Here is a 115,343-nt window from a genome sequence, read left to right as displayed (position 1 = left end):
CAGGTTATTTGCATGCTTTTGATTTTTAGCGTGCCGCGCTCCAGCGCAGTGGAGGCATATAAATTCTCGTTAATCTTGCTCGCAGCCCGGGTCAGGGTTGGCGTATCCCGGGAGCTGTCAATGGCGCGGAATTCATCCAGCGGTAGCGTGGGGTTGGTTTTATTGAAGGTTTCACGAAACTGGCTGATTGACTGATCGAACGAGGGCGCACCTGCCAGCAGATAGGGGGCTGTCGTCGGGGCAGTGGTTTCGGCGGCGTGCAGGGGAACACCCGCGATGAGCATCGCTAAACACAGGAAAAGAGAACGTGCCGAACTTTTCATCAACATTGCCCCTGGCCGAAAGTGTTCATGATTAAATCGATATCTGGTCGGCTTGTCAAAAGGTCACAACTCCAGGGTAAAATGCGCGCTATATGATAATAAGGAACCTTACATGACCATACAGCAGTGGTTGTTTTCATTCAAAGGGCGTATTGGACGCCGTGACTTCTGGATCTGGATGGCGACGTGGATCGTTGCCATGCTGCTTCTGTTTTTCGTGGCCTTCAACGCATGGCTCAGCACACAAACGGCGGCGTTTGCGCTGGTCTGTTTGCTGTGGCCAACCGCGGCCGTGGTGGTGAAACGTCTGCACGATCGCGGCCGTTCCGGCGCGTGGGCTTTTCTGATTATTCTGGCGTGGATGCTGGTGGCCGGGAACTGGTCGATACTTCCGTCCATCCTTCCCTGGGTGGTGGGCAGACTGCTACCAACCATTATTTTTGTCATGATGGTGGTCGATCTGGGCGCGTTTATCGGCACCCAGAGCGAAAACAAATACGGCAAAGACACCCTTGAGGTGAAATACCGCTGATCACCAGTAGTGTTCGGCAGTCATATGGCCCGGCCGGCGGCGAAGATGTTTCGTCATCTGCCGGGTATCCTTCAGAAGCTGCTGCGTGTCGCGAACCATCTGCGGGTTGCCACACAGCATGACGTGGCTGGTTTCAGCGCTCATCGGTAAGCCAATTGCGTCTTCCAGTGCACCACTCTCGATCAATGCCGGTACGCGGCCCGTCAGTGAACCTGCTGCGGTTTCGCGGCTGACCACGGTCTGAATTTTCAGTTTCCCGCCGTACTGCTTTTCCAGCGCCTGCATCTGCGGAAGATAGCTCAAGTCTGCGGCATAGCGCGCGGCGTGAACCAGCACGATGTTTTTAAAGCGCTCAAGGTCTTTGCCGTACTGCAAAATAGAGAGATAGGGGCCAATGGCCGTGCCGGTTGCCAGCATCCAGAGGGTGTCGCAGTCCGGGATTTCGTCCAGTACGAAGAAACCGGCCGCTTCACTCACAATTTGCACATCGTCACCGGGCTTAAGCGCGGCAAGGCGTGGGCTGAGTTTGCCGTCCGGGACGGTGACCAGATAGAACTCGAGATCCGGGTTATCGGGGGCATTAACGTAGGAATAGGCCCGCTGCACGCGCTCGCCGTCAACATCCAGCCCCAGCTTCGCAAATTGCCCGGCCGTAAACGGGTGGACGGGAGCATGCAGGGTGAGACTAAATAGCGCATCGGTCCAGAACTGTATTTTTGTGACTTTACCTGTTACCCAGTCCGCCATGATCTTCTCCTGTGCTTTTTCTCTGTTCTATCTTCCGGACTTGTGGCGAAGATTTCCAGCCCATTTGGGCCGGAAAGCTCTATCGATCAAACGGTTTTACAGAATGTGCGCCTGCACGTCAGGGTCTTTACGATCCAGATAGTGAACAGACTGAATGCGGCGAATGGTGCGCGATTTACCGCGGATCAGCAGGGTTTCGGTGGTGGCCATATTGCCCTTACGGGTGATGCCATCCAGCAGGTCACCTTTGGTGATGCCGGTTGCGGAGAAGACAACGTTGTCGCTGCGCGCCATGTCATCCAGCGCAAGCACCTTGTTGGCTTCAATACCCATCGCTTCGCAGCGTGCCAGCTCTTCTTCCCCAATACGGCGATTCTCTTCGCTGTCGCCTTTGACTTCGTGACGGGGCAACAGACGGGCCTGCATGTCGCCATCCAGAGCGCGGATCACCGCGGCGGAGACCACACCTTCCGGCGCGCCGCCGATGCCGTAAAGCACATCCACTTCGCTGTCTGGCATGCAGGTCAGGATAGATGCTGCCACGTCGCCATCCGGGATGGCAAAGACGCGCACGCCGAGCTGTTGCAACTGGGCAATGGTGGCATCGTGGCGCGGTTTCGCCAGAATGGTCACGGTGAGCGCGCTAAGCGGTTTTTCCAGCGCCCTGGCAACGTTACGCAGATTCTCTTCCAGCGGCAGGCTCAGGTCGATAGCTCCTTTGGCTCCGGGGCCGACAATCAGCTTTTCCATGTACATATCCGGTGCGTTGAGGAAACAGCCTTTGTCCCCTACCGCCAGCACGGCCAGCGCGTTAGCCTGGCCCATTGCCGTCATGCGGGTACCCTCAATCGGGTCAACCGCGATATCCACGGCATCACCTTTGCCGGTGCCCACTTTCTCACCGATATAGAGCATTGGCGCTTCGTCGATCTCGCCTTCGCCAATGACGATGGTGCCATCGATATTGACCTGGTTAAGCACAATGCGCATGGCATGGACAGCCGCACCGTCTGCGGTGTTTTTGTCGCCACGGCCAAGCCATTTATAGCCCGCCAGTGCGGCAGCTTCGGTGACGCGGGAAAACTCGATAGCCAGTTCACGTTTCATGAGGTACTCGTGCAATCAAAAGGAATTGCACGAAGTTTATCACAGAGTGGGAGCGGGTGCGGTCGGTCCCCTCTCCCCGGCGGGGAGAGGGGACGGGTGAGGGGAGAAATTACTGCTCGTGCTCTTCCCACGCCAGGGCGCGTTTCACCGCTTTCTTCCAGCCGCTGTAGCGATAGTTACGCTCAGTGGTTTCGATGCCAGGGCGGAATTCGCGTTCGATAACCGCTTTTTCCTGCAGTTCATCCAGATTCTGCCAGAAGCCGACAGCCAGACCTGCGAGGTACGCCGCACCCAGCGCGGTGACTTCACGTACTTCCGGGCGCTCTACGCGGGTGCCCAGAATGTCGGACTGGAACTGCATCAGGAAGTTGTTGGCAACGGCGCCGCCGTCCACGCGCAGGGCGTGCAGACGAATGCCGGAGTCAGCCTGCATCGCTTCCAGTACGTCGCGCGTCTGATAAGCAATGGATTCCAGCGTCGCGCGGATAATGTGGTTCGAGTTTACCCCACGGGTCAGGCCGAAAATCGCGCCGCGTGCATACGGGTCCCAGTAGGGGGCGCCCAGACCGGTAAAGGCCGGAACCACATACACGCCGTTGGTGTCCTTCACTTTGGTTGCGAAATACTCGGAGTCAAACGCATCGCTGATGAGTTTCATCTCGTCACGCAGCCACTGAATAGACGCACCTGCCATGAACACCGCACCTTCCAGCGCATAGTTCACTTCACCGCGTGGGCCGCAGGCGATGGTGGTCAGCAAGCCGTTTTCTGATTTCACCGCTTTCTCACCGGTGTTCATCAGCATAAAGCAGCCGGTACCGTAGGTGTTTTTCGCCATCCCTTCCTTAACGCACAGCTGGCCAAACAGCGCCGCCTGCTGGTCACCGGCAATACCGGCAATTGGAATACGCGTGCCGCCTTTGCCGCCGATATTGGTCTGACCGTAAACTTCAGAAGATTTACGGACTTCTGGCAACATCGCGCGCGGGATATCCAGCGCGTCCAGCATCTTGTCATCCCACTCCAGGGTATTGATGTTGAACAGCATGGTGCGCGAGGCGTTGGTGTAATCAGTGACGTGGACACGCCCCTGGGTCATCTTCCAGATAAGCCAGGTGTCGACGGTACCGAACAGCAGCTCACCGCGTTTTGCACGTTCACGTGAACCCTCAACGTGGTCGAGGATCCATTTCACTTTGGTACCGGAGAAATACGGGTCAACGACCAGACCGGTTGCGCTACGCACATAGTCTTCCATACCGTCGCGCTTCAGCTGTTCGCAGATTTCTGACGTACGGCGGCACTGCCAGACGATGGCATTGTAAATAGGCTTACCGGTTTCGCGCTCCCAGACGATAGTGGTTTCACGCTGGTTGGTAATACCGATAGCGGCAATCTCGTCGGAACTGATATCGGCTTTCGCCAGCACTTCTACCAAAGTGGAGCTTTGTGAAGCCCAGATCTCCATAGGATCGTGTTCGACCCAGCCTGGGCGAGGATAGATTTGCTCAAATTCGCGCTGTGACACGCTGACGATATTCGCGTCATGATCCATTACGACAGCGCGGGAGCTGGTAGTGCCCTGGTCGAGCGCAACGATATATTTTTTTTCGGTCATGGTATGTGTCCCGTAGTCAGATTACAGCGAAGCTTTTTGTTGTGCGGTAGAAGTCGTTTCCTTCTCCTCTTCCACACAGGTGTCGCACGGTAAATGGCGACCAATTAATTTGCGGTAGCTAAATGCACCCAGCGCAGCCCCGACAACCGGTGCAAACAGCGGTACCAGGAAGTAAGGGATATCTTTACCGCCGGTGAAGGCCACGTCGCCCCATCCTGCGATAAAGGCAAAAGCTTTAGGTCCGATATCACGCGCCGGGTTCATCGCAAACCCGGTCAGCGGGCCCATGGATGCACCGATCACCGCAATCAGCAGGCCAATTAGCAGCGGTGCCAGCGGGCCGCGCGGAATGCCGTTTCCGTCGTCGGTCAGCGCCAGGATAACGCCCATCAGAATAGCTGTAATCACCATTTCAACTGCGAACGCCTGCACAAAATTGATATGCGGGTTGGGATAGGTTGAGAAAATGCCTGCCAGATCCAGACTTTCGACACTGCCACGCACCATATGATGTGTCTGTTCGAAGTCGATGAAAAGATTGTAATAAAGCCCGTAAACTAACGCCGCTGCGCAAAACGCGCCGGCAAACTGAGAAAGGATGAAGGGAACAACTTTGCGTCCGTCGAAGCACGCGAACAGCCACAGCGCGATGGTCACCGCCGGGTTAAGATGTGCGCCGGAAACCCCTGCGGTCAGGTAGATGGCCATCGCCACGCCCAGACCCCAGATAATACTGATTTCCCACTGACCGAAACTGGCACCCGCCACTTTCAGTGCAGCAACACAGCCCACTCCGAAGAATATCAACAACCCGGTACCAAGGAACTCGGCAATGCACTGGCCTTTTAAGGTTGATGTCTGACTCATAATCGGAATCCTGAAGAAATTGATGTTTATTGTTAGCATGACCGCCCGTGACAGCCACGATGCCCTGTAGACATAGTGTTAATTTATCGTTAACGAGCAAAAACGAGAAATATCGAAATCAAAATGTGTGGTCTGCGTCAATAAAATGAGCGTTTTCGCGCCATAAAGCGCATTTTTACACCAATAGCAAAATGTGAGCTGAATCATTTCATTAACGAATGAGTTAACAATTTAGGGGTATATGCCGCGAACGCACCAGGACGAGGCCGAAAAGTGTTGCAAACCACGATCTGCGCGGTCTGCCGCTGGACAGGGGCGACGGGGCTTCATACAATCGGCATATCTGTTGTGCGCGTTTACGTTAAAGCGTCGCCTTGCAATTCAGGAGAGGTAGGATCATGTCTTTAGAAGTGTTTGAGAAACTGGAATCGAAAGTACAGCAGGCGATTGACACCATCACGCTGCTGCAGATGGAAATTGAAGAGCTGAAAGAGAAGAACAACAGCCTGGCGCAGGAAGTTCAGAACGCCCAGCACAGCCGTGAAGAACTGGAGCGCGAAAACAACCAGCTGCGTGAACAGCAGAATGGCTGGCAGGATCGTCTGCAGGCGCTGCTGGGGCGTATGGAAGAAGTGTAATTTCTTTCGGGAAATGCAGAACAGGCCGGGTAAGGCGTCGCCGCCACCCGGCTTTTTTATTACTCGATATCCAGCGGATCTTCGGAAAGGATAATCCCGGTGTTATCGGCATAGAGATGGTCACCGGAGAAGAAGGTCACGCCGCCGAAATTGACGCGCACGTCGCTTTCGCCGATACCTTCACCTGCAGCACCCACCGGAATGGCCGCGATAGCCTGAATGCCAATGTCCAGGTCTTCGAGATCGTCCACCTGGCGCACTGAGCCATACACCACAATGCCTTCCCACTCGTTCTGTACGGCAAGACGGGCGAGTTCAGCATCAATGAGGGCACGACGTACGGAGCCCCCGCCATCAACCAGCAAAACGCGGCCACGGCCGTTCTGTTCGAGCAGATCATAGAGCAACCCGTTATCCTCGAAACATTTCACCGTGACGATTTGTCCGCCAAACGACGACCGCCCACCAAAGTTGGAGAACAGCGGTTCAACGACGTTGACATCTTCCTGGTAGATGTCACAAAGCTCGGAGGTATCGTATTTCATAGGTTTAACGCTCAGTTGCTGCGAATGTGTTCAGTATATCGTGCTAAATGCGTTGTTGGCAAAATCATCAATTGTTAATTGATATTTGTCAGTTAACCCAGCGTCTGACTTAAGACAATCCCGATGACGAACAACAGGTTAGTCAGCAGTGCCCCTTTTACCGTACGCTCCAGCATTGGCGGCATGGCCGCAGGACTGAGTTCACGCATGACGAATCGCGCCTGCTTAATCAGCAGCGGTGCGGCGAGTACAAACAGCCAGCCCCATATGCTGTGCAGCGAGATAACGTTAAACAGCGCCAGGCACAGCAGAGCGCCCAGCAGCAGACACGCATGATAACGGCGTGCATTAACAGGCCCCAGACGCACGGCCAGCGTGTTTTTGCCGTTCTCACGGTCGCTGTCGATATCGCGCAGGTTGTTGATGTTAAGCACCGCCGTCGCCAGCATGCCGCAGGCGGTTGCCGGCAGGAACAGGGCCGGGATCAGGGTATGTGCCTGTAAGTACCCGCTCCCCATCACGCTCAGCCAGCCGAAGAACACCAGCACGGAGATGTCACCCAGCCCAATATACCCGTAAGGGCGGGTACCGACGGTATAGGTAATGGCGGCAATAATGGCGAGCAGACCCAGTACCAGGAAACCAATGAAATCGCTGGGGGTTTTAGACGCCACCGTTACCAGCGCCAGGCCGGAAAGACAAATCAGCGCCACGGTGATGATCAGCGCGCGCTTCATCTGCGCCTGGGTAATGACCCCTTTCTGCATACCGCGCAGTGGCCCGATACGGTCGGGTTTGTCGCTGCCTTTAACCGCATCGCCATAGTCGTTGGCGAGATTGGAGAGAATTTGCAGCAGACCGGCGGTAATCAGTGCCAGCCCGGCAACCAGCGGATCGAAATAGCCTTGCCACCAGGCAAGCGCCGTACCGACGATAATGGCGGCAAAGGCCAGAGGAAGAGTTTTAGGGCGCAGACTTTCGAGCCACGCCTGAGTACGGCTGATGTCAGTCATAGTAATTTAGCCAATAAAAATGGGGGCTTTAGCCCCCATTAAACGTGATGAGAATGCAGTAACCGCGATTATAGGATAAAACGGCTCAGATCTTCATCTGCCACTAACGCATCCAGGTGTTTACCCACATATTCTGCGTCAATGGTAATGCTTTGACCGTTCAGGTCGCTCGCATCATAAGAGATATCTTCCATCAGGCGCTCCAGCACGGTGTGCAGACGACGGGCACCGATGTTCTCGGTGGTTTCGTTGACCTGCCAGGCGGCCTGGGCGATGCGTTTGATACCGTCTTCAGTGAACTCGATGTTCACACCTTCGGTTGCCATCAGCGCTTTGTACTGTACGGTCACAGAGGCATTTGGCTCGGTCAGGATGCGTTCGAAATCTTCAGTGGTCAGCGCCTGCAGCTCCACGCGAATCGGCAGACGACCCTGCAGCTCCGGGATCAGGTCAGACGGTTTCGCCACCTGGAATGCGCCAGAGGCGATAAACAGGATGTGGTCCGTTTTGACCATACCGTGTTTAGTGGAGACGGTGCAGCCTTCAACCAGCGGCAACAGGTCGCGCTGAACGCCTTCACGGGAGACATCCGGGCCTGAGGATTCGCCACGCTTACAGATTTTGTCGATTTCGTCGATAAACACGATACCGTGCTGCTCAACCGCGTCGATAGCATCCTGCTTCAGCTCTTCCGGATTCACCAGTTTCGCCGCTTCTTCTTCGATCAGCAGCTTCATGGCGTCTTTGATTTTCAGCTTACGCGCTTTCTGCTTCTGGCCGCCCAGGTTCTGGAACATGGACTGCAGCTGGCTGGTCATCTCTTCCATGCCAGGCGGTGCCATGATTTCCACACCCATAGGGGCAGCAGCAAGATCGATCTCAATCTCTTTGTCGTCCAGCTCGCCTTCACGCAGTTTTTTGCGGAACGCCTGACGCGCCGCTGACGGCTCAGCCTGCTGTTCAGCCTGGCCCCAGTTGTTCTTCGCCGGTGGGATCAGGACGTCAAGAATGCGCTCTTCTGCCATCTCTTCGGCACGGTAGCGGTTTTTCTCAATCGCCTGGACGCGCACCATTTTGATCGCCGAGTCGGTCAGATCGCGAATGATAGAGTCCACTTCTTTACCCACATAGCCCACTTCGGTGAACTTGGTGGCTTCGACTTTGATGAACGGGGCGTTAGCCAGTTTCGCCAGACGACGGGCGATTTCGGTTTTACCGACACCGGTCGGGCCGATCATCAGAATGTTTTTTGGCGTCACTTCATGGCGCAACTCTTCTTCGAGCTGCATGCGGCGCCAGCGGTTACGCAGGGCAATAGCCACGGAACGCTTGGCGTTGTCCTGGCCGATAATATGTTTGTCCAGTTCGCTGACAATTTCGCGTGGGGTCATTTCAGACATGGGAGATCCTTACGCTTTAGACGGTAATTCTTCGATGGTGTGGTTGTGGTTGGTATAGATGCAGATATCACCTGCAATATCCAACGCCTTCACCGCGATATCGCGCGCGTTCATGTCGGTATTTTCCAACAGCGCACGGGCTGCAGCCTGGGCGTACGGGCCACCAGAGCCAATAGCAATCAGGTCGTTTTCAGGCTGAATGACGTCACCGTTACCGGTGATGATAAGCGAAGCGGTTTCATCGGCCACCGCCAGCAGCGCCTCAAGTTTGCGCAGCATGCGATCGGTACGCCAGTCTTTCGCCAGCTCAACGGCGGCTTTCACCAGGTGACCCTGGTGCATTTCCAGTTTGCGTTCAAACAGTTCGAACAGCGTGAAGGCGTCAGCCGTGCCGCCTGCAAAACCGGCGATCACTTTGTCGTTGTATAAACGACGAACTTTCTTCACGTTGCCTTTCATTACGGTATTACCCAGCGTGGCCTGGCCATCACCGGCGATTACCACGTGGCCGTTACGGCGTACACTTACGATTGTTGTCACGAGCAGACCCCCTGGTTACAGAATCGGGAAACAGAAGCCCTGAGCCTGTGCTCAGGGCTGAATAGAATGATAGATGGGGGGGAATTTGGGGGTTTCAACCCCCGGTAGCGAGTCGAATGCAGTTTGTGTGTCCCGCCACTTTCAAACGGGAAATGGTTCCGTCGGCATTTTCTTTGCCTTTGACCGGGCCAATCACCACGCGATTCCAGCCGTTATTGGTGGTAATGCGTGAATCAAACCCTTCGAAAGCCAGCTGTGCGCGCACCGTTTCCGCCTGCTCAGCACCTTTGAATGAACCACATTGGACCATCCAGCGGCGTTCGTCTTTTTTCTCAGCAGTCTGCTTCGGCGCATCGGTCTCTTTAGTTACCGGTGCGGCCTGCTGCGTTTTCGGCTGCTGCGCAGTGGTATGCGCCGGCGTCTGCAGCAGATCCTGGTACGGCTGAGCCGCCTGTTTCTGCGGCTGGGCCTTCGGCGGTTGCTGCACTGGCTGGGACTGCGCCGTTCGCGTTTGCTGCTGATACGGCTGTTCCGTCACCCGCGGCTGCGTTTTAGGCTGCTGCACTGGCTGGGTTTGCGCCCACTGCTGTTGTTGCTGCTGTTGCTGCTGGAGCTGCTGCTGCGCCTGACGACGCTGCAGCGTTTGCTGACGCTGTTCCGGCGTCTGCTCGTTCCACGGCACTTCGTTCAGCTGCGTAGGCTGCTGGCGCATATCGGCCTGCATTTGTGCCAGCAACTGACGCTGTTCATCCGTCAACTGGCTGGCATTTTGCACTTCGCCACCCGCTGAAGGTTCGGTCGGCGCACGTACGCCAGGCTGACGGCTTTCCAGCTCTTTGATATAGCGCCAGCGCTCTTCAGGCTTCGGCGGAAGGCCGTTTCCGGCAACCTTGCTGGCCTGAAGCGCCTCGGACTCTTCTTTTTTATGGTGCGTGATAAAGTACAGACCACCAATAAAGGCCACGACTACAGCCGCAGCAATAGCGACCATCGCTGGCGAGACAGCAGGCAGGTTACGTTGCTTTTTCCTTGAGCTACTCTTTTTGCGTCGCGAAGGTGCCGGCTGGCCGCGACGTACATAATCTCGTTGTGCCACTATCGTTTCGCTGTATTTATTCGTTCGTCAGCCCGCCATGTTACTTAAGCGGCGGGGCTTTGACCAGATAAGGGTGTCTGAAAGACATTTACTTTAAGTCAATGCCTGGGTAGAACCGCGCACAATCAATTCACAGTCCAGCAACCGCGAGCCGCTGTTAACTGTTTGACCATGCAGCTGATCCAGCAGAAGAAGCATCGCTTCACGACCAATATCATAGCGCGGCTGCGCCACGGTCGAGAGTGGAGGATCGCAAAATTCTGACAGCGAAATATTATCGAATCCGATGATCGACAAATCTTTCGGTATGCGCAGGCCGCGGCGCTTCGCATACGATAATGCCCCCAGTGCCATCACATCGCTGTGACAGAACACCGCGGTCGGCGGCTCGGGCAGATCCAGCAGCTGCTCCAGCGCCTGTCCACCGGCTTCAAAGGTGAAATCCCCGCGAGCAATGTAGTGCGGATCGACGGTGACGCCGGTACGGCGCAGCGCCTGAACGTAGCCCTGCAGGCGGTAGTGGCACAATGGCATCTCTTCCGGCCCGGCAATGCAGCCAATACGCTTGTGCCCCAGCTCCTGAAGATAGTTGACGGCGTTGAACGCGGCGGTCAGGTTATCAATATGTACCGTCGGCAGCTCCAGCTCGGGTGCAAACTCGTTGGCCATCACCATCGGCGGTAAATTGCGCTGCTCTTCAATGCTGGCATCAAACGGCAGGCGAGACCCAAGCAGCAACATGCCGTCGATCTGCTTGGTGATAATGAGGTCGATAAAGGTTTTTTCCTGCTGGTTCTGGTGAGCACAGTCGCCAATCAGCACCAGATAACCTTGCTCTGCCGCCGTCACTTCGATACCGCGAATAATCTCGCTGAAGAAGGGATCGCAGATGTCCGGCACAATCACCAGGATGGTGCGCGACTCATTGCGTTTAACGTTTCGTCCCATCGCCTGCGGGAAATAGCCCACTTCCAGCGCAGCCTGCTCTACCCGGTTACGGGTCGCCTGGGAGACTTTATCCGGGTTCATTAATGCGCGGGACACGGTTGCCGTAGAGACTTGTGCTTTCTGGGCAACGTCTTTCATGGTCGCCGTGGCAACCTCTTTCCTGGACTTCAACGTCTTCTCCTCGCCTGAACACCGAACTTCTGACGCCACCATTTTTACAGATAGTTAATGGAATCGGTTACAGAATTTTCATAAAAAGTGTGAGGAGCGTTAAATTTTTCGATCCGTCTTCAGCCTTCGATAGGATCAACGTCCAGCACCCACTTCACTTTGCGCGCTTCCGGTAGGGTATTGATCAGCACCAGCGCGCCGCTGACGATATGTTGCAGGCGGATGCGCGAAGGGTGCTGGAGCAAAATCTGCCAGCGGAAACGTCCACCACGCTTTGGTGCCAGCGCCGGCACCGGCCCCAGTATCCACAGCGGGTTATCCACCAGCGGACTGGCCTGCAGGAGGTTTCTCAGCTGCTGCAGGAAAAGCGGTGCCTGCTGGTTGTTGTGATCTTCTGCGCGAATGATGACGTGGCTGGTCCACGGCGGAAGCTGCATCGTCTGGCGTTCTGCCAGTGCCTGCTCCGCAAACGCGTCATAGCCTTTATGCAGCAGGGTTTGCAGTAACGGATGTTCAGGATGGTGGGTCTGTAAAACCACCTCACCCTGTTTGCCTGCGCGACCGGCACGTCCGGCAACCTGGGTATAAAGCTGGGCAAAACGTTCTGCTGAGCGGAAATCGGCCGAAAACAGCGCGCCGTCTACGTCCAGCAGGGCGACCAGCGTTACGTCCGGGAAGTGGTGCCCTTTGGCCAGCATCTGCGTGCCAATCAGAATGCGTGCGCCACCGCGATGCACTTCCGCCAGCTGCTGTTCCAGCGCCCCTTTGCGGCTGGTGGTGTCACGGTCGATGCGGGAAAGAGGAACGTCAGGGAAGAAAGGCTTAAGGGCCTCTTCCAGTTGCTCCGTCCCCAGACCGACCGGCACGATATGCGTTGAGCCACATGACGGACACTGGCGTGGTACCGGCCGCTGGCTGTCGCAGTGGTGGCAGCGCAAATGGCGCTGGGCCTGATGGAACGTGTAGTAGTGGTCGCAGCGTGGGCATTCGGCAATCCAGCCGCAGTCGTGACACAGCAGCGCCGGGGCAAACCCGCGGCGGTTAAGGAACAAAATGACCTGATTACCGGCCTGCAAATGCTGGCGCATCCGGGTGATAAGCGCAGGCGCTAACCCCGCCTGCACCTGCTGGCCTTTTAGATCCAGCACATGCTGAATAGCAGGGCGCGCGTTCCCTGCGCGCCGCGTCAGGCGCAGCATGTGGTATTTACGCTGGCGAACGTTATGCAGCGTTTCGAGGGCGGGCGTCGCGGAGCCAAGAATAATCGGGATTTGCTCGCTGTGGGCGCGATAAACGGCCAGATCGCGGGCGTGATAGCGCCAGCCTTCCTGTTGCTTATAGGAGCTGTCATGCTCTTCATCGATGACGATAACGCCGAGGTTTTTAAACGGCGTAAATAGCGAGGAACGGGTGCCAATCACAATCGCCGCTTCGCCGTTTTTGGCTTTCAGCCAGGCGCTGAGGCGCTCGCTGTCGTTCAGGCCCGAATGTAACACTTCAACCGGCGCATTAAACCGCTCGCGAAAACGGGCGATGGTTTGTGGCGTGAGGCCGATTTCCGGAACCATCACCAGCGCCTGTTTACCCTGCGCAAGCACGTTTTCCAGTACGCTGAGATACACTTCTGTTTTGCCGGAGCCGGTGACCCCTGCCAGTAGCCAGGCGGAGAAATGATCGGAGGCGCTGTGAATGGCTCCTACGGCGGTGGCCTGCTCGGTGTTGAGTCGCAGACGATCCCCTGAAACGGAGAAACTGTCCCGCCAGTCATAAAGGGCAGGCGCCTCGCTTGCCAGTTCGCTCAGCCCTTTTTTGCGCAGGGCCTGCAGCGCCGTTTCGCTCACCTCAAGCTCGTCAACCTGATGCCGCCAGATTTTCCCCTGACGCAGGGCCGCCAGCGCCTGCTGCTGTTTCTGCGAGCGTTTCAGGCTATTGATATCGACCGCCTGACCCTCTTCAGTGGCAAACCAGTACCACAGGGGAGCGTGGCTGGCACTTTTACCCTGACGAAGCATAATAGGCAGGGCGTGGAACAGGACATCGCCGATAGGGTGATGGTAGTAATCTGCCGCCCACAGCAGGAGCCGCCAGGTGCTGGTGGAGAAAACGGGCTCGCTGTCCAGTACCTCCGCGACGGCTTTCAGCTCATTGAGTGGCAATTCGCTCTTATCGCTCACCGACACCACAATCCCAATACGCTGCTGTTTGCCAAATGGCACGGTCACGCGACAGCCCGCTTTGGCGCTCATGCTGTCAGGCAGCAGATAGTCAAAGGTGCGGGGAAGCGGAACGGGCAGGGCAACGTGAGCGACGGGCATCGAATCTTCCTGACTTGAAAAGTGGCGCGTTAGTATACACATTAGTGAAAGCGGCGTGCGGATCAGTTTGCATACGTTGGTCAAATTCTGTATGATTCGCCGCCTTTGGTGTACTTTACGCCAAAGAACTTACATTCAACATCGCGTGGTGTCTGGCGTTAGGGCTGGAAGAGCGACGCGGCCTTAACTGAGGTTCTCCCATGAAAAAAGATATTCACCCGAAATACGAAATGATTACTGCAAACTGTTCTTGCGGTAACTCTATCCAGATCCGCTCTACCGTGGGTCACGATCTGAACCTGGACGTGTGCGGCAAATGCCACCCGTTCTACACTGGTAAGCAGCGTGATGTTGCAACCGGTGGCCGTGTTGACCGCTTCAACAAGCGTTTCAGCATCCCGGGCGCTAAGTAAGTTTCCCGAAAAAAAGGCACCGCAAGGTGCCTTTTTTGTATCCGCTTCTCAGTATTCCCACGTATCCGGGTCGATACCCAGTTCACGCATGATCACCTTCGCCTCTTCCGGAATTTCATCACTACGCTCTTTGCGCAGATCTTCATCGTTTGGCAACGGTTGACCGGTAAACGCATGCAGAAACGCTTCGCACAGCAGTTCGCTGTTGGTCGCGTGGCGCAGGTTGTTCACCTGACGACGCGTACGTTCATCGGTGAGGATCTTCAACACCTTCAGAGGAATGGAAACCGTAATTTTCTTTACTTGCTCACTCTTCTTACCGTGCTCAGCGTATGGGCTGATATATTCGCCGCTCCATTCAGCCATGAGATACCTTTAATCCTCTCAGTCATTAATCTAAAGGTGCAAAACCCGTCATCGCCAGTTTTGACCGTAATCCAGCGTAGTTTACCGTAGAGACGATACCGTGGCACGGATATTGCCGCTGCAGCGTGCACTAAAGCATATAATTTTAACGGCTATTTGCGCATTGCTCAATCTATACGCAAAGAAGTTTAGATGTCCAGATGTATTGACGTCCATACTTTCAGTGTTTACTCTGGTGCCTGACTTTTCACCTCTTTTAGCCAGGAAGCCTTCACCATGACGCGTAAACAGGCCACCATCGCAGTGCGTAGCGGATTAAATGATGACGAGCAGTACGGCTGTGTTGTCCCGCCAATTCATCTTTCCAGTACTTACAATTTTACCGGTTTTAATGAACCCCGTGCGCATGACTACTCCCGTCGCGGCAACCCGACGCGTGACGTAACCCAGCGCACGCTGGCGGAGCTGGAAGGCGGTGCAGGCGCCGTGTTAACCAACACCGGGATGTCTGCGATTCACCTGGTGACGACGGTATTTCTGAAGCCGGGCGACCTGCTGGTGGCACCGCACGACTGTTACGGTGGTAGCTATCGTCTGTTTGACAGCCTCGCAAAACGCGGGTGCTACCGCGTGCTGTTTGTCGATCAAAACGACGAACAGGCGCTGAAACAGGCGCTGGCAGAGAAACCGAAGCTGGTGCTGGTGGAAAGTCCAAGCAATCCATTGTTGCGCGTCGTCGATATTGCGAAAATTTGTCAGCGCGCAAGGGATGCGGGAGCGATAAGTGTAGTGGATAATACCTTCCTCAGTCCGGCCCTTCAGAACCCGCTTGCGCTGGGTGCCGATCTGGTATTGCATTCATGCACAAAATATCTGAACGGTCATTCTGATGTGGTAGCGGGCGTGGTGATTGCAAAAGATCCCGACGTTGTCACCGAACTGGCATGGTGGGCCAATAACATTGGCGTCACTGCGAGCGCTTTCGACAGCTACCTGTTGTTGCGCGGTATCCGCACGCTGTCGCCGCGCATGGAAGTGGCGCAGCGTAATGCTCAGGCGATTGTCGATTTCCTGAAGACCCAGCCGCTGGTGAAAAAGCTCTATCACCCGTCGCTGCCGGAAAACCAGGGGCACGAGATTGCCGCGCGTCAACAAAAGGGATTTGGCGCGATGTTAAGTTTTGAACTGGACGGTGACGAGCAAACGCTGCGTCGCTTCCTGAGCGGGCTGTCATTGTTTACGCTGGCGGAATCATTAGGTGGGGTTGAAAGCTTGATCTCCCACGCCGCGACCATGACGCACGCAGGTATGGCACCAGAAGCACGTGCCGCCGCCGGTATTTCTGAGACGCTGCTGCGTATCTCGACCGGTATTGAAGATTCTGAAGATTTAATTGCCGATCTGGAAAATGGCTTCCGGGTCGCAGCCAAGGGGTAATCATGAGTGTGATAGCGCAGGCAGGGGCGAAGGGTCGTCAACTGCACAAGTTTGGTGGTAGTAGTCTTGCTGATGTGAAGTGTTACCTGCGTGTCGCAGGGATCATGACAGAGTATTCGCAGCCGGGGGACATGATGGTTGTCTCCGCGGCTGGCAGCACCACCAACCAGTTGATTAGCTGGCTCAAACTGAGTCAGACCGATCGCCTCTCTGCGCATCAGGTGCAACAGTCCTTACGTCGTTACCAGAGTGAGCTGATTGCCGGCTTACTGCCAGCGGACGTCGCGGACGGATTGATTAACGCCTTTACGCATGACCTTGAGCGTCTGGCTGCCCTGCTGGACAGCGGTATTACCGACGCGGTGTATGCCGAGGTGGTCGGCCACGGTGAAGTGTGGTCTGCGCGCCTGATGGCGGCCGTGCTGCAACACCTGGGCGTGGATGCGGCCTGGCTTGACGCGCGCGACTTCCTGCGTGCCGAACGCGCCGCTCAGCCACAGGTGGATGAAGGCTTGTCATATCCGCTGCTGCAACAGCTACTGGTTCAGCATCCGGGCAAACGTATTGTGGTGACCGGCTTTATCAGCCGCAGCAGTGCCGGTGAAACCGTGCTGCTGGGACGTAACGGCTCTGACTACTCAGCGACGCAAATTGGTGCGCTGGCAGGCGTTTCCCGCGTCACCATCTGGAGCGACGTGGCCGGTGTCTACAGTGCTGACCCGCGTAAAGTGAAAGATGCCTGCCTGCTGCCGCTGCTGCGTCTGGACGAGGCCAGCGAGCTGGCACGCCTGGCGGCACCGGTTCTGCATGCGCGTACGCTACAGCCGGTTTCCGGGAGCGACATCGACCTGCAGCTGCGCTGTAGTTACACCCCGGATCAAGGCTCTACCCGCATCGAACGCGTCCTGGCGTCCGGTACGGGGGCGCGAATTGTGACCAGCCATGACGACATCTGTCTGATTGAGTTCCAGGTCCCGGCGGGCCAGGATTTCAAACTGGCACACAAAGACATCGACCTGATCCTCAAACGCGCCCAGGTGCGTCCGCTCGCCGTTGGCGTGCATAACGACCGCCAGCTGCTGCAGTTCTGCTACACCGCTGAAGTGGCGGACAGCGCCCTGAAAATTCTTGATGAAGCGGGCCTGCCGGGCGAGCTTCGCCTGCGTCAGGGTCTGGCGCTGGTGGCGATGGTGGGGGCGGGCGTTACCCGCAACCCGCTGCACTGCCACCGTTTCTGGCAGCAGCTGAAAGGCCAGCCGGTTGAATTCACCTGGCAGTCGGAAGAGGGCATCAGCCTGGTGGCCGTACTGCGTAAAGGACCCACCGAGAGTCTGATTCAGGGGCTGCATACCTCTCTGTTCCGTGCGGAGAAACGCATCGGGCTGGTGCTGTTTGGTAAAGGAAATATCGGCTCACGCTGGCTGGAGCTGTTCGCTCGCGAGCAGGTGACCCTCTCAGCGCGTACCGGGTTTGAATTCATTCTCGCGGGCGTGGTGGACAGCCGCCGCAGCCTGCTGAACTACGAAGGGCTGGATGCCAGCCGGGCGCTGGCCTTCTTTAACGATGAAGCGGTTGAACAGGACGAAGAGTCGCTGTTCCTCTGGATGCGCGCGCACCCGTATGACGATCTGGTGGTGCTGGACGTGACCGCCAGTGAACAGCTTGCCGATCAGTATCTTGATTTCGCCAGCCACGGTTTCCATGTTATTAGCGCCAATAAGCTGGCGGGGGCGAGCAGCACGGACAAGTACCGTCAAATCCACGACGCGTTTGAAAAGACAGGCCGTCACTGGCTGTATAACGCCACGGTGGGCGCTGGCTTGCCGGTTAACCATACCGTGCGTGATTTGATTGAAAGCGGCGACAGCATTCTGGCGCTGAGTGGCATCTTCTCCGGCACGCTCTCCTGGCTGTTCCTGCAGTTTGATGGCACCGTGCCGTTCACTGACCTGGTGGATCAGGCATGGCAACAGGGCTTAACGGAACCTGACCCACGCGTTGACCTCTCCGGTAAAGACGTTATGCGTAAGCTGGTGATCCTGGCGCGCGAAGCCGGTTATGACATCGAACCTGATGCCGTCCGCGTTGAGTCGCTGGTGCCTGCTGGCTGTGAGGACGACTCTGTCGACCATTTCTTCGAGAACGGCGAAGAGCTGAACGAGCAGATGGTGCAACGTCTGGAAGCGGCAAACGAGATGGGGCTGGTGCTGCGCTACGTGGCGCGTTTCGAAGCGAACGGAAAAGCACGTGTGGGTGTCGAGGCGGTTCGTCCTGAACATCCGCTGGCGGCACTGCTGCCGTGCGATAATGTTTTCGCCATTGAAAGCCGCTGGTACCGCGATAACCCACTGGTGATCCGTGGCCCGGGTGCGGGGCGCGATGTGACCGCCGGGGCCATCCAGTCTGACATCAACCGTCTGGCTAAACTGCTGTAATCCTTCTTGTTCCCTCTCCCTGTGGGAGAGGGACAGGGTGAGGGCATCAGACCGCACTCACCCGCCATCATGAACTCCCTTCATCTTCCCTGAGCATTCCTCACCATTCCTGGCGATTATTTCTGTTGACGTCCCTCCGCTTTTCCGTCATTTTTACATCTGGACGTCTAAACGTATAGAAGTTCGAAACACAACACACAATGACACGCGATTGATGAGGTAAGGTATGAGCTTTTTTCACGCCAACCAGCGGGAAGCCCTGAATCAGAGCCTGGCCGAAGTAAATGGTCAGATTAACGTCTCTTTTGAATTTTTCCCGCCGCGCACCAGTGAAATGGAGCAAACCCTCTGGAGCTCTATCGATCGCCTGAGCAGCCTGAAACCGAAGTTTGTCTCCGTCACCTACGGTGCCAACTCCGGTGAGCGTGACCGTACGCACAGCATCATTAAAGGCATTAAGGACCGTACGGGTCTGGAAGCGGCTCCGCACCTGACCTGTATCGACGCGACGCGCGATGAGCTGCGTGCCATTGCCCAGGACTACTGGAACAACGGTATTCGCCATATCGTCGCCCTGCGCGGTGACCTGCCGCCGGGGAGCGGTAAACCGGACATGTACGCCACCGATCTGGTCGCGCTGCTGAAAGAGGTCGCAGACTTCGACATTTCCGTTGCCGCTTACCCTGAAGTTCACCCGGAAGCGAAAAGCGCCCAGGCGGATCTGCTTAACCTGAAGCGTAAAGTGGACGCCGGTGCGAACCGCGCCATTACCCAATTCTTCTTTGATGTGGAAAGCTACCTGCGCTTTCGTGACCGCTGTGTGTCCGCGGGCATCGACGTCGAAATTATCCCGGGAATTTTGCCGGTCTCTAACTTCAAACAGGCGAAGAAATTTGCCGATATGACCAATGTGCGCATTCCGCACTGGATGTCTAAAATGTACGAAGGGCTGGACGATGACCCGGAAACACGCAAGCTGGTGGGCGCAAACATCGCGATGGACATGGTGAAGATCTTGAGTCGTGAAGGGGTGAAGGATTTCCACTTCTATACGCTTAACCGCGCGGAAATGAGTTACGCCATTTGCCATACGCTGGGTGTACGGCCTGGCGCATAACAAATAGAAGCCCTCTTCGGAGGGTTTTTTGATTTATAAGGGTTTTATTTCCCCGCCATATCAGCAATGCTGCCTTTGACGTACAGAACGCACATACTTTCAATGGGAAATTAAACGGAATTAACTATCGAATCTGTGGGTTATCTCAACTATACCTTATCAACAAGGGCGTATATCGTAACGGTAACACTGTAAAAGGGAGCATAGCGATGAGCACGTCAGACGACAGCAATAATGCGGCATCAATCGACAAGTGCCCGTTCCATCAGGGCAGCGTCGATCACAGCGCGGGGGCAGGCACAGGCAGCCGCGACTGGTGGCCAAAACAACTCCGCGTCGATCTTCTTAATCAACATTCCAACCGTTCTAACCCTCTGGGTGAAGACTTTGACTACCGCAAAGAATTCAGCAAACTTGATTACTCAGCGCTCAAGGGCGATCTCAAAGCACTTCTGACCGACTCTCAGCCGTGGTGGCCAGCCGACTGGGGCAGCTATGCGGGCCTGTTTATCCGTATGGCCTGGCACGGCGCAGGTACCTATCGCTCCGTTGACGGTCGCGGTGGCGCAGGGCGCGGTCAACAGCGCTTTGCCCCCCTGAACTCCTGGCCAGATAACGTAAGTCTGGATAAAGCGCGCCGTCTCCTGTGGCCTATCAAGCAAAAATACGGTCAAAAAATTTCCTGGGCTGACCTCTTCATCCTTGCCGGTAACGTGGCGCTGGAGAACTCTGGTTTCCGTACCTTTGGTTTTGGGGCCGGGCGTGAAGATGTCTGGGAACCGGATATGGACGTGAACTGGGGTGATGAAAAAGCCTGGCTCACCCACCGTGACCCGGAAGCACTGGCGAAGCGCCCACTGGCAGCCACCGAAATGGGGCTGATTTACGTTAACCCGGAAGGGCCAAACGCCAGCGGTGAACCATTGTCAGCGGCCGCGGCGATCCGTGCCACCTTTGGCAACATGGGGATGAACGACGAAGAGACCGTTGCGTTGATTGCAGGCGGTCATACCCTCGGTAAAACCCACGGTGCAGGTGAGGCAACCCATGTCGGTGCCGACCCGGAAGCCGCGCCAATTGAAGCGCAGGGTCTGGGCTGGACCAGTACGCACGGTACCGGTGTTGGCGCAGATGCGATCACCTCCGGGCTGGAAGTCATCTGGTCACAAACGCCGACCCAGTGGAGTAACTACTTCTTCGAGAACCTGTTCAAATACGAGTGGGTGCAGACCCGCAGCCCGGCGGGTGCGATTCAGTTCGAAGCGGTGGATGCACCAGACATTATGCCTGATCCGTTCGACCCGTCGAAAAAGCGCAAACCGACGATGCTGGTCACCGATCTGACGCTGCGTTTTGACCCCGAGTTCGAGAAAATCTCCCGCCGCTTCCTGAACGATCCGCAGGCCTTTAACGAAGCCTTTGCGCGCGCGTGGTTCAAGCTGACCCACCGTGATATGGGGCCAAAAGCGCGTTACATTGGTCCGGAAGTACCGAAAGAAGATCTCATCTGGCAGGATCCACTGCCGCAGGCGGTGTTCAATCCGACCAAAGAGGACATTGAGAGTCTGAAAGCGGAAATCATTGCCTCGGGTCTGTCCGTGAGCGACCTGGTTTCCGTTGCCTGGGCGTCTGCATCGACCTTCCGCGGTGGCGATAAGCGTGGCGGCGCCAACGGTGCGCGTCTGGCACTGGCACCCCAGCGCAACTGGGAAGTTAACGCCGCAGCGGTTCGCGCGTTACCCGCCCTGGAAGCTATTCAGCGTACCACCAACAAAGCGTCACTGGCCGATATCATCGTGCTGGCAGGTGTGGTGGGTGTTGAACAGGCGGCGAAAGAGGCCGGCGTTTACGTCAATGTACCGTTCACGCCGGGCCGCGTTGATGCGCGCCAGGATCAGACGGATATCGAGATGTTTAACCTGCTCGAACCGATTGCCGATGGCTTCCGTAACTACCGTGCACAGGTTGATGCCTCCACTACCGAGTCTCTGTTGATTGATAAGGCCCAGCAGCTGACGCTCACTGCACCAGAACTGACGGTGCTGATTGGCGGTCTGCGCGTACTGGGGGCGAACTTCGATGGCAGTCAGAACGGCGTGTTCACCCATCGTGAAGGCGTGCTGAGTAACGATTTCTTCGTGAACCTGCTGGACATGAATACCCAGTGGAAAGCGACCGATGAATCAAACGAGCTGTTTGCCGGCAGCGATCGCGCCAGCGGTGAAGTGAAATACACCGCCACGCGTGCCGATCTGGTATTCGGTTCGAACGCCGTGCTGCGCGCGCTGGCCGAGGTTTACGCCAGCAGCGACGCCCATGAGAAATTCGTCCGCGACTTTGTTGCCGCTTGGGCGAAGGTGATGGATTTGGATCGGTTTGATCTGCAGTAAATACAATCCCCGCTTCGGCGGGGATTTTTTTATTATCCGGCCATACCGGTTACGCCCACTCCCGCAGGAACCGTTGCCCGTACTGATCGGCCACCAGCAGCGCCGCGTAAACCTGATCAGGTGACACCCCGCCTGGCATGTTGTGAATGGTTTCACCCTCTGCGCAGGCAGCCTCGGCAATCAGCCGCATTTTAACCGGAATATCCTCTTTAATGTTCAGTTGTGCCAGCGTGATGGGCAAACCTACGCTGTGACACAGCGCTGCGACGGTTTCAATTTCCTCTACCGGGGCATTTTCCAGCACCAGTTGCGTCAGCGTCCCGAACGCCACTTTTTCACCGTGATAGAACGAATGTGCCTCCGGCACGGCGGTCATTCCGTTGTGAATGGCGTGTGCGGCCGCCAGTCCACCGCTTTCAAATCCAACGCCGCTCAGATAGGTATTGGCTTCAATGATGCGCTCCAGCGCCGGTGTGACCACGTGCTGCCCGGCCGCGAGCATCGCTTTCTCACCCTCTTCAATTAACGTGTTGTAGCACAGCTCGGCGAGGGCTAGCGCAGCCTGGGTACATTTTCCGCCCGCCATAGTGATCGCGCCACTACGGGAACAGGCGCGCGCTTCAAACCAGGTGGCAAGGGCATCGCCTATCCCGGCGGCCAGCAGACGCGGCGGAGCGCCAGCCACCACCTGGGTGTCGACAATCACCATGTTTGGGTTATGCGGCAGCATCAGGTAGCGATCGAATTCACCGCTGTCGGTATAAATGACGGAAAGGGCGCTGCATGGGGCGTCGGTGGAGGCGATAGTCGGGGCGATGGCAACGGGCACGTCCATAAAATGCGCCAGCGCTTTGGCGGTATCCAGCGTTTTCCCGCCGCCGATACCGAGCACCGCCATACAGTCGGCGCCGTCGGCCCGTTTTTTCAGGCGATCGATTTCGTTTTGCGAACATTCGCCACCGAAGGGCGCGATTTCAGCATGAATTTCCGCTTTTTTGAAACTCTCAAGCAAGGTCTCTTGTGCAAAACCCAGCACAAACTTATCGCCCACAACCAGCCAGCGTGTTGCCAGTGGTTTCAGATAGTCGCCGAGACGGGTGAGAACATCAGCGCCCTGGATATATTTCCCCGGCGATTGAATTATACGGTCCATAACAGATCTCCCTTAGAGGTTGAGGTTACCAAACGCGTTTTTCCAGTCGTGCTCAAACTTCTCTATGGCTGACTCTACCGCTGGGGTGCCGAGCATTTGTTGCGCTACATCTAAAGGAAGCGTGATTGCTTCACATCCGGCGAGCAGGCAGTCCAGCGCCTGACGTGGTGTTTTGAAGCTTGCGGCCAGCACGTTGCTTTCGGGCGCGTGGCGTTCGAGCAGGGATTGCAGCTCCTGTACCATACGAATGCCGTCCCCGCCCTGAGCGTCGACGCGGTTAACATACGGTGCGACATATTTCGCTCCCGCCAGCGCGGCCAGTAAACCCTGGGCGGCGCTGTAAACGGCCGTACCCAACGTGGTTATGCCCTCTTTTTTCAGCATTTTTATCGCCATAAGGCCCTGTGCGGTCACCGGGATTTTCACCACGATGTCAGGAATGGCGTTACTCAGGCGTTTGGCTTCTGCCACCATCCCTTCGGCTTCACGGCTCATGGTCTGGGCAAACAGCGTACCCTGGGGCCCGATGGCGTTTTGCAGACGCGGCAGTACGTTCCAGAGGGTTTCGCCGCTGGCAGCTACAATGCTCGGGTTGGTGGTGACACCGGCAATCGGAAAAATGCGCGCCAGGCGCTCAACCTCTGCCACGTTGGCGGTATCCAGATACAGTTCCATTATTTTTCCTTAAGTCAGAAAGGTTAACTTAAGGATAAGGTGGGGCTGCTGGCCGGGGATACAGGTCAATTTTGCCAAATACTGGACAAATGTAATGTGCTTAGTGAAGTGAGAGGGCGATCACAATGCTAGTTTTTGGCAGTCAGCTGGCTGTGATACTGGCGGCGGTATTCAGAAGGGGAGCGTTCGGTATGTTTACGAAAGAGGCGACAGAAGTAGTTGCTGTCTGTAAAGCCGCAGCGGGCGGCAATGTCTTTGATTTTTAGGTCATAACCCTTGAGCAACTGGCGCGCGTGTTCCAGACGCGTTTGGGTCAGGTATTCATTGAACCCCACGTTCCCGGTCTTCTGAAACAGATGTGAAAGGTAGTTGGGTGAAATATAAAACGCCCGCGCCACGGAATCGCGGGTCAGCGGTGAGGCGTGATGTTCATCGAGATAGCGTCGGATGGCTTCAAACAAAGCGCGACTGCGGCTGTCAGTGTGAATGTCGCTGCCAAGAAGATCGCGACAGTGGCTGAGCATACTCAGTACCACCAGTCTGGCCGTTTCCTGTTCATCAGGCTGCATCTGCAGCTCGGCCAGCGTTTGCAGGAGAAACGCTCCGGTTCGGGGGCCGCGCCGGGCAACCTGCTGGTGCTGTATAAGCACGTTATCCCGATAAAGACGAAGCGACAGCTGCTGTTTACCGAAGCTGATGCTGAGCGCGTGACCGGTATGAAGTAACCCCTCCGCAGAGGAAGAAAACCACGCTTCGCAGGCATTATCGAGGTTAATGACCAGGCAAGGCGTTGTGCGGGAGTGTGGGTCGGGCGGGGTGAAAAACCGTACGTCACGTAGCGCGACGGTGCCATTAATGAGGTCGGTCAGAAGGGTGCTGATGTCGTGGTGCATGGCGTGAATACCGGATTTCGCCCGGCAGCGTTAGCGCTGCCGGGCCTGTATGAAGCCAATGGATTAGCCTGTGTTACGCATACCTGCCGCAACGCCTGCAATCGTCACCATCAACGCCTGTTCGACGCGTGGATCCGGCTCTTTACCTTCTTCTTCCGCCAGACGTGAACGGTGCAGCAGCTCCGCCTGCAGGACGTTCAGGGGGTCGGTGTAGATGTTACGCAGCTGGATGGACTCGGCAATCCACGGCAGATCCGCCATCAGGTGCGAGTCGTTAGCAATGTCCAGCACCACTTTGATGTCGTCTTCCAGCAGTTCGCGCAGCTCTTTACCCAGCGTCCACAGCTCAGGCTTCACCAGACGCTGATCGTAGTATTCCGCCAGCCACAGGTCTGCTTTCGAGAAGACCATCTCCAGCATACCCAGACGGGTGGAGAAGAACGGCCAGTCGCGGCACATGGTTTCCAGTTCGTTCTGTTTGCCATCTTCCACCACTTTCTGCAGCGCCGCGCCTGCGCCCAGCCAGGCGGGCAGCATCAGACGGTTCTGGGTCCAGGCGAAGATCCACGGGATGGCTCGCAGAGACTCTACGCCACCGGTCGGGCGGCGCTTAGCCGGACGTGAACCCAGCGGCAGTTTACCCAGCTCCTGCTCAGGGGTAGCTGAACGGAAGTAAGGCACAAAATCTTTGTTTTCACGCACGTAACCGCGGTACAGATCGCAGGAGATATCTGACAGCTCGTCCATGATATGGCACCAGGACTCTTTCGGCTCTGGCGGTGGCAGCAGGTTCGCTTCCAGAATCGCACTGGTGTAGAGCGACAGGCTGCTGATGGTCACTTCCGGCAGGCCATACTTGAAGCGGATCATTTCGCCCTGTTCGGTCACACGCAGGCCGCCTTTCAGGCTTCCCGGCGGTTGTGACAGCAGTGCCGCATGTGCTGGTGCGCCACCACGGCCAATCGAGCCGCCGCGTCCGTGGAACAGCGTCAGTTCGATGCCTGCTTTTTCACAGGTCTTGATCAACGCGTCCTGTGCCTGATACTGCGCCCAGGATGCCGCCATGACGCCCGCGTCTTTTGCGGAGTCGGAATAGCCAATCATCACCATCTGTTTGCCCTGAATAAAGCCGCGGTACCAGTCGATGTTCAGCAGCTGCGTCATGACGTCGTTGGCGTTGTTCAGGTCATCAAGGGTTTCAAACAGCGGTGCAACCGGAAGGGCATAGTCGATACCGGCTTCTTTGAGCAGAAGGTGAACACCCAGCACGTCAGACGGCGTTTTCGCCATGGAGATCACATAGGCAGCCACCGATCCTTTCGGCGCATCAACGATCGCTTTACAGGTGTTGAGCACCTCGCGGGTTTCGTTGCTTGGCTCCCAGTTACGTGGCAGCAGGGGGCGCTTGGAGTTCAGTTCGCGGATCAGGAAGGCTTGTTTGTCCGCTTCAGACCAGCTTTCATAGTCGCCGATGCCGAGATAGCGGGTCAGTTCGCCCAGCGCTTCGGTATGACGGGTGCTTTCCTGACGGACGTCAATACGCACCAGCGGCACGCCGAAACACTTCACGCGGCGCAGGGTGTCGAGCAGTTCGCCATTCGCGATGATGCCCATTCCGCAGGCCTGCAGTGATTTATAGCAGGCATACAGCGGCTCCCAGAGCTGCTCGTTCTGGCTCAGCAGGCCTTCCGGCTTTGGCAGGCGCTGGCCTTTCAGACGCGCTTCCAGCCAGGCCTGCGTCGCCATCAGTTGGCCACGCAGTTTTTTCATCAGGAAACGATACGGCTCGCTGGCACCTTCTTCGCCAGCCAGCGCGCGCAGTTCCGGCGTGGCCTCTACCATCGACAGCTCGGAGATCAACACCTGAATATCTTTCAGGAACAGGTCGGTTGCTTTCCAGCGGCTCAACAGGAGCACGTGGCGGGTAATTTCCGCGGTGACGTTCGGGTTGCCGTCTCGGTCGCCGCCCATCCAGGAGGTGAAGCGCACCGGCACAAAATCGACCGGCAGGCGGTAATCCAGATTCGCTTCCAGCTGCTCGTTCAGCTCACGCAGGTAGTTCGGCACCCCTTCCCACAGGCTATTTTCCACTACTGCAAAGCCCCATTTGGCTTCGTCGACCGGGCTTGGACGATGCTTACGAATTTCATCGGTGTGCCAGGACTGGGCAATCAGCTGGCGCAGACGGCGCATCAGCTGGTTGCGCTCGTAGTCAGCAATGTCTTTGTTATCCAGCTGCTTGAGGCAGTTGTTCACTTCCACCATTTTGTGGATCAGGGTGCGGCGAGTGATTTCGGTTGGGTGAGCGGTCAGAACCAGCTCCAGCGAAAGGGACTCCACCGCTTTTTTGATGATGTCTTCGTTGAGGTCTGGCTGGTCTTTCAGTTTACGAAGCGTACGGGCAATGACTTCCGGGTTGCTGGCAGCTTCGCCATTCGGCGAAATGCTGTGGTATTGCTCAGCGGTATTTGCCAGGTTCAGAAACTGGCTGAAGGCGCGGGCAACGGGCAGCAGCTCATCGTTAGAAAGGTTCTGCAAGGTGGTGAGCAGCTCCTGACGACTGGCCTCGTTACCTGCACGGGAAGATTTTGACAGCTTGCGGATGGTTTCAACGCGGTCGAGGATGTTTTCCCCCAACGCATCTTTGATGGTATCTCCAAGCACTTTGCCGAGCATACTGACATTACTACGCAACGCGGAATATTGTTCGTTCATAAAAACCCAGTCACCCCATCATTTTTGTTTATGCCCAATCGAAAATCTTTTGGACAATATTTTGTCATCTCCCTTTATAAAGCCACGTAAAACCCCCGTCGTCAATTGCTGCGAAAACGGTTCAGCAAACGAATAAATGTGGGTAATTTACGAAATTTAATTCGCTTTGCGTCAGATAAGAGATGCTTATGGGAATGTGACGAAGATCGCGGGATTTGTTGCCCTTACCCTGACCCTCTCCCACCGGGAGAGGGAACCCTCAGGGGCATTTTAATGCCAGCAGAAGTGATGCACGACCTGGGTAATCAGTTCACGGGTCGGTTTGATAAAGCGCGTTTCCAGATATTCATCCGGCTGGTGGGCCTGGTTGATGGAACCGGGGCCAAGCACCAGCGTAGGACACAGGGTCTGAATAAACGGTGCTTCGGTGCAATAGTTCACCACGTCGGTTTTCTCGCCGAGCAGCTTTTCCACGACTTCAACCAGTTGATGATCCGGCGGACATTCGTAGCCAGGGATCGGCGGATGAAGCTCGGAGACCGTCAGGCGGCCCGGCCAGCGCTCGCTGACCGGCGCCAGCGCTTCGGTCAACAGGCCGTCGAGATCGCTCAGCGTCATGCCCGGCAGCGGACGGATATCCATATGCAGTTCGCAGCAGGCGCAGATACGGTTGGATGCATCACCACCGTGCAGGCTGCCGAGGTTCAGCGTCGGATAAGGCACGGTGAATGCGTCGTAGTGATAACGCTCTTTCAGCGAGTCGCGCAACTGCATGATGCGGCCAATGGCGTCGTGCATCAGTTCGATGGCGTTGACGCCGCGCGCCGGATCGCTGGAGTGGCCTGACTGGCCCAGCACGCGCACCGCCGTGGAGATATGGCCTTTGTGGGCACGGATTGGCTGCAGTGACGTTGGTTCACCAATAATGGCGCAATCCGGGCGAATTGAGGTGTTTTCAGAGAAGTAGCGCGCCCCGGCCATGCTGGTCTCTTCATCGGCAGTGGCCAGAATGTAGAGCGGTTTCTTCAGCGTTGTCACGTCCACGTCACGCAGCGCATCGAGGATAAAAGCAAAAAAGCCTTTCATATCGGCGGTGCCCAGACCGTAAAGCTTGTTGTCATGCTCGGTCAGGGTGAACGGATCGCGCGTCCAGCGGCCATCGTCAAAGGGAACGGTATCGGTATGACCGGCCAGCAGCAGGCCGCCGGCACCCTGTCCGGTACTGGCGAGCAGGTTAAATTTATGGCGTGTTCCGGGAACGGGCTGAACCTCAACGTTAAACCCAATATCGCTAAACCAACCTGCCAGCAGATTGATTAAAGACTCATTGCTCTGATCCAGCGCTTCTTCGGTCGCACTGATGGAGGGTGTGGCAATCAGGGCGCGGTAAATCTCGATAAATGGCGGTAAGTTCATTTTCATTGTTGACACACCTTAGGTCGTGATAGTATCAATATTCATGCAATAAATGTGAATAAAAATACATTAACGTTGAGCATAAAGGAACCCGATGTTGAATACGCTGATTGTAGGCGCTAGCGGTTATGCGGGCGCAGAGCTTGTAAGCTACGTGAATCGCCATCCTCATATGACCATAACCGCTTTGACCGTGTCAGCGCAAAGCAATGATGCAGGAAAGTTAATTTCCGATTTGCATCCGCAACTTAAAGGCATTGTTGATCTGCCGCTGCAGCCAATGTCTGACATCCGCGCGTTCACCGACGGCGTCGACGTGGTGTTTTTAGCTACCGCGCACGAAGTCAGCCACGACCTGGTTCCGCACTGTCTGGCGGCCGGCTGTGTGGTGTTCGACCTCTCCGGCGCCTTCCGTGTGAATGACGGCGCGTTCTACGAAAAATATTACGGTTTCACCCATCAACACCCTGAGCTGCTGGAAAAAGCGGTATACGGCCTGGCGGAGTGGAGCACAGATAAACTGAAGGAAGCGGATCTGGTTGCCGTGCCGGGCTGTTATCCGACGGCGGCACAGCTTTCTCTGAAGCCGCTGATCGACGCAGACCTGCTGGATCTGAACCAGTGGCCGGTGATCAACGCCACCAGTGGTGTCAGCGGCGCGGGGCGTAAAGCCGCTATTGCCAACAGCTTCTGCGAAGTGAGCCTTCAGCCGTATGGCGTGTTCAATCACCGCCATCACCCTGAAATCACGACGCATCTGGGTGCGGATGTCATCTTCACGCCGCATCTGGGCAGCTTCCCGCGTGGGATCCTCGAAACCATCACCTGCCGACTGAAACCCGGCGTGACCCACGAACAGGTGAGCGCAGCCTTTACGCAGGCCTATGCGGACAAACCGCTGGTGCGTCTGTACGACAAAGGCGTGCCGGCGCTGAAAAACGTGGTTGGCCTGCCATTCTGCGACATCGGCTTTGCCGTGCAGGGTGAGCACCTGATTGTGGTGGCTGCGGAAGATAACTTACTTAAAGGCGCTGCCGCACAGGCAATGCAGTGTGCAAATATTCGTTTCGGTTTCCCGGAAACCCAGGCTCTTATTTAAGGTGTGATGATGAACCCATTAATTATCAAACTCGGTGGTGTACTGCTGGACAGCGAAGAAGCGCTGGAGCGTCTTTTTACCGCGCTGGTGAACTATCGCGAATCACACCAACGTCCGCTGGTGATTGTGCACGGCGGCGGCTGCGTGGTTGATGAGCTGATGAAAGGGCTCAACCTGCCGGTGAAAAAGAAAAATGGCCTGCGCGTCACGCCTGCTGACCAGATTGACATTATTACCGGTGCCCTGGCGGGGACGGCGAACAAAACGCTGCTGGCGTGGGCGAAGAAACACCATATCGCCTCTGTCGGTCTGTGTCTGGGCGATGGTGACAGCGTAAAAGTGACCCAGCTCGACGAAGAGCTCGGACACGTTGGACTGGCACAGCCTGGTTCGCCTAAGCTGATTAACATGCTGCTGGAAGGAGGATTCCTGCCGGTGGTGAGCTCTATCGGGGTGACCGAAGAGGGCGAACTGATGAACGTCAATGCAGACCAGGCGGCAACGGCTCTGGCGGCTACGCTTGGCGCGGACCTGATTCTGCTCTCTGACGTAAGCGGTATTCTCGACGGCAAAGGCCAGCGTATTGCGGAAATGACCGCAGCGAAAGCCGAACAGCTTATCGAGCAGGGTATTATTACCGACGGCATGATCGTCAAAGTCAATGCGGCGCTGGATGCCGCGCGTACGCTCGGACGTCCGGTGGACATCGCCTCCTGGCGCCACGCGGAGCAACTCCCGGCGTTGTTTAACGGCACGCCGATTGGCACGCGTATTCTGGCGTAAGCAATTTACCGATTCTGCAGGCCCGGTCAGCGCAGCGCAGCCGGGCAATGAAATTCAAAGATATTAAGGAAGCATGTTATGGCACTTTGGGGTGGGCGTTTTACACAGGCAGCGGATCAACGGTTCAAACAGTTCAACGACTCTTTGCGCTTCGACTACCGCCTGGCCGAGCAGGATATCGTCGGCTCTGTGGCCTGGTCCAAAGCGCTGGTCACCGTGGGCGTCCTGACCGCAGACGAACAGCTGCAGCTGGAAGAGGCGCTGAATAACCTGCTGGAAGAGGTGCGTCTGGACCCGCAGCAGATCCTCGCCAGCGATGCGGAAGATATTCACAGCTGGGTGGAAGGGAAACTCATTGATAAAGTCGGCCAGCTGGGTAAAAAACTGCATACCGGGCGTAGCCGTAACGACCAGGTCGCGACTGATCTGAAATTGTGGTGTAAAGATACCGTTGGTGAACTGCTGGCAGCCAACCGTCAGCTGCAGGGCGCGCTGGTGGAAACCGCGCAGAACAACCAGGACGCGGTGATGCCGGGTTATACCCACCTGCAGCGCGCGCAGCCGGTAACCTTTGCCCACTGGTGTCTGGCCTACGTTGAGATGCTGGCGCGTGATGAAAGCCGTCTGCAGGATACCCTGAAGCGTCTGGACGTGAGCCCGCTGGGCAGCGGTGCGCTGGCAGGGACGGCCTATGAAATCGACCGTGACCAGCTGGCAGGCTGGCTGGGCTTTGCTTCAGCCACCCGTAACAGCCTGGACAGCGTCTCTGACCGTGATCACGTGCTGGAGCTGCTTTCCAATGCGTCTATCGGCATGGTGCATCTGTCGCGCTTTGCCGAAGACCTGATTTTCTTCAACTCCGGTGAAGCCGGGTTTGTTGAGCTGTCTGACCGCGTGACGTCAGGCTCCTCCCTGATGCCACAGAAGAAAAACCCGGATGCGCTGGAGCTTATCCGCGGTAAGTGTGGCCGTGTGCAGGGCGCGCTGACCGGCATGATGATGACCCTGAAAGGGCTGCCGCTGGCGTATAACAAAGATATGCAGGAAGACAAAGAAGGGCTGTTCGACGCGCTCGATACCTGGCTGGACTGCCTGCATATGGGCGCGCTGGTGCTGGATGGCATTCAGGTGAAACGCCCGCGTTGTCAGGAAGCGGCGCAGCAGGGCTATGCAAACTCGACCGAGCTTGCCGATTACCTGGTGGCGAAAGGCGTACCGTTCCGTGAAGCGCACCATATTGTCGGTGAAGCGGTGGTTGAAGCCATTCGTCAGGGTAAGGCGCTGGAAGCGTTGCCGCTGACCGACCTGCAGAAATTCAGTGCGGTTATCGGTGATGATGTGTATCCGATTCTGGCGTTGCAGTCTTGTCTGGATAAGCGTGCAGCGAAAGGCGGCGTGTCACCGAAGCAGGTCGCGCAGGCGATTGCGGATGCGAAAAACCGGCTGGTTTGATGAGTGCGGGCTGGTGCCCTCACCCCGCCCTCTTCCACGGGGAGAGGGCGTAAACACTAAAAATGGCAACTTCGGTTGCCATTTTGCTTTTATCCCCGGCCTTTTTTACGCAAAAAAAATGCGGACCACGGGGTCCGCAAAAGTTCACGTTGGCTTTAGTTGTTCGAGTTTTGAGAGAAACTCGCTGACGGTGCGGGGACGTCAAGGGTCAAACACGTGCCGCCTCGTCTATGTGGTGTATTATTCAACAGAATGCTTGATAGGGATAATCGTTCGTTGCTATGCTATCTATCGCCATGAACTATCGTGGCGACGGAGGATGAATAATGAATATTCGTGATCTTGAATACCTGGTAGCGTTAGCCGAGCACCGCCATTTTCGCCGCGCGGCAGATTCCTGCCACGTCAGCCAGCCTACCCTGAGCGGCCAGATCCGCAAGCTGGAAGACGAGCTGGGCGTGATGCTGCTGGAGCGCACCAGTCGTAAGGTACTGTTCACCCAGGCAGGTCTGCTGCTGGTGGATCAGGCGCGCACCGTGCTGCGCGAGGTCAAAGTGCTCAAGGAAATGGCAAGCCAGCAGGGGGAGGCGATGTCCGGCCCGTTGCATATTGGCCTGATCCCAACCGTTGGCCCGTACCTGTTGCCGCACATCATTCCAATGCTGCATCAGACGTTCCCGAAACTCGAAATGTATCTGCATGAAGCGCAAACCCATCAGCTGCTGGCGCAGTTAGACAGCGGCAAGCTCGACTGTGCCATTTTGGCGCTGGTCAAAGAGAGCGAAGCTTTTATTGAGGTGCCACTGTTTGATGAGCCCATGATGCTGGCGATCTATGAAGATCACCCGTGGGCGAACCGCGATCGCGTGCCGATGGCCGATCTGGCCGGTGAAAAACTGCTGATGCTGGAAGATGGTCACTGCCTGCGCGATCAGGCGATGGGCTTCTGCTTCGAAGCGGGTGCTGACGAGGATACCCATTTCCGCGCAACCAGCCTTGAAACGCTGCGTAATATGGTGGCGGCGGGCAGTGGGATCACATTGCTGCCGGCACTGGCCGTGCCGCGCGAACGTAAACGTGACGGCGTGGTTTATCTGCCATGCATTAAACCAGAGCCACGTCGTACCATTGGTCTGGTTTATCGTCCGGGTTCACCGCTGCGCAGCCGCTATGAGCAGCTGGCAGAGGCCATCCGTGGTTCGATGGATGGCCATTTTGACAATGCGTTAAAACAGGCGGTTTAAACCGTTCAGTGCCGCGACCCGATAGGCTTCCGCCATGGTCGGGTAGTTGAAGGTGGTGTTAACGAAGTACTCGATGGTGTTACCACCACCTTTTTGCTCCATGATCGCCTGGCCGATATGAATAATCTCCGCCGCGCGTTCACCAAAGCAGTGAATACCGAGGATCTCTTTCGTCTCGCGATGGAACAGGATCTTCAGCGTACCCACGCTCATTCCCACGATTTGCGCCCTCGCCAGATGTTTAAACTGTGCGCGACCCACCTCGTAAGGCACCTTCATTGACGTCAGCTGCTGCTCGGTTTTCCCGACGGAGCTGATTTCCGGGATGGTATAAATACCTGTCGGAATATCTTCGATCAGATGTGCCGTCGCTTCGCCTTTCACCAGCGCCTGTGCCGCGATGCGTCCCTGATCGTATGCTGCAGAAGCCAGGCTTGGATAACCGATAACATCACCGACGGCATACACATGCGGCAGGGCTGTCTGGTACATGCTGTTCACCTTCAGCTGACCGCGGCTGTCGGTTTCGAGCCCGATATTTTCCAGAGCCAGAGAATCGGTGTTACCGGTACGGCCGTTGGCGTACAGCAGGCAGTCTGCTTTCAGCTTCTTGCCCGATTTCAGATGCATGATCACACCGTCGTCGCAGCCTTCAATTTTCTCGTACTCTTCGTTGTGGCGAATCACCACGCCGCTGTTCCAGAAGTGGTAAGAGAGCGAGTCTGACATTTCCTGATCGAGGAAGGCCAGCAGGCGGTCGCGGGTGTTGATCAGGTCAACTTTCACGTCCATGCCCCGGAAGATCGACGCATATTCGCAGCCAATCACCCCTGCGCCATAGATAATCACATGACGGGGTTCGTGGTGCAGGCTCAGGATGGAATCGCTGTCGTAAATGCGCGGGTGGGAGAAGTCCACGTCTGCCGGATGGTACGGGCGTGAACCACAGGCGATGACAAATTTTTCCGCCGTGATGGTTTCGACCGATCCGTCGTGGCATTCGAGTGCCAGGGTGTGTTCATCAACAAAGTGCGCATTGCCCTGCAAAATTTCACAGTGGTTACGCTCATAAAACCCCTGGCGCATCCGCGTCTGCTGGTTAATAACGGTATCCGCATGATTCAGGATGTCAGCAAAGGAGGAACGAAGAAGTCGGGAGTGGTCGCTGTAAAGAGGGTTCTGGTTAAATTCAATAATGCGGCTAACGGCATGGCGGAGGGCTTTGGAAGGGATGGTGCCCCAATGGGTGCAACCGCCGCCAACGTTATGGTAGCGCTCTATCACCGCTACTCTGGCTCCCTGTTTCACCAGTCCCATAGCAGCGCCTTCGCCGCCGGGGCCGGAACCTATCACAATTGCGTTGTAATCGTAGGAATGTGGCATGGTAAGGCTTACCTGTTCTTATACATAAAAGCAACAGAATCATAACATCATTGCCCGAGTAACCCAATTATCGTTGTGCTTTTTTCCGGCAGTGGAGCACAAACCGTACGTAAACAATCATTCACAAAGCCAGGCAAACAGATTAATTTTATTCTCTGGTATAGTGCCATCAGGCCTTTGGAAGGATTCAACTATCGTGATGGGCGTAAGAGCACAACAAAAAGAGAAAACCCGGCGTTCGCTGGTGGAAGCCGCATTCAGTCAACTGAGTGCCGAGCGTAGTTTTGCCAGTTTAAGCCTGCGTGAAGTTGCGCGCGAGGCCGGGATTGCGCCAACGTCCTTCTATCGTCATTTCCGTGATGTGGATGAACTGGGTCTGACCATGGTCGACGAGAGCGGTCTGATGCTGCGTCAGCTTATGCGCCAGGCGCGGCAGCGTATCGCTAAAGGGGGGAGCGTGATCCGCACCTCTGTGTCGACCTTTATGGAATTTATTGGCAATAACCCCAACGCGTTTCGCCTGCTGTTGCGGGAACGTTCCGGAACATCAGCCGCGTTCCGTGCCGCTGTGGCGCGTGAAATTCAGCATTTTATCGCGGAACTTGCCGACTATCTTGAACTCGAAAACCATATGCCGCGTGCGTTCACTGAAGCACAGGCTGAGGCGATGGTGACGATTGTTTTCAGCGCGGGTGCCGAAGCGCTGGATGTCAGCATCGAACAACGCAAGCAGCTCGAAGAGCGACTGGTATTACAGCTCAGGATGATCTCCAAAGGCGCGTACTACTGGTATCGCCGTGAACAAGAGAAACTGGCACATCAAACCGAAGAGTGAAGGTGAGTAATGAAACAGTCAGGTCAGGATAAGGGTACGCTGTTGCTGGCATTGATCGCTGGCTTATCAATTAATGGCACGTTTGCGGCTGTGTTCAGCTCGATCGTTCCATTTTCTATTTTCCCGCTTATTGCGCTGGTGCTGACGGTGTACTGTCTGCATCAGCGTTACCTGAACCGCACCATGCCGGTCGGGTTGCCTGGGCTGGCCGCGGCCTGCTTTATTCTTGGCGTGTTGCTGTATAGCACCGTGGTGCGTGCAGAGTATCCGGATATCGGTTCTAACTTCCTGCCGGCGGTACTCTCTGTGGCACTGGTGTTCTGGATTGGCTCGCGCATGCGTAGCCGCAAGCACGAGCTGCCGGAGTAAGAGAGTGGGGTTGCAGGCAGGTTGACCGGCCTGCCATCACGTTACTTCGCGGTAAGAAGTACGCCGCACTCCATATGGTGCGTATACGGGAACTGATCGAAGAGAGCCAGACGTTCAACATTGTGCGTCTGGCTTAATGTTTCGAGATTCTTGCACAGCGTTTCCGGGTTACAGGAAATGTACAAAATACGCGGGTACGCCTGCACCATCTTCTCGGTTTCGCTGTCCAGGCCACTGCGCGGCGGATCGACAAAAATCGTCTCACACTGGTAGCTCTTCAGATCGATCCCCTCCAGGCGATTAAACTGTCGTACGCCATTCATGGCCTGCGTGAACTCTTCTGCAGACATACGGATGATCTGCACATTGTCGATGTGATTGGCGGCAATGTTGTACTGTGCAGCGGCAACGGACGGCTTGGCAATCTCCGTCGCCAGGACGCGCTCAAAGTTACGCGCCAGCGCCAGGGAGAAGTTGCCGTTCCCGCAGTACAGCTCTAGCAGATCGCCCTTTGACCCTTCGGTCGCCTTCAGCGCCCAGTCCAGCATCTGTACGTTCATTGCCGCGTTTGGCTGGGTAAAGCTGTTCTCAACCTGGCGGTACACCATCTCTTTTCCCGCCACCGACAGACGTTCGTCGATGAAATCCTGATCCAGCATGATTTTGGTTTTTGTCGCACGACCAATCAGGTGAACGTTGATGTTCTGCGCGCGCAGGGCATCGCGCAGCGCTTCTGCCTGCTCGCGCCATTCATCATTCAGCGCTTTGTGATACAGCAGAGAGACGATCGCCTGGTTGCTTTGTGTGGTCAGATAATCAATCTGGAACAGCTTGTGGCGCAGCACAGGGTTGTTGCGTACGCCGTCGATCATCAGCGTCATGAGCTGGTTGATGAGTTCACTCGCCGCCGGGAAACTGTCAACCCGAATGCGGGACTTCGTCTGCTGATCGAAAATGATGTGGTACAGGTCGTCACCTTCGTGCCAGATGCGGAATTCCGCACGCATGCGGTAGTGGCTAACGGGCGAGCGGAACACCTCAGGAACGGGCGCGTTGAAAGGCGTCATCATACTTTGCAGGCGGACAACTTTCTCTGCCAGCTGTGCGTCGTACTGTTCTGTTGGGAGGTGTTCGGGGGTCATGATGCGTCCTGAGTGATAAAGAATTACGCGGGGATTGTAGGGATTGTGCAGTGGATGTCCAGATTTAATGGCCAATAGCTATCTGGACATCTATACGTGTCTAATTGTAGCATTCTGTTTCCGGTCTCCTGAGAGTGAAAAGGGAATCCAGTGAAAATCTGGAGCTGACGCGCAGCGGTAAAGACTGGCGGGATGAGAATTGTAGACACTGTGAAAATGGGAAGTCTTCATCCGCAAAACGCCACCTAGCCCGAAGACCTGCCGGGATCACGTCGCATTTGGTTTCGTCATCGCGTGCTATAGATGAAGCCTGCGGCATCCTTCTTATATTGTGGATGCTTTAACAATGATTAAAAAAGTATCGCTGTTGACGGCGTTGTCCGTCACGGCATTTTCGGGCTGGGCGCAGGATAGCGACGACTCGTTGGTGGTGACAGCAAACCGTTTTGAGCAACCTGTTAATACCGTTCTTGCACCAACGTCTGTGGTGACGCGCGAGGATATTGATCGCTGGCAGGCAAAGAGTGTTGTTGAAGTGATGTCGCGTTTACCCGGGGTAGATATCGCGCAAAGTGGCGGCCTGGGCGCAACCTCTTCAACATTTATTCGCGGTACGGAATCCCGCCATGTTCTGGTGTTGATTGATGGTATTCCTCTAAACAATGCAGGGATCAGCAATGTTCCTGACCTTAGCCAAATTCCAACATCGCTGATTCAACGCATCGAATATATTCGCGGTCCGCGTTCTGCGCTGTATGGCTCTGACGCGATTGGTGGCGTGATCAATATCATCACAGGGCGAGATAAACCGGGTGCAGAAATTTCTGCAGGCGTAGGTTCTAAGGGGTATCAGACCTATGATGGTTCTTTCCAGCAAGTACTGGAAAAAACCAAAATCACCATGGCGGGTAATTACACTTATACCCGTGGTTTCGATATCGGTGCGAAAGATGCTCCGCGTCAACCGGATCGTGACGGTTTTATGAGTAAGTCACTTTACGGTTCTGTGGAACAGCAAATTACCGATAGCGTAAGTGGTTTTTTCCGCGGCTTTGGTTACGACAATCGCACTGCGTATGACGGCTATGACCATTACGATGCTAACTTTAACGTTGATGGACGACCGGATACGCGCCAACTCTACAGTCAAAACTGGGATACGGGCCTGCGCTACAGTCAGGGGATATTTAAATCGCAGTTGGCCATAGGTTATGGTCGCAGCAAAGATCAGAACTATGACCCGAAGAAAGGGCGTTATTCAGATTCCGCAACGACGGACGATGTGAAGCAGTACACCACACAGTGGTTAAATTCCCTTGAAGTAGGTCATGGTAATATAGGTGCGGGCCTGGACTGGCAGAAACAAAAAACTCAGGCTGGTTCTAGTACTATGGATAACGGCTATGAGCAGCGCAATACGGGCGTCTTCCTCTCGGCGATGCAGCAATTTGATAGCCTCACGCTAGAAGCTGCGGCACGTAACGATGATAACTCGAATTTTGGCAATCATGCTACGTGGCAAACCAGTGCTGCGTGGGAGTTTATCGATGGTTACCGGATTATTGGTTCATATGGCACGGCTTATAAAGCACCGACAATGAGCCAGATTCACAGTGAGAAATATGGCAATCCTGACCTTAAGCCTGAAGAGAGTAAACAGTGGGAAGGGGGCTTTGAAGGTTTGACGGGGCCGGTTAACTGGCGCGTAACAGGTTATCGTAACGACATTGATAACCTCATTGGCTACGACGCAAACTACCGTTACTACAATGTGGACGAAGCCCGTATCAAAGGCATTGAAGCCACGGCGCAGTTTGAAACAGGTCCGGTAGGGCACCAGATTTCCTATGACTATGTTGACCCACGTAACACCAAAACCAATGAAGTTCTGGCTCGCCGTTCTAAGCAACAGGTTAAGTATCAGCTTGATTGGCAGGTATGGGATCTTGACTGGAACGTTTCCTATCGTTATTTGGGTACACGCTATGACGTTGCGGTCGATCCGAATACCTATTCTACAGAACGTGTGAAAATGGGCGGCGTAAGCCTGTGGGATGTCGCAGTTTCATATCCTGTCACCTCTCACCTTACAGTTCGTGGTAAAATAGCCAACCTGTTCGATAAAGATTACGAGACAGTTTATGGCTACCAAACTGCAGGACGGGAATACACCTTGTCTGGCAGCTACACCTTCTAATCCGCGTCCCACCGTGCTGGTATTTGATTCCGGCGTCGGTGGGCTTTCGGTCTATGATGAGATCCGACATCTTCTGCCGGATCTCCATTACATTTACGCCTTTGATAACGTCGCGTTCCCGTATGGGGAAAAGAGTGAAGACTTTATTGTTGAGCGTGTGGTTGAAATCGTCACCGCGGTACAAAAGCGTTATCCCCTCTCGCTGGCGGTCATCGCCTGTAACACGGCCAGTACAGTATCGCTTCCTGCATTGCGCGGAAAATTCCAGTTCCCGGTTGTGGGCGTTGTTCCTGCAATAAAGCCTGCCGCACGTCTGACGGCAAATGGCATTGTTGGTTTACTGGCAACGCGAGGCACGGTGAAGCGACCTTATACGCGCGAGTTAATCGACCGCTTTGCCAACGAATGCCAGATTGCGATGCTCGGTTCGGCGGAACTGGTCGAGATCGCCGAAGCGAAGCTGCACGGAAAGGCAGTGCCGCTCGAAGAATTGCGCCGTATTCTCCGCCCGTGGCTGCGGATGCCGGAGCCACCGGACACCGTTGTGCTGGGGTGTACCCATTTCCCTCTATTACAGGAAGAGTTATTAGAAGTTCTGCCTGAGGGCACGCGGCTGGTGGATTCGGGGGCGGCTATAGCCCGACGTACGGCCTGGTTGCTGGAACATGAAGCCCCGGATGCAAAATCTGCCGATGCAAACATCGCTTTTTGTATGGCCATCACCAACGAGACCGAGCAACTTTTGCCCGTTTTACGCCGTTATGGCTTTGAAACGCTCGAAAAACTGGCGCTGTAGCACGATTTTGAGCAAAAAAGAGACGGTTGAACGTTTTTTTTAAAAGAGGGGTTGTCAACGTCTGAGAACTCCCTATAATGCGCCTCCACTGACACGGAACAACGGCTTACAAGCCGCCGGGTTAGCGGGGTTCAGAGATGAACACCAACAGAGAAAAGCAAAAATAAATGCTTGACTCTGAATGAGGAAAACGTAATATACGTGACCTCGCGACGGTGAGCTGTAAGCCGCGTCGCAACTGCTCTTTAACAATTTATCAGACAATCTGTGTGGGCACTCAAAGTGACATGGATTCTTAACGTCCTCGGACGAAAAATGAATACCAAGTCTCTGAGTGAACATACGTAATTCATTACGAAGTTTAATTCACGAGCATCAAACTTAAATTGAAGAGTTTGATCATGGCTCAGATTGAACGCTGGCGGCAGGCCTAACACATGCAAGTCGAACGGTAGCACAGAGAGCTTGCTCTCGGGTGACGAGTGGCGGACGGGTGAGTAATGTCTGGGAAACTGCCTGATGGAGGGGGATAACTACTGGAAACGGTAGCTAATACCGCATAACGTCGCAAGACCAAAGAGGGGGACCTTCGGGCCTCTTGCCATCAGATGTGCCCAGATGGGATTAGCTAGTAGGTGGGGTAACGGCTCACCTAGGCGACGATCCCTAGCTGGTCTGAGAGGATGACCAGCCACACTGGAACTGAGACACGGTCCAGACTCCTACGGGAGGCAGCAGTGGGGAATATTGCACAATGGGCGCAAGCCTGATGCAGCCATGCCGCGTGTATGAAGAAGGCCTTCGGGTTGTAAAGTACTTTCAGCGGGGAGGAAGGTGTTGTGGTTAATAACCGCAGCAATTGACGTTACCCGCAGAAGAAGCACCGGCTAACTCCGTGCCAGCAGCCGCGGTAATACGGAGGGTGCAAGCGTTAATCGGAATTACTGGGCGTAAAGCGCACGCAGGCGGTCTGTCAAGTCGGATGTGAAATCCCCGGGCTCAACCTGGGAACTGCATTCGAAACTGGCAGGCTAGAGTCTTGTAGAGGGGGGTAGAATTCCAGGTGTAGCGGTGAAATGCGTAGAGATCTGGAGGAATACCGGTGGCGAAGGCGGCCCCCTGGACAAAGACTGACGCTCAGGTGCGAAAGCGTGGGGAGCAAACAGGATTAGATACCCTGGTAGTCCACGCCGTAAACGATGTCGACTTGGAGGTTGTGCCCTTGAGGCGTGGCTTCCGGAGCTAACGCGTTAAGTCGACCGCCTGGGGAGTACGGCCGCAAGGTTAAAACTCAAATGAATTGACGGGGGCCCGCACAAGCGGTGGAGCATGTGGTTTAATTCGATGCAACGCGAAGAACCTTACCTACTCTTGACATCCAGAGAACTTAGCAGAGATGCTTTGGTGCCTTCGGGAACTCTGAGACAGGTGCTGCATGGCTGTCGTCAGCTCGTGTTGTGAAATGTTGGGTTAAGTCCCGCAACGAGCGCAACCCTTATCCTTTGTTGCCAGCGGTCCGGCCGGGAACTCAAAGGAGACTGCCAGTGATAAACTGGAGGAAGGTGGGGATGACGTCAAGTCATCATGGCCCTTACGAGTAGGGCTACACACGTGCTACAATGGCGCATACAAAGAGAAGCGAACTCGCGAGAGCAAGCGGACCTCATAAAGTGCGTCGTAGTCCGGATTGGAGTCTGCAACTCGACTCCATGAAGTCGGAATCGCTAGTAATCGTAGATCAGAATGCTACGGTGAATACGTTCCCGGGCCTTGTACACACCGCCCGTCACACCATGGGAGTGGGTTGCAAAAGAAGTAGGTAGCTTAACCTTCGGGAGGGCGCTTACCACTTTGTGATTCATGACTGGGGTGAAGTCGTAACAAGGTAACCGTAGGGGAACCTGCGGTTGGATCACCTCCTTACCTTAAAGAACCTGCCTTTGTAGTGTCCACACAGATTGTCTGATGAAAAACAGCAGTAAAAAACCTCTACAGGCTTGTAGCTCAGGTGGTTAGAGCGCACCCCTGATAAGGGTGAGGTCGGTGGTTCAAGTCCACTCAGGCCTACCAAATCTGTCATGCAGATTTGAAGAGGTTGGTCATACGATGGGGCTATAGCTCAGCTGGGAGAGCGCCTGCTTTGCACGCAGGAGGTCTGCGGTTCGATCCCGCATAGCTCCACCATCTTTTACTGCGAAAACAAGAAAACTTCAGAGTGAACCTGAAAAGGTGCACTGCGAAGTTTTGCTCTTTAAAAATCTGGATCAAGCTGAAAATTGAAACGACACACATGTTATGTGTGTTCGAGTCTCTCAAATTTTCGCAAGTCGATGGTGAATCGAAAGAAACATCTTCGGGTTGTGAGGTTAAGCGACTAAGCGTACACGGTGGATGCCCTGGCAGTCAGAGGCGATGAAGGACGTGCTAATCTGCGAAAAGCGCCGGCGAGGTGATATGAACCTTTGACCCGGCGATGTCCGAATGGGGAAACCCAGTGTGATTCGTCACACTATCGTTAACTGAATACATAGGTTAACGAGGCGAACCGGGGGAACTGAAACATCTAAGTACCCCGAGGAAAAGAAATCAACCGAGATTCCCCCAGTAGCGGCGAGCGAACGGGGAGCAGCCCAGAGTCTGAATCAGCTTGTGTGTTAGTGGAAGCGTCTGGAAAGTCGCACGGTACAGGGTGACAGTCCCGTACATGAAAGCACACAGGCTGTGAACTCGAAGAGTAGGGCGGGACACGTGGTATCCTGTCTGAATATGGGGGGACCATCCTCCAAGGCTAAATACTCCTGACTGACCGATAGTGAACCAGTACCGTGAGGGAAAGGCGAAAAGAACCCCGGCGAGGGGAGTGAAAAAGAACCTGAAACCGTGTACGTACAAGCAGTGGGAGCCTCTTTTATGGGGTGACTGCGTACCTTTTGTATAATGGGTCAGCGACTTATATTCTGTAGCAAGGTTAACCGTATAGGGGAGCCGAAGGGAAACCGAGTCTTAACTGGGCGTTAAGTTGCAGGGTATAGACCCGAAACCCGGTGATCTAGCCATGGGCAGGTTGAAGGTTGGGTAACACTAACTGGAGGACCGAACCGACTAATGTTGAAAAATTAGCGGATGACTTGTGGCTGGGGGTGAAAGGCCAATCAAACCGGGAGATAGCTGGTTCTCCCCGAAAGCTATTTAGGTAGCGCCTCGTGAATTCATCTTCGGGGGTAGAGCACTGTTTCGGCTAGGGGGCCATCCCGGCTTACCAACCCGATGCAAACTACGAATACCGAAGAATGTTATCACGGGAGACACACGGCGGGTGCTAACGTCCGTCGTGAAGAGGGAAACAACCCAGACCGCCAGCTAAGGTCCCAAAGTCATGGTTAAGTGGGAAACGATGTGGGAAGGCACAGACAGCCAGGATGTTGGCTTAGAAGCAGCCATCATTTAAAGAAAGCGTAATAGCTCACTGGTCGAGTCGGCCTGCGCGGAAGATGTAACGGGGCTAAACCATGCACCGAAGCTGCGGCAGCGACACTATGTGTTGTTGGGTAGGGGAGCGTTCTGTAAGCCGTTGAAGGTGTCCTGTGAGGGGTGCTGGAGGTATCAGAAGTGCGAATGCTGACATAAGTAACGATAAAGCGGGTGAAAAGCCCGCTCGCCGGAAGACCAAGGGTTCCTGTCCAACGTTAATCGGGGCAGGGTGAGTCGACCCCTAAGGCGAGGCCGAAAGGCGTAGTCGATGGGAAACAGGTTAATATTCCTGTACTTGGTGTTACTGCGAAGGGGGGACGGAGAAGGCTATGTTAGCCGGGCGACGGTTGTCCCGGTTTAAGCATGTAGGCGGAGGTTCCAGGTAAATCCGGTTCCTTGTTAACGCTGAGGTGTGATGACGAGGCACTACGGTGCTGAAGTAACAAATGCCCTGCTTCCAGGAAAAGCCTCTAAGCATCAGGTAACATCAAATCGTACCCCAAACCGACACAGGTGGTCAGGTAGAGAATACCAAGGCGCTTGAGAGAACTCGGGTGAAGGAACTAGGCAAAATGGTGCCGTAACTTCGGGAGAAGGCACGCTGATATGTAGGTGAAGCCCCTGCGGGTGGAGCTGAAATCAGTCGAAGATACCAGCTGGCTGCAACTGTTTATTAAAAACACAGCACTGTGCAAACACGAAAGTGGACGTATACGGTGTGACGCCTGCCCGGTGCCGGAAGGTTAATTGATGGGGTTAGCGGCAACGCGAAGCTCTTGATCGAAGCCCCGGTAAACGGCGGCCGTAACTATAACGGTCCTAAGGTAGCGAAATTCCTTGTCGGGTAAGTTCCGACCTGCACGAATGGCGTAATGATGGCCAGGCTGTCTCCACCCGAGACTCAGTGAAATTGAACTCGCTGTGAAGATGCAGTGTACCCGCGGCAAGACGGAAAGACCCCGTGAACCTTTACTATAGCTTGACACTGAACACTGGTCCTTGATGTGTAGGATAGGTGGGAGGCTTTGAAGCGTGGACGCCAGTCTGCGTGGAGCCAACCTTGAAATACCACCCTTTAATGGCTGGTGTTCTAACGTAGACCCGTGATCCGGGTTGCGGACAGTGTCTGGTGGGTAGTTTGACTGGGGCGGTCTCCTCCCAAAGAGTAACGGAGGAGCACGAAGGTTAGCTAATCCTGGTCGGACATCAGGAGGTTAGTGCAATGGCATAAGCTAGCTTGACTGCGAGAGTGACGGCTCGAGCAGGTGCGAAAGCAGGTCATAGTGATCCGGTGGTTCTGAATGGAAGGGCCATCGCTCAACGGATAAAAGGTACTCCGGGGATAACAGGCTGATACCGCCCAAGAGTTCATATCGACGGCGGTGTTTGGCACCTCGATGTCGGCTCATCACATCCTGGGGCTGAAGTAGGTCCCAAGGGTATGGCTGTTCGCCATTTAAAGTGGTACGCGAGCTGGGTTTAGAACGTCGTGAGACAGTTCGGTCCCTATCTGCCGTGGGCGCTGGAGAATTGAGGGGGGCTGCTCCTAGTACGAGAGGACCGGAGTGGACGCATCACTGGTGTTCGGGTTGTCATGCCAATGGCACTGCCCGGTAGCTAAATGCGGAAGAGATAAGTGCTGAAAGCATCTAAGCACGAAACTTGCCCCGAGATGAGTTCTCCCTGAGACTTTAAGTCTCCTGAAGGAACGTTGAAGACTACGACGTTGATAGGTCGGGTGTGTAAGCGCAGCGATGCGTTGAGCTAACCGATACTAATGAACCGTGAGGCTTAACCTTACAACGCCGAAGATGTTTTGGCGGTGAGAGACGATTTTCAGCTGATACAGATTACAGAATTTGCCTGGCGGCTTTAGCGCGGTGGTCCCACCTGACCCCATGCCGAACTCAGAAGTGAAACGCCGTAGCGCCGATGGTAGTGTGGGGTCTCCCCATGCGAGAGTAGGGAACTGCCAGGCATCAAATTACGTAGTAAGCCGGTGCATAAATCCGGTGGTTACAGCAGTCTTCGGTGGAGCGGTAGTTCAGTCGGTTAGAATACCTGCCTGTCACGCAGGGGGTCGCGGGTTCGAGTCCCGTCCGTTCCGCCACTTATTAAGACATTAAGCCTGCCTACCCGGCAGGCTTAATGGCAAAAGACTTTAGGGGCGTAGCTCAGTTGGTAGAGCACCGGTCTCCAAAACCGGGTGTCGCGAGTTCGAGTCTCTCCGCCCCTGCCATATATAATCCTTTGCTTCGGCAAAGGATTTTTTTTTGCCTGAAAGACGCCGAGTTCCCTCTTCAGACGTTGCAGCCAGCATTTCTGCTGGCGCATGCATCAATCCATAATATTGATTTTTAGAAGATCTTTTATCTGCGATTGCTTATCGCTGTTCTGGAGCCAGATGGCATACAGCGGTCTGGAAAGCGTGGTGGAGTCCACAACGGTATGCAACCCGGGTTTCGTGTCTGCCCAGCGAACAGGTAACCAGGTGCACCCCTTCAGCAAGGAGAGCTGCTGACAGGCGATCTCCGCAGAGCTGGTTGTTAACTGTGGCACATCATCCGGAGCAATCAATCCCGCCTCGTGTTGCTGGAAATCTGGCCCCCACTCCAGACGCAGATAGGTCAGGTCGGCTTTCATCATTGAAGGCTCGGAGGCATAAAGCGCAAGGCCAAACTGGCCAACAATCTGGCTGCTAAATTCGTCCATTTTGGGGGCTTCGGTCGTGATCAGAAGATCCAGCTGGCGCTCGTGCAGTTGCTTAACGAGCGACTGACGTTGCGCAATCCGCGCTTCAAATTGCAAATGGTTGTGGGAAGGGTAGAGCCGGGTAAGCCACTGACTGAGCATACATTCCCACAACGATGCGCTGGCCCCAATGGAGAACTCGTTATGCCTCGAGGTGTGCGCAACCTCTTTACGTGCCGCCTGCCAGGTATTCATCAGTGTTTCTGCATACGGCAGAAGTTTTTCACCGGCTGGCGTGAGGCGTATGTTGTTGCGGTGGCGGGTAAAAAGATTCACACCCAGTTGATTTTCCAGCTGTCGAATACGAAAACTGACCGCTGACTGCGTCAGGTAAAGGGCTTCCGCTGCTCGCCCAAAGTGGCGCGTTCTGCTCACTTCCAGGAAAGTTTTTAGCAATTCCGTATCCACATCTTTCTCCGCAAAATAATTTGTCGTTATGATTTAAATGTTTTGTTTTACACTCTGTCAAGCGTAACTAATACTCCGCGCCATAAATAGCTCGGCCAAAGAATTAGGAGCGTGTAGGATGGCGGAAAGCTTTACGACGACTAATCGTTTTTTCGACAATAAAAATTATCCACGCGGGTTCTCTCGTCACGGCGATTTCACCATCAAAGAGGCGCAGATGCTTGAGCGTCATGGTTATGCCTTTAACGAGCTGGATCTGGGTAAACGTGAGCCTGCAACTGAAGACGAAAAACAGTTTGTCGCAGTCTGCCGTGGCGAGCGTGAGCCACAGTCTGAAGCAGAACGTGTATGGATCAAGTATATGGCACGCATTAAGCGTCCAAAGCGTTTCCATACGCTGTCTGGCGGTAAGCCGCAGATGGAAGGTGCTGAAGACTACACTGAGTCTGACGACTAACAAGAAAAGGGGCTGTGGCCCCTTTTTTTATGCCAGTAACTTTTGCAGGTGCAGGAGCAAGCGATCGATCGCACGATAGCTTAACGCTTCCTGCAGATGCCGCCTCTCAATGTCAGGGCACTTTTCCACATCGGCGATGGTGCGGGCGACTTTTATAAGACGCTGCCATGCGCGAATGGAAAGCCCAAAGCGCGTCAACGTATCCTCCAGCCAGCATGAATCTTCAGTCTTAAGAGGACAAAACTGCCGAATCTCAGCGTTATCCAGACGGGCATTCAGCTTATGTTGACGCATATACTGCCGGGCCTGCGCGGCGATAACCCGCTCGCGAACCTCCACCGTACTCTCTCCTCTGGCGCTGCTCTGGCTGAGCAGGCCGGGAGGAGGCAAGGGGATTTCCAGCGACAAATCGAAACGATCCAGGAAAGGACCAGATAACTTCCCCAGGTAGCGCAGCGTCTGTTCAGGCGTGGAGCGATTGTGGTTTCCCTGATAATGGCCCGATGGGCTGGGGTTCATTGCCGCTACCAGCTGGAACCGCGCGGGATAGCTTATTTTGGCGCGTGCACGGGAGATATGGATCTCACCCGATTCGATGGGCTCCCTCAGCGCATCCAGAACGCGGCGTTCAAATTCAGGCAGTTCATCCAGAAACAGGATGCCGTTGTGCGCCAGAGAGATCTCTCCCGGCCCTGGTATGGAGCCACCGCCGACCATGGCCGCCAGTGAGGCACTGTGGTGCGGAGAGCGAAACGGGCGACGTCGCCACTGTTTTTGCAATGACACTGAACTCACCAGACTAAATATCGCCGCGCTTTCCAGCGCTTCATGGTTATTAAGTGGAGGCAGTAAACCATTCAACCTGCTTGCCAGCATCGTTTTTCCTGTACCCGGTGGGCCAATCAACAACAGGTTATGTCCGCCGGCAGCGGTGATCTCCAGCGCCCGCTTCCCCTGCTCCTGGCCGTAAATATCGCTCAGATCGTCCGGGCTTTCTGCCAGGGGATCGCCTGATTCTTCCGGCTCTGACAGCACATGTTGCCCCTCAAGACACGCGCACACTTCCTGTAAATGCCCGGCTAGCAGACATCCTCTCTCGGCTATCAGGCTCACTTCTGCACCATTTTCATTGGCAACAATGATTTGTCGACCTGCGCGAATGGCCTCCAGCGCACCCGAGATGGCACCAGGAACGCCCCTCAGCGCGCCTGTGAGCGCCAGTTCACCGATGAACTCATATGCGCCTAGTCTGCTGCTGTTAAGCTGCTCAGAGGCGGCGAGGAGCGCTATAGCGATAGGTAAATCATATCGCCCTCCCTCTTTAGGCAAGTCTGCAGGCGCAAGATTGATGGTGATTTTCTTTGCCGGAAAGGTATAACCGCTATTAATAATCGCACTGCGCACCCGATCTCTGGCTTCCTTTACCGTGGTCTCCGGCAATCCAACCAGCGTCAGCCCGGGCAGCCCGTTGCTGAGATGAACTTCTACCGAAATAAGCGGTGCTTTTACTCCAATGGCCGCTCGGGTATAAACAACTGACAGTGACATAAGCACCTCCTCAGGAGATGACTATGCCCGTGACCGATATGCATGTTTAGCCACATTTAGCGGATTTACGCATCCTCTTCCGAGGTTTTAACGTCAAGATGTAACCTTTTCTTTTCTGTGGAACCCTGCTCGCAAAAAAATGAACAGGCGACTTACCGTTCTGCCCGTGCTGAAAAAATGAAAAATATTCACTATCTAATTTCTTTATATAAAACAATACGTTAAGAAAATATGATTCGCAGGCTAACGAAGCCAGCCATAAATAAATCTTGTGTTTGATTTAAAAACTGTGATACCTCTTTAGGTATTCCTTCGAACAAGATGCAAAAAGAACTGAAAATGACAGCCCTTCTACGAGTGATTAGCCTGGTCGTGATTAGCGTGGTGGTGATTATTATCCCACCGTGCGGGGCTGCACTTGGACGAGGAAAGGCTTAGAAATCAAGCCTTAACGAACTAAGACCCCCGCACCGAAAGGTCCGGGGGTTTTTTTATGACTAAAAAACTTACACGAGGAGCAGAGAATGACTAATAGCACAAAATTCTGTTTCTTCCGATTTATGACGGGGAACTAACTATGAATGGTGCACAGTGGGTAGTACATGCGTTGCGCGCGCAGGGAGTCGACACTGTCTTCGGTTATCCGGGGGGCGCAATAATGCCGATTTACGATGCATTGTATGACGGCGGCGTGGAACACCTCTTGTGCCGACACGAGCAGGGCGCTGCGATGGCCGCCATTGGCTATGCACGTGCCACCGGTAAAACCGGTGTCTGCATGGCAACCTCAGGGCCGGGCGCCACAAACCTGATCACCGGCCTGGCGGATGCACTGCTTGATTCCGTTCCCGTTGTCGCCATCACCGGTCAGGTGGCCTCGCCCCTCATTGGCACTGATGCCTTTCAGGAAGTGGACGTGCTCGGCTTGTCACTGGCCTGCACCAAACACAGCTTCCTCGTTCAGTCTCTGGAAGAGCTGCCGCGTGTGATGGCAGAGGCGTTTGAGGTGGCAAACTCTGGTCGCCCTGGACCGGTTCTGGTTGATATCCCGAAAGATATCCAGGTTGCTCTGGGCGATCTGGAACCGCACTTCTCCACCGTTGAAAGCGACGATGCATTCCCGCACGTCGCGGTGGAAGAGGCGCGGCAGATGATTGCCCACGCTAAACAACCGATGTTGTACGTAGGGGGTGGGGTTGGTATGGCACAGGCCGTTCCCGCCCTGCGCGAATTCATCGCGGTTACGCAAATGCCCGCCACCTGTACGTTGAAAGGTCTTGGCGCGGTAGATGCTGACTATCCTTACTATCTGGGCATGCTGGGGATGCACGGTACCAAAGCGGCGAACCTGGCCGTGCAGGCGTGTGACTTGCTGATCGCCGTAGGTGCCCGTTTTGATGATCGTGTCACCGGCAAGCTGAATACCTTCGCGCCGAATGCCAACGTGATCCACATGGATATCGACCCGGCGGAGATGAACAAACTGCGTCAGGCGCATGTGGCCCTGCAGGGCAATCTCAACACGTTATTACCGGCTTTACAGCAGCCTCTGAAAATCGACGCATGGCGTCAGCACACCGCCGATATGCGCGTTGAACATACCTGGCGTTACGACCATCCTGGTGACGCCATCTATGCGCCACTGCTGTTAAAGCAATTGTCCGACCGTAAACCGGCAGACTGTGTGGTCACGACGGATGTAGGCCAACACCAGATGTGGTCAGCACAGCATATGACTTACACGCGCCCGGAAAACTTCATTACCTCCAGCGGCTTAGGGACGATGGGCTTCGGTCTCCCTGCCGCGGTAGGGGCGCAAGTTGCCCGCCCGAACGATACGGTTATCTGTATCTCCGGTGACGGCTCTTTCATGATGAACGTTCAGGAGCTGGGCACCGTTAAGCGCAAGCAGTTACCGTTGAAAATCGTCTTGCTCGATAACCAGCGTTTAGGAATGGTTCGTCAGTGGCAACAGCTGTTTTTCCAGGAACGCTACAGTGAGACTACCCTGACGGATAACCCCGATTTCCTCATTCTGGCCAGCGCCTTTGGTATCCCTGGCCAACACATCACCCGTAAAGACCAGGTTGAAGCGGCACTCGACACCATGCTGTCAAGCGAAGGGCCGTACCTGCTTCATGTCTCAATCGACGAGCTTGAGAATGTCTGGCCGTTGGTACCGCCAGGTGCCAGTAACTCACAAATGCTGGAGAAATTATCATGATGCAACATCAGGTCGCCGTGCAGGCTCGCTTCAATCCAGAGACATTAGAACGCGTTTTGCGTGTGGTGCGTCACCGTGGCTTTCAGATTTGCTCTATGAATATGGAGACGGCTACTGATGCTCAAAATATCAGTATCGAATTAACCGTTGCCAGCCCGCGGTCGGTCGACTTACTGTTTAGTCAGTTAACAAAACTGGTAGACGTTGCACATGTTGCCATCTGCCAGAGCACAACCACATCACAACAGATCCGTGCTTAAGCGCGACAGGAAGAGAAAATGACGACAAAAAAAGCTGATTACATTTGGTTCAATGGTGAGATGGTTCGCTGGGAGGACGCGAAAGTCCACGTTATGTCCCACGCGCTGCATTACGGTACCTCTGTCTTCGAAGGCATCCGTTGCTACGACTCACACAAAGGGCCAGTGGTGTTCCGTCATCGCGAACACATGCAGCGTCTGCATGACTCAGCCAAAATTTATCGTTTCCCGGTTTCTCAGAGCGTGGATGAGCTGATGGAAGCCTGCCGCGACGTGATTCGTAAGAACAACCTCACCAGTGCCTATATTCGTCCGCTGGTGTTTGTAGGTGATGTAGGCATGGGCGTGAACCCGCCAGCCGGTTATACCACCGATGTGATCATTGCTGCGTTCCCGTGGGGTGCTTATCTGGGGGCTGAAGCCCTGGAGCAGGGGATCGACGCAATGGTTTCTTCCTGGAACCGCGTGGCACCAAACACGATCCCGACGGCGGCAAAAGCGGGCGGTAACTACCTCTCCTCACTGCTTGTCGGTAGCGAAGCGCGCCGTCACGGTTATCAGGAAGGTATCGCGCTGGACGTGAATGGCTATATCTCTGAAGGTGCAGGTGAAAACCTGTTCGAAGTGAAAGACGGCATTCTGTTTACGCCGCCATTTACCTCTTCCGCTCTGCCGGGCATTACCCGTGACGCCATCATCAAGCTGGCAAAAGATTTGGGTATCGAAGTCCGTGAGCAGGTCCTGTCCCGCGAATCCCTGTACCTGGCCGATGAAGTGTTCATGTCCGGTACCGCGGCGGAAATTACGCCGGTTCGTAGCGTAGACGGTATTCAGGTTGGTGCTGGCCGCTGTGGTCCGGTCACCAAACGTATTCAGCAAGCCTTCTTTGGCCTCTTCACCGGTGAAACGGAAGATAAATACGGCTGGCTGGATCAGGTTAATCAATAAGCATAAATATGGGACGGCACGCACCGTCCCATTCAATAGTCAGACGGGAGTAAATAAAGCATGCCTAAGTATCGTTCCGCCACCACCACTCATGGCCGTAACATGGCAGGTGCCCGCGCACTGTGGCGCGCCACCGGGATGACCGACGCCGATTTCGGTAAGCCTATTATCGCCGTGGTGAACTCCTTCACCCAGTTTGTGCCGGGCCACGTGCACCTGCGCGATCTCGGCAAACTCGTTGCCGAGCAAATCGAAGCCTCTGGCGGTGTGGCGAAAGAGTTCAACACCATTGCGGTGGATGACGGTATCGCGATGGGTCACGGGGGTATGCTCTATTCACTGCCGTCGCGTGAGCTGATCGCCGACTCGGTGGAGTATATGGTGAACGCCCACTGCGCGGATGCCATGGTTTGTATCTCCAACTGCGACAAAATTACCCCAGGGATGCTGATGGCTTCCCTGCGTCTGAACATTCCGGTGATCTTCGTCTCCGGCGGTCCAATGGAAGCGGGTAAAACCAAGCTTTCCGATAAAATCATCAAGCTCGACCTGGTCGATGCGATGATTCAGGGCGCGGATCCAAAAGTTTCTGATGAGCAAAGCGATCAGGTTGAACGTTCTGCGTGCCCAACCTGTGGCTCCTGCTCAGGTATGTTCACTGCGAACTCCATGAACTGTCTGACCGAAGCGCTGGGTCTGTCTCAGCCGGGCAACGGCTCGCTGCTGGCGACCCACGCCGACCGTAAACAGCTGTTCCTCAATGCCGGTAAACGCATCGTTGAGCTGACCAAACGCTACTACGAGCAAGATGATGAAAGCGCGCTGCCGCGTAATATCGCCAGCAAAGCCGCGTTTGAAAATGCCATGACGCTGGATATCGCCATGGGTGGTTCCACCAACACCGTTCTCCACCTGCTGGCCGCCGCGCAGGAAGCTGAAATCGACTTCACCATGAGCGATATCGACAAGCTGTCCCGCAAAGTACCGCAGCTCTGTAAAGTTGCGCCGAGTACCCAGAAGTACCACATGGAAGATGTCCACCGTGCGGGTGGCGTACTGGGTATTCTCGGTGAACTGGATCGCGCCGGGCTGCTGAACCGCAACGTCAAAAACGTGCTCGGCCTGACGCTGCCGGAGTCGCTGGACAAATACGACGTCATGCTCACGAAAGACGATGCGGTGAAAAAGATGTTCCGCGCCGGCCCGGCAGGTATTCGTACCACCCAGGCCTTCTCACAGGATTGCCGCTGGGACACGCTGGATGACGATCGCGCAGAAGGCTGCATTCGCTCACTGGAACATGCCTACAGCAAGGACGGCGGTCTGGCCGTGCTCTACGGTAACTTTGCAGAAAACGGCTGTATTGTAAAAACCGCAGGCGTGGATGACAGCATTCTCAAATTCACCGGCCCGGCAAAAGTATACGAAAGCCAGGACGACGCGGTAGAGGCTATTCTCGGTGGTAAAGTGGTGGAAGGCGACGTGGTTGTCATTCGCTACGAAGGGCCGAAAGGCGGGCCGGGCATGCAGGAGATGCTCTATCCCACCACCTTCCTGAAATCCATGGGCCTCGGTAAAGCCTGTGCGCTGATCACCGACGGACGTTTCTCTGGCGGTACGTCTGGTCTCTCCATTGGCCACGTGTCACCGGAAGCGGCAAGCGGCGGCAACATCGCGATTATTGAAGATGGCGACCTGATCGAAATTGATATCCCGAATCGCGGTATTCAGTTGAAACTGAGCGACCAGGACATTGCGGCGCGTCGTGAAGCCCAGGAGGCTCGCGGCGACAAAGCCTGGACGCCAAAAGATCGCCAGCGCGACGTCTCCTTCGCCCTGCGTGCCTATGCGAGCCTTGCCACCAGTGCAGATAAAGGCGCGGTGCGCGACAAATCGAAACTTGGGGGCTAATGATGGCCGAGTCGCAACCGTTATCCGCCGCCCCTGAGGGGGCGGAATACCTCAGGGCGGTGCTACGTGCACCGGTCTATGAAGCCGTGCAGGTTACGCCGCTGCAGAAGATGGAGAAACTCTCCTCGCGCCTCGACAACGTGATTCTGGTGAAACGTGAAGACCGTCAGCCGGTACACAGCTTCAAGCTGCGTGGCGCCTACGCGATGATGGCCGGGTTGACCGATGAGCAAAAAGCGCGGGGGGTGATTACCGCCTCTGCGGGCAACCACGCGCAGGGCGTCGCGTTCTCCTCTGCGCGCCTGGGGCTGAAAGCGCTGATTGTTATGCCGGTTGCTACTGCCGATATCAAAGTGGATGCCGTACGCGGTTTCGGCGGTGAAGTGTTGCTCCACGGCGCAAACTTTGACGAAGCCAAAGCCAAAGCGATAGAGCTGGCGCAGCAACAGGGGTTTACCTGGGTGCCGCCGTTCGATCATCCGATGGTCATTGCCGGACAGGGGACGCTGGCGCTTGAGCTGCTGCAGCAGGATGCGCATCTCGACCGCGTCTTCGTGCCGGTTGGCGGTGGCGGCCTCGCGGCGGGCGTAGCGGTGCTGATCAAACAGCTGATGCCGCAAATCAAAGTGATTGCCGTTGAGGCGGAAGACTCGGCCTGTCTGAAAGCGGCGCTGGATGCCGGTCATCCGGTGGACTTACCACGCGTCGGGCTGTTTGCTGAAGGCGTGGCGGTTAAACGCATTGGCGATGAAACCTTCCGTCTTTGCCAGGAGTATCTCGACGATATTATTACCGTCGACAGCGACGCCATTTGCGCCGCAATGAAAGATCTGTTCGAAGATGTGCGTGCGGTAGCGGAACCTTCCGGCGCGCTGGCGCTGGCGGGGATGAAGAAATACATCGCGCAGCACAACATCCGCGGCGAGCGTCTGGCGCATGTCCTTTCTGGTGCCAACGTGAACTTCCACGGTCTGCGCTATGTTTCCGAACGCTGCGAGCTGGGTGAGCAACGCGAAGCGCTGCTGGCGGTTACCATTCCGGAAGAGAAGGGCAGCTTCCTGAAGTTTTGTCAGCTGCTGGGCGGCCGTTCAGTCACGGAGTTTAACTACCGTTTTGCCGACGCCCGAGATGCCTGCATTTTTGTCGGCGTACGGTTAAGCCGTGGTCTGGAAGAGCGTAAAGAGATCCTCCACCTGCTCCACGAAGGTGGCTACAGCGTCGTGGATCTCTCCGACGATGAGATGGCGAAACTGCACGTGCGTTACATGGTGGGCGGGCGTCCATCGAAGCCGCTGCAGGAACGTCTCTACAGCTTCGAGTTCCCGGAGTCACCGGGCGCGTTGCTCAAATTCCTGCATACGCTGGGCACGCACTGGAACATCTCTCTGTTCCACTACCGCAGCCACGGTACCGATTATGGACGCGTGCTGGCCGCCTTCGAACTGGGCGAGCACGAGCCTGATTTCGAAACGCGGCTGAACGAGCTGGGCTATGAGTGTCACGATGAAACCCATAACCCGGCGTTCAGGTTCTTCCTGGCAGGCTAGTGGTTAGGCAGTATCTGCCAGAAGGCATCAATAAGCGGCTCCTGCAGCCGCTTTTTTTGTGCGCACACGCCAAGCTCAAACGGCGTTTTTTCGTCGCTGCGCTCCAGAATCATCACGCGATTACGCACCGGTTCCGGGCTGTTCTCCAGGACCACCTCCGGCAGCAGTGCCACGCCGCAGCCCAGCGCCACCATTGACACCATCGCCTCATGCCCGCCAACCGTCGCGTAAATCGACGGGTTGCTGATCTTCTGGCGACGAAACCAGAGCTCAATACGACGGCGCACCGGCCCCTGATCGGCCATGATAAAAGGCACCGTGGACCAGTCCGGTTTTTCCACCGACACCTGATTACGCACCGGGCAGGGTAACGCGGGGGCAATCAACACGACCGCCAGGTTTTCCAGCATTGAGAACGCGACAGCGCCTGGCAGGGTTTCGGGTTTCCCGGCAATGGCGAGATCCGCCTCGCCTGTCACCACTTTTTCCATTGCGTCGGCGGCATCACCGGTGGTGAGTTTAATTTCCACCGACGGTTGTTCTGCGCGAAAGCGGTCAAGAATCGGCGGCAGATGGCTATAGGCCGCGGTCACGGAGCAGAAAATATGCAGCTCGCCGGACAGCGATGGCCCTTTCTGGTCAATGGTGTGTCGCAGCTGTTGATACTGCAGCAGCGTTTGTTGGGCAAAGACCCGTAACTCCTCACCGGCTTCCGTCAGGGTGACGGTGCGGTTGTCGCGTACAAACAGGGGCTGACCGAGGTCTTCCTCAAGGCGCTGGATCTGGCGCGAAAGCGTGGAGGGACTGACGTGCATCGCCCGGGCGCTGCGCCCAAAGTGACGGCTTTCCGCCAGATGCAGGAACATTTTCAGATCGCGTAAATCCACTGATTTCACTCCCCCTTTTTACATTGCAAATATTGCAACGTGACGTTGTGAATATATCAATTTCCGCAATAAATTTCCTGTCATATAGTAAGTTCATTCTCGCAAAAGCGAACCGAACAATAAGCACAACAACACAACATCACGGAGTCCATTATGGCTAACTACTTTAATACACTGAATTTGCGCCAGCAGCTGGCGCAGCTGGGCAAATGCCGCTTTATGGCGCGCGACGAATTTGCCGATGGCGCGAGCTACCTTCAGGGTAAAAAAGTGGTCATCGTCGGCTGCGGCGCCCAGGGTCTGAACCAGGGCCTGAACATGCGTGACTCCGGTCTGGATATCTCCTACGCCCTGCGTAAAGAAGCGATTGCTGAGAAGCGTGCGTCCTGGCGCAAAGCGACCGAAAATGGTTTTAAAGTCGGTACCTACGAAGAACTGATCCCCCAGGCAGACCTGGTGGTTAACCTGACGCCAGACAAACAGCACTCTGACGTTGTGCGTTCCGTGCAGCCGCTGATGAAAGACGGTGCGGCGTTGGGTTACTCCCACGGCTTTAACATCGTTGAAGTGGGCGAGCAGATCCGTAAAGACATCACCGTTGTGATGGTGGCGCCGAAGTGCCCGGGTACAGAAGTACGTGAAGAGTACAAACGTGGCTTCGGCGTGCCAACGCTTATCGCCGTTCACCCGGAAAACGATCCGAAAGGCGAAGGTATGGCGATCGCCAAAGCATGGGCTGCAGCAACGGGTGGCCACCGTGCGGGGGTTCTGGAATCGTCTTTCGTCGCGGAAGTTAAATCTGACCTGATGGGTGAGCAAACCATCCTGTGCGGTATGCTGCAGGCGGGCTCTCTGCTGTGCTTCGACAAGCTGGTGGAAGAGGGTACAGACCCGGCATACGCAGAAAAACTGATTCAGTTCGGCTGGGAAACGATCACCGAAGCGCTGAAGCAGGGCGGTATCACGCTGATGATGGACCGTCTGTCCAACCCGGCGAAACTGCGTGCTTACGCGCTGTCTGAACAGCTGAAAACGATCATGGCACCGCTGTTCCAGAAACATATGGATGACATTATCTCCGGCGAGTTCTCTTCCGGCATGATGGCGGACTGGGCTAACGACGATAAGAAACTGCTGACCTGGCGTGAAGAGACCGGTAAAACCGCTTTTGAAACCGCCCCACAGTTTGAAGGTAAAATCGGCGAGCAGGAGTACTTCGATAAAGGCGTTCTGATGATTGCGATGGTGAAAGCTGGCGTTGAGCTGGCGTTCGAAACCATGGTGGATTCCGGCATCATCGAAGAGTCTGCCTACTATGAATCACTGCACGAGCTGCCGCTGATTGCGAACACCATCGCCCGTAAGCGTCTGTACGAAATGAACGTGGTTATCTCTGATACCGCCGAGTACGGTAACTACCTGTTCTCTTACGCTTGCGTCCCGCTGCTGAAAGAGTTCATGACGACCCTGCAGCCGGGCGATCTGGGCAAAGCGATTGCGGAAGGTGCGGTGGATAACGCGCAGCTGCGTGATGTAAACGAAGCCATTCGCGGTCATGAAATCGAGAAAGTGGGCCAGAAACTGCGTGGCTACATGACCGATATGAAACGTATCGCGGTAGCAGGTTAATACCCGGGCGGGCTGATGCCCTGACCTGATTCAACGTACAAGGCCTTCTCTGAGAGAAGGCCTTGCTGTTATTTGCGGTACAGAACCTTAATAACATGGTAGCCAAACTGCGTGTGCAGTGGGCCTGTGGGTTCCAGCACCGGGCAGGAAAAGACCACTTTATCGAACGCCGGAACCATTTGACCCTGACGGAATTCACCTAAATCACCGCCGCGTTTACCTGACGGACAAATAGAGTGTTTCTTCGCCAGTTTGCCGAAGTCGGCGCCGTTTTTGATCTGCTCGAGAAGATCCAGAGCCAGTTTTTCTTCTTTTACAAGGATATGCAGTGCTGCCGCGGTTTTTGCCATGATCGTGCCTTGAGTGGTATGGATTAGGCTCGCTATACTACCACGCTGTTATTCTCCCCTCCTGACTTTCATTGAGTGATCATTTATGCGTTTAAACCCCGGACAACAACAAGCCGTCGAATTTGTCACTGGACCCTGTCTGGTGCTGGCGGGCGCGGGATCCGGCAAAACGCGCGTCATCACCAATAAGATTGCCCACCTGATCCGCGGCTGCGGGTATCAGGCTCGCCACATCGCGGCGGTGACGTTCACCAACAAAGCAGCGCGCGAGATGAAAGAGCGTGTCGGCCAGACGCTGGGGCGTAAAGAGGCGCGCGGTCTGATGATTTCCACCTTCCATACGCTGGGGCTGGATATCATCAAACGTGAATACGCCGCGCTGGGGATGAAATCCAACTTCTCACTGTTTGACGATACCGACCAGGTGGCCCTGCTCAAGGAGCTCACCGAGGGGCTGATCGAAGATGATAAGGTTCTGCTGCAACAGCTGATCTCGACGATCTCCAACTGGAAAAACGATCTGATGACCCCGGCCCAGGCCGCGGCGATCGCCAAAGGCGAGCGGGATCGGATCTTCGCCCACTGCTACGGTCTGTACGATGCGCATATGAAAGCCTGTAACGTACTGGATTTCGACGACCTGATCCTGCTTCCCACGCTACTGCTGCAGCGTAATGAAGAGGTGCGTGAGCGCTGGCAGAATAAAATCCGCTACCTGCTGGTGGATGAGTATCAGGACACCAATACCAGCCAGTATGAACTGGTGAAACTGCTGGTGGGACAGCGCGCGCGTTTCACGGTGGTCGGAGATGACGATCAGTCCATTTACTCCTGGCGCGGTGCGCGTCCGCAAAACCTGGTCCTGCTGAGTAAAGATTTCCCGGCGCTGCAGGTGATCAAACTGGAGCAGAACTACCGTTCCTCCGGGCGTATCCTTAAAGCCGCGAATATCCTGATCGCCAACAACCCGCACGTGTTCGAAAAACGCCTGTTCTCCGAACTGGGTTACGGTACAGAGCTAAAAGTGCTCAGCGCCAACAATGAAGGGCACGAAGCGGAGCGGGTCACAGGCGAACTCATCGCCCACCACTTCGTCAATAAAACCGAATACAAAGACTATGCGATCCTCTATCGCGGCAACCATCAGTCACGCGTCTTTGAAAAGATGCTGATGCAAAACCGCATCCCGTACAAAATTTCGGGCGGGACCTCCTTTTTCTCGCGGCCCGAAATCAAAGATCTTCTGGCCTACCTGCGTGTGCTCACTAACCCGGATGATGACAGCGCGTTTCTGCGTATCGTGAATACACCGAAACGGGAAATTGGCCCGGCGACGCTACAAAAGCTTGGCGAGTGGGCGATGACGCGTAATAAGAGTCTGTTTACTGCCAGCTTCGATATGGGGCTGAGTCAGACACTCACCGGCCGCGGCTACGATTCATTAACCCGCTTTACCCACTGGCTTGGTGAAGTGCAGCGGCTGGCAGAGCGCGAACCTATCGCCGCCGTGCGCGACCTTATCCACGGTATCGACTACGAGTCCTGGCTGTATGAAACCTCCGCCAGTCCGAAAGCGGCCGAGATGCGCATGAAAAACGTTAACCAGCTGTTCAGCTGGATGACTGAAATGCTGGAAGGCTCGGAGATTGATGAACCGATGACCCTGACGCAGGTGGTTACCCGCTTTACCCTGCGCGATATGATGGAGCGAGGCGAGAGCGAAGAAGAGGCCGATCAGGTTCAGCTGATGACGCTGCATGCATCAAAAGGTCTGGAATTCCCGTATGTCTATCTGGTTGGCATGGAAGAGGGGTTACTGCCGCACCAGAGCAGCATTGATGAAGATAACGTCGATGAGGAGCGCCGTCTGGCCTATGTTGGCATCACGCGCGCTCAGAAAGAGCTGACCTTCACGCTGTGCAAAGAGCGTAGACAATATGGCGAACTGGTGCGCCCGGAGCCGAGCCGTTTCCTGCTGGAACTTCCGCAGGACGACCTCATCTGGGAGCAGGAGCGTAAAGTGATTACGGCTGAAGAGCGGATGCATAAGGGGCAGGCGAACGTCGCTAACATCCGCGCCATGCTGGCGAAAGCCAAAGAGAAGGGGTAGGTTGTTACACGCCCGGCAAGCGTAGCGCTACCGGGCATGTCCGACCCATTATTTCACCTCAAGCACCCAGTGTACGTAGCTCTGCCACTGACACTCCTGCTCGACCATCTCCGCCCCAAGCGGATGATTATCCAGCCAGTTTTCCGGCAACGTCAGCGAAAGTTTCTCGTCATCCGCCACCAGATTGAGTGCCGGCAGCAAATCATCGCGGCGGCGGCTGGCAAACAGAATAGCCAGACGCAGCAGACGGCACATATGCTCGGCCACGCGCGGCGGTACGGCGTTTTGCTGATGCAAAGAGGAGAGGTCAACGGCGTTGGTCTGGTTCAACAGCAGCGTTGCCAGCAACTTTTTCTGCGCAGGGGTATAGCCGGGTAAATCGAGGTTACGCACCAGATAAGCGGCATGAGCCGGGGCCTGTTTAAAATCAATGCTCAGCCCGATTTCATGCAGTGCACAGGCACTTAGCAGCAGATCGCGACTCAAAGGGTCCAGATCCCAGGCATTAGCCACATGATCGGCGAAGCGTGACGCCAGCTGTGCCACGCGGCCTGCCTGATCGATATCAACCAGGAAACGGCGCTGCACGTTTCGCAGGGTACGGCTGCGAATGTCCTGATCGACCGACAGATGCAACATTCCGTAGACCAGACCTTCACGCAGCGCGCCGCCCGCCAGCGTCATACATTTGATGTTCAGCTCGGTGAAGATGGCGATCAGGATCGCGAGCCCGCTCGGAAATACCAGCGCGCGTTCAAGCGTCAGGCCTTCAATTTCCAGCTCTTCCAGACGCCCGCACTGAATGGCCCGCTGTTTAAGCTGCTGAAGCTTGGCAAGCGTGATCCGCTCATCCATGCCCTGCGCCATCATAATTTCCTGCAATGCCTGCACGGTACCGGAGGCCCCCACGCAGACTTTCCAGCCGTGGTAGCGCAGTTCGTCCATCACCGGGCGTAACACCTCGCGTGCGGCAGTTTCCGCCTCGTCGAAGTTTTCCTGACCCAGATTGCGGTCAGTAAAGTAGCGCTCAAGCCAGGTTACGCAACCCATCGACAGGCTGAATAGCGACGTTGCCTGCGCACCGGTGCCGGTCACGAGTTCGGTACTGGCGCCCCCGATATCCACAACCAGACGACGATCGTCGCCTCCCGTGGTGTGCGCAACACCCTGATAAATCAGGCGCGCTTCTTCTTCACCGCTGATAACCTGCACCGGGCAACCGAGAATTTCCTGCGCTTTGGCAATAAAATCCACGGCGTTAACCGCCAGGCGGAGTGTCGCAGTGGCGACGACGGTGATTTGGGAATGCGGGATATCCTGCAGACGCTCTGCAAAGAGTCGCAGGCACTGCCAGCCACGTTCCATGGCTTCAGGAGAGAGGTGATTATCGCTGCTCAGGCCCGCCGCGAGGCGGACCTTGCGCTTAATGCGCGTCAGCGTTTGTATGCTTCCAGCCACCTCGCGCACAATCAGCATATGAAAACTATTCGAACCGAGATCAATTGCCGCATAAAGCGAGGTGGAGCTGAGCATAATTGTTTAACCTGAGCGACGACGATTACGCGGCGCGCCAGATCGACGCGGGCCATTGCCGGAGCGGGCGCGGGTAAGGCGCTTAGCCGGCGGCAGTTCGCTTAATAGCGCATCCGGGTTGTACTTACTCACCGGAATAGAATGGCCGATGTACGTCTCAATCGCCGGCAGGTTCAGCGCATACTCTTCACACGCGAGGCTGATAGAATGGCCGCTTGCACCCGCACGACCGGTACGACCGATACGGTGTACATAGTCTTCGCAGTCATCCGGCAGGTCATAGTTAAAGACGTGCGTAACGGCTGGAATGTGCAGGCCGCGCGCTGCGACGTCGGTGGCGACCAGAATATCGAGATCGCCACGGGTGAATTCTTCAAGAATACGCAGGCGTTTTTTCTGCGCAACATCGCCCGTCAGCAGGCCAACACGGTGACCGTCTGCAGCCAGATGGCCCCAGATATCTTCACAGCGGTGCTTGGTGTTCGCGAAGATAATGGCGCGGTCTGGCCACTCTTCTTCGATCAGCGTTTGCAGCAGACGCATTTTCTCTTCATTGGAAGGATAGAAGAGTTCTTCTTTGATGCGGTGGCCGGTTTTCTGCTCGGGTTCCACTTCCACATATTCGGCGTTGTTCATCTGCTCGAATGCCAGTTCGCGTACGCGATACGACAGGGTCGCAGAGAACAGCATGTTGAGGCGCTGATTCGCGGGTGGCATGCGGCGGAACAGCCAGCGGATATCTTTAATGAAGCCCAGATCGTACATACGGTCAGCTTCATCCAGCACCACAACCTGGATGGCACCAAGGTTAATGTGGTTCTGTTTTGCGTAGTCGATAAGACGGCCGGTGGTACCGATCAGGATATCCACACCGCTTTCCAGCACTTTCAGCTGCTTATCGTAACCATCGCCGCCATAAGCCAGGCCGATTTTCAGGCCCGTAGCCTGCATCAGGGGTTCAGCGTCTGCGTGGATCTGTACCGCCAGTTCTCGCGTCGGGGCCATAATTAGCGCGCGCGGCTGGTTAACTTTGCGGTCTGCAATCGCTGGATGAGAAAGTAAATAATGAAACGTTGACGTTAAAAACGCCATCGTTTTGCCAGTACCGGTTTGCGCCTGCCCTGCTACGTCACGTCCCGCCAGCGTCAGCGGCAGGGCGAGAGCCTGAATGGGCGTGCAGTTATGAAACCCTTTATTTTCAAGGGCTTCGATCACTTTTGGGTGCAGGGCGAAGTCGGAAAACTTCTGTTCTGTTAAATGTGTTTTGCTCATAGTGTGGTAGAATATCAGCTTACTATTGCTTTACGAAAGCGTATCCGGTGAAATAAAGTCAACCTTTAGTTGGTTAATGCGACATCAACACGTCGTTGATGAGGGCGAAACCAACGCACCAGGCTTATTCCTGTGGAGTTATATATGAGCGATAAAATTATTCACCTGACTGACGACAGTTTTGACACGGACGTACTTAAGGCTGACGGGCTGACACTCGTCGATTTCTGGGCTGAATGGTGTGGTCCTTGCAAAATGATCGCCCCGATTCTGGATGAGATCGCTGACGAATATCAGGGCAAACTGACCGTTGCCAAGCTGAACATCGACCAGAACCCGGGCACCGCACCAAAATACGGTATCCGTGGCATTCCGACCCTGCTGCTGTTCAAAAACGGCGAAGTGGCAGCGACCAAAGTGGGCGCACTGTCCAAAGGTCAACTGAAAGAGTTCCTCGACGCTAATCTGGCGTAAGGTTTCTTTGCTGCGCGTCCAGAGCGCCTAAATTATGTGGAACTCTGGACGCCCGGCTGAAGTCGTGCTAAGTTAGCTATGACTTCGTTTTAAACATATCTTGTTGTTTGAATCTTGTTTTACCCGATACTTCCCGTTGTTGACACAAACAGTGCGTGAAGTTGCTAAATTCCGGGCTTGTCACTCAATCCGTCTTGTCGTTTCAGTTCTGCGTTTTTTCCCTGTGACCAGACAGCGAACAGACATGAGTTGATGGCCGCTAAACAGGCATGGATGACCCTGCCATACCATTCACAACATTAAGTTCGAGTATCACCCCGAGTTTAAGAACCCACACCATTATGAATCTTACCGAATTAAAGAATACGCCGGTTTCTGAGCTGATCACTCTCGGCGAAAATATGGGGCTGGAAAACCAGGCTCGTATGCGCAAGCAGGACATCATTTTCGCCATCCTGAAGCAGCACGCTAAGAGTGGCGAAGATATCTTTGGCGACGGTGTGCTGGAGATATTGCAAGACGGATTTGGTTTCCTCCGCTCTGCAGACAGCTCCTACCTCGCCGGCCCTGACGACATCTACGTATCCCCTAGCCAAATCCGCCGTTTCAACCTCCGCACTGGTGACACCATTTCAGGTAAGATTCGTCCTCCAAAAGAGGGTGAACGCTACTTTGCGCTGTTGAAAGTGAATGAAGTTAACTTCGACAAACCGGAAAACTCCCGTAATAAGATCCTGTTTGAGAACTTAACGCCGCTGCACGCGAACTCTCGCCTGCGCATGGAGCGTGGTAACGGCTCAACTGAAGATTTAACCGCTCGCGTCCTGGATCTGGCATCGCCAATCGGTCGTGGCCAGCGTGGTCTGATCGTCGCACCGCCAAAAGCGGGTAAAACCATGCTGCTGCAGAATATCGCGCAGAGCATCGCTTATAACCACCCAGACTGCGTACTGATGGTACTGCTGATTGACGAACGTCCGGAAGAAGTGACCGAGATGCAGCGTCTGGTTAAAGGTGAAGTGGTTGCTTCTACCTTTGACGAACCCGCATCTCGCCACGTTCAGGTTGCGGAAATGGTTATCGAGAAGGCGAAACGCCTGGTTGAACACAAGAAAGACGTGATCATCCTACTCGACTCCATCACCCGTCTGGCGCGTGCCTACAACACCGTCGTTCCGGCTTCCGGTAAAGTGCTGACGGGGGGTGTGGACGCTAACGCCCTGCATCGTCCAAAACGCTTCTTCGGTGCGGCACGTAACGTGGAAGAGGGCGGCAGCCTGACCATCATCGCTACGGCGCTGATCGATACGGGTTCCAAAATGGACGAAGTTATTTACGAAGAGTTTAAAGGTACAGGTAACATGGAACTGCACCTCTCTCGTAAAATTGCTGAGAAACGCGTCTTCCCGGCTATCGACTACAACCGTTCCGGTACCCGTAAAGAAGAGCTGCTCACCACCCAGGAAGAGCTGCAGAAAATGTGGATCCTGCGCAAAATCATCCATCCAATGGGTGAAATCGACGCAATGGAGTTCCTCATTAACAAACTGGCGATGACCAAAACTAACGACGATTTCTTCGATATGATGAAACGCTCGTAACGCAAATAAAGCCAGCAAGCGCCACGTTTTTACGTGGCGTTTTTCTTTTATGGCTTATACGCTATTAATGCAGACTCCCATTTCAGACCAGTCAGTGCGACAATAAGACTGTTTGTGCAGTTAACGAAATAATTGATTGAAAAATATACAAAGGGAGTTGTAAGAAGCCTTCTTTATTACTTCTGAGGCAGGGGCTTCATGGTTATACTTCCGGGACTAACTTTTGTTGAGAGCAATCCATTGTGAATCTACTCACCGCCGTTACTGAGCTAATCAGTATTTTTTTATTCACAACCTGTTTTTTGTTCATCGCGCGTAAGGTGGCCAAAAGAATAGGGTTGGTGGATAAGCCTAATTTTCGTAAACGTCATCAGGGACTTATTCCTCTGGTTGGAGGGATTTCTGTTTACGCTGGTATCTGTTTCACGTTTGGTATTGCGGATTATTATATTCCACACGCCGCCCTCTACCTTGCCTGCGCCGGTGTCCTGGTGTTAGTCGGGGCGCTGGATGATCGGTTCGATATCGCGGTAAAAATTCGCGCCACCGTCCAGGCCGCCATTGGCGTTATCATGATGGTCGTTGGTGGGCTATATCTGAGAAGCCTCGGTTATGTGTTCGGACCCTGGGAGTTAGTACTGGGGCCCTTTGGCTTCTTCCTGACACTGTTTGCCGTCTGGGCGGCGATAAATGCTTTCAACATGGTGGATGGTATTGACGGCCTGCTCGGTGGATTGTCGTCGGTTTCGTTTGCCGCAATCGGCATCATTTTATGGTTCGATGGTCAGTACAGCCTGTCGATGTGGTGTTTTGCCATGATTGCCGCCATTCTGCCTTATATCCTCTTAAATCTCGGTGCGCTCGGTCGTCGCTATAAAGTGTTTATGGGTGATGCGGGCAGTACGCTGATCGGCTTTACCGTTATCTGGATTTTGCTGGAGACCACACAGGGTAAAACTCACCCGATTAGCCCGGTAACAGCGCTGTGGATTATTGCCATTCCGCTAATGGATATGGTGGCGATTATGTATCGTCGTCTGCGTAAAGGAATGAGTCCTTTCTCTCCCGATCGCCAGCATATTCACCATCTCATCATGCGTGCCGGTTTTACTTCACGTCAGGCGTTTGTGCTGATTACCCTGGCTGCCGCTATTCTGGCCGCAATTGGGGTGGCTGCGGAATATGCTCATTTCATCCCTGAATGGGTCATGTTGGTATTATTCTTGCTAGCGTTTTTCCTGTACGGCTACTGCATTAAGCGCGCATGGAAAGTGGCGCGGTTTATTAAACGTCTTAAACGCAGGATGCGTCGCAACAGTGGCAACAATACAACATTAACTAAGTAAAACCGGGACTATGATGACTCAACCGTTGGCGGGAGCGAAATCAGTGGTAACTGAGAATGAGCTGGATATTCGGGGTTTGTTTCGCGTGTTGTGGGCAGGCAAACTTTGGATTGCGGGGATCGCGCTGGGGTTTGCATTGTTAGCGCTGGCCTACACCTTCTTTGCAAAACAAGAGTGGAGCGCTACGGCAATCACTGATAAACCAACGGTTAATATGCTCGGGGGGTTCTATTCCCAGCAGCAGTTCCTGCGTAACCTGGATATCAAAGCCAATCTGGCCACCCCAGATCAGGCTTCCGTCATGGATGAGGCCTATAAAGAGTTTGTGATGCAGCTGGCTTCCTGGGATACGCGCCGTGATTTCTGGAGCCAGACGGATTATTACAAGCAACGGATGGTGGGCAACAGTAAAGCCGATGCCGCGCTGCTGGATGACATGATTAATAACATTCAGTTTATGCCGGGAGATGCGCTGCGTAACGTCAACGACAGCGTCAAGCTGATTGCCGAAACCGCGCCGGATGCCAATAACCTGTTGCGCCAGTACGTTGCCTTTGCCAGCCAGCGTGCGGCAAGCCACCTTAATGAAGAGCTGAAAGGTGCCTGGGCTGCCCGTACTATCCAGATGAAAGCGCAGGTTAAACGTCAGGAAGAGGTGGCTAAAGCCATCTTCGCCCGCCGTGTACACAATATTGAGCAGGCGCTGAAAATTGCCGAACAGCACAATATTTCCCGCACCGAGACGGACGTGCCGGCAGATGAACTGCCTGATTCAGAAATGTTCCTTCTCGGGCGCCCAATGCTGCAGGCTCGACTGGAAAACCTCCAGGCCGTTGGCCCTGATTTTGACCTCGACTACGATCAAAACCGCGCGATGCTGAACACCCTGAATGTCGGTCCAACAATGGACCCGCGTTTTCAGACCTATCGTTATTTGCGAACGCCTGAAGAACCTGTAAAACGCGATAGTCCGCGCCGCGCATTCCTGATGATCATGTGGGGGATTGTGGGTGCACTGACTGGCGCAGGCGTGGCGTTAACGCGTCGTCGCACTAACTAAGAACGCCGTCTACGATGAAGGCTGCGGCCTTCATCGTTTAATCGAAGAGAATCGATGTGAAAGTACTTACCGTATTTGGCACCAGGCCGGAGGCCATTAAGATGGCACCTCTGGTTCATGCGCTGGCCAGTGATCCTGATATTGAAGCGAAAGTGTGCGTCACTGCCCAACACCGTGAGATGCTCGATCAGGTCTTAACTCTCTTTTCTATCGTCCCGGATTACGATCTCAATATTATGAAACCGGGGCAGGGGTTAACGGAGATAACCTGCCGTATTCTGCAAGAGCTCAAGCCGATTCTGGAGTCCTTCAAACCTGACGTGGTTCTGGTGCATGGCGATACCACCACCACGGTGGCAACCAGCCTGGCTGCGTTTTACCAGCGAATTCCTGTCGGCCACGTTGAGGCGGGTCTGCGTACCGGCAACCTTTATTCGCCGTGGCCCGAAGAGGCTAACCGCACACTCACCGGCCATCTGGCGATGTACCATTTTGCGCCCACCGAAAATTCACGACAGAACCTGCTACGTGAAAATATTGCCGACAACAAAATCTTTGTCACCGGGAATACGGTGATTGATGCCCTGATTTGGGTTCGTGACCGCGTGCTGTCAAACAACGATCTTCAGAAAGAACTCGCCGCACGCTACCCCTTCCTGGACAATGGCAAAAAAACCATTCTGGTCACTGGCCACCGTCGCGAGAGCTTTGGACGTGGTTTTGAGCAAATCTGTCATGCCCTGGCAGAAATCGCCGCGCAGAATCAGGATGTGCAGATTGTCTACCCGGTGCACCTTAATCCTAACGTCAGCGAGCCGGTCAACCGTATCCTTGGGCATATAGAAAACGTCCTGCTGATTGAACCGCAGGACTATTTGCCGTTTGTCTGGCTGATGAACCACGCCTGGCTGATCCTGACCGATTCCGGCGGTATTCAGGAAGAGGCGCCGTCTCTCGGCAAGCCTGTGCTGGTCATGCGTGAAACGACTGAACGCCCGGAAGCAGTGAAAGCGGGCACGGTACGTCTGGTCGGCACCAATACACAGCTGATCGTCGAAGAGGTGACGCGCCTGCTGCACGACGACGAAGAGTATCAGGCGATGAGCCGGGCCCATAACCCGTATGGTGATGGGCAGGCTTGTGGCCGTATTTTGCATGCACTTAAACACAATCGGGTATCGCTATGAGTTTTACTACCATCTCTGTCATTGGTCTTGGCTACATTGGCTTGCCCACAGCGGCAGCGTTTGCCTCCCGTCAAAAACAGGTTGTGGGCGTGGATATCAACGCGCGTGCGGTGGAAACCATTAACCGTGGCGAAATTCATATCGTGGAGCCCGATCTCGACCGCGTGGTGAAAGAAGCGGTTGATGGCGGATTCCTGCGTGCTAGCACGACGCCGGTCGAGGCAGATGCATATCTTATTGCGGTGCCAACCCCCTTTAAAGGTGACCATGAGCCCGACATGGCTTATGTCGAAGCGGCGGCAAAATCGATTGCACCGGTCCTGAAAAAAGGGGCTCTGGTGATCCTGGAGTCCACTTCGCCCGTCGGCGCTACCGAACAGATGGCGCAGTGGCTGGCGCAAGCCCGACCTGACTTACGCTTCCCGCAGCAGGCGGGCGAGGAGGCTGATATCAATATTGCTTACTGCCCTGAGCGCGTGCTGCCAGGTCAGGTGATGGTAGAGCTGATTAAAAACGATCGCGTGATCGGCGGCATGACGCCAGTCTGTTCTGCACGCGCCAGCGCGCTTTACAAGATTTTCCTTGAAGGCGAGTGCGTGGTGACCAACTCCCGCACCGCTGAAATGTGCAAGCTCACGGAAAACAGTTTCCGGGACGTGAATATCGCCTTCGCGAATGAACTGTCGCTGATTTGCGCCGATCAGGGGATTAACGTCTGGGAGTTGATTAGCCTGGCGAATCGCCATCCGCGCGTGAATATCCTCCAGCCTGGCCCGGGCGTGGGCGGTCACTGTATCGCTGTCGACCCGTGGTTTATTGTGGCGCAAAACCCGGCGCAGGCCCGCCTGATCCGCACCGCGCGTGAAGTGAATGACAGCAAGCCACACTGGGTGCTCAGTCAGGTGAAAGCCACCGTAGCGGACTGTCTGGCTGAGAGCGGCAAACGCGCCAGTGAGCTGAAAATTGCCTGCTTTGGTCTGGCATTCAAACCGAATATTGACGACTTACGCGAAAGCCCGGCGATGGAGATTGCAGAGATGATCGCTGGCTGGCACACCGGCGAAACGCTGGTGGTTGAACCCAATATTCATGAACTGCCGGCAAAACTGGCGGGCCACTGTACGTTGACCGCGCTGGATGAGGCGCTGGCGACGGCGGATGTGCTGGTGCTGCTGGTGGATCATAAAGAATTTAAAGCGACGTCCGGTGATGCCGTACGCCAACAGTATGTGGTTGATACGAAAGGTGTCTGGCGTTGAGCCACCTGAAGGGGGTTCTCGAGTCCCTTGAGTGGGAGAGTGCCTTTTTTGGTCTGCCATCAGCCATCGTGCGCCTGCGCGACGATGCGCCGGTTCTGACTGACGCCGACTTCACCGCCTGGCCGCGGGTGCAGGCCAGGATCCCCGCAGACCGTGCCGACCTGCTCGATGCGCTCCAGCAACAAGGTTTTCAGCTGGTTGAAGGCGAGGTTGATCTGTCCCTTACGCTCACCCATCATGATTCGCCCGGTGCGGAAGTGGCAACGGAGCAGGATATCCCCGCGCTGCGTCAGATGGCGGCGCAGGCGTTTGCCCGGAGCCGCTTTCGTGCACCGTGGTACGCACCGGACGACAGTGGGCGTTTCTACGCCCAGTGGGTAGAGAACGCGGTAAAAGGCACCTTTGACCATGTGTGCCTGGTGTTTCGCACTGCAGACGGCCAGATTGAGGGATTTGTCTCGCTTCGTAAGCTCAACGCGAACGAGGGGCGTATTGGTTTATTAGCCGGGCGCGGCATGGGCGAAAAACTCATGCAGGCGGCGCTTCACTGGGCGCAGCAGCAACAGCTTTTGACTCTGCGGGTGGCAACCCAGATGGGCAACACCGCCGCGCTTAAACGTTATATCGCGAGTGGTGCCAACATCGACGCCACCGCTTACTGGTTATACAGGTGACAAGATGATTCCATTTAACGCACCACCCGTCGTGGGCACTGAACTCGACTATATGCAGTCTGCTATGGGCAGCGGCAAACTCTGTGGTGACGGTGGTTTTACCCGTCGCTGCCAGCAGTGGATGGAGCAGCGGTTTCACAGCGCTAAAGTCCTGCTGACCCCGTCCTGTACCGCATCGCTGGAAATGGCGGCGTTGCTGCTGGATATCCAGCCGGGCGATGAAGTGATCATGCCGAGCTACACCTTCGTCTCTACAGCGAATGCCTTTGTCCTGCGTGGTGCGAAAATCGTCTTTGTGGATATTCGCCCGGATACCATGAACATTGATGAGACGCTGATTGAAGCGGCAATCACGGACAAAACGCGCGCGATTGTGCCGGTTCACTACGCGGGTGTGGCGTGTGAGATGGACACCATCATGGCGATCGCCAAAAAACATGACCTGTTCGTGGTTGAAGATGCCGCTCAGGGCGTGATGTCGACCTATAAAGGGCGAGCGCTGGGAACGATCGGCCATATCGGCTGCTTTAGCTTCCACGAAACCAAAAACTATACCGCCGGTGGCGAAGGTGGTGCGACGCTGATTAACGACCGTGCGCTGGTCGAGCGCGCGGAAGTGATCCGTGAAAAAGGCACCAACCGCAGCCAGTTCTTCCGGGGGCAAGTAGACAAATATACCTGGCGCGATATTGGCTCAAGCTATCTGATGGCCGATCTGCAGGCGGCATACCTGTGGGCGCAACTGGAGGCAGCGGACCGCATTAATCTTCAGCGCCTGTCCCTGTGGCAAACTTATTACGACGCGCTGCAACCGCTGGCACAAGCCGGGCGAATTGAGCTGCCGACCCTTCCGGCTGATTGCGTCCATAATGCCCATATGTTCTACATCAAACTGCGCGATAACGACGATCGCAGCAAGTTGATTGCCTGGCTAAAAGAAGCCGAAATTCTGGCGGTGTTCCACTATATCCCGCTGCACTCCAGCCCTGCAGGAGAGGCATTTGGGGTCTTCGCGGGTGAAGATCGCTACACCACGAAAGAAAGTGAGCGTTTGCTTCGTTTGCCACTGTTCTACAACCTCGCGCCTGTTAACCAGCGTACGGTGATTAACACCCTTCTGAGTTATTTCGGCTGATATGTCTCTGGCAAAAGCATCGGTGTGGACCGCCGCGTCCACACTTGTCAAAATTGGCGCCGGGCTACTGGTCGTCAAGCTGCTGGCCGTCTCATTCGGCCCTTCAGGCGTCGGGCTGGCAGGCAATTTCCGTCAGCTTGTGACCGTCCTTGGGGTACTGGCCGGCGCAGGGATTTTCAACGGCGTCACGAAATATGTTGCGCAGTACCATGATGATGCGGCCCAGCTTCGCCGTGTTGTCGGTACATCCTCGGCGATGGTCACCGGCTTTTCGACCCTGATGGCGGTTATTTTCCTGCTGGCAGCGGCACCCATAAGCCAGGGGTTATTTGGTCACACCCATTATCAGGGGCTGGTTCGTCTGGTCGCGCTGGTTCAGCTGGGCATTGCCTGGGCTAACCTGCTGCTGGCGCTGATGAAAGGCTTTCGTGATGCGGCCGGGAACGCACTGGCGTTAATCCTCGGCAGCGTCATCGGCGTGATTGCCTACTATTTTTGTTATCGGCTGGGCGGCTATGAAGGCGCGTTGCTGGGGCTGGCGCTGGTACCGGCATTAGTGGTCGTTCCGGCGGCGTTCATGCTAATGAGTCGGGGCACCATTCCGTTGAGTTACCTGAAACCTCAATGGGATAAGGTGCTGGCAAGCCAGCTGGGAAAATTTACCCTGATGGCGCTCATCACCTCCGTCACGCTCCCCGTCGCCTATGTGATGATGCGAAACCTGCTGGCGGCGCATTACAGCTGGGACGAAGTTGGGATTTGGCAAGGGGTGAGCAGTATTTCCGATGCCTACCTCCAATTTATAACGGCTTCCTTTAGCGTCTATTTGCTGCCAACCTTATCGCGCCTGACCTCCAGGCAGGATATCACGCGCGAAATTTCCCGCTCACTGCGGTTTGTCCTTCCCGCCGTTGCGGCAGCCAGTTTAACCGTATGGCTATTGCGCGATGTCGCCATCTGGCTGCTCTTCTCCGCGAAGTTTACCGCCATGCGCGATCTGTTTGCCTGGCAACTGGTGGGCGACGTACTGAAAGTGGGGGCTTACGTTTTTGGTTATCTGGTGATTGCGAAAGCCTCGCTACGGTTGTATATCCTGGCGGAAATCAGCCAGTTTGCATTACTGACCGCATTCTCACACTGGTTGATCCCGTCACACGGTGCGCTGGGGGCGGCTCAGGCCTATATGGCAACCTATATCGTTTATTTCGCTGCCTGTTGCGGCGTATTTTTACTTTGGCGTAAACGCGCATGACTGCACTGATTCACATACTGGGATCGGATATCCCACACCATAACCAGACCGTGTTACGGTTCTTCAATGATGAACTGGCATCGGGGGATCCCGACGCTCGTGAGTTTATGGTTGCCGGTCAGGATAATGGCCTGAGCGTGGCGTGTCCGGCGCTGACTCTCTCTTTCTGGCCGGACAAGGCTGCGCTGGCGAAGGCGGTTGTTGCCAAAGCCAAAGCGGATCGTGAGCAACGTTTCTTTTTCCATGGGCAGTTTAATACCGGCCTGTGGCTGGCGCTCCTGAGCGGGGGGATCAAACCTTCGCAGTGCAGCTGGCATATCTGGGGAGCCGATCTCTACGAAGTCTCCAGCGGCTGGAAATTCCGTCTTTTCTACCCGTTGCGGCGCATGGCGCAGGGGCGTGTGGGATGCGTTTTCGCGACCCGTGGCGATCTCAATTATTTTGCTAAACGCCACCCTGACGTACGCGGTGAGCTACTCTATTTCCCGACCCGAATGAACCCGGCGCTGAACAACATGGCGAATGATACGCCGCGCGAGGGTAAACTGACGATTCTGGTGGGTAATTCAGGCGATCGCAGCAATGAACATCTTGCCGCGCTCAGTGCGGTACATCAGCAGTTTGGCGACACCGTGAATGTGATTGTGCCGATGGGGTATCCGGCCAATAACGATGCCTATATCGATGAGGTCCGCCAGCAGGCACTCGCGTTATTTAGCGCCGGGAATGTGCACATTCTCCACGATAAGCTGGAATTTGATGAGTATCTTGCGCTGCTGCGTCGGTGCGATCTGGGCTATTTCATCTTTGCCCGTCAGCAAGGAATTGGCACGCTGTGTCTGCTGATTCAGGCGGGTGTGCCCTGCGTACTCAATCGCGAAAACCCGTTCTGGCAGGACATGGCGGAGCAGCATCTGCCGGTGCTGTTTACTTCCGACGTGCTTAACGAAGAGGTGGTCCGGGAAGCGCAGAGACAACTGGCGCTGGTGGACAAAAGTGCCATCGACTTCTTTAGCCCGAACTACCTCACGCCGTGGCACCGCGCGCTGCGTATCGCTGCAGGAGACAAAGCATGAGCCAGTTGCAATTCAGCGGCTTACTGATCGTTTGGCTTCTGAGCACTTTATTCATCGCCACGCTCACCTGGTTCGAGTTTCGCCGGGTGCGTTTTAACTTTAACGTCTTCTTCTCGTTACTGTTTCTTCTGACCTTCTTTTTCGGATTCCCGCTGACCAGCATTCTGGTCTTCCGGTTTGACGTGAGTGTTGCCCCGCCCGAGATCCTGCTTCAGGCGATCCTGGCAGCGACCTGCTTCTACGCCGTCTACTACGCCACCTATAAAACGCGCCTGCGTTCAGCGCAATCCACCGCGCCGCGCCGGGCGCTCTTCACCATGAACCGGGTGGAGACGCACCTGACGTGGGTGATGCTGATGACGATCGCGCTGGTAAGCGTGGGTATCTTCTTCATGCACAATGGTTTTCTGCTGTTCAAGCTCCAGTCCTACAGCCAGATTTTTTCTGCCGAAGTGTCGGGTGTGGCGCTTAAGCGCTTCTTCTACTTCTTCATTCCGGCGATGCTGGTGATCTTTTTCCTGCGTCAGGACAGCAAAGCCTGGCTGTTTTTCCTGGTGAGTACCGTCGCCTTCGGTTTCCTGACCTACATGATTGTGGGAGGGACGCGTGCAAATATCATCATCGCTTTCGCAATCTTCCTGTTTATCGGCATCATCCGCGGGTGGATCTCTTTATGGATGCTGGTGGCTGCTGGGGTGTTTGGCATTGTTGGCATGTTCTGGCTTGCCCTGAAGCGCTACGGGCTCAACGTAGCCGGTGACGAGGCGTTTTACACATTCCTCTATCTCACGCGCGACACCTTCTCGCCGTGGGAAAACCTGGCGTTGTTGCTGCAAAACTACGACAAAATCGATTTCCAGGGCCTTGCGCCTATTGTGCGCGACTTTTATGTCTTTATCCCAACCTGGCTGTGGCCAGACCGTCCCGGCGTCGTACTCAACACGGCAAACTATTTTACCTGGGAAGTGCTGAACAACCACTCAGGCCTTGCGATCTCACCTACGTTGATTGGCTCGCTGGTGGTGATGGGGGGAAGCTGGTTTATCCTGCCGGGGGCGGTGGTGGTGGGGCTGATCATCAAGTGGTTTGACTGGCTCTACGTGCGCGGCAACGAAGAAACAAACCGCTATAAGGCGGCTATTTTGCACAGTTTCTGCTTTGGTGCCATTTTCAATATGATCGTTCTGGCGCGAGAAGGGCTGGATTCATTCGTGTCGCGCGTGGTTTTCTTCATGGTCGTTTTTGGCATCTGCCTGTTACTGGCCAAACTGTTGTACTGGCTGTTTGACAGTGCAGGGCTTGTGCATAAGCGCGAGCCGCAGGGCAGCACAACGCTGTCGCAAGTGTGAGTAGGGAAAGTCATGACGGATAAAACTTCTGCACCGCGCTATACGCTGCGCGGTCTGCAGCTTATTGGCTGGCGTGATATGCAACACGCGCTGGATTTTCTGTTCGCTGGTGGTCAGATGAAATCTGGTACGCTGGTCGCCATTAATGCGGAAAAGATGCTGGCGGTGGAAGACAACGCCGAAGTGAGAGGCCTGATAGAAGCGGCTGAATTTAAATATGCCGACGGTATCAGCGTGGTGCGTTCAATCCGCAAAAAGTATCCTGGCGCTAATGTATCTCGCGTGGCAGGGGCCGATCTCTGGGAGCAACTGATGGCACGCGCAGGGGCGGAAGGCACGCCGGTATTCCTGATTGGCGGTAAGCCGGAGGTGCTGGCGCAGACCGAAGCGAAGTTGCGCAGTCAATGGAATGTTAACATCGTGGGCAGCCAGGATGGCTACTTCAAACCAGAGGCCCGGCAGGCGCTGTTTAAACGCGTTCGCGACAGTGGAGCGAAAATCATCACCGTGGCGATGGGCTCCCCACGCCAGGAGATCCTGATGCGTGACTGCCGTCAGGTGTGTCCGGATGCCCTTTATATGGGCGTTGGCGGAACGTATGACGTTTTTACCGGCCACGTTAAGCGCGCGCCCAAAGTCTGGCAAAACCTGGGGCTGGAGTGGCTGTATCGCCTGCTATCTCAGCCGACGCGGATTACACGACAGATCCGTCTGCTTCGCTACCTTACCTGGCACTACACCGGGAAAATGTAATCAAAATGTAGCGCGATATGCTGTTCGCGCTGCAACTCCCCTGCAAAACTGCTGCGAATCTGTGCAATGCATTCATTTTTTTTATGCATCGTTTGCCATTTGCTGCATTTTAAGAAACCATTCGCCCCGTATTTTAGTACCCCTAAAAAACAATACCCGGCCTGAAGTCGGGAAACAGCAAACACAATCGAGGATCTATGGCAGAGAAAAAACCGGAGCTACAGCGTGGGCTGGAGGCTCGTCATATTGAACTGATAGCGCTGGGCGGCACTATCGGCGTGGGCCTGTTTATGGGCTCCGCAAGCACGCTCAAATGGGCAGGACCTTCGGTCTTGCTGGCTTATATCATTGCGGGATTGTTCGTTTTCTTCATCATGCGTTCGATGGGCGAAATGCTCTTCATGGAGCCCGTCACGGGCTCCTTCGCCGTTTACGCGCACCGATATATGAGCCCGTTCTTTGGCTACCTGACGGCCTGGTCATACTGGTTTATGTGGATGGCGGTCGGCATCTCTGAAATCACGGCGATAGGGGTCTACGTGCAGTTCTGGTTCCCGGACATGGTCCAGTGGATACCGGCGCTGATTGCCGTGGGGCTGGTGGCACTGGCAAACCTTGCCGCGGTTCGTCTTTATGGTGAAATCGAATTCTGGTTTGCGATGATCAAAGTCACCACCATCATCGTGATGATTGTGGTCGGGCTGGGCGTTATCTTCTTCGGCTTTGGCAACGGCGGGCACGCCATTGGCTTTGGTAACCTGACCGAAAACGGCGGCTTCTTTGCGGGCGGCTGGAAGGGCTTCCTGACGGCACTGTGTATCGTTGTGGCCTCTTATCAGGGGGTCGAGCTTATCGGTATTACCGCGGGTGAAGCGAAAAACCCGCAGGTTACGCTGCGCAGCGCCGTAGGCAAGGTGCTGTGGCGTATCCTGATTTTCTATGTGGGGGCGATCTTCGTTATCGTAACCATCTTCCCGTGGAATGAAATTGGCACGACCGGTAGCCCGTTTGTCTTGACCTTCGCGAAGATTGGCATCACGGCAGCAGCAGGCATCATTAACTTTGTGGTTCTGACGGCGGCGTTGTCAGGCTGCAACAGCGGGATGTACAGTTGCGGACGTATGCTCTACGCGCTGTCCAGAAACAACCAGCTGCCAGCGGCAATGGCAAAAGTTTCGCGTGCGGGCGTGCCGGTTGCGGGTGTGGCGGTGTCGATTGTGATCCTGCTGATTGGCTCTTGCCTGAACTACATCATCCCGAATCCGCAGCGCGTATTCGTTTATGTCTACAGCGCCAGCGTGCTGCCAGGCATGGTGCCCTGGTTTGTTATCCTGATTAGCCAGCTGCGTTTCCGCCAGGCACATAAAAAGGCCATCGCCAGCCATCCGTTCCGTTCCATTCTGTTCCCGTACGCCAACTATTTGACGATGGCGTTCCTGGTTTGCGTATTAATTGGAATGTACTTTAATGAAGATACGCGCATGTCGCTGTTTGTCGGGATGATCTTCCTGGCGGCGGTGACCGCGGCGTATAAGCTTTTTGGTCTGGGCCGCCGCGCTACCTCGCAGAAAGTGGAGGAATAAGCGGCAAAATGTGCAAACCATAACCAAACGCGCATTTTTTTCAAAAAAGCACTAGACAGCGGGGTCGGAGGTACGTAATATCCAGCCCCGCAACGGCGCTAAGCGCCCGTAGCTCAGCTGGATAGAGCGCTGCCCTCCGGAGGCAGAGGTCTCAGGTTCGAATCCTGTCGGGCGCGCCATTTTAGTCCCGGCGCTAGAGCTGCGGTGGTCTGAGAAGTAGTCAGTACCGCGTGAAAGAATACAGTGGTGGCTATAGCTCAGTTGGTAGAGCCCTGGATTGTGATTCCAGTTGTCGTGGGTTCGAATCCCATTAGCCACCCCATTATTGAAAGAGTTGTGAATTGCGAAGGTGGCGGAATTGGTAGACGCGCTAGCTTCAGGTGTTAGTGTTCTTACGGACGTGGGGGTTCAAGTCCCCCCCCTCGCACCACGACTTTTTAATGAATTGAACTAAAAATTCAAAAAGCAGTACATCGGCGAGTAGCGCAGCTTGGTAGCGCAACTGGTTTGGGACCAGTGGGTCGGAGGTTCGAATCCTCTCTCGCCGACCAATTTTGAACCCCGCTTCGGCGGGGTTTTTTGTTTTCTGCGCCTTTCTCTCCTCTGTAGTGATTCCACGACAACAGCCGGCTTCCTTGTCGCGATTCAGCGACACATAACACACTGAAAGTAAAAGATATAATAATTTGGCGGCTTTCGTGTCTCCTCCAGACGACATTTCGTCGTGTTTATCAGCAGGTTGTAGGGTCTAAGATACCGCTCAACAACATAATTTCCTTTTATCTTAAAATGTTGCGCGATGTAAAAGTTCTGCGTGTCAAGTTGGCACGTTACGTGCAATAATATACGTGTAGATGCTCATTCCATCTCTTATGTTCGCCTTAGTGCCTCATAAACTCAGGAATGACGCAGAGCCATTTACGGTGCTTATCGTCCACTGACAGATGTCGCTTCGGCCTCATCAGACACCATGGGCATAACGTTGAGTGAAGCACCAAATATGTTGTCTTACAGACCTGTTTTAACGCCTGCTTTTATAGCAGGCGTTTTTTTATGCCTTATTCCCGGTAAACGTACATGATCAGGGCGACCAGTATCAGAGCGGCTGACGAAACGCTGTAAAGCGCTTGTATGGAGCCAAACCCTGCTGCCGCCATCGCGGCAATACCGGTGAAAAGCGAGGCACTGAGCGTTTGCCAGCGCCAGGCTTTACTGCTGGCCGAAGCCATGTGCGTGGTTTGAAAACTGCTGAGTACGGCAAACGTGCCAGCCGCAAAGAGAACATTTGAGGCCAGGTGTGCGACAAATATCATCCCCAGCGCGCATGCCATCCACCCGGACAACAGCGGGAGCATCCCATACGCGGCAAGGAAGATGCCGAGACACAGTAAAATCCGTGGCGTGTGTGCTGCAAAACGCGTCAGGCTGTCTCTTTTTAGCAGCAGGGGACCGCAAAGTTGTCCCATGCTCCTTGCAAAAAGCAGTGGCAAAGCAAGGCTGGCCGCATCCTGAGGATGGATCTGCTGTGCCATTGCCGGAAGAAGTGCCATGGCCGGTGAACCGACGGCGGCCAGCGCAGGCAAAATCAGCAAACTGCGTTTCTGCCGGATGGTCAACATCTGCCAGCGTAAAGCCGCAGGCGCTTTCTCTTCAGTGGGGACTGCCAGTGTGGGCGCGAAATATACACGACCCACCAGCCAGAGCATGAACAGCGATCCGAGAAAGCTGATGGCATCAATGGCCAGCAAGGCGAGGATGGCGATCTTCTGGAAAAGTACCATCCCCAGCCCGGTGCCTAACAAAACCTGAGCGGCAAAAATCACATTCTCGAGGCAGGTTGCGGCAGGCAGTTCTGCTTCTCTGAGTCCGCGTTTAAAGAGCAGCGTCAGCGCAGGCCAGCTCATCCCGTTGAGCAGTGCTTCGGTGGACTGCACGGCCAGTAACGCAGGGATACTGTGATACTGCACGCCCAGCAGGGGAAAGAGCAGGGCCAGTAAGCCAAGCCCCTCGGTGAGTATCAACAGGGATATCGGAGAATAGCGCGCGCACAGCTTTTCACTGATGAGGCTGCCGATAAAGCCAGGTAGCGTGGCGAAAAGAAAGGCGAGGGTAAGCAGCGCGGGCGGGGCGGACCATGCTAACAGTAAGCCGAAGACCACCACCTGGGTGACGCCATTTCCCAGTGATGTAAAGATAAAGGCACAGGCCAGCAGGCGCAGCCAGCGGTGGCAGCGCAGCGCTTCAATAAGCGCGTACAAAAGGGAGTTCATGACGATTTCCTTTCAAAAACGATTCAGTCCACGCGGCACTCGTCGCGTGTATGGAAAAAAGTTAATGAAAAGACGTCGTTACATTGGCGGGTTCGTTTTAGATGATGTGGTAAAGAATGTAGCAGGCGAAGGGGAATAAAAAAAGGAGGCCGTCTGGCCTCCTTGTTATTTATTGCTGGCTGCCATTATTTTGCAGCGTTAATAACAGTCCATCGCGGCGCATGGCGGCAGCCTCTTCCGGCTTGTGCTGCTTGTCCAGCGAATCGGCAAGCCACGCGTAGTCAAACGCGTCCGGGCGCTGTTTCAGCGCTGCACGGAAGGCGAGACTCGCTTCCTGCCATTCACCGTGCTTCATCAGCGACTGGCCCAGCGTACTCCACAGCAATGGACGGTCGCCGACGGCTTTAATCTGCTGACGCAGCATTTTTTCAATTTGCTCAGGGTTATTGGTTTTCAGACGCGGGATCACCATAACCAGGCGATCGTCATACTGTCGCTTCAGTCCGTCGAGGAGGATCTCCTGCGCCGTGTCATGATCGTCACATTCAATCAGATGTTCTGCCATCGCAACCTGCAACGGAACCTGCTGACGCGTTTTCCGGCTCTGATTCTTCCACCAGGTTTTCAGGCCATCGCTGCCGAGATCGGCACGCGCCTGATCCATCAGGCCAATCCATGCCAGACGCTGAAGTTCATCACGATGCTCATCATCACCGACGTCGGCTTTGGCCATCGACGGAATGATATCCAGCAGTGAACCCCAGGCACCGGTGCGAATATAGGCCTGCTCGGCAAGACGCAGCACTTCCGGGTGGCGTGGCGAGACTTCCAGCAGACGGTCGATACCGTGACGCGCGGCGTGGTTTTCGTTGCGGGCCAGCTGCAGGCGAACGCGGGTGATCTCAACGGGAATCGGGTCTTTCGGAGAAAGTTCTGACGCGCGTTCCAGGTGCTGGTTGGCGCGGGCTTCGTCACCCCGCTGTTGCGCTGCCTCGGCGGCCAGCAGATAGTTCACCACCGGCTGTTCGGCATGGTCAGCATTTTTCGACATCAGCTTTTCAACCTGCTGATAGTCACCCTCGGCCAGCTTAAGCAGTGCCTGCTCAGTCTGCTTACGGGCGCGGCGGCGTTTACGGCCAACGAACCAGCCACGCGTATGCGCACCGGTACGGAAAATTCGGCGCAGGATCCACTCCACCGCAAGGAGCACCACCACACCGAGGATCAGGATGATCACCAGACCCGTTACGCTGGTTTCGATGTTGTAGTTATCGGTCTGGATCAGGACGTAACCCTGATGACCGGCAAGCATCGGCCCCAGCACGATCCCGGCGATCAGCAGGATGAAGAGTAAGAGTACTTTAAGCATCATTACTCTCCTTGTGGCGCGCTTTCAGGCGCTGGCGCGGCGGCAGGGGCCTGGGCGTGAGGTTCTGCCGGAACGCCCGGCTGCGCCAGCAGGTTGCGCACGCGCGTCTGCATCAGTTTCTCCAGAATCGGCTGGCTTTCCAGCTTGTCCGGCACGTTCATGGTGATGTTCTGCTGGCTCAGTTTATCAATGTCATCGAGGAAAGCCGTGGTCGTGGCATCATCGGTATTGTAGTAAGCACGTACCCATGTCGAGACGTTATCAAGCGCCTGTTTGTAGGTTTCTTCCTGATGACGCGGCACGGCCTGGGCCGCCACCAGCAGGCGGGAGCGAATGTTTTCGCGCAGATAAATGTCCTGATTCGGCGCTAACAGCGGAACGGCGGTTTCGTCGCGGCGGCGGATAGTAATGAAGCTATCCATAAAGTTCTGCCAGCTTTTTTGCAGGTTCACGCGCCATTCGCTCAGGGAGCTGGAAAGCTCGGTGCCGTCAGAATCCATCGGGGAGTCATCGTCGTTGTTATCCGCCAGCTGCAGGTTATCAATCTGGTTTGAAAGCTGATTGACCTTCAGGATGATGCCATCGTAGTCCACCTGCGAAACGGCAGAGAGGCTGGCGATATCTTCGGTAATGGCACGACGCGCGGTAATGAGGCTCGGATCGTTCATGTCTGCCAGGCTCGCATCAGCGCTTTTCAGCAGCGCGGCGGCGGTGGTGACGTCCTGATCGCTCCAGAGCTTACGTCCGGCCAGCTTCACCAGGAAATCGGCCTGCGAGAGCAGCCAGGTTTTGGCATCGGTACCGGAAATCGTGGCGACTTTCTGCTGCACGTCGTCCAGCTGTTTGGTCAGCTCTTCCTGTTTGCTGTTCGCCTCAGCGAGCGCCGCGGACTGCTGTTTAATCACCGTTTCCAGTTCAGTTTTCTGCGTCTCCTGCGCTTTTTGCAGGGCGGTAAGCTGATTGACCAGCGTGTCGTTGGTCGCCGTCTGGCTGGAACCTTGCTGTTTCACCAGGCCATAGAGGCCAACGCCTGCGGCCAGCGCAATGGCGATGGCTATCGCGCTCAGCGCGAGGCTGGTTTTATTGCTGCCGTTCTTCTTCTCAACGGTTTTCTCAGTCGTTTCTGACTGCGGCGTGATGTCCACAGTCTCCCTGGTCTCTTCAACCACGGCGGAGGATTTATCGTGTTCCGTCATTATGGCTTCCCATTATGAGAGTTATTGTAATGCGCGCAGCAGCGCATCGTTGTCAGCGTTATCAGCGATCCGAATATCTTGCCAGCCCAGTTCCCGGGCCTGGTTCGCCAGACGCTCACTGACGACCAGAAGCCGGCAGTGGAGTAACCAGTTTTCACGATACCAAAGGGGCACCAGCGACCAGAGCTGCTGCAGCATTTCACCGCTGGTCACCACCAGGGTCGTAATGCCGCGCATATGCCAGCGCATCGCCTCTTCCGCACCATCGTAATGTTTTGCACAACGCTGATAGCATTCGCAGAACGTGACCTCAGCCCCGCGTTCCCGCAGCGTTTCGCCCAACAGTTCGCGCCCGCCGTTACCGCGTAAAATGAGTGCACGCTTTCCGGCAATAGTTTGTAATTCAGGTAATTGTAGCAAGACTTCGCTGATTTCCCGATCTAACGGGTAACGAACGTCTGTTCCGCTTACGGTATGCAACGCCAGTGCCGTTGTACGACCAATCGCAAAATAGTGAGGGGCGGTTGGCCAGTTAAGCCCCTGCTGTTGCAGCTGCGCCTGGGCAAATTCCACCGCATGTTGCGACAGTGCAAACAGCAAGTCGCCCTGCTGGAGGGTATTCATATGGTCGGCAAGCGCGGACAGCTCCCGACCGGGGGAGAATTCAATGAGCGGAAAACTCCAGGCCACCTGCCCCAGTGCGCGCAGACGGCTCACTAATTGCTCTCCTGCGGGAGAAGGGCGGGTGACAAGAATACTCATGCAGGGGGCTCTCCATTATAAACCTCAGCCAGGATCTCACGGGCGCCGTTATCCAGCAGCTCTTCTGCCAGCGACACGCCAAGCTGTTCGGCATCTTGCGCTTTACCGCGACGTTCGCCGCGGACCATCTGTGAACCGTCCGGTGCGCCAACCAGCGCTCGCAGCCACAGTTCACCGTTAATTAATTCAGCATAGCTGCCAATCGGCACCTGACACCCTCCTTCGAGGCGGGTGTTCATGGCGCGCTCGGCGTTAACGCGGATAGCGGTCTCATCATGGTTCAGCGGGGCAAGCAGCGTGCGGGTACGCTCATCATCCAGACGGCATTCAATGCCGACGGCCCCCTGACCCACAGCCGGCAGCGACAGCTCAGGCGGCAACGCGACGCGAATGCGCGACGTCAGCCCCAGGCGCTTCAGACCCGCAACCGCGAGGATAATGGCATCGTAATCGCCGTTATCCAGCTTGCTCAGACGCGTACCAACGTTACCGCGCAGCGAACGAATGATCAGGTCCGGACGACGTTCTGCCAGCTGACACTGACGACGTAAACTGGACGTGCCAACCACGCTGCCTTCTGGCAACGCATCGAGCGAATCATAGTGATTGGAGACAAACGCATCGCGCGGATCTTCACGCTCGCAAATGGTCACCAGCCCCAGCCCTTCCGGGAACTCGACGGGCACATCTTTCATCGAATGTACGGCGATATCGGCGCGGTTCTCAAGCAATGCCAGTTCCAGTTCTTTGACAAACAGGCCCTTGCCGCCCACTTTAGCCAGTGGCGTATCAAGGATCACGTCACCGCGCGTGACCATCGGCACCAGCTCGACGCACAATCCACTGTGGCAGGCTTCAAGGCGCTGCTTAACATAATGTGCCTGCCAGAGCGCAAGAGGGCTTTGGCGTGTGGCAATTCTCAAAACATTGTCTAACATGCTTGTTACCGTCATTATCAATCGCTAACCATCCTAACATTGTTGACTCTGGGATGGCAGTTTTACGGTGATGAAGAAGAGAGGGACAGGGCGGGGTTCTCGTCAGCCACAGCCGTATTAAGGAATTTACACGTACAGAACGGTGCTACACTGTATGTAGCGCATCTTTCTTTACGGTCAACCGGCAAGGTGTTAAATTGATCACGTTTTAGACCATTTTTTCGTCGGTACCACCATAATGATAAGGGCGAAAAAAGGTAACGGTTCTCTTTTTGTAATACTGCGGGTCCGCTGTTATTTCTGTTTTGAATAGCGTGCGACACCCGGAAACATCAGGCGATACGTCTTGTACCTCTATATTGAGACTCTGAAACAGAGACTGGATGCCATAAACCAACTGCGTGTCGATCGCGCGCTTGCTGCTATGGGCCCTGCTTTCCAGCAGGTATACAGTCTTCTGCCGACATTATTGCACTATCACCATCCGCTGATGCCTGGCTACCTTGACGGTAACGTTCCCAGAGGCATCTGTCTTTTCACGCCTGATGAAACCCAACAACACTACCTGACCGAACTTGAACTCTACCGTGGTATGCCGCCGCAGGAATCACCGAAAGGTGAACTGCCGATTACAGGCGTTTACACCATGGGCAGCACCTCCTCGGTTGGGCAAAGCTGTTCTTCGGACCTGGACATCTGGGTCTGTCATCAGTCCTGGCTCGATAATGACGAGCGTCAGCTGCTGCAGCGAAAGTGCAGCCTGCTGGAAAGCTGGGCCGCGTCGCTTGGCGTGGAAGTCAGTTTCTTCCTGATTGATGAAAACCGTTTCCGTCATAACGAAAGTGGCAGTCTGGGGGGGGAAGACTGCGGCTCAACCCAGCACATCTTACTGCTGGACGAGTTTTACCGTACTGCCGTACGCCTGGCCGGTAAGCGTATTCTGTGGAATATGGTGCCGTGCGACGAAGAAGAGCATTACGACGATTACGTAATGTCGTTGTATTCCCAGGGTGTGCTGACACCAAATGAATGGCTGGATCTGGGTGGCCTCAGTTCGCTTTCCGCCGAAGAGTACTTTGGCGCGAGCCTCTGGCAGCTCTATAAAAGCATTGATTCGCCGTATAAGGCCGTGCTGAAAACCCTGCTGCTGGAAGCCTATTCCTGGGAATACCCCACGCCGCGTTTGCTGGCGAAAGATATCAAGCAGCGTCTGCACGACGGAGAAATTGTCTCCTACGGGCTGGATGCTTACTGCATGATGCTTGAACGCGTCACCGAATACCTGAAAGCCATTGATGACACCACGCGTCTCGATCTGGTGCGTCGATGTTTCTATCTCAAAGTCTGTGAAAAACTCAGCCGCGAACGCGCATGCGTAGGCTGGCGTCGTGAAGTGGTCAGTCAGTTGGTTAAAGAGTGGGGATGGGACGAAGAACGTCTGTCGATGCTTGATAACCGCGCCAACTGGAAAATCGATCAGGTGCGTGAAGCGCACAACGAACTGCTCGACGCCATGATGCAAAGCTACCGCAACCTTATCCGCTTTGCGCGTCGTAACAATCTCAGCGTTTCCGCCAGCCCGCAGGATATCGGGGTGTTGACGCGTAAACTGTATGCGGCGTTTGAAGCATTGCCGGGTAAAGTCACGCTGGTTAACCCGCAGATTTCGCCGGACCTGTCAGAACCGAACCTGACCTTTATCTATGTGCCGCCGGGCCGCGCAAACCGCACCGGGTGGTACCTGTACAACCGTGCGCCAAGCATGGACTCAATCATCAGCCATCAGCCGCTCGAATATAACCGCTACCTGAACAAGCTGGTGGCCTGGGCCTGGTTCAACGGCCTGCTGACCTCGCGTACCCGGCTGTTTATCAAAGGCAACGAGGTTGTCGATTTAGCCAAACTGCAGGAGATGGTGGCGGATGTCTCCCACCACTTCCCGCTGCGTCTGCCGGCGCCGACGCCAAAAGCGCTCTACAGCCCGTGTGAAATTCGCCATCTGGCGATTATCGTCAACCTGGAATATGACCCGACGGCGGCCTTCCGCAATCAGGTGGTCCATTTTGACTTCCGTAAGCTGGACGTCTTTAGCTTTGGCGAGCAGCAAAACTGCCTGGTGGGCAGCGTAGACCTGCTGTACCGCAACTCGTGGAACGAAGTGCGTACTCTGCACTTCAACGGCGAGCAAGCGATGATCGAAGCGCTGAAAACGATTCTCGGCAAGATGCACCAGGACGCTGCGCCGCCGGACAGCGTTGAGGTGTTCTGCTATAGCCAGCATCTGCGCGGTCTGATCCGTACCCGTGTGCAGCAGCTGGTTTCAGAGTGCATCGAACTGCGCCTCTCCAGTACCCGTCAGGAAACCGGTCGCTTTAAAGCGCTGCGCGTCTCCGGACAGACCTGGGGCCTGTTCTTCGAGCGCCTGAATGTTTCAGTACAGAAGCTGGAAAACGCCATCGAGTTCTACGGCGCCATTTCGCACAACAAGCTGCATGGCCTGTCAGTGCAGGTGGAAACCAACCACGTGAAACTGCCACAGGTCGTGGATGGCTTTGCGAGCGAAGGGATTATTCAGTTCTTCTTTGAAGAGTCGGGTGACGACGCCGGTTTCAACATCTACATCCTGGATGAGACGAATCGCGCTGAGGTTTATCACCACTGTGAAGGCAGTAAAGAGGAGCTGGTGCGCGATGTCAGCCGCTTCTATTCGTCCTCACATGACCGCTTTACCTACGGCTCCAGCTTCATCAACTTTAACCTGCCGCAGTTCTACCAGATTGTGAATGTAGACGGACGTTCGCAGGTGATTCCGTTCCGTACGCAGGCCGTTACGCCAGCGGTTCCCGCCAGCCAGGACACTACCCCGCTGTTGCAGCAGTATTTCTCCTGACAGTTTTTGCCCGGTATGCAGCGCACCACCGGGCAAAACAGACTCAACGAAAACGCACGTCTTCGCCTGCCTGCGCGGTCGCCGCCTGTTCCAGCAGATCCCAGAACGTTTCGCCGCTACGGTCACACACCCATTCGCCCTCTTTCAGATCGAAATGGTAGCCACCCTGTTTGGCGGCCAGCCAGACCTGGTGAAGCGGCTCCTGGCGGTTAATAATAATTTTGCTGCCGTTTTCGAAGCTCAGGGTCAGAATGCCGCCGTTGATCTCACAATCGATATCGCTGTCGCCGTCCCAGTCGTCAAGCCGCTCTTCGATGGTCATCCATAAGGTGTCTGCAAGGCGATGGAATTCACTGTCGTTCATGGTTTTGTTCCTGTTTTTCGTGATGCCGGCAGTATAACGCTAAATAATTCCCGTTGCAGGAAAGCGGCAAACTCTTGCTTTTGTGTCTTCTCCTGCGATGATAGAAACAGATTTGAACTTACGGGCAACTTTATAATGAAAAACGTTTTCCGAACGCTTGCCGTTCTCATCACGCTGTTTAGTCTGACGGGCTGTGGACTGAAGGGACCACTTTACTTCCCGCCAGCGGATAAAACGGCGCCGCCGCCGACGAAACCTGTGCAAAGCGGTATTGAGTCTTCCACGCCAGACACGAACGATCGTGGCAATAATGGTGGTCCGACTCAGGTTAATCTCTGACGATTACGTTCTGTACCCGCGCAATGGAGCGAATGATGCAGTTCTCTAAGATGCATGGCCTTGGCAACGATTTTATGGTCGTCGACGCGGTAACGCAGAATGTCTTTTTCTCCCCGGAACTGATCCGCCGCCTGGCGGATCGGCATCTGGGCGTGGGGTTCGATCAGCTGCTGGTGGTTGAGCCGCCGTACGATCCTGACCTCGATTTCCACTACCGTATCTTTAACGCTGACGGCAGTGAAGTCTCCCAGTGCGGCAACGGTGCGCGCTGTTTTGCCCGCTTTGTCCGCCTGAAAGGGCTGACGAACAAGCGCGATATCCGCGTCAGTACCGCGAATGGTCGCATGGTGCTCAGCGTCACCGATGACGATCTGGTTCGCGTGAATATGGGCGAGCCGAACTTTGAACCTTCCGCCGTGCCGTTTCGCGCAAACAAAGCGGAAAAGACCTATATTATGCGTGCGGCTGAGCAGACAGTATTGTGTGGCGTCGTCTCGATGGGAAACCCGCACTGCGTGATTCAAGTTGATGATGTAGAGACCGCCGCCGTTGAAACCCTCGGCCCGGTGCTGGAAAGCCATGAACGCTTCCCGGAACGCGCGAACATTGGTTTTATGCAGGTGGTGAAGCGTGAACACATCCGTCTGCGGGTGTATGAACGCGGCGCGGGCGAAACCCAGGCCTGCGGAAGCGGTGCCTGCGCGGCGGTGGCCGTCGGCATCGCTCAGGGGTTACTGGCAGAAGAGGTTCGCGTGGAGTTACCAGGCGGTCGTCTTGATATCGCCTGGAAAGGACCGGGTCATCCGCTGTTTATGACTGGCCCGGCGGTACATGTCTATGACGGGTTTATCCATCTATGAAGCAACCAGGGGAAGAACTGCAGGAAACGGTGACGGAACTGGACGACAGTGCTGTTGTTGATTATCTGCTGAACAATCCCGCGTTTTTTATTCGCAATGCACGTCTTGTCGAACAGATGCGCGTGCCGCATCCGGTGCGCGGGACCGTGTCGCTGGTCGAATGGCACATGGCCCGCGCGCGCAACCACATCAATCAGCTTGAAGAGAACATGACGCTGCTCATGGAACAGGCGAACAATAACGAAAGCCTGTTCTATCGACTGCTGCATCTGCAGGCGCGTCTGGCCTCGGCCCACAGCCTTGACGAGTTTCTCAGCCGTTTCCACCGCTGGGCGCGAGAACTGGGGCTTGCAGGCGCAACCCTTCGTCTCTTCCCCGACCGCTGGCGCATTGGTGCACCGTCTGGTTTCACCCATCTGGCGCTCAGCCGTCAGGCGTTTGAGCCGCTACGTATTCAGCGCCTGGGTCATCAACATCACTATCTGGGGCCGCTGAACGGACCAGAATTGCTGGTGGTATTGCCAGAAGCCAAAGCGATTGGCTCGGTGGCCATGTCATTGATGGGGCGCGATGGCGACTTAGGCGTGATGTTATTTACCAGTCGCGACGCGCATCACTATGAGCAGGGGCAAGGTACGCACCTGTTGCAGGAGATCGCCCTGATGCTGCCTGAGCTGCTGGAGCGCTGGATTGAGCGCGTATGACGGACGGACTTCTTGCCACTGACGTCGCGCGCTTTCTGCGCTACCTGGGAGTTGAACGTCAGCTTAGCCCCATAACGCTGCTGAACTATCAGCGTCAGCTTGATGCCATCATTCAGATTGCCGATGAAATCGGCCTGAAAAGCTGGCAACAATGTGACGCTGCGACGGTTCGTGGAGTCGTCGTGCGTAGCCGCAGGAAAGGGTTAGGCCCGGCGAGTCTGGCGCTCAGGCTCTCTGCCCTGCGCAGTTTCTTCGACTGGCTGGTGAGCCAGGGCAGCCTTAAAGCCAACCCGGCGAAAGGCATTGCCACGCCAAAAGCACCGCGTCATCTGCCTAAAAATATCGACGTCGATGATGTCAATCGCCTGCTGGATATCGATCTTAACGATCCGCTGGCGGTGCGTGACCGCGCGATGCTGGAGGTGATGTACGGTGCCGGACTGCGTCTGTCTGAACTGGTCAATCTCGATATAAAACATCTCGATCTGGATACCGGCGAAGTGTGGGTGATGGGCAAAGGCAGCAAAGAGCGCCGCCTGCCGATTGGTCGCAACGCTGTCGCCTGGATTGAGCACTGGCTTGACCTGCGCGGGCTGTTTGGCACGGAAGAAGAGGCGCTGTTCCTGTCGAAACTCGGCAAGCGGATCTCGGCGCGTAACGTGCAGAAGCGTTTTGCGGAGTGGGGCATTAAGCAGGGGCTGAACAGCCATGTTCACCCGCACAAGCTGCGCCACTCTTTTGCGACCCACATGCTTGAATCAAGCGGCGATCTGCGCGGCGTGCAGGAACTGCTCGGCCACGCGAATTTGTCCACCACCCAAATTTATACCCACTTAGACTTCCAGCACCTTGCCTCGGTGTATGACGCGGCGCATCCACGCGCCAAACGGGGGAAATAATGCGTTTTTACCGCCCACTGGGTCAGATATCAGCCCTTACCTTTGACCTTGATGACACCCTTTATGATAACCGCCAGGTGATCCTGCGTACCGAGCAGGAGTCGCTGGCGTTTGTGCAGAACTATCACCCGGCGCTGAAGACGATGCAGAACAAGGACTTCCAGCAGCTGCGTCAGTCCCTGCGGGAGACCGAGCCGGACATTTACCATGACGTGACCGAATGGCGTCGACGTGCGGTTGAACAGGCGATGCTGAATGTTGGCATGAGCGCGCGTGATGCGGCGATAGGGGCTGAAGCGTCCATGGAAAACTTCGCCAAATGGCGCAGCCGTATTGATGTGCCACAGGAAACCCACGATACGCTGGCCGCGCTGGCAGAGAAGTGGCCGCTGGTGGCGATTACCAATGGCAATGCCCAGCCTGAGCTGTTTGGTCTTGGCGATTATTTTGAGTTTGTGCTGCGCGCGGGCCCGCACGGGCGCTCGAAACCGTTTAACGATATGTATCACCTGGCGGCGGAAAAACTGAACCTGCCGCTCGGCGAAATGTTGCATGTGGGTGATGACCTGACCACGGACGTGGCCGGGGCGATCCGCTGCGGCATGCAGGCCTGCTGGATCAAGCCGGAAAACGCTGACCTGATGACAACGCCGGACAGCCGTCTTCTGCCGCACGTGGAAATTTCACGGTTGGCATCCCTCACGACGCTGATATAATCATCAATTGTTCTGTATAAATTAACAGGGTTTTGGCGAAGGAATCACATTCGCCTGCCTGACATTACGTGACGGTGCCAATGGACGTTTCTTACCTGCTCGACAGCCTTAATGACAAACAGCGTGACGCGGTTGCCGCTTCGCGCACCAACATGCTGGTGCTGGCTGGGGCGGGCAGTGGTAAGACGCGCGTGCTGGTACACCGTATTGCGTGGCTGCAGAGCGTGGAAAACTGCTCGCCGTACTCCATTATGGCGGTGACGTTTACCAACAAGGCGGCGGCAGAGATGCGCCACCGAATCGCACAGCTGATGGGCACCAGCCAGGGCGGCATGTGGGTGGGGACTTTCCACGGTCTGGCGCATCGCCTGCTGCGGGCGCACCATATGGACGCTAACCTGCCGCAGGATTTCCAGATCCTCGACAGCGAAGATCAGCTGCGTCTGCTGAAGCGTCTTATCAAGGCGATGAATCTCGACGAGAAGCAGTGGCCGCCGCGTCAGGCAATGTGGTACATCAACGGCCAGAAAGACGAAGGGCTGCGTCCGCACCATATTCAGAGCTTCGGCAACCCGGTCGAGCAAACCTGGCAGAACGTTTATAAAGCCTACCAGGAGGCGTGCGATCGCGCAGGTCTGGTGGACTTTGCTGAGCTGCTGCTGCGTGCGCATGAGCTGTGGCTCAACAAACCGCATATCCTGCAGCACTATCGTGAACGCTTCACCAATATTCTGGTGGACGAATTCCAGGATACCAACAACATCCAGTATGCATGGATCCGCCTGCTGGCCGGTGATACCGGCAAGGTGATGATCGTCGGTGATGACGATCAGTCCATCTATGGCTGGCGTGGGGCGCAGGTGGAAAACATTCAGCGCTTCCTCAATGATTTCCCCGGTGCTCAGACCATCCGTCTGGAGCAGAACTACCGTTCGACCAGCAACATTCTGAGCGCCGCCAACGCCCTGATTGAGAACAACAACGGGCGTCTGGGTAAAAAGCTGTGGACCGATGGCGTTGACGGTGAACCGATCTCTATCTACTGCGCATTCAACGAACTTGATGAAGCGCGCTTTGTGGTGAACCGTATTAAAACCTGGCAGGACAACGGTGGCGCGCTGGAGCAGTGTGCCATTCTCTATCGCAGCAACGCCCAGTCGCGCGTGCTGGAAGAGGCGTTGTTGCAGGTGAGTATGCCGTACCGCATTTACGGTGGCATGCGCTTCTTTGAACGTCAGGAGATCAAAGACGCACTCTCGTATCTGCGTCTGATCGCAAACCGTAATGACGATGCGGCGTTTGAGCGCGTGGTGAACACCCCAACTCGCGGCATCGGTGACCGTACCCTGGACGTGGTGCGTCAGGCCTCCCGCGATCGCCAGCTGACACTCTGGCAGGCGTGCCGCGAGCTGTTGCAGGAGAAAGCGCTCGCCGGACGTGCAGCCAGCGCCTTACAACGCTTCCTGGAGCTGATTGATGCCCTGGCACAGGAAACGGCCGATATGCCTCTGCACGTTCAGACCGACCGGGTGATTAAAGACTCCGGCCTGCGCACTATGTATGAGCAGGAGAAAGGCGAAAAGGGCCAGACCCGTATTGAGAACTTAGAGGAACTGGTGACGGCAACGCGCCAGTTCAGCTACAACGAAGAAGACGAAGATTTGATGCCGCTGCAGGCGTTCCTCTCCCACGCGGCGCTGGAAGCGGGCGAAGGGCAGGCAGACACCTGGCAGGATGCGGTTCAACTTATGACCCTGCACTCCGCCAAAGGTCTGGAGTTCCCGCAGGTGTTTATCGTCGGGATGGAAGAGGGGATGTTCCCGAGCCAGATGTCGCTGGATGAAGGTGGGCGTCTGGAGGAGGAGCGTCGTCTGGCCTATGTTGGCGTGACGCGCGCGATGCAAAAGCTGACGCTGACCTATGCCGAAACCCGACGCCTGTACGGTAAAGAGGTGTATCACCGTCCGTCGCGCTTTATCGGCGAACTGCCGGAAGAGTGCGTGGAAGAGGTGCGCCTGCGCGCCAGTATCAGCCGCCCGGTCAGCCATCAGCGTATGGGCTCGCCGATTGCTGAAACGGACACCGGCTACAAGCTGGGTCAGCGCGTGCGTCATGCTAAGTTTGGTGAAGGCACCATCGTCAATCTGGAAGGTAGCGGCGAGCACAGCCGCCTGCAGGTGGCGTTCCAGGGGCAAGGTATCAAATGGCTGGTGGCAGCCTACGCCAGGCTGGAAACTGTGTAACTTTCAGAAAAATATCATTATTTTGTAATAATCTGCTAGCCTTATACGTTGAAGGTCAATTAATGCCCTTCAGCGTTCCGTTGCGTGTTGACGCCACTATTACTGCTGGCGTAACATGCGCGCACGATTACGCTAAGAGGACATTCGCCTTGGACACACCCAGTAGATACTGGCTCAATTCCCTGTCATCCAGGAACAACTCCTAAGGCTATCTCCTCTTGCTGATGGCCTTAGTGGTTGTCAGCGACCTGCATTATTCCCGTCGCGCTGAGTCAGGCTGTTTAATGGTCTGAAACCCAATTTGTTTCTGTGTGCCCACCGAACTGTCCGATATTTTTTGCATTGGGAGTCCCGGTCATGTTGAGCGCATTTCAACTCGAAAATAACCGACTGACTCGGCTTGAAGCCGAAGAGTCACAGCCCCTCATTGATGCCGTATGGGTGGATCTGGTCGAGCCGGACGACGATGAGCGCCTTCGCGTACAATCTGAGCTGGGGCAAAGCCTGGCAACCCGCCCGGAACTGGAAGACATCGAAGCATCTGCTCGTTTTTTTGAAGATGAAGACGGTCTGCATATTCACTCCTTCTTTTTCTTTGAAGACGCCGACGATCACGCAGGTAACTCCACCGTGGCGTTTACCATTCGTGACGGTCGCCTGTTTACCCTGCGCGAGCGTGAGCTGCCCGCGTTTCGTCTCTACCGCATGCGCGCCCGTAGCCAGGCGATGGTCGACGGTAATGCCTACGAACTGCTGCTGGACCTGTTTGAAACCAAAATCGAACAGCTGGCGGATGAAATTGAAAACATCTACAGCGACCTGGAAAAGCTGAGCCGTGTCATCATGGAAGGTCATCAGGGCGATGAATACGACGAAGCGCTCTCGACGCTGGCAGAGCTGGAAGATATCGGCTGGAAGGTGCGTTTGTGTCTGATGGATACCCAGCGCGCGCTGAACTTCCTGGTGCGTAAGGCGCGTCTGCCGGGCGGTCAGCTGGAGCAGGCTCGTGAGATCCTGCGCGATATCGAATCCCTGCTGCCGCACAATGAATCGTTGTTCCAGAAGGTCAACTTCCTGATGCAGGCGGCGATGGGCTTTATCAATATCGAGCAGAACCGCATCATCAAGATCTTCTCGGTGGTCTCGGTGGTCTTCCTGCCACCGACGCTGGTGGCCTCGAGCTACGGGATGAACTTTGAGTTTATGCCGGAGCTTAAGTGGAGCTTTGGCTACCCTGGCGCGATTATCTTTATGATCCTCGCCGGGCTGGCGCCGTACCTCTACTTCAAGCGCCGTAACTGGCTGTAAACATCAGGCGGGTGGCATTGTGCCTGCCCGCCTCATTACCGCTTACAATCCTTTGCGCGTTCTGCGCTGGGTATAAAGGGCGTCTGCAACAAAAATCGCCAGCGCCACCCAGATAAAGGCAAACGTCACCATCTTATCTGCGCCCGGTACTTCGCCGTAAAACACCACTGCCAGCAGGAACATCAGCGTCGGACCGATGTACTGAAAGAAGCCCAGCGTGGAGAGACGCAGGCGCGTTGCGGCACCGGTGAAGCACAGCAGAGGAATGGTGGTTACCACACCGGCCGCCATCAGCATCAAATTCAACGACAACGGGTTACTGCCCATATGGCTGGTTGCGCTGTCGGCAATACCAAACAGGTAAATCGCCGCGACCGGTAATAGCCACAGGGTTTCAAACAGCATCCCGGTCTGCGCTTCAACGGCTATTTTCTTCCGGACCAGCCCGTAAAACGCAAAGCTGAACGCCAGGCCCAGAGCGATCACGGGCAGCGAACCGAAGGTCCACAGTTGGACCAGCACGCCGCAAAAAGCGAGGATGACCGCCAGCCACTGCATGCGACGGAAGCGCTCGCCCAGGAAAATCATGCCCAGAACAATGTTGACCAGGGGATTAATAAAATAGCCCAGGCTCGCTTCGAGCATGTGATGGTTATTGACTGCCCAGATAAAGAGCAGCCAGTTGCCGCCTATCAGCACGGCTGAGAGGGCCAGCAGGAACACCTTTTTCGGCGTTTTCAGCAGCGTTTTGACGCCAGACCACTGACGGCTAACGCTCATCAGCGCGATCATAAAGAAAAACGACCAAATCACACGGTGTGTGAGGATCTCGTCAGCGGGTACGTAAGCGATAAACTTGAAGTACGCCGGTGCGATACCCCAAATAAAATAAGCGGCAAGGGCGAGTAGTACGCCCTGCCGCGTTTGTTTAGCATCCATCGGGATAATCCGTTACAAAAAAGTGAATTAATTTTACCCGATTTTAGGGTTTCAACCCACCATATAAGTGGCAGTTGCGCTGGCGATATAGACCTGCTCTTCGTTATGCAATTCAACGCGGGCGACGGCAACCTTATTCCCGGCGCGCAGCAGGCTGCTGGTGGCGGTAAAACGGTTTCCGCGCCCGGGACGCAGGTAATCGACGCGTAAATCGATGGTGCCCATACGCGACAAACGCTGGCGCAACTCGTCTTCATTGATGGTGTCATGGCGCGTCAGCGTACTGCCCACACAGACCAGACCCGCCGCCACATCCAGCGCTGAGGCAATCACCCCGCCGTGCAAAATACTCTGCGCCCAGTTGCCTACCATCATCGGCTGGTTGTTGAAGCTGAGCTGGGCAAACGCTTTCTCGTAGCGCTCGAGCTCCAGACCCAGTGCACGGTTAAACGGCATATGGTAAACAAAAATCTCGCCCACGAGTTTTAACGCTTCTTCGGCGGTAAGCATGGCTGACATGAGGCATCACATCCTTATTGTTAATAAAATGTTGATTTTATGCTTCAGCAATAAGGAATTCCACTTTCAGAAACGAGGATGCAGCAGTTGTCGCAGAAGTATGTAGAATATCCGCCACATAACAATTCAACTAATTAACTCTTTGCAGGAGAACACCACCGATGCGGACGTATCTGGCCTGGTTACTGGCGGCGGTTGCGCTGCCCCTCACAGCATATGCCCAGGAAGCGACGATTAAAGAAGTTCACGATCAACCTGCCGTGCAGGGCAGCATTATCGCGAACCTTCTTCAGGAACATGATAATCCGTTCACGCTGTATCCGTATGACACCAACTACGTGATATACACGCAGACCAGCGATCTCAACAAAGAGGCGATAAGCTCCTATAACTGGTCCGATAATGCGCGTAAAGACGAAGTGAAGTTCCAGTTAAGTCTCGCGTTCCCGTTCTGGCGCGGCATTCTGGGACCGAATTCGGTGCTCGGCGCCTCTTACACGCAGAAATCCTGGTGGCAGCTTTCCAACAGTGGCGAATCTTCACCGTTCCGTGAAACCAACTATGAGCCGCAGCTGTTCCTCGGTTTTGCGACCGATTATGAATTCGCGGGTTGGACGCTGCGTGACATTGAGGTGGGCTTTAACCACGATTCAAATGGACGCTCCGACCCTACCTCGCGCAGCTGGAACCGTGCCTATACGCGACTGATGGCGCAAAACGGCAACTGGATGGCGGAAGTGAAGCCGTGGTTTGTGGTGGGCGATACCGACGACAACCCGGATATCACCAAATATATGGGTTATTATCAGCTCAAAATCGGCTATCAGTTGGGTGACGCGGTGCTGAGCGCCAAAGGCCAGTACAACTGGAACACCGGTTACGGTGGCGCGGAACTGGGCCTCAGTTATCCGGTGAGCAAGCACGTTCGGCTCTATACTCAGGTTTACAGCGGTTACGGCGAGTCGCTTATCGATTACAACTTCAACCAGACCCGTGTAGGTGTGGGTGTGATGCTGAACGATATTTTCTAGGCAGCTCGAATGTTTTTTCGTTAAACGTTGAAGTTTCTCTCTCAGGCGCTGAAAATAGCGCCTGTTTTATTTCTGGCAAATGGGGTTAACGTGGCGCAGGCGGAAGTATTGAATCAGGAATCGCTGGCTAAACAGGTTTTGCATGAAACCTTTGGCTACCAGCAGTTCCGCCCTGGCCAGGAAACCATCATTGAAACCGTGCTGGAAGGCCGCGATTGTCTGGTGGTCATGCCTACCGGCGGCGGTAAATCCCTCTGCTATCAGGTGCCTGCGCTGGTGCTCAACGGCTTGACGGTCGTGGTATCGCCTCTTATTTCCCTGATGAAAGATCAGGTCGATCAGCTCCTTGCCAACGGCGTGGCGGCGGCCTGTCTTAACTCCAGCCAGACCCGCGAGCAGCAGCAAGAGGTTATGGCCGGTTGCCGTACCGGGCAGGTTCGCCTGCTGTATATCGCGCCGGAACGTCTGATGCTGGATAACTTCCTCGATCATCTGTCGCACTGGAATCCGGTCCTGCTGGCGGTGGATGAAGCCCACTGTATCTCCCAGTGGGGACATGATTTCCGCCCGGAATATGCGGCGCTCGGCCAGCTCCGTCAGCGTTTTCCCGAACTGCCGTTTATGGCGCTCACCGCGACGGCAGATGACACCACGCGTCAGGATATCGTCCGGCTGCTGGGGCTGAACGATCCGCTGATTCAGGTCAGCAGCTTCGACCGCCCGAACATCCGCTACATGCTGATGGAAAAATTCAAGCCGCTGGATCAGCTTCTGCGCTACGTGCAGGAGCAGCGCGGGAAGTCCGGCATCATCTACTGCAACAGCCGCGCGAAGGTGGAAGACACGGCCGCGCGCCTGCAGAACCGTGGTTTTAGCGCCGCCGCCTACCATGCCGGGCTGGAAAACGCGGTTCGCGCCGATGTGCAGGAGAAATTCCAGCGCGATGACCTGCAGATTGTGGTGGCGACGGTGGCGTTCGGAATGGGGATCAACAAGCCGAACGTGCGCTTCGTCGTACACTTCGACATTCCGCGCAATATCGAATCGTACTACCAGGAAACTGGCCGCGCCGGGCGTGATGGACTGCCTGCAGAAGCCATGCTGTTTTACGATCCGGCCGACATGGCGTGGCTGCGCCGTTGTCTGGAAGAGAAACCGCAGGGCCAACTGCAGGATATCGAACGCCACAAGCTCAACGCGATGGGCGCGTTTGCCGAAGCGCAAACCTGCCGCCGTCTGGTGCTGCTCAACTACTTTGGCGAGGGGCGTCAGGAGCCGTGCGGCAACTGCGATATCTGTCTTGACCCACCAAAGCAATACGATGGCCTGATGGATGCGCGCAAAGCGCTCTCGACCATCTATCGTGTGAACCAGCGCTTCGGCATGGGCTACGTGGTGGAAGTGTTACGCGGGGCGAATAACCAGCGTATCCGCGACATGGGACACGATAAGCTGCCCGTCTACGGTATCGGCAAAGACCAGAGCCACGAGCACTGGGTGAGCATCATCCGTCAGCTGATTCACCTGGGCTTTGCCACGCAAAACATTGCCCAACACTCCGCGCTTCAGCTTACCGAAGCGGCACGTCCGGTGCTGCGCGGGGATATCGAACTGAAGCTCGCGGTTCCGCGCGTTGTCGCCCTGAAGCCGCGGGTGATGCAAAAATCGTACGGCGGCAATTACGACCGCAAGCTGTTTGCCAAACTGCGCAAGCTGCGTAAAGCCATTGCTGATGAAGAGAACATTCCGCCCTACGTGGTCTTCAACGATGCGACGCTTATCGAGATGGCAGAGCAGACGCCGCTCAGCGCCAGCGAAATGCTCAGCGTCAACGGTGTTGGTACGCGCAAGCTGGAACGCTTTGGCAAAGAGTTTATGGCGCTTATCCGTGCTCATGTCGACGGTGACGATGAGGAGTAGTCAGCCAGCCTAAAAAATGTCAGGATGGTGACTCACTTAATTATTTCCCTGCGAGTTAATTATGTTAATGCTATTTCTTACCGTGGCGTTAGTGCACATCGTTGCGCTCATGAGCCCGGGTCCTGACTTTTTCTTCGTGTCCCAAACCGCCGTCAGCCGCTCCCGCAAAGAAGCGATGATGGGGGTACTGGGTATCACCATGGGCGTTATGGTCTGGGCGGCCGTGGCGCTGCTTGGTCTGAACCTGATTCTGGCGAAGATGGCCTGGTTGCACAACATCATCATGGTTGGCGGGGGGCTTTACCTTTGCTGGATGGGCTACCAGATGCTGCGCGGGGCGTTGAAGAAAGAAGAGAAAAAGCCGGAAGAACCGAAAGTTGAGCTGGCAACGGGCGGCCGGAGTTTTATTAAAGGGCTGCTCACCAACCTGGCGAACCCAAAAGCGATTATCTATTTCGGCTCCGTGTTCTCCCTGTTTGTGGGTGACAACGTGGGGGCGGGTGCGCGTTGGGGCATTTTCCTGCTGATCGTGGTGGAAACTTTTGCGTGGTTTACCGTGGTTGCCAGCCTGTTTGCCTTACCGGCGATGCGCCGCGGTTACCAGCGTATTGCGAAGTGGATTGACGGCTTCGCCGGCGCGTTGTTCGCCGGCTTTGGCATTCATCTCATCATTTCTCGCTAAGCATGACGCGCTGACGCAAGCAGCGCGCCTACCAGCATAAACAGCGAACCAAAGATTTTGTTCAGGGCCTTCATCTGCTTAGGCCCTTTAATCCATACCGCAATCCGCTGCGCCAGCGTCGCGTAACCAATCATCACGATGATATCGACAACAATGGTGGTCGCACCCAGCACCACGTACTGCATGACCTGTGGCTGATGCGGGACGATAAACTGCGGGAACAGCGCGGCGAGGAAAACAATACTTTTCGGGTTGGTCAGGTTCACAAACACCGCGCGTTTAAACAGGCGCCCGCGTGTTTGCGTCTGGGCGAGCGTATTAAGATCAATTGAGCCTGCCGCACGCCACTGCTGAATACCGAGCCAAATCAGGTACGCGGCACCGGCCCATTTCAGCACGTCAAAGGCCAGTACCGAGCGGGAGAAGAGCGTACCCAGACCAATGCCCACCAGCACGATATGAATGCCCAGACCGGTCTGCAAACCGGCAATGGACGCCGCGGCACCGCGATAGCCGTGGTTGATGGAGGTGGTCATGGTGTTAATGGCGCCTGAACCTGGGGAAAGGCTAAGGATGATGGATGTCAGCAGATAAGCGAACCACCACTCGAAGGTCATTTGAAACTCCCGAATTGTCTGTTTTTATGCCACAATACGCTATTGTTACGTCATTTTGTGACCGGTGACGAAAAAACGATATTCCTTGGCTTACGGGGGTGGAAACCCGATGTTTCAGCAGAAAAAGGACTGGGAAACACGAGAAAACGCATTTGCTGCTTTCTCTATGGGGCCGCTGACCGATTTCTGGCGTCAGCGTGAGGAAGATGAGTTTACGGGTGTTGGCGATGTTCCGGTACGCTTTGTGCGTTTCCATGATGAGAAAAACGATCGGGTGATCGTGGTCTGTCCGGGACGTATCGAGAGCTACATCAAATACGCTGAACTGGCCTATGACCTGTTCCATCTGGGCTTCGATGTGTTGATTATCGACCATCGCGGGCAGGGGCTTTCTGGCCGCTTATTGTCGGACACGCATCGCGGTCATGTGGATAACTTCAGCGATTACGTCGACGATCTTGCCGCCTTCTGGCAGCAGGAAGTTCAGCCGGGCCCGTGGCGTAAGCGCTATATTCTGGCGCACTCTATGGGTGGGGCGATTTCGACGCTGTTTTTACAGCGCTATGACCACCAGTGTGATGCCATTGCGCTTACCGCGCCAATGTATGGCATCGTCATGCGTTTTCCGGACTGGATGGTGCGCCATATTCTCGACTGGGCTGAGGGCCATCAGCGCATTCGTGAAGGGTATGCCATCGGGACAGGGCGCTGGCGCGCGCTGCCGTTTGCCCTCAACGTATTGACCCATAGCCGGCAGCGTTATCGCCGTAACCTGCGTTTTTATGCCGATGAACCGCGCCTGCGCGTCGGTGGCCCGACATATCACTGGGTGCGGGAAGGGATCCTTGCCGGTGAACAGGTGCTTGCTGGTGTTGGTAAAGATGATACGCCGACACTTCTGATTCAGGCTGAAGAAGAGCGTGTGGTGGATAACCGCATGCATGACCGCTTTTGTGAACTCCGCGCTGCCGCCGGTCACCCTTGCGAAGGGGGTAAACCGCTGGTCATCAACGGCGCGTACCATGAGATCCTTTTTGAAAAGGACGCTATGCGCTCAGTCGCGCTCAACGCCATTGTTGAATTTTTCGACAGGCATAATTGATTGTTGTTTTACCACCAGAGGTTGAAATCCCTATGTACCAGGTTGTTGCATCTGATTTAGATGGCACGCTGCTTTCGCCCGACCATACCCTGTCGCCTTACGCGAAAGAGACCTTAAAGCTTCTGACCGCCCGCGGAGTGAACTTCGTGTTTGCCACCGGCCGCCACCACGTGGACGTGGGGCAGATCCGCGATAATCTTGAGATCAAATCGTACATGATCACCTCCAACGGTGCGCGCGTGCACGATACCGATGGCAACCTGATCTTTACGCATAACCTGGATCGCGACATTGCCGCCGATCTGTTCGGCGTAGTGCATAACAACCCGGACATTATCACTAACGTTTATCGCGATGACGACTGGTTCATGAATCGCCATCGCCCGGATGAAATGCGTTTCTTCAAGGAAGCGGTATTTAACTATTCCCTGTACGAGCCAGGCCTGCTGGAGCCGGAAGGGATCAGCAAGGTGTTCTTTACCTGCGAAAGCCACGAAGCGTTGCTGCCGCTGGAACAGGCGATTAATGCGCGTTGGGGTGACCGCGTCAACGTGAGTTTCTCGACCCTGACCTGTCTGGAAGTTATGGCCGGGGGTGTTTCCAAAGGGCACGCGTTGGAAGCCGTGGCGAAACGTCTGGGCTTCGAACTGAAAGACTGTATCGCCTTCGGTGATGGCATGAACGACGCCGAGATGCTCTCTATGGCGGGCAAAGGCTGCATTATGCAGAATGCACACCAGCGTCTGAAAGACCTGCACCCGGAACTGGAAGTGATTGGGTCTAACGCTGACAACGCGGTACCAAAATACCTGCGCAAACTGTTCCTTGAATAATCTTCATTTGATTGTTTATTGCTCAGTTGTCAACTAAAGAGTTCGCTACAATGCCTGTCCTTCTTTCTGAGAGACAAGCATTGTGGCGCTACTCATTATTACCACTATCCTGTGGGCCTTCTCTTTTAGCCTGATTGGCGAGTATCTCGCCGGGCACGTCGACAGCTACTTCTCGGTGCTGATGCGCGTGGGGCTGGCGGCGCTGGTATTCCTGCCCTTCCTGCGTACACGCGGGCAATCGCTGAAGACCATTTTGCTGTACATGCTGGTGGGGGCGATGCAGCTCGGCATCATGTACCTGTTCAGCTTCCGGGCTTACGTCTACCTGTCTGTCTCTGAATTTCTGCTTTTCACCGTGCTTACACCGCTCTATATCACGCTGATTTACGATCTGCTCAGCAAACGTCGTTTGCGCTGGGGATATCTGTTGAGCGCGGCGCTGGCGGTGATCGGGGCGGCGATTATTCGCTACGACAAAGTGAGCGACCACTTCTGGACCGGGCTGATGTTCGTGCAGCTGGCGAACCTCAGCTTTGCCATCGGTATGGTCGGGTACAAGCGCCTGATGGAAACCCGACCGATGCCACAGCATAACGCGTTCGCCTGGTTCTATATGGGGGCAGCTATCGTCGCGGTGGCGGCATGGTTTATGCTCGGTAACCCGCAAAAGCTCCCGACGACAACCCTGCAGTGGGGCGTTCTGGTCTGGCTGGGCGTGGTGGCATCGGGGCTGGGTTACTTCATGTGGAACTACGGCGCTACGCAGGTAGACGCCGGTACGCTGGGGATCATGAACAACGTGCATGTGCCTGCAGGGCTGCTGGTGAACCTTGCCATCTGGCAGCAGCAGCCTCACTGGCCGAGCTTCCTTATTGGGGGAGCAGTGATTCTGGCTTCGCTGTGGGTCCATCGCCGTTGGGTCGCTCCGCGCTCCGCACAAACGGAAGATGATCGCACGCGTGGTTCCGCGCAGAGCGAATAAACGCTTCCGTAATCGGCTGACGCTGCTCGCCATCGCGCACGGCGGCGTACAGCCGGCTCCATAGTCCCTCACCCAGGGTTTTAGTGACAACCAGACCCTGGCGTTCAAAACTCTCCACAACCCAGTGTGGCAGCGCAGCGATGCCCATTCTGGCGGCAACCATCTGAATTAACAGCAGGGTGTTATCCACGCTTTTGAGCTGCGGGCTAATGCCGGCCGGCTGCAGGAAGTGACGCCAGATATCCAGCCGACTGCGCTGTACCGGGTAAATCAGCAGCGTTTCACTGGCTAAATCTTCCGGGGTGATACGCGTTTTACTGGCCAGCGGATGATCCGGAGCCAGCACCAGACGTACCTCATAATCAAACATTGGCGAATAGTGCAGGCCGCTGCGGGGCAGAATGTCTGAGGTCATCACCAGATCCAGTTCGCCCTGCTGGAGCGACGGCTGCGGGTCGAACGTCACGCCGGATTTGAAATCCATCTCCACCTGCGGCCACCTCTGGCGGAAGTTCTCAAGCGCGGGTGTCAGCCATTGAATACAGCTGTGACACTCAATGGCGATACGCAGTCTGGTTTGCTGCGGCTCGTTACAGGACTGCAGCGCGCTGGCTATTTGCGGCAGCACCTGATTAGCCAGCTGCAGCAGGATCTCGCCCTGAGGCGTAAAGCGTAGCGGCTGGCTCTTACGCACAAAAAGACGAAAGCCGAGGCGTTGTTCCAGATCGCTGAACTGGTGAGAAAGGGCGGACTGGGTCTGGTGCAGCGTGGCTGCCGCCGCCGCGAGAGAACCGCAATTTCGCAACGCTTGTAGCGTTTTCAGGTGTTTAATCTCGATCATGAAAGTCCTTCACTTCGCCATGAACATTTTGCGCTTGAGGAATATACAGTAACTGCCAATTATGGATGTGTAAACATCTGGATGGCTAAATACGAAAAATTCACAGGGGACACACCATGACAATTCGCAATCACACTCTCGGTTTCCCTCGCGTTGGCCTTCGCCGCGAGCTGAAAAAAGCGCAGGAAAGTTACTGGGCAGGTACCTCTGGCCGTGAAGAATTGCTGGCCGTGGGCCGCGAACTGCGTGCGCGCCACTGGGAACAGCAAAAGCAGGCGGGCATTGACCTGCTGCCCGTGGGCGATTTCGCCTGGTACGACCATGTTCTGACCACCAGCCTGCTGCTTGGCAACGTGCCGGCTCGTCATCAGAACAAAGATGGATCGGTAGATATCGACACCCTGTTCCGCATTGGCCGTGGTCGTGCGCCAACGGGAGAGCCTGCGGCAGCGGCGGAAATGACCAAGTGGTTCAACACCAACTATCACTATATGGTGCCGGAATTTGTGAAAGGCCAGCAGTTCAAACTGAGCTGGACCCAGTTGCTCGACGAAGTCGATGAAGCGCTGGCGCTGGGCCACCAGGTGAAACCGGTACTGCTGGGGCCGGTAACGTATTTGTGGCTGGGTAAAGTGAAAGGCGAGCAGTTTGACCGTCTCAGCCTGCTGAACGATATTCTGCCGGTCTACAAACAGGTGCTGATTGAACTGGGTAAACGCGGAATTCAGTGGGTGCAAATCGATGAGCCTGCGCTGGTGCTGGAGCTGCCGCAGGCGTGGCTGAAAGCGTTTAAACCCGCTTACGATGCCCTTACTGGTCAGGTGAAGCTATTGCTGACCACCTATTTTGAAGGCGTGACGCCGAACCTGAGTACTATTACTGCGCTGCCGGTTCAGGGTCTTCATGTTGACCTGGTCCACGGCAAAGATGACCTGGCCGAACTGCACAAACGTCTGCCCGAAGAGTGGCTACTCTCGGCCGGACTGGTGAATGGCCGTAACGTCTGGCGCGCCGATCTGAGCGAGAAATATGCACAGATTAAAGATATCGTCGGCAAACGTGAGCTGTGGGTGGCCTCCTCCTGCTCTCTGCTGCACAGCCCAATCGATCTGAGTGTGGAAACCCGTCTGGATCCCGAGGTGAAGAGCTGGTTTGCCTTTGCGCTGCAAAAATGTGAAGAGCTGGCGCTGCTGCGTGATGCGTTAAATAGCGGTGACACCACGGCCATTACCGACTGGAGCGCCCCCATTCAGGCGCGTCGTCATTCGGCGCGCGTCCACAACCCGGCGGTCGAAAAACGTCTGGCGGCCATTACCGCGCAGGACAGCCAGCGTCAGAGCCCCTATGAAGTGCGTGCCGAAGCCCAGCGTGCCCGTTTCAACCTGCCAGCGTGGCCAACCACCACCATCGGCTCCTTCCCGCAGACGACGGAGATCCGCGGCCTGCGTCTGGATTTCAAAAAGGGCAACCTCGATGCGAATCACTACCGCACCGGCATCGCTGAGCACATCAGACAGGCGATTGTTGAGCAGGAACGTTTAGGTCTGGACGTGCTGGTGCACGGTGAAGCCGAGCGTAACGACATGGTGGAATACTTCGGCGAACATCTGGACGGTTTCGTCTTTACGCAGAACGGTTGGGTGCAGAGCTATGGTTCCCGCTGTGTGAAGCCACCGGTGGTGATTGGTGACGTCAGCCGCCCGCAAGCGATCACCGTAGAGTGGGCAAAATTCGCCCAGTCCCTGACCGACAAACCGGTGAAAGGGATGCTGACCGGCCCGGTGACGATCCTCTGCTGGTCCTTCCCGCGTGAAGATGTGACCCGTGAAACCATCGCCAAACAGATTGCGCTCGCGCTGCGTGATGAAGTGGCCGATCTGGAAGCGGCGGGTATCGGCATCATCCAGATTGATGAACCGGCGCTACGCGAAGGTTTGCCGCTGCGTCGCAGTGACTGGGATGCTTATCTGAAGTGGGGTGTGGAGGCTTTCCGCCTCAACGCCGCGGTCGCGAAAGACGACACGCAGATCCACACCCACATGTGTTACTGCGAATTTAACGACATTATGGATTCGATTGCCGCGCTGGATGCCGACGTGATCACCATCGAAACGTCGCGTTCAGACATGGAACTGCTGGAGTCCTTTGAAGAGTTCGAGTATCCAAACGAAATTGGGCCGGGTGTCTACGACATCCACTCCCCGAACGTACCGAGCGTGGAGTGGATTGAGAGCCTGCTGAAAAAAGCCGCCCAGCGGATCCCGGCTGAGCGCCTGTGGGTCAACCCGGACTGCGGACTGAAAACCCGCGGCTGGCCGGAGACCCGCGCGGCACTCGCGAACATGGTCAGGGCGGCGCAGAATTTGCGTCAGGCCTGATAAATCCGAAGCCCGGCAAGGCGTAGCCGCGACCGGGCTTTTGTTTTACGCTTTTTTCCCGCCGTACTGGCTGAACCATGCCAGCATCCGCTGCCAGCCATCTTTAGCCGATTCCGCGTGATAGCTCGGACGATAGTCGGCATTAAAGGCGTGGCCGGCATCCGGGTAAACGATGATTTCAGCTTTTGCATTGGCTGCGCGGAGCGCATGGCGCATGGTCTCTACCGTATCAAGCGGGATCCCGGTGTCCTGGCCGCCATAAAGCCCTAAGACTGGGGCATTTAACTCGGTGGCGATATCAACGGGATGCTTCGGCGAGTTCAGCGTTTTCTCCCCCACCAGTTTGCCGTACCAGGCAACGGCGGCTTTAAGCTGCGGATTATGTGCGGCATACAGCCAGCTGATACGTCCTCCCCAGCAGAAACCCGTCACCATCAGACGATGTGCGTCGCCGCCATTGCGCGCAGCCCAACTGGCCACGTGGTCCAGATCGGCCAGTACCTGTGCATCCGGCACTTTGCTGACCAGGTTGCTGAACAGCGTCGGTATATCGCTGTAGTCGTTCGGATCGCCCTGACGGAAATAGAGCTCTGGCGCAACAGCCAGATAACCTTCCAGCGCCAGACGGCGGCAAAGGTCGCGAATATGTTCGTGAACGCCGAAAATTTCCTGAACCACAATCACGATGGGCAGCGGGCCGTCGGCCGATTTTGGCCGCGCGTGGTAAGCAGGCATATTCTCCCCCTGTGAGGGGATGGAGGTCTCACCTGCCGTAATGGCCTCTTCAGGTGTTGAGACGATGGTTGATGCATGAGGGGCCGCTGCAGGTGCAAAACCGGTTTTTTCAGTCATGGCATTCTCCGTACCAATGAGTTAGCGCAAAGGTAAATATAGTCACCAGGTTAACAATTCACAGTGCCTGAAACGGTCTATCTTTTGTGCAGCACCTGACGATATAACTTGTTAATGTGATGTGAATCACTATTTCATGGAAATTTACTGCAATCATTTTCATTCATGGTGAGATGTGTCACGTAATTCTGCTTACTGCTTCTGTAAAGTACCTTTTTACTTCTTCTGACTAACCGACCCACAGAGGAGTCACCTATGTCTAAGTCTGATGTTTTTCATCTCGGCCTCACTAAAAACGATTTACAAGGGGCTACGCTGGCTATCGTCCCGGGCGATCCTGAGCGTGTGGAAAAGATCGCCGCGCTGATGGATAAGCCGGTTAAGCTTGCTGCCCATCGTGAATTCACCACCTGGCGCGCTGAGCTGGATGGCAAAGCGGTGATCGTCTGTTCTACCGGTATCGGTGGCCCGTCCACCTCAATTGCTGTTGAAGAGCTGGCGCAGCTGGGCATTCGTACTTTCCTGCGTATCGGGACTACCGGTGCCATTCAGCCGCATATCAACGTTGGCGACGTGCTGGTGACAACCGCTTCCGTGCGTCTGGACGGCGCGAGTCTGCACTTTGCCCCTATGGAATTCCCGGCGGTGGCGGATTTCGAATGCACCACCGCACTGGTTGAAGCCGCGAAATCCGTTGGCGCAACCACCCACGTAGGCGTGACCGCCTCTTCTGATACCTTCTACCCAGGCCAGGAGCGTTATGACACCTTCTCCGGCCGCGTGGTAAGCCGTTTCAAAGGTTCTATGGAAGAGTGGCAGTCTATGGGCGTAATGAACTACGAAATGGAATCTGCAACCTTGCTGACCATGTGCGCAAGCCAGGGTCTGCGTGCCGGTATGGTGGCGGGCGTTATCGTCAACCGTACCCAGCAGGAGATCCCGAACGCGGAAACCATGAAGCAGACCGAAAGTCATGCGGTGAAAATCGTGGTTGAAGCAGCGCGTCGCCTGATCTAATCCCTTCTTATACGAAAAAAGGCCGACCCGTTCGGCCTTTTTTTTGCGTAGCGCCTCGCAGGAAAACCCTTTCAAACTGGACGTTTATACAGCACAATTCTATTTTGTGCAGGTAATACGTTGATGCAGGGGGCATTGTGGATATCTCAATCCTGATTTATGCAGTGATTGCGCTGGTGGGCGTGGGGGCAGGCTGGCTGATTTCCAGCTACCAGCACGCGCAACAAAAGGCCGATCAGCTGGCCGAGCGCGAAGAGATAGTCGCCGATTTAAGCGCAGCAAAACAGCAGGTTGCGCTGAGCGAACACTGGCGTGACGAATGCGAACTGCTCAACAACGAGCTGCGCAATCTTCGCGATATCAACACCTCGCTGGAGGCCGATCTCCGCGAAGTGACTACCCGCCTCGAATCCACCCAGCTGCATGCGGAAGATAAAATCCGCCAGATGATGAACAGCGAGCAACGCCTCAGCGAGCAGTTCGAGAATCTCGCGAACCGCATTTTTGAACACAGCAACCGCCGCGTAGACGAACAAAACCGCCAAAGCCTGAATAGCTTGCTGACGCCCCTGCGTGAACAGCTGGACGGCTTTCGTCGTCAGGTACAGGACAGCTTTGGCCAGGAGGCTCGTGAGCGGCACACGCTGGCGCATGAAATTCGCAATCTTCAGCAGCTGAATGCGCAAATGGCGCAGGAAGCGGTCAACCTGACCCGTGCGCTGAAGGGCGATAACAAAACCCAGGGCAACTGGGGGGAAGTGGTGCTGACCCGCGTGCTGGAGGCCTCTGGCCTGCGGGAAGGGTATGAATACGAAACGCAGGTGAGTATCGAGAACGATGCCCGCTCGCGTATGCAGCCTGATGTGATTGTGCGGCTCCCGCAGGGCAAAGATGTGGTGATAGACGCCAAAATGACGCTGGTGGCTTATGAGCGCTATTTCAATGCGGAAGATGACTACACCCGCGAGTCGGCGCTGCAGGAGCACATCGCCTCCGTGCGTAACCACATTCGTCTGCTGGGCAGAAAAGACTACCAGCAGTTACCCGGCCTGCGCTCGCTGGATTACGTCCTGATGTTTATTCCGGTTGAACCCGCGTTCTTGCTGGCGCTCGACAGACAGCCTGAACTGATTACCGAAGCCCTAAAAAATAACATTATGCTGGTGAGCCCCACCACGCTGCTGGTGGCATTGCGCACCATTGCCAACCTGTGGCGCTATGAACATCAGAGCCGTAATGCGCAGCAGATTGCCGATCGCGCCAGCAAGCTTTACGACAAAATGCGCCTTTTTGTGGATGATATGTCCTCGGTCGGGCAAAGCCTTGACCGCGCCCAGGATAACTATCGCCAGGCGATGAAAAAACTCTCTTCCGGGCGTGGCAACTTACTGGCGCAGGCCGAAGCGTTTCGTTCCCTGGGTGTGGAGGTGAAGCGCGAGATTAATCCGGAATTAGTTGAGCAGGCCACCGCCCAGGATGAAGAGTTTCGCCTGCGCGAAGGCGCTGGCGAACAAAAGACAGACAGTGAAGACAATACGTTAGCGACAGATTTAACGTCAGACGAGCGTCCGGCACGTTTCTTTCGCGAAGGTTGAAACGTAGGGCAAACGCGCCCAATCTGTTACACTTCACGAACATTTTACTGATAAGCAGGCTCTGAGATGGTTGACGATTCACAAGACACGACGCACTTTGGCTTTCAGACTGTCGCCAAAGCGCAGAAAGCTGATATGGTGGCCCACGTATTTCATTCCGTGGCGGCGAAGTACGATGTGATGAATGACTTGATGTCGTTCGGCATTCATCGCTTGTGGAAGCGCTTCACCATCGACTGTAGCGGTGTGCGTCGTGGACAAACGGTACTGGATTTAGCCGGCGGTACAGGCGATTTGACAGCAAAATTCTCCCGTCTGGTGGGCGAAACCGGTCGCGTTGTTCTGGCAGATATTAACGACTCAATGCTCAAAATGGGACGTGAGAAGCTGCGTAACATCGGCGTGGTAGGTAATGTCGAGTATGTGCAGGCGAACGCCGAAGCGCTGCCTTTCCCGGATAATACCTTTGACTGCATCACTATCTCCTTCGGCCTGCGTAACGTCACCGATAAAGAAAAAGCGCTGCGCTCCATGTACCGCGTGTTAAAGCCGGGTGGACGCCTGCTGGTGCTCGAATTCTCCAAACCGATTCTTGAGCCGTTAAGCAAAGCTTACGACGCATACTCATTCCATGTGCTGCCGCGCATTGGTGAGCTGGTGGCAAACGACGCGGAAAGCTATCGGTACCTGGCGGAATCTATCCGTATGCACCCGGATCAGGACACTTTAAAGGCCATGATGCAGGATGCGGAATTCGAGAACGTTGAGTATTTCAACATGACGGCAGGTGTCGTCGCGCTGCATCGCGGTTATAAGTTCTGAGTGGAGGTTTCCCGTGCCCTTTAAACCCTTAGTCACCGCAGGCATCGAGAATGTCCTGAATGCCTTTCTTTACCGCGCACCGGCGCTAAAAGCCGCACGTCAGCGGCTTAACGGCAAGGTGCTGCGTGTTGTTCTGAAAGAGTTCTCGACGCCGCTTGTGCTGGTTTTCAGTGAACGCCAGCTTGACGTTCTGGGTGAGTGGGAAGGTGAAGCCGACTGCTCCGTGATTACGCACATGAGCGTGCTGCCAAAATTACGTGACCGTCAGCAGCTTACGGCGCTTATCCGCAGCGGTGAGCTGGAAGTGGAAGGCGACATTCAGGTCGTACAGAATTTCGTTGCGCTCAGCGATCTGGCCGAGTTTGACCCGGCAGAGCTGCTTGCGCCTTTCATTGGCGACATTGCTGCCGAAGGGATCGGTAAAGCCATTCATGGCGGTACGGCTTTCCTTCGCAAGAGTCTGCAACGGCAGCAACGCTATGCGGCGGAAGTACTGACTGAAGAGTGGCGTATGGCCCCTGGCGCGCTTGAAGTTGCATGGTTTGCGGAAGAGACCGCAGCGGTTGAACGCGCGGTGGATGCCTTAACCAAACGGCTGGAAAAACTGGAGGGCAAATGACGCCTGGTGAAATTCGGCGCCTCTATTTTATCGTCCACACCTTTTTGAGTTACGGGCTCGACGAGCTTATCCCCAAAATGCGTATCACGCTGCTGCTTCGCATCTGGCGGCGGATGTTGTTCTGGATGCCTAATCGTCATAAAGATCAGCCGCTGGGTGAACGTCTTCGCCTGGCGCTCCAGGAGCTGGGCCCGGTATGGATTAAGTTCGGGCAAATGCTCTCGACTCGCCGCGATCTTTTCCCGCCGCAGATTGCCGATGAACTGGCACTGCTGCAGGACCGCGTTGCACCGTTTGACGGTGTGAGAGCGAAAAAACAGATCGAAGAGGCGATGGGCAATATTCCTGTCGAGACATGGTTTGACGATTTCGAAATAGAACCTCTTGCTTCAGCCTCCATCGCCCAGGTGCATACAGCCCGTCTGAAAGAGAACGGCAAAGAGGTGGTTATCAAAGTGATCCGCCCGGACATCCTGCCGGTAATCCGAGCGGACATGAAGCTTATCTATCGGCTTGCACGCTGGGTTCCGCGCCTGCTCCCCGACGGACGCCGTTTGCGCCCAATGGAAGTTGTGCGGGAGTATGAAAAAACGCTGATTGATGAATTAAACCTGCTGCGTGAATCGGCAAATGCCATCCAGCTGCGCCGGAACTTTGAAAACAGCCCGATGCTCTATGTGCCGGAAGTGTATTCGGACTACTGCAGCCAGAACATGATGGTAATGGAGCGGATTTACGGTATTCCGGTCTCGGATGTGGCAGCCCTGGAAAAGCAGGGAACCAACATGAAGCTGCTGGCCGAGCGTGGCGTACAGGTCTTCTTTACCCAGGTATTCCGCGACAGCTTTTTCCACGCGGACATGCACCCGGGGAATATCTTCGTCAGTTATGAGCACCCGGAAGACCCGAAATATATCGGTATTGACTGCGGTATTGTGGGCTCGCTGAACAAAGAAGATAAGCGCTATCTCGCTGAGAACTTCATCGCCTTCTTTAACCGTGATTACCGCAAGGTGGCCGAGCTGCACGTTGATTCTGGCTGGGTTCCGCCGGACACCAACGTCGAAGAGTTTGAGTTTGCTATCCGTACCGTCTGCGAGCCGATTTTTGAAAAGCCGCTGGCAGAAATTTCCTTCGGACACGTATTGCTGAACCTGTTTAACACGGCACGCCGCTTCAACATGGAAGTGCAGCCACAGTTAGTTTTACTTCAGAAAACATTACTTTACGTTGAAGGTGTAGGTCGACAGCTCTATCCTCAGTTAGACTTATGGAAGACTGCGAAACCTTTCCTTGAATCCTGGATTAAGGATCAGGTGGGCATTCCGGCGCTGGTGCGCTCTATTAAAGAGAAAGGCCCGTTCTGGATAGAAAAAATGCCTGATATTCCTGAACTGATTTACGACAGTTTGCGTCAGAGCAAGAACCTTCAGCACAGCATGGATAAAATCGCCCGCGAGCTTCAGTCCAGCCGTGTTCGACAGGGGCAGTCGCGCTATCTCTTTGGCATTGGAGCAACGCTGCTGCTGAGTGGTACGCTGTTGCTGATTACTCGCCCTGACTGGCAGATGATGCCCGCCTGGCTGATGGCTGGCGGTGTTGTGGTCTGGCTCGCCGGCTGGAGAAAAACGCGCTGATTTTGCGTCGCTATCGACGGGTCGCCTACGTATAATGCGACCTGACTCATTAATCATCTATCCCTGAGGTACATGTATGGGTGGTATCAGTATCTGGCAATTGTTGATCATTGCCGTCATCGTCGTGCTGCTGTTTGGCACGAAAAAGCTCGGTTCTATCGGCTCCGATCTGGGCGCGTCTATCAAAGGCTTCAAGAAAGCGATGAGCGATGATGAGAGCAAGCAGGATAAAACCAGCCAGGATGCTGACTTTACTGCTAAATCCATCTCCGACAAGCAGGAAGAGGCGAAAAAAGAAGACGCTAAACGCCACGATAAAGAGCAGGTGTAATTCGTGTTCGACATTGGTTTTAGTGAGCTGCTGCTGGTCTTTGTGATTGGCCTGATAGTGTTAGGACCCCAGCGTCTGCCGGTGGCGGTGAAAACCGTTGTGGGCTGGGTACGCGCGCTGAGATCGCTGGCTTCGACCGTACAAAATGAGCTGGCGCAGGAACTTAAGCTGCAGGAGTTTCAGGAAAGCCTGAAAAAGGTGGAAAAGGCGAGCATGGATAACCTGACGCCTGAACTGAAAGCCTCAATGGATGAACTGCGTGAAGCGGCAGAATCCATGAAGCGCTCCTACAGCGTCAACGATCCTGAAAAGGCGAGCGATGAAGCCAACACCATCCACAACCCGGTGGTGAAGGACAGCGAAGCGCAGCGCGAGGGCGTTACGCCTGCCAGCGCGGAGCATCAGGCTACCGCGCCTGAACAAACGCCGCAGGAATCTGAACCGAAAAAACAGGCGCAGCCGGAAGCACCGATGGTAAAAGCGGCTGACGTTAAGCCTGCCGCGCCTGTTTCCGAATCATCCCCCTCGTCGAGTGATAAAGCGTAAACATGGCAGTAGATGATACCCAACCGCTGATTACGCACCTCATAGAGCTGCGTAAGCGCCTGTTAAACTGCATTATCGCGGTTTTCCTCATTTTCTTATGCCTGGTCTATTTCGCCAATGATATCTACCAGGTTGTCTCTGCGCCGCTGATCAAGCAGATGCCGCTGGGGGCAACGATGATCGCAACCGACGTTGCATCACCGTTCTTTACCCCTATTAAGCTCACCTTCTGGGTATCGCTGATTGCCTCTGCGCCGGTCATTCTTTATCAGGTATGGGCGTTTGTGGCGCCAGCGCTGTACAAGCATGAACGCAAGCTGGTGATCCCGCTGCTGGTATCCAGCTCGCTGCTGTTCTATATCGGCATGGCGTTCGCCTACTTTGTTGTCTTCCCGCTGGCCTTTGGCTTCCTGACGCATACCGCGCCGGAAGGGGTTCAGGTGTCGACGGATATCGCCAGCTACCTCAGCTTTGTGATGGCGCTGTTTATGGCGTTCGGTGTGGCATTCGAAGTGCCGGTAGCCATTGTGCTGCTTTGCTGGGTAGGAGTGACGACCCCTGATGACCTGCGTAAGAAGCGCCCGTATATCCTGGTCGGCGCGTTTGTGGTTGGCATGCTGCTCACACCACCTGACGTCTTCTCACAAACGCTGCTGGCAATACCGATGTATTGTCTGTTTGAAGTCGGCGTATTCTTCTCGCGTTTCTACGTGGGAAAAGGGCGTCGGTCGGATGACGAAGACGATACGTCGGAAAAGACCACTGAAGAGTAAAACCAGCCGCCCGTCAGGGCGGTTGTGCTATGGGGAATCGCATGTTTGATATCGGACTCAACCTGACCAGCTCGCAGTTTGCGAAAGACTGCGATGAGGTCGTCGCGCGTGCTTTTGCCGCCGGGGTGAAAGGGCTGCTCCTGACGGGAACCAACCTGCATGAAAGCGAGCAGGCGCAGCAGCTTGCTCAACGCTATGATCGCTGCTGGTCAACCGCTGGCGTG

At 55.3% G+C, this 115,343-nt stretch carries 100 protein-coding genes, 8 tRNA genes, 3 rRNA genes and 1 riboswitch (2 of these 112 only partly in view); of the genes, 74 read left to right on the top strand and 37 right to left on the bottom strand.

The window, feature by feature from the left end; translation table 11 throughout:
* Positions 1 to 323: the 5' portion of a DUF1454 family protein gene (locus HV242_RS23110; RefSeq protein ID WP_044866136.1), read on the bottom strand. It extends 274 nt beyond the left edge of the window; the window shows 323 of its 597 coding nt (coding positions 1–323); it begins with the start codon at positions 321 to 323; the stop codon falls past the left edge of the window.
* A gap of 112 nt (positions 324 to 435) precedes the next feature.
* Here HV242_RS23110 and HV242_RS23105 point away from each other — a divergent pair, with 112 nt between their 5' ends.
* Positions 436 to 855: a DUF805 domain-containing protein gene (locus HV242_RS23105; protein WP_025202755.1), complete on the top strand. Its 420-nt coding sequence runs from the start codon at positions 436 to 438 to the stop codon at positions 853 to 855.
* On the opposite strand, the gene fpr is transcribed toward HV242_RS23105, so the two are convergent.
* The 4 genes from fpr to HV242_RS23085 all read right to left on the bottom strand — a co-directional run bounded on the left by fpr (position 856) and on the right by HV242_RS23085 (position 5,194).
* Positions 856 to 1,602 carry a ferredoxin--NADP(+) reductase gene (gene fpr / locus HV242_RS23100; protein ID WP_014172203.1) on the bottom strand — a complete coding sequence of 249 codons (747 nt, stop codon included), beginning with the start codon at positions 1,600 to 1,602 and terminating at the stop codon, positions 856 to 858.
* Between the two features lie 96 nt (positions 1,603 to 1,698).
* A complete protein-coding gene (gene glpX / locus HV242_RS23095; protein WP_044858132.1) occupies positions 1,699 to 2,709 on the bottom strand; it encodes a class II fructose-bisphosphatase in 1,011 nt (336 codons plus the stop codon).
* Between the two features lie 109 nt (positions 2,710 to 2,818).
* Positions 2,819 to 4,327 (bottom strand): glycerol kinase GlpK, encoded by a 1,509-nt coding sequence (glpK, locus tag HV242_RS23090; protein ID WP_014172201.1) that lies wholly within the window; start codon positions 4,325 to 4,327, stop codon positions 2,819 to 2,821.
* Between the two features lie 21 nt (positions 4,328 to 4,348).
* On the bottom strand, positions 4,349 to 5,194 hold the full coding sequence (locus HV242_RS23085) for an MIP/aquaporin family protein (protein ID WP_014885705.1): 846 nt from the start codon (positions 5,192 to 5,194) through the stop codon (positions 4,349 to 4,351).
* Positions 5,195 to 5,592: 398 nt separating this feature from the next.
* Between HV242_RS23085 and zapB the strand changes: the two genes are divergently transcribed.
* Positions 5,593 to 5,832: a septal ring assembly protein ZapB gene (zapB, locus tag HV242_RS23080; protein ID WP_008501806.1), complete on the top strand. Its 240-nt coding sequence runs from the start codon at positions 5,593 to 5,595 to the stop codon at positions 5,830 to 5,832.
* A gap of 59 nt (positions 5,833 to 5,891) precedes the next feature.
* Here zapB and rraA read toward each other — a convergent pair whose 3' ends face one another.
* The 7 genes from rraA to priA form a co-directional block, all read right to left on the bottom strand.
* A complete protein-coding gene (rraA, locus tag HV242_RS23075; RefSeq protein WP_014172197.1) occupies positions 5,892 to 6,377 on the bottom strand; it encodes a ribonuclease E activity regulator RraA in 486 nt (161 codons plus the stop codon).
* A 92-nt stretch (positions 6,378 to 6,469) separates the two neighbouring features.
* A complete protein-coding gene (menA, locus tag HV242_RS23070; protein ID WP_014172196.1) occupies positions 6,470 to 7,390 on the bottom strand; it encodes a 1,4-dihydroxy-2-naphthoate polyprenyltransferase in 921 nt (306 codons plus the stop codon).
* 68 nt (positions 7,391 to 7,458) lie between these two features.
* Positions 7,459 to 8,790 carry an HslU--HslV peptidase ATPase subunit gene (hslU, locus tag HV242_RS23065; RefSeq protein WP_014172195.1) on the bottom strand — a complete coding sequence of 444 codons (1,332 nt, stop codon included), beginning with the start codon at positions 8,788 to 8,790 and terminating at the stop codon, positions 7,459 to 7,461.
* A 9-nt stretch (positions 8,791 to 8,799) separates the two neighbouring features.
* The gene (gene hslV, locus HV242_RS23060; protein WP_014172194.1) at positions 8,800 to 9,330 is read right to left on the bottom strand and encodes an ATP-dependent protease subunit HslV; all 531 of its coding nucleotides are present in this window, start codon (positions 9,328 to 9,330) and stop codon (positions 8,800 to 8,802) included.
* Positions 9,331 to 9,424: 94 nt separating this feature from the next.
* Positions 9,425 to 10,426 carry a cell division protein FtsN gene (gene ftsN, locus HV242_RS23055; protein ID WP_014172193.1) on the bottom strand — a complete coding sequence of 334 codons (1,002 nt, stop codon included), beginning with the start codon at positions 10,424 to 10,426 and terminating at the stop codon, positions 9,425 to 9,427.
* Between the two features lie 93 nt (positions 10,427 to 10,519).
* Entirely contained in the window at positions 10,520 to 11,545 is a 1,026-nt protein-coding gene (cytR, locus tag HV242_RS23050; protein ID WP_050737743.1) for a DNA-binding transcriptional regulator CytR, read from the bottom strand.
* Positions 11,546 to 11,664: 119 nt separating this feature from the next.
* Entirely contained in the window at positions 11,665 to 13,860 is a 2,196-nt protein-coding gene (priA, locus tag HV242_RS23045) for a primosomal protein N' (protein ID WP_047742291.1), read from the bottom strand.
* Positions 13,861 to 14,060: 200 nt separating this feature from the next.
* Here priA and rpmE point away from each other — a divergent pair, with 200 nt between their 5' ends.
* Entirely contained in the window at positions 14,061 to 14,273 is a 213-nt protein-coding gene (gene rpmE, locus HV242_RS23040; RefSeq protein ID WP_003862040.1) for a 50S ribosomal protein L31, read from the top strand.
* 48 nt (positions 14,274 to 14,321) lie between these two features.
* On the opposite strand, the gene metJ is transcribed toward rpmE, so the two are convergent.
* Positions 14,322 to 14,639: a met regulon transcriptional regulator MetJ gene (gene metJ / locus HV242_RS23035; RefSeq protein WP_007369220.1), complete on the bottom strand. Its 318-nt coding sequence runs from the start codon at positions 14,637 to 14,639 to the stop codon at positions 14,322 to 14,324.
* Between the two features lie 276 nt (positions 14,640 to 14,915).
* Here metJ and metB point away from each other — a divergent pair, with 276 nt between their 5' ends.
* The 4 genes from metB (at position 14,916) to katG (ending at position 22,018) form a co-directional block, all read left to right on the top strand.
* Entirely contained in the window at positions 14,916 to 16,076 is a 1,161-nt protein-coding gene (gene metB / locus HV242_RS23030; protein ID WP_014172189.1) for a cystathionine gamma-synthase, read from the top strand.
* Between the two features lie 2 nt (positions 16,077 to 16,078).
* Entirely contained in the window at positions 16,079 to 18,511 is a 2,433-nt protein-coding gene (locus HV242_RS23025; RefSeq protein WP_050737741.1) for a bifunctional aspartate kinase/homoserine dehydrogenase II, read from the top strand.
* Between the two features lie 226 nt (positions 18,512 to 18,737).
* Positions 18,738 to 19,628 carry a methylenetetrahydrofolate reductase gene (gene metF / locus HV242_RS23020; RefSeq protein ID WP_014172187.1) on the top strand — a complete coding sequence of 297 codons (891 nt, stop codon included), beginning with the start codon at positions 18,738 to 18,740 and terminating at the stop codon, positions 19,626 to 19,628.
* Between the two features lie 209 nt (positions 19,629 to 19,837).
* Positions 19,838 to 22,018 carry a catalase/peroxidase HPI gene (katG, locus tag HV242_RS23015; protein WP_181616874.1) on the top strand — a complete coding sequence of 727 codons (2,181 nt, stop codon included), beginning with the start codon at positions 19,838 to 19,840 and terminating at the stop codon, positions 22,016 to 22,018.
* Between the two features lie 49 nt (positions 22,019 to 22,067).
* Here the strand turns inward: katG and gldA are convergent, their stop codons facing one another.
* From gldA to argE, 5 genes are all read right to left on the bottom strand, one after another.
* Positions 22,068 to 23,171, bottom strand: coding sequence for a bifunctional L-1,2-propanediol dehydrogenase/glycerol dehydrogenase (gldA, locus tag HV242_RS23010; protein WP_050737739.1), 1,104 nt, complete (start codon positions 23,169 to 23,171; stop codon positions 22,068 to 22,070).
* A 12-nt stretch (positions 23,172 to 23,183) separates the two neighbouring features.
* Positions 23,184 to 23,846 (bottom strand): fructose-6-phosphate aldolase, encoded by a 663-nt coding sequence (gene fsa, locus HV242_RS23005; RefSeq protein WP_050737738.1) that lies wholly within the window; start codon positions 23,844 to 23,846, stop codon positions 23,184 to 23,186.
* Between the two features lie 128 nt (positions 23,847 to 23,974).
* Positions 23,975 to 24,739: a helix-turn-helix transcriptional regulator gene (locus HV242_RS23000; RefSeq protein ID WP_050737737.1), complete on the bottom strand. Its 765-nt coding sequence runs from the start codon at positions 24,737 to 24,739 to the stop codon at positions 23,975 to 23,977.
* Positions 24,740 to 24,802: 63 nt separating this feature from the next.
* The gene (ppc, locus tag HV242_RS22995; RefSeq protein WP_014172182.1) at positions 24,803 to 27,454 is read right to left on the bottom strand and encodes a phosphoenolpyruvate carboxylase; all 2,652 of its coding nucleotides are present in this window, start codon (positions 27,452 to 27,454) and stop codon (positions 24,803 to 24,805) included.
* A 270-nt stretch (positions 27,455 to 27,724) separates the two neighbouring features.
* Positions 27,725 to 28,876: an acetylornithine deacetylase gene (gene argE, locus HV242_RS22990; RefSeq protein ID WP_020883942.1), complete on the bottom strand. Its 1,152-nt coding sequence runs from the start codon at positions 28,874 to 28,876 to the stop codon at positions 27,725 to 27,727.
* 88 nt (positions 28,877 to 28,964) lie between these two features.
* Between argE and argC the strand changes: the two genes are divergently transcribed.
* From argC to oxyR, 4 genes are all read left to right on the top strand, one after another.
* Positions 28,965 to 29,969 carry an N-acetyl-gamma-glutamyl-phosphate reductase gene (gene argC / locus HV242_RS22985; protein ID WP_050737736.1) on the top strand — a complete coding sequence of 335 codons (1,005 nt, stop codon included), beginning with the start codon at positions 28,965 to 28,967 and terminating at the stop codon, positions 29,967 to 29,969.
* Positions 29,970 to 29,975: 6 nt separating this feature from the next.
* A complete protein-coding gene (gene argB, locus HV242_RS22980) occupies positions 29,976 to 30,752 on the top strand; it encodes an acetylglutamate kinase (RefSeq protein WP_086462987.1) in 777 nt (258 codons plus the stop codon).
* Between the two features lie 78 nt (positions 30,753 to 30,830).
* The gene (argH, locus tag HV242_RS22975) at positions 30,831 to 32,204 is read left to right on the top strand and encodes an argininosuccinate lyase (RefSeq protein ID WP_014172177.1); all 1,374 of its coding nucleotides are present in this window, start codon (positions 30,831 to 30,833) and stop codon (positions 32,202 to 32,204) included.
* A 326-nt stretch (positions 32,205 to 32,530) separates the two neighbouring features.
* Positions 32,531 to 33,448 carry a DNA-binding transcriptional regulator OxyR gene (oxyR, locus tag HV242_RS22970; RefSeq protein WP_014172176.1) on the top strand — a complete coding sequence of 306 codons (918 nt, stop codon included), beginning with the start codon at positions 32,531 to 32,533 and terminating at the stop codon, positions 33,446 to 33,448.
* Here the strand turns inward: oxyR and sthA are convergent.
* Positions 33,431 to 34,831, bottom strand: coding sequence for a Si-specific NAD(P)(+) transhydrogenase (gene sthA / locus HV242_RS22965; RefSeq protein ID WP_050737735.1), 1,401 nt, complete (start codon positions 34,829 to 34,831; stop codon positions 33,431 to 33,433). The two genes, oxyR and sthA, sit on opposite strands and share 18 nt — an antisense overlap.
* Positions 34,832 to 35,027: 196 nt before the next feature.
* On the opposite strand from sthA, the gene fabR reads away from it, so the two are divergent.
* On the top strand, positions 35,028 to 35,666 hold the full coding sequence (gene fabR, locus HV242_RS22960) for an HTH-type transcriptional repressor FabR (RefSeq protein WP_008501784.1): 639 nt from the start codon (positions 35,028 to 35,030) through the stop codon (positions 35,664 to 35,666).
* Between the two features lie 9 nt (positions 35,667 to 35,675).
* Positions 35,676 to 36,035: a YijD family membrane protein gene (locus tag HV242_RS22955; RefSeq protein ID WP_020883939.1), complete on the top strand. Its 360-nt coding sequence runs from the start codon at positions 35,676 to 35,678 to the stop codon at positions 36,033 to 36,035.
* 41 nt (positions 36,036 to 36,076) lie between these two features.
* Here HV242_RS22955 and trmA read toward each other — a convergent pair whose 3' ends face one another.
* On the bottom strand, positions 36,077 to 37,177 hold the full coding sequence (gene trmA, locus HV242_RS22950) for a tRNA (uridine(54)-C5)-methyltransferase TrmA (RefSeq protein WP_049022991.1): 1,101 nt from the start codon (positions 37,175 to 37,177) through the stop codon (positions 36,077 to 36,079).
* Positions 37,178 to 37,281: 104 nt separating this feature from the next.
* Positions 37,282 to 37,457: riboswitch (cobalamin riboswitch) on the top strand.
* Positions 37,458 to 37,523: 66 nt separating this feature from the next.
* On the opposite strand from trmA, the gene btuB reads away from it, so the two are divergent.
* The 9 genes from btuB (at position 37,524) to HV242_RS22905 (ending at position 45,880) form a co-directional block, all read left to right on the top strand.
* Entirely contained in the window at positions 37,524 to 39,374 is a 1,851-nt protein-coding gene (gene btuB / locus HV242_RS22945; protein WP_063858712.1) for a TonB-dependent vitamin B12 receptor BtuB, read from the top strand.
* Positions 39,319 to 40,170, top strand: coding sequence for a glutamate racemase (murI, locus tag HV242_RS22940; RefSeq protein WP_044868765.1), 852 nt, complete (start codon positions 39,319 to 39,321; stop codon positions 40,168 to 40,170). The genes btuB and murI overlap by 56 nt, the downstream gene beginning before the upstream one ends.
* A 383-nt stretch (positions 40,171 to 40,553) precedes the next feature.
* A 16S ribosomal RNA gene (locus HV242_RS22935) occupies positions 40,554 to 42,093 on the top strand.
* A 70-nt stretch (positions 42,094 to 42,163) separates the two neighbouring features.
* A tRNA-Ile gene (locus HV242_RS22930) sits at positions 42,164 to 42,240 on the top strand.
* Between the two features lie 38 nt (positions 42,241 to 42,278).
* A tRNA-Ala gene (locus tag HV242_RS22925) sits at positions 42,279 to 42,354 on the top strand.
* A 180-nt stretch (positions 42,355 to 42,534) separates the two neighbouring features.
* A 23S ribosomal RNA gene (locus HV242_RS22920) occupies positions 42,535 to 45,440 on the top strand.
* A 63-nt stretch (positions 45,441 to 45,503) separates the two neighbouring features.
* A 5S ribosomal RNA gene (gene rrf, locus HV242_RS22915) occupies positions 45,504 to 45,619 on the top strand.
* Together the 16S, 23S and 5S rRNA genes with 4 tRNA genes alongside form the textbook arrangement of a ribosomal RNA operon.
* Before the next feature lie 55 nt (positions 45,620 to 45,674).
* Positions 45,675 to 45,751, top strand: a tRNA-Asp gene (locus HV242_RS22910).
* Between the two features lie 53 nt (positions 45,752 to 45,804).
* A tRNA-Trp gene (locus HV242_RS22905) sits at positions 45,805 to 45,880 on the top strand.
* Positions 45,881 to 45,978: 98 nt separating this feature from the next.
* On the opposite strand, the gene hdfR is transcribed toward HV242_RS22905, so the two are convergent.
* Complete coding sequence (gene hdfR, locus HV242_RS22900; RefSeq protein ID WP_014172169.1) at positions 45,979 to 46,800, bottom strand: HTH-type transcriptional regulator HdfR; 822 nt, start codon at positions 46,798 to 46,800, stop codon at positions 45,979 to 45,981.
* A 118-nt stretch (positions 46,801 to 46,918) separates the two neighbouring features.
* On the opposite strand from hdfR, the gene HV242_RS22895 reads away from it, so the two are divergent.
* Positions 46,919 to 47,257, top strand: coding sequence for a MaoP family protein (locus tag HV242_RS22895; protein WP_014172168.1), 339 nt, complete (start codon positions 46,919 to 46,921; stop codon positions 47,255 to 47,257).
* 27 nt (positions 47,258 to 47,284) lie between these two features.
* Here the strand turns inward: HV242_RS22895 and HV242_RS22890 are convergent, their stop codons facing one another.
* Positions 47,285 to 48,805 (bottom strand): YifB family Mg chelatase-like AAA ATPase, encoded by a 1,521-nt coding sequence (locus HV242_RS22890; RefSeq protein WP_050737772.1) that lies wholly within the window; start codon positions 48,803 to 48,805, stop codon positions 47,285 to 47,287.
* A 339-nt stretch (positions 48,806 to 49,144) separates the two neighbouring features.
* Between HV242_RS22890 and ilvL the strand changes: the two genes are divergently transcribed.
* The 7 genes from ilvL to ilvA all read left to right on the top strand — a co-directional run bounded on the left by ilvL (position 49,145) and on the right by ilvA (position 55,695).
* The gene (gene ilvL / locus HV242_RS22885) at positions 49,145 to 49,243 is read left to right on the top strand and encodes an ilv operon leader peptide (protein WP_001311244.1); all 99 of its coding nucleotides are present in this window, start codon (positions 49,145 to 49,147) and stop codon (positions 49,241 to 49,243) included.
* A gap of 86 nt (positions 49,244 to 49,329) precedes the next feature.
* Entirely contained in the window at positions 49,330 to 49,380 is a 51-nt protein-coding gene (gene ilvX, locus HV242_RS24190; protein WP_193392055.1) for a peptide IlvX, read from the top strand.
* A 2-nt stretch (positions 49,381 to 49,382) separates the two neighbouring features.
* Entirely contained in the window at positions 49,383 to 51,029 is a 1,647-nt protein-coding gene (gene ilvG / locus HV242_RS22880; RefSeq protein ID WP_050737771.1) for an acetolactate synthase 2 catalytic subunit, read from the top strand.
* Complete coding sequence (ilvM, locus tag HV242_RS22875; protein ID WP_014172166.1) at positions 51,026 to 51,289, top strand: acetolactate synthase 2 small subunit; 264 nt, start codon at positions 51,026 to 51,028, stop codon at positions 51,287 to 51,289. Before ilvG ends, ilvM begins: the two co-directional genes overlap by 4 nt.
* Before the next feature lie 18 nt (positions 51,290 to 51,307).
* The gene (gene ilvE / locus HV242_RS22870; protein ID WP_025202772.1) at positions 51,308 to 52,237 is read left to right on the top strand and encodes a branched-chain-amino-acid transaminase; all 930 of its coding nucleotides are present in this window, start codon (positions 51,308 to 51,310) and stop codon (positions 52,235 to 52,237) included.
* Between the two features lie 60 nt (positions 52,238 to 52,297).
* On the top strand, positions 52,298 to 54,148 hold the full coding sequence (ilvD, locus tag HV242_RS22865) for a dihydroxy-acid dehydratase (protein WP_014172164.1): 1,851 nt from the start codon (positions 52,298 to 52,300) through the stop codon (positions 54,146 to 54,148).
* 2 nt (positions 54,149 to 54,150) lie between these two features.
* A complete protein-coding gene (ilvA, locus tag HV242_RS22860) occupies positions 54,151 to 55,695 on the top strand; it encodes a threonine ammonia-lyase, biosynthetic (protein ID WP_025202773.1) in 1,545 nt (514 codons plus the stop codon).
* Here ilvA and ilvY read toward each other — a convergent pair.
* The gene (ilvY, locus tag HV242_RS22855) at positions 55,692 to 56,582 is read right to left on the bottom strand and encodes an HTH-type transcriptional activator IlvY (protein ID WP_020882896.1); all 891 of its coding nucleotides are present in this window, start codon (positions 56,580 to 56,582) and stop codon (positions 55,692 to 55,694) included. The genes ilvA and ilvY overlap by 4 nt on opposite strands.
* Before the next feature lie 153 nt (positions 56,583 to 56,735).
* Between ilvY and ilvC the strand changes: the two genes are divergently transcribed.
* The gene (ilvC, locus tag HV242_RS22850; protein WP_014172161.1) at positions 56,736 to 58,211 is read left to right on the top strand and encodes a ketol-acid reductoisomerase; all 1,476 of its coding nucleotides are present in this window, start codon (positions 56,736 to 56,738) and stop codon (positions 58,209 to 58,211) included.
* Between the two features lie 68 nt (positions 58,212 to 58,279).
* Here the strand turns inward: ilvC and ppiC are convergent, their stop codons facing one another.
* Complete coding sequence (gene ppiC, locus HV242_RS22845; protein ID WP_008501570.1) at positions 58,280 to 58,561, bottom strand: peptidylprolyl isomerase PpiC; 282 nt, start codon at positions 58,559 to 58,561, stop codon at positions 58,280 to 58,282.
* An 85-nt stretch (positions 58,562 to 58,646) separates the two neighbouring features.
* Here ppiC and rep point away from each other — a divergent pair, with 85 nt between their 5' ends.
* Entirely contained in the window at positions 58,647 to 60,671 is a 2,025-nt protein-coding gene (gene rep, locus HV242_RS22840) for a DNA helicase Rep (protein WP_044867447.1), read from the top strand.
* A 48-nt stretch (positions 60,672 to 60,719) separates the two neighbouring features.
* Here the strand turns inward: rep and gppA are convergent, their stop codons facing one another.
* Both gppA and rhlB read right to left on the bottom strand, forming a co-directional pair.
* On the bottom strand, positions 60,720 to 62,204 hold the full coding sequence (gene gppA / locus HV242_RS22835) for a guanosine-5'-triphosphate,3'-diphosphate diphosphatase (protein WP_050737770.1): 1,485 nt from the start codon (positions 62,202 to 62,204) through the stop codon (positions 60,720 to 60,722).
* 6 nt (positions 62,205 to 62,210) lie between these two features.
* Positions 62,211 to 63,476 (bottom strand): ATP-dependent RNA helicase RhlB, encoded by a 1,266-nt coding sequence (gene rhlB, locus HV242_RS22830; protein WP_014172158.1) that lies wholly within the window; start codon positions 63,474 to 63,476, stop codon positions 62,211 to 62,213.
* Positions 63,477 to 63,620: 144 nt separating this feature from the next.
* Here rhlB and trxA point away from each other — a divergent pair, with 144 nt between their 5' ends.
* The 17 genes from trxA to HV242_RS22745 all read left to right on the top strand — a co-directional run bounded on the left by trxA (position 63,621) and on the right by HV242_RS22745 (position 78,776).
* A complete protein-coding gene (trxA, locus tag HV242_RS22825) occupies positions 63,621 to 63,950 on the top strand; it encodes a thioredoxin TrxA (RefSeq protein WP_004386384.1) in 330 nt (109 codons plus the stop codon).
* A 341-nt stretch (positions 63,951 to 64,291) separates the two neighbouring features.
* Positions 64,292 to 65,551 (top strand): transcription termination factor Rho, encoded by a 1,260-nt coding sequence (gene rho / locus HV242_RS22820; protein ID WP_008501566.1) that lies wholly within the window; start codon positions 64,292 to 64,294, stop codon positions 65,549 to 65,551.
* A 242-nt stretch (positions 65,552 to 65,793) separates the two neighbouring features.
* Positions 65,794 to 66,897, top strand: coding sequence for a UDP-N-acetylglucosamine--undecaprenyl-phosphate N-acetylglucosaminephosphotransferase (gene wecA / locus HV242_RS22815; RefSeq protein ID WP_014172155.1), 1,104 nt, complete (start codon positions 65,794 to 65,796; stop codon positions 66,895 to 66,897).
* A gap of 13 nt (positions 66,898 to 66,910) precedes the next feature.
* Positions 66,911 to 67,957, top strand: coding sequence for an ECA polysaccharide chain length modulation protein (gene wzzE, locus HV242_RS22810; RefSeq protein WP_020882894.1), 1,047 nt, complete (start codon positions 66,911 to 66,913; stop codon positions 67,955 to 67,957).
* A 56-nt stretch (positions 67,958 to 68,013) separates the two neighbouring features.
* On the top strand, positions 68,014 to 69,144 hold the full coding sequence (gene wecB / locus HV242_RS22805; RefSeq protein ID WP_050737769.1) for a non-hydrolyzing UDP-N-acetylglucosamine 2-epimerase: 1,131 nt from the start codon (positions 68,014 to 68,016) through the stop codon (positions 69,142 to 69,144).
* Entirely contained in the window at positions 69,141 to 70,403 is a 1,263-nt protein-coding gene (wecC, locus tag HV242_RS22800; protein WP_050737768.1) for a UDP-N-acetyl-D-mannosamine dehydrogenase, read from the top strand. Before wecB ends, wecC begins: the two co-directional genes overlap by 4 nt.
* Positions 70,400 to 71,077 (top strand): dTDP-4-amino-4,6-dideoxy-D-galactose acyltransferase, encoded by a 678-nt coding sequence (gene rffC / locus HV242_RS22795; RefSeq protein ID WP_050737767.1) that lies wholly within the window; start codon positions 70,400 to 70,402, stop codon positions 71,075 to 71,077. Before wecC ends, rffC begins: the two co-directional genes overlap by 4 nt.
* A 4-nt stretch (positions 71,078 to 71,081) precedes the next feature.
* Positions 71,082 to 72,212, top strand: coding sequence for a dTDP-4-amino-4,6-dideoxygalactose transaminase (gene rffA, locus HV242_RS22790; protein ID WP_020882890.1), 1,131 nt, complete (start codon positions 71,082 to 71,084; stop codon positions 72,210 to 72,212).
* 1 nt (position 72,213) lies between these two features.
* Entirely contained in the window at positions 72,214 to 73,464 is a 1,251-nt protein-coding gene (wzxE, locus tag HV242_RS22785) for a lipid III flippase WzxE (RefSeq protein WP_032680085.1), read from the top strand.
* Positions 73,461 to 74,540: a TDP-N-acetylfucosamine:lipid II N-acetylfucosaminyltransferase gene (locus HV242_RS22780; protein ID WP_050737766.1), complete on the top strand. Its 1,080-nt coding sequence runs from the start codon at positions 73,461 to 73,463 to the stop codon at positions 74,538 to 74,540. Before wzxE ends, HV242_RS22780 begins: the two co-directional genes overlap by 4 nt.
* Entirely contained in the window at positions 74,537 to 75,889 is a 1,353-nt protein-coding gene (wzyE, locus tag HV242_RS22775) for an ECA oligosaccharide polymerase (protein WP_020882888.1), read from the top strand. Before HV242_RS22780 ends, wzyE begins: the two co-directional genes overlap by 4 nt.
* A gap of 12 nt (positions 75,890 to 75,901) precedes the next feature.
* The gene (wecG, locus tag HV242_RS22770; protein ID WP_063858724.1) at positions 75,902 to 76,642 is read left to right on the top strand and encodes a lipopolysaccharide N-acetylmannosaminouronosyltransferase; all 741 of its coding nucleotides are present in this window, start codon (positions 75,902 to 75,904) and stop codon (positions 76,640 to 76,642) included.
* 197 nt (positions 76,643 to 76,839) lie between these two features.
* Positions 76,840 to 78,225 (top strand): bifunctional threonine/serine APC transporter ThrP, encoded by a 1,386-nt coding sequence (thrP, locus tag HV242_RS22765; RefSeq protein ID WP_014172144.1) that lies wholly within the window; start codon positions 76,840 to 76,842, stop codon positions 78,223 to 78,225.
* Between the two features lie 102 nt (positions 78,226 to 78,327).
* Positions 78,328 to 78,404 (top strand) — tRNA-Arg (locus tag HV242_RS22760).
* Between the two features lie 67 nt (positions 78,405 to 78,471).
* Positions 78,472 to 78,547, top strand: a tRNA-His gene (locus HV242_RS22755).
* Positions 78,548 to 78,568: 21 nt separating this feature from the next.
* Positions 78,569 to 78,655: transfer RNA gene (locus HV242_RS22750), tRNA-Leu, on the top strand.
* Between the two features lie 44 nt (positions 78,656 to 78,699).
* Positions 78,700 to 78,776, top strand: a tRNA-Pro gene (locus HV242_RS22745).
* Between the two features lie 507 nt (positions 78,777 to 79,283).
* On the opposite strand, the gene HV242_RS22740 is transcribed toward HV242_RS22745, so the two are convergent.
* The 5 genes from HV242_RS22740 to hemC form a co-directional block, all read right to left on the bottom strand.
* Positions 79,284 to 80,495 (bottom strand): MFS transporter, encoded by a 1,212-nt coding sequence (locus tag HV242_RS22740; RefSeq protein ID WP_032680088.1) that lies wholly within the window; start codon positions 80,493 to 80,495, stop codon positions 79,284 to 79,286.
* Positions 80,496 to 80,664: 169 nt separating this feature from the next.
* Positions 80,665 to 81,864 carry a protoheme IX biogenesis protein HemY gene (gene hemY, locus HV242_RS22735; protein WP_032680089.1) on the bottom strand — a complete coding sequence of 400 codons (1,200 nt, stop codon included), beginning with the start codon at positions 81,862 to 81,864 and terminating at the stop codon, positions 80,665 to 80,667.
* A 2-nt stretch (positions 81,865 to 81,866) separates the two neighbouring features.
* Positions 81,867 to 83,060 carry a uroporphyrinogen-III C-methyltransferase gene (gene hemX, locus HV242_RS22730; RefSeq protein WP_014172141.1) on the bottom strand — a complete coding sequence of 398 codons (1,194 nt, stop codon included), beginning with the start codon at positions 83,058 to 83,060 and terminating at the stop codon, positions 81,867 to 81,869.
* Between the two features lie 21 nt (positions 83,061 to 83,081).
* Positions 83,082 to 83,822, bottom strand: coding sequence for a uroporphyrinogen-III synthase (hemD, locus tag HV242_RS22725; RefSeq protein ID WP_014172140.1), 741 nt, complete (start codon positions 83,820 to 83,822; stop codon positions 83,082 to 83,084).
* A complete protein-coding gene (hemC, locus tag HV242_RS22720) occupies positions 83,819 to 84,760 on the bottom strand; it encodes a hydroxymethylbilane synthase (protein WP_032680091.1) in 942 nt (313 codons plus the stop codon). The genes hemD and hemC overlap by 4 nt, the downstream gene beginning before the upstream one ends.
* 346 nt (positions 84,761 to 85,106) lie before the next feature.
* Between hemC and cyaA the strand changes: the two genes are divergently transcribed.
* A complete protein-coding gene (gene cyaA / locus HV242_RS22715) occupies positions 85,107 to 87,650 on the top strand; it encodes a class I adenylate cyclase (RefSeq protein WP_014172138.1) in 2,544 nt (847 codons plus the stop codon).
* 43 nt (positions 87,651 to 87,693) lie between these two features.
* Here the strand turns inward: cyaA and cyaY are convergent, their stop codons facing one another.
* Positions 87,694 to 88,014, bottom strand: coding sequence for an iron donor protein CyaY (cyaY, locus tag HV242_RS22710; RefSeq protein ID WP_014172137.1), 321 nt, complete (start codon positions 88,012 to 88,014; stop codon positions 87,694 to 87,696).
* A 135-nt stretch (positions 88,015 to 88,149) separates the two neighbouring features.
* Between cyaY and lptM the strand changes: the two genes are divergently transcribed.
* The 8 genes from lptM (at position 88,150) to corA (ending at position 95,083) form a co-directional block, all read left to right on the top strand.
* Complete coding sequence (gene lptM / locus HV242_RS22705; RefSeq protein ID WP_025202779.1) at positions 88,150 to 88,353, top strand: LPS translocon maturation chaperone LptM; 204 nt, start codon at positions 88,150 to 88,152, stop codon at positions 88,351 to 88,353.
* Positions 88,354 to 88,388: 35 nt separating this feature from the next.
* Complete coding sequence (gene dapF, locus HV242_RS22700) at positions 88,389 to 89,213, top strand: diaminopimelate epimerase (protein WP_020882883.1); 825 nt, start codon at positions 88,389 to 88,391, stop codon at positions 89,211 to 89,213.
* A complete protein-coding gene (locus HV242_RS22695; RefSeq protein ID WP_014172135.1) occupies positions 89,210 to 89,917 on the top strand; it encodes a DUF484 domain-containing protein in 708 nt (235 codons plus the stop codon). Before dapF ends, HV242_RS22695 begins: the two co-directional genes overlap by 4 nt.
* A complete protein-coding gene (xerC, locus tag HV242_RS22690) occupies positions 89,914 to 90,816 on the top strand; it encodes a tyrosine recombinase XerC (protein WP_032680093.1) in 903 nt (300 codons plus the stop codon). The genes HV242_RS22695 and xerC overlap by 4 nt, the downstream gene beginning before the upstream one ends.
* The gene (yigB, locus tag HV242_RS22685; protein ID WP_014172133.1) at positions 90,816 to 91,532 is read left to right on the top strand and encodes a 5-amino-6-(5-phospho-D-ribitylamino)uracil phosphatase YigB; all 717 of its coding nucleotides are present in this window, start codon (positions 90,816 to 90,818) and stop codon (positions 91,530 to 91,532) included. Before xerC ends, yigB begins: the two co-directional genes overlap by 1 nt.
* 80 nt (positions 91,533 to 91,612) lie before the next feature.
* On the top strand, positions 91,613 to 93,775 hold the full coding sequence (gene uvrD, locus HV242_RS22680; RefSeq protein WP_020882882.1) for a DNA helicase II: 2,163 nt from the start codon (positions 91,613 to 91,615) through the stop codon (positions 93,773 to 93,775).
* 149 nt (positions 93,776 to 93,924) lie between these two features.
* On the top strand, positions 93,925 to 93,981 hold the full coding sequence (ysgD, locus tag HV242_RS24185) for a YsgD/CorL family protein (RefSeq protein WP_212743980.1): 57 nt from the start codon (positions 93,925 to 93,927) through the stop codon (positions 93,979 to 93,981).
* 151 nt (positions 93,982 to 94,132) lie between these two features.
* The gene (gene corA / locus HV242_RS22675) at positions 94,133 to 95,083 is read left to right on the top strand and encodes a magnesium/cobalt transporter CorA (protein ID WP_020882881.1); all 951 of its coding nucleotides are present in this window, start codon (positions 94,133 to 94,135) and stop codon (positions 95,081 to 95,083) included.
* Positions 95,084 to 95,125: 42 nt separating this feature from the next.
* Here corA and rarD read toward each other — a convergent pair whose 3' ends face one another.
* Positions 95,126 to 96,022, bottom strand: coding sequence for an EamA family transporter RarD (rarD, locus tag HV242_RS22670; RefSeq protein ID WP_014172130.1), 897 nt, complete (start codon positions 96,020 to 96,022; stop codon positions 95,126 to 95,128).
* 51 nt (positions 96,023 to 96,073) lie between these two features.
* Positions 96,074 to 96,541, bottom strand: coding sequence for an acyl-CoA thioesterase YigI (yigI, locus tag HV242_RS22665; RefSeq protein WP_014172129.1), 468 nt, complete (start codon positions 96,539 to 96,541; stop codon positions 96,074 to 96,076).
* Between the two features lie 161 nt (positions 96,542 to 96,702).
* Here yigI and pldA point away from each other — a divergent pair, with 161 nt between their 5' ends.
* The 3 genes from pldA (at position 96,703) to rhtC (ending at position 100,174) form a co-directional block, all read left to right on the top strand.
* A complete protein-coding gene (gene pldA / locus HV242_RS22660; RefSeq protein ID WP_020882880.1) occupies positions 96,703 to 97,572 on the top strand; it encodes a phospholipase A in 870 nt (289 codons plus the stop codon).
* 90 nt (positions 97,573 to 97,662) lie between these two features.
* On the top strand, positions 97,663 to 99,492 hold the full coding sequence (recQ, locus tag HV242_RS22655) for an ATP-dependent DNA helicase RecQ (RefSeq protein ID WP_025202782.1): 1,830 nt from the start codon (positions 97,663 to 97,665) through the stop codon (positions 99,490 to 99,492).
* A 61-nt stretch (positions 99,493 to 99,553) separates the two neighbouring features.
* A complete protein-coding gene (gene rhtC, locus HV242_RS22650; protein WP_014172126.1) occupies positions 99,554 to 100,174 on the top strand; it encodes a threonine export protein RhtC in 621 nt (206 codons plus the stop codon).
* Here the strand turns inward: rhtC and rhtB are convergent.
* A complete protein-coding gene (gene rhtB / locus HV242_RS22645; RefSeq protein ID WP_014172125.1) occupies positions 100,171 to 100,791 on the bottom strand; it encodes a homoserine/homoserine lactone efflux protein in 621 nt (206 codons plus the stop codon). The genes rhtC and rhtB overlap by 4 nt on opposite strands.
* A gap of 109 nt (positions 100,792 to 100,900) precedes the next feature.
* Here rhtB and pldB point away from each other — a divergent pair, with 109 nt between their 5' ends.
* From pldB to HV242_RS22630, 3 genes are all read left to right on the top strand, one after another.
* Entirely contained in the window at positions 100,901 to 101,893 is a 993-nt protein-coding gene (pldB, locus tag HV242_RS22640; RefSeq protein WP_020882879.1) for a lysophospholipase L2, read from the top strand.
* 32 nt (positions 101,894 to 101,925) lie between these two features.
* The gene (gene yigL, locus HV242_RS22635; RefSeq protein ID WP_020882878.1) at positions 101,926 to 102,726 is read left to right on the top strand and encodes a sugar/pyridoxal phosphate phosphatase YigL; all 801 of its coding nucleotides are present in this window, start codon (positions 101,926 to 101,928) and stop codon (positions 102,724 to 102,726) included.
* 82 nt (positions 102,727 to 102,808) lie between these two features.
* On the top strand, positions 102,809 to 103,708 hold the full coding sequence (locus tag HV242_RS22630; RefSeq protein WP_020882877.1) for a carboxylate/amino acid/amine transporter: 900 nt from the start codon (positions 102,809 to 102,811) through the stop codon (positions 103,706 to 103,708).
* Here HV242_RS22630 and metR read toward each other — a convergent pair.
* Complete coding sequence (gene metR, locus HV242_RS22625; RefSeq protein ID WP_014172120.1) at positions 103,596 to 104,549, bottom strand: HTH-type transcriptional regulator MetR; 954 nt, start codon at positions 104,547 to 104,549, stop codon at positions 103,596 to 103,598. The genes HV242_RS22630 and metR overlap by 113 nt on opposite strands.
* Positions 104,550 to 104,665: 116 nt before the next feature.
* Between metR and metE the strand changes: the two genes are divergently transcribed.
* A complete protein-coding gene (gene metE / locus HV242_RS22620; RefSeq protein ID WP_050737763.1) occupies positions 104,666 to 106,927 on the top strand; it encodes a 5-methyltetrahydropteroyltriglutamate--homocysteine S-methyltransferase in 2,262 nt (753 codons plus the stop codon).
* Positions 106,928 to 106,972: 45 nt separating this feature from the next.
* Here the strand turns inward: metE and HV242_RS22615 are convergent, their stop codons facing one another.
* On the bottom strand, positions 106,973 to 107,779 hold the full coding sequence (locus HV242_RS22615; RefSeq protein WP_014172118.1) for a dienelactone hydrolase family protein: 807 nt from the start codon (positions 107,777 to 107,779) through the stop codon (positions 106,973 to 106,975).
* A gap of 255 nt (positions 107,780 to 108,034) precedes the next feature.
* On the opposite strand from HV242_RS22615, the gene udp reads away from it, so the two are divergent.
* From udp to tatD, 9 genes are all read left to right on the top strand, one after another.
* Positions 108,035 to 108,796, top strand: coding sequence for a uridine phosphorylase (gene udp / locus HV242_RS22610; protein WP_003860792.1), 762 nt, complete (start codon positions 108,035 to 108,037; stop codon positions 108,794 to 108,796).
* Between the two features lie 137 nt (positions 108,797 to 108,933).
* Positions 108,934 to 110,391: a DNA recombination protein RmuC gene (gene rmuC, locus HV242_RS22605; protein WP_050737762.1), complete on the top strand. Its 1,458-nt coding sequence runs from the start codon at positions 108,934 to 108,936 to the stop codon at positions 110,389 to 110,391.
* Positions 110,392 to 110,457: 66 nt separating this feature from the next.
* Entirely contained in the window at positions 110,458 to 111,213 is a 756-nt protein-coding gene (gene ubiE, locus HV242_RS22600) for a bifunctional demethylmenaquinone methyltransferase/2-methoxy-6-polyprenyl-1,4-benzoquinol methylase UbiE (RefSeq protein WP_014172115.1), read from the top strand.
* Between the two features lie 13 nt (positions 111,214 to 111,226).
* Positions 111,227 to 111,832, top strand: a complete 606-nt coding sequence (gene ubiJ, locus HV242_RS22595; protein ID WP_032680095.1) for a ubiquinone biosynthesis protein UbiJ — start codon at positions 111,227 to 111,229, stop codon at positions 111,830 to 111,832.
* The gene (gene ubiB / locus HV242_RS22590) at positions 111,829 to 113,469 is read left to right on the top strand and encodes a ubiquinone biosynthesis regulatory protein kinase UbiB (protein WP_014172113.1); all 1,641 of its coding nucleotides are present in this window, start codon (positions 111,829 to 111,831) and stop codon (positions 113,467 to 113,469) included. The genes ubiJ and ubiB overlap by 4 nt, the downstream gene beginning before the upstream one ends.
* A gap of 76 nt (positions 113,470 to 113,545) precedes the next feature.
* Positions 113,546 to 113,800 (top strand): Sec-independent protein translocase subunit TatA, encoded by a 255-nt coding sequence (gene tatA / locus HV242_RS22585; RefSeq protein ID WP_020882874.1) that lies wholly within the window; start codon positions 113,546 to 113,548, stop codon positions 113,798 to 113,800.
* Positions 113,801 to 113,803: 3 nt separating this feature from the next.
* On the top strand, positions 113,804 to 114,346 hold the full coding sequence (gene tatB / locus HV242_RS22580; protein WP_014172111.1) for a Sec-independent protein translocase protein TatB: 543 nt from the start codon (positions 113,804 to 113,806) through the stop codon (positions 114,344 to 114,346).
* A gap of 2 nt (positions 114,347 to 114,348) precedes the next feature.
* Positions 114,349 to 115,119, top strand: coding sequence for a Sec-independent protein translocase subunit TatC (tatC, locus tag HV242_RS22575; RefSeq protein ID WP_014172110.1), 771 nt, complete (start codon positions 114,349 to 114,351; stop codon positions 115,117 to 115,119).
* A gap of 41 nt (positions 115,120 to 115,160) precedes the next feature.
* Positions 115,161 to 115,343 carry the start of a 3'-5' ssDNA/RNA exonuclease TatD gene (gene tatD / locus HV242_RS22570; RefSeq protein WP_041162905.1) on the top strand. Its footprint extends 600 nt past the window's final position, so 183 of the gene's 783 nt are visible here — the first part of the coding sequence; it begins with the start codon at positions 115,161 to 115,163; its stop codon lies off the right edge, out of view.

The sequence above is a fragment of the Enterobacter sp. RHBSTW-00593 genome (genome assembly GCF_013784105.1).
GTDB classification, from domain to species: Bacteria; Pseudomonadota; Gammaproteobacteria; order Enterobacterales; family Enterobacteriaceae; genus Enterobacter; species Enterobacter ludwigii.
This window is presented reverse-complemented; position numbering and strand designations above follow the sequence as displayed.

Bases quoted from the DNA above. Each gene is read 5' to 3' on its own strand.
- rpmE (WP_003862040.1), top strand. From the start codon at position 14,061: ATGAAAAAAGATATTCACCCGAAATACGAAATGATTACTGCAAACTGT.
- HV242_RS22615 (WP_014172118.1), bottom strand. From the start codon at position 107,779: ATGACTGAAAAAACCGGTTTTGCACCTGCAGCGGCCCCTCATGCATCA.
- hemX (WP_014172141.1), bottom strand. From the start codon at position 83,060: ATGACGGAACACGATAAATCCTCCGCCGTGGTTGAAGAGACCAGGGAG.
- rffA (WP_020882890.1), top strand. From the start codon at position 71,082: ATGATTCCATTTAACGCACCACCCGTCGTGGGCACTGAACTCGACTAT.
- hemY (WP_032680089.1), bottom strand. From the start codon at position 81,864: ATGCTTAAAGTACTCTTACTCTTCATCCTGCTGATCGCCGGGATCGTG.
- tatA (WP_020882874.1), top strand. From the start codon at position 113,546: ATGGGTGGTATCAGTATCTGGCAATTGTTGATCATTGCCGTCATCGTC.
- argC (WP_050737736.1), top strand. From the start codon at position 28,965: ATGTTGAATACGCTGATTGTAGGCGCTAGCGGTTATGCGGGCGCAGAG.
- trmA (WP_049022991.1), bottom strand. From the start codon at position 37,177: ATGACCCCCGAACACCTCCCAACAGAACAGTACGACGCACAGCTGGCA.
- menA (WP_014172196.1), bottom strand. From the start codon at position 7,390: ATGACTGACATCAGCCGTACTCAGGCGTGGCTCGAAAGTCTGCGCCCT.
- trxA (WP_004386384.1), top strand. From the start codon at position 63,621: ATGAGCGATAAAATTATTCACCTGACTGACGACAGTTTTGACACGGAC.
- fsa (WP_050737738.1), bottom strand. From the start codon at position 23,846: ATGGAACTGTATCTGGATACCGCCAACGTGGCAGAGGTTGAGCGCCTG.
- lptM (WP_025202779.1), top strand. From the start codon at position 88,150: ATGAAAAACGTTTTCCGAACGCTTGCCGTTCTCATCACGCTGTTTAGT.
- rhtC (WP_014172126.1), top strand. From the start codon at position 99,554: ATGTTAATGCTATTTCTTACCGTGGCGTTAGTGCACATCGTTGCGCTC.
- hemC (WP_032680091.1), bottom strand. From the start codon at position 84,760: ATGTTAGACAATGTTTTGAGAATTGCCACACGCCAAAGCCCTCTTGCG.
- wzxE (WP_032680085.1), top strand. From the start codon at position 72,214: ATGTCTCTGGCAAAAGCATCGGTGTGGACCGCCGCGTCCACACTTGTC.
- HV242_RS22895 (WP_014172168.1), top strand. From the start codon at position 46,919: ATGGCGGAAAGCTTTACGACGACTAATCGTTTTTTCGACAATAAAAAT.
- argE (WP_020883942.1), bottom strand. From the start codon at position 28,876: ATGAAAATGAACTTACCGCCATTTATCGAGATTTACCGCGCCCTGATT.
- hemD (WP_014172140.1), bottom strand. From the start codon at position 83,822: ATGAGTATTCTTGTCACCCGCCCTTCTCCCGCAGGAGAGCAATTAGTG.
- argH (WP_014172177.1), top strand. From the start codon at position 30,831: ATGGCACTTTGGGGTGGGCGTTTTACACAGGCAGCGGATCAACGGTTC.
- pldB (WP_020882879.1), top strand. From the start codon at position 100,901: ATGTTTCAGCAGAAAAAGGACTGGGAAACACGAGAAAACGCATTTGCT.
- corA (WP_020882881.1), top strand. From the start codon at position 94,133: ATGTTGAGCGCATTTCAACTCGAAAATAACCGACTGACTCGGCTTGAA.
- rhlB (WP_014172158.1), bottom strand. From the start codon at position 63,476: ATGAGCAAAACACATTTAACAGAACAGAAGTTTTCCGACTTCGCCCTG.
- metF (WP_014172187.1), top strand. From the start codon at position 18,738: ATGAGCTTTTTTCACGCCAACCAGCGGGAAGCCCTGAATCAGAGCCTG.
- btuB (WP_063858712.1), top strand. From the start codon at position 37,524: ATGATTAAAAAAGTATCGCTGTTGACGGCGTTGTCCGTCACGGCATTT.
- yigL (WP_020882878.1), top strand. From the start codon at position 101,926: ATGTACCAGGTTGTTGCATCTGATTTAGATGGCACGCTGCTTTCGCCC.
- HV242_RS22780 (WP_050737766.1), top strand. From the start codon at position 73,461: ATGACTGCACTGATTCACATACTGGGATCGGATATCCCACACCATAAC.
- HV242_RS23085 (WP_014885705.1), bottom strand. From the start codon at position 5,194: ATGAGTCAGACATCAACCTTAAAAGGCCAGTGCATTGCCGAGTTCCTT.
- oxyR (WP_014172176.1), top strand. From the start codon at position 32,531: ATGAATATTCGTGATCTTGAATACCTGGTAGCGTTAGCCGAGCACCGC.
- wzzE (WP_020882894.1), top strand. From the start codon at position 66,911: ATGACTCAACCGTTGGCGGGAGCGAAATCAGTGGTAACTGAGAATGAG.
- ilvG (WP_050737771.1), top strand. From the start codon at position 49,383: ATGAATGGTGCACAGTGGGTAGTACATGCGTTGCGCGCGCAGGGAGTC.
- metB (WP_014172189.1), top strand. From the start codon at position 14,916: ATGACGCGTAAACAGGCCACCATCGCAGTGCGTAGCGGATTAAATGAT.
- murI (WP_044868765.1), top strand. From the start codon at position 39,319: ATGGCTACCAAACTGCAGGACGGGAATACACCTTGTCTGGCAGCTACA.
- metE (WP_050737763.1), top strand. From the start codon at position 104,666: ATGACAATTCGCAATCACACTCTCGGTTTCCCTCGCGTTGGCCTTCGC.
- dapF (WP_020882883.1), top strand. From the start codon at position 88,389: ATGCAGTTCTCTAAGATGCATGGCCTTGGCAACGATTTTATGGTCGTC.
- wzyE (WP_020882888.1), top strand. From the start codon at position 74,537: ATGAGCCAGTTGCAATTCAGCGGCTTACTGATCGTTTGGCTTCTGAGC.
- yigB (WP_014172133.1), top strand. From the start codon at position 90,816: ATGCGTTTTTACCGCCCACTGGGTCAGATATCAGCCCTTACCTTTGAC.
- metJ (WP_007369220.1), bottom strand. From the start codon at position 14,639: ATGGCTGAATGGAGCGGCGAATATATCAGCCCATACGCTGAGCACGGT.
- HV242_RS22955 (WP_020883939.1), top strand. From the start codon at position 35,676: ATGAAACAGTCAGGTCAGGATAAGGGTACGCTGTTGCTGGCATTGATC.
- fpr (WP_014172203.1), bottom strand. From the start codon at position 1,602: ATGGCGGACTGGGTAACAGGTAAAGTCACAAAAATACAGTTCTGGACC.
- sthA (WP_050737735.1), bottom strand. From the start codon at position 34,831: ATGCCACATTCCTACGATTACAACGCAATTGTGATAGGTTCCGGCCCC.
- wecG (WP_063858724.1), top strand. From the start codon at position 75,902: ATGACGGATAAAACTTCTGCACCGCGCTATACGCTGCGCGGTCTGCAG.
- tatC (WP_014172110.1), top strand. From the start codon at position 114,349: ATGGCAGTAGATGATACCCAACCGCTGATTACGCACCTCATAGAGCTG.
- HV242_RS23000 (WP_050737737.1), bottom strand. From the start codon at position 24,739: ATGCACCACGACATCAGCACCCTTCTGACCGACCTCATTAATGGCACC.
- ilvC (WP_014172161.1), top strand. From the start codon at position 56,736: ATGGCTAACTACTTTAATACACTGAATTTGCGCCAGCAGCTGGCGCAG.
- cyaY (WP_014172137.1), bottom strand. From the start codon at position 88,014: ATGAACGACAGTGAATTCCATCGCCTTGCAGACACCTTATGGATGACC.
- xerC (WP_032680093.1), top strand. From the start codon at position 89,914: ATGACGGACGGACTTCTTGCCACTGACGTCGCGCGCTTTCTGCGCTAC.
- argB (WP_086462987.1), top strand. From the start codon at position 29,976: ATGATGAACCCATTAATTATCAAACTCGGTGGTGTACTGCTGGACAGC.
- udp (WP_003860792.1), top strand. From the start codon at position 108,035: ATGTCTAAGTCTGATGTTTTTCATCTCGGCCTCACTAAAAACGATTTA.
- rep (WP_044867447.1), top strand. From the start codon at position 58,647: ATGCGTTTAAACCCCGGACAACAACAAGCCGTCGAATTTGTCACTGGA.
- priA (WP_047742291.1), bottom strand. From the start codon at position 13,860: ATGCCCGTCGCTCACGTTGCCCTGCCCGTTCCGCTTCCCCGCACCTTT.
- ilvM (WP_014172166.1), top strand. From the start codon at position 51,026: ATGATGCAACATCAGGTCGCCGTGCAGGCTCGCTTCAATCCAGAGACA.
- HV242_RS23105 (WP_025202755.1), top strand. From the start codon at position 436: ATGACCATACAGCAGTGGTTGTTTTCATTCAAAGGGCGTATTGGACGC.
- ilvE (WP_025202772.1), top strand. From the start codon at position 51,308: ATGACGACAAAAAAAGCTGATTACATTTGGTTCAATGGTGAGATGGTT.
- wecC (WP_050737768.1), top strand. From the start codon at position 69,141: ATGAGTTTTACTACCATCTCTGTCATTGGTCTTGGCTACATTGGCTTG.
- gppA (WP_050737770.1), bottom strand. From the start codon at position 62,204: ATGCTCAGCTCCACCTCGCTTTATGCGGCAATTGATCTCGGTTCGAAT.
- ilvA (WP_025202773.1), top strand. From the start codon at position 54,151: ATGGCCGAGTCGCAACCGTTATCCGCCGCCCCTGAGGGGGCGGAATAC.
- HV242_RS22695 (WP_014172135.1), top strand. From the start codon at position 89,210: ATGAAGCAACCAGGGGAAGAACTGCAGGAAACGGTGACGGAACTGGAC.
- ubiE (WP_014172115.1), top strand. From the start codon at position 110,458: ATGGTTGACGATTCACAAGACACGACGCACTTTGGCTTTCAGACTGTC.
- thrP (WP_014172144.1), top strand. From the start codon at position 76,840: ATGGCAGAGAAAAAACCGGAGCTACAGCGTGGGCTGGAGGCTCGTCAT.
- ppiC (WP_008501570.1), bottom strand. From the start codon at position 58,561: ATGGCAAAAACCGCGGCAGCACTGCATATCCTTGTAAAAGAAGAAAAA.
- rho (WP_008501566.1), top strand. From the start codon at position 64,292: ATGAATCTTACCGAATTAAAGAATACGCCGGTTTCTGAGCTGATCACT.
- yigI (WP_014172129.1), bottom strand. From the start codon at position 96,541: ATGTCAGCCATGCTTACCGCCGAAGAAGCGTTAAAACTCGTGGGCGAG.
- glpK (WP_014172201.1), bottom strand. From the start codon at position 4,327: ATGACCGAAAAAAAATATATCGTTGCGCTCGACCAGGGCACTACCAGC.
- rarD (WP_014172130.1), bottom strand. From the start codon at position 96,022: ATGGATGCTAAACAAACGCGGCAGGGCGTACTACTCGCCCTTGCCGCT.
- ilvL (WP_001311244.1), top strand. From the start codon at position 49,145: ATGACAGCCCTTCTACGAGTGATTAGCCTGGTCGTGATTAGCGTGGTG.
- hslU (WP_014172195.1), bottom strand. From the start codon at position 8,790: ATGTCTGAAATGACCCCACGCGAAATTGTCAGCGAACTGGACAAACAT.
- pldA (WP_020882880.1), top strand. From the start codon at position 96,703: ATGCGGACGTATCTGGCCTGGTTACTGGCGGCGGTTGCGCTGCCCCTC.
- rraA (WP_014172197.1), bottom strand. From the start codon at position 6,377: ATGAAATACGATACCTCCGAGCTTTGTGACATCTACCAGGAAGATGTC.
- HV242_RS23025 (WP_050737741.1), top strand. From the start codon at position 16,079: ATGAGTGTGATAGCGCAGGCAGGGGCGAAGGGTCGTCAACTGCACAAG.
- metR (WP_014172120.1), bottom strand. From the start codon at position 104,549: ATGATCGAGATTAAACACCTGAAAACGCTACAAGCGTTGCGAAATTGC.
- katG (WP_181616874.1), top strand. From the start codon at position 19,838: ATGAGCACGTCAGACGACAGCAATAATGCGGCATCAATCGACAAGTGC.
- glpX (WP_044858132.1), bottom strand. From the start codon at position 2,709: ATGAAACGTGAACTGGCTATCGAGTTTTCCCGCGTCACCGAAGCTGCC.
- ppc (WP_014172182.1), bottom strand. From the start codon at position 27,454: ATGAACGAACAATATTCCGCGTTGCGTAGTAATGTCAGTATGCTCGGC.
- uvrD (WP_020882882.1), top strand. From the start codon at position 91,613: ATGGACGTTTCTTACCTGCTCGACAGCCTTAATGACAAACAGCGTGAC.
- HV242_RS22890 (WP_050737772.1), bottom strand. From the start codon at position 48,805: ATGTCACTGTCAGTTGTTTATACCCGAGCGGCCATTGGAGTAAAAGCA.
- ubiB (WP_014172113.1), top strand. From the start codon at position 111,829: ATGACGCCTGGTGAAATTCGGCGCCTCTATTTTATCGTCCACACCTTT.
- HV242_RS22740 (WP_032680088.1), bottom strand. From the start codon at position 80,495: ATGAACTCCCTTTTGTACGCGCTTATTGAAGCGCTGCGCTGCCACCGC.
- ilvD (WP_014172164.1), top strand. From the start codon at position 52,298: ATGCCTAAGTATCGTTCCGCCACCACCACTCATGGCCGTAACATGGCA.
- zapB (WP_008501806.1), top strand. From the start codon at position 5,593: ATGTCTTTAGAAGTGTTTGAGAAACTGGAATCGAAAGTACAGCAGGCG.
- rhtB (WP_014172125.1), bottom strand. From the start codon at position 100,791: ATGACCTTCGAGTGGTGGTTCGCTTATCTGCTGACATCCATCATCCTT.
- gldA (WP_050737739.1), bottom strand. From the start codon at position 23,171: ATGGACCGTATAATTCAATCGCCGGGGAAATATATCCAGGGCGCTGAT.